This window comes from Ramlibacter alkalitolerans (genome assembly GCF_016722765.1).
GTDB classification, from domain to species: domain Bacteria; phylum Pseudomonadota; class Gammaproteobacteria; order Burkholderiales; family Burkholderiaceae_C; genus Ramlibacter; species Ramlibacter alkalitolerans.
In genome coordinates this window covers 517,501-623,474 of the sequence record NZ_JAEQND010000001.1, presented here as the reverse complement: position 1 = coordinate 623,474, position 105,974 = coordinate 517,501, and the positions used below count along the sequence as shown (strand labels likewise).

95 protein-coding genes (1 of these 95 running past the window's edge) are annotated in these 105,974 nt (G+C 71.3%); 39 read left to right on the top strand and 56 right to left on the bottom strand.

Features of this window, described 5'->3' with window-relative positions; all coding sequences use genetic code 11:
- Positions 1 to 176 precede the first annotated feature (176 nt).
- Complete coding sequence (locus JI746_RS02940) at positions 177 to 1,040, bottom strand: alpha/beta hydrolase (protein WP_201687266.1); 864 nt, start codon at positions 1,038 to 1,040, stop codon at positions 177 to 179.
- A 12-nt stretch (positions 1,041 to 1,052) separates the two neighbouring features.
- On the opposite strand from JI746_RS02940, the gene JI746_RS02935 reads away from it, so the two are divergent.
- The gene (locus JI746_RS02935; RefSeq protein ID WP_236599492.1) at positions 1,053 to 2,156 is read left to right on the top strand and encodes a ketopantoate reductase family protein; all 1,104 of its coding nucleotides are present in this window, start codon (positions 1,053 to 1,055) and stop codon (positions 2,154 to 2,156) included.
- A 312-nt stretch (positions 2,157 to 2,468) separates the two neighbouring features.
- Here the strand turns inward: JI746_RS02935 and JI746_RS02930 are convergent, their stop codons facing one another.
- On the bottom strand, positions 2,469 to 2,933 hold the full coding sequence (locus JI746_RS02930) for a bacteriohemerythrin (protein WP_236599491.1): 465 nt from the start codon (positions 2,931 to 2,933) through the stop codon (positions 2,469 to 2,471).
- Between the two features lie 403 nt (positions 2,934 to 3,336).
- On the opposite strand from JI746_RS02930, the gene JI746_RS02925 reads away from it, so the two are divergent.
- The 12 genes from JI746_RS02925 (at position 3,337) to JI746_RS02870 (ending at position 12,879) form a co-directional block, all read left to right on the top strand.
- Entirely contained in the window at positions 3,337 to 4,641 is a 1,305-nt protein-coding gene (locus JI746_RS02925) for a Rieske 2Fe-2S domain-containing protein (protein ID WP_201687265.1), read from the top strand.
- A gap of 40 nt (positions 4,642 to 4,681) precedes the next feature.
- Positions 4,682 to 5,623 carry a LysR family transcriptional regulator gene (locus JI746_RS02920; protein WP_201687264.1) on the top strand — a complete coding sequence of 314 codons (942 nt, stop codon included), beginning with the start codon at positions 4,682 to 4,684 and terminating at the stop codon, positions 5,621 to 5,623.
- A 197-nt stretch (positions 5,624 to 5,820) separates the two neighbouring features.
- Entirely contained in the window at positions 5,821 to 6,870 is a 1,050-nt protein-coding gene (locus tag JI746_RS02915; RefSeq protein WP_201687263.1) for a PDR/VanB family oxidoreductase, read from the top strand.
- 291 nt (positions 6,871 to 7,161) lie between these two features.
- Positions 7,162 to 7,665: a DUF1097 domain-containing protein gene (locus JI746_RS02910; protein WP_201687262.1), complete on the top strand. Its 504-nt coding sequence runs from the start codon at positions 7,162 to 7,164 to the stop codon at positions 7,663 to 7,665.
- A gap of 49 nt (positions 7,666 to 7,714) precedes the next feature.
- On the top strand, positions 7,715 to 8,425 hold the full coding sequence (locus tag JI746_RS02905; RefSeq protein ID WP_201687261.1) for a nitroreductase: 711 nt from the start codon (positions 7,715 to 7,717) through the stop codon (positions 8,423 to 8,425).
- A gap of 105 nt (positions 8,426 to 8,530) precedes the next feature.
- Positions 8,531 to 9,517, top strand: a complete 987-nt coding sequence (locus JI746_RS02900; protein ID WP_201687260.1) for a tripartite tricarboxylate transporter substrate-binding protein — start codon at positions 8,531 to 8,533, stop codon at positions 9,515 to 9,517.
- Between the two features lie 193 nt (positions 9,518 to 9,710).
- On the top strand, positions 9,711 to 10,664 hold the full coding sequence (locus tag JI746_RS02895) for a LysR family transcriptional regulator (RefSeq protein ID WP_201687259.1): 954 nt from the start codon (positions 9,711 to 9,713) through the stop codon (positions 10,662 to 10,664).
- 71 nt (positions 10,665 to 10,735) lie between these two features.
- Positions 10,736 to 10,978 (top strand): hypothetical protein, encoded by a 243-nt coding sequence (locus JI746_RS02890; RefSeq protein ID WP_201687258.1) that lies wholly within the window; start codon positions 10,736 to 10,738, stop codon positions 10,976 to 10,978.
- Complete coding sequence (locus tag JI746_RS02885; protein WP_201687257.1) at positions 10,975 to 11,619, top strand: HD domain-containing protein; 645 nt, start codon at positions 10,975 to 10,977, stop codon at positions 11,617 to 11,619. The genes JI746_RS02890 and JI746_RS02885 overlap by 4 nt, the downstream gene beginning before the upstream one ends.
- Positions 11,616 to 11,987 (top strand): nitroreductase family protein, encoded by a 372-nt coding sequence (locus JI746_RS02880; protein ID WP_236599490.1) that lies wholly within the window; start codon positions 11,616 to 11,618, stop codon positions 11,985 to 11,987. Before JI746_RS02885 ends, JI746_RS02880 begins: the two co-directional genes overlap by 4 nt.
- Before the next feature lie 35 nt (positions 11,988 to 12,022).
- Positions 12,023 to 12,427, top strand: a complete 405-nt coding sequence (locus JI746_RS02875; RefSeq protein WP_236599544.1) for a cupin domain-containing protein — start codon at positions 12,023 to 12,025, stop codon at positions 12,425 to 12,427.
- Positions 12,424 to 12,879: a carboxymuconolactone decarboxylase family protein gene (locus tag JI746_RS02870; RefSeq protein ID WP_201687255.1), complete on the top strand. Its 456-nt coding sequence runs from the start codon at positions 12,424 to 12,426 to the stop codon at positions 12,877 to 12,879. Before JI746_RS02875 ends, JI746_RS02870 begins: the two co-directional genes overlap by 4 nt.
- 89 nt (positions 12,880 to 12,968) lie before the next feature.
- Here the strand turns inward: JI746_RS02870 and JI746_RS02865 are convergent, their stop codons facing one another.
- From JI746_RS02865 to JI746_RS02835, 7 genes are read right to left on the bottom strand one after another with little or no spacing between them, the layout of a single operon-like run.
- Complete coding sequence (locus JI746_RS02865) at positions 12,969 to 14,219, bottom strand: M20/M25/M40 family metallo-hydrolase (RefSeq protein ID WP_201687254.1); 1,251 nt, start codon at positions 14,217 to 14,219, stop codon at positions 12,969 to 12,971.
- Positions 14,216 to 15,940, bottom strand: a complete 1,725-nt coding sequence (locus JI746_RS02860) for a hydantoinase/carbamoylase family amidase (protein ID WP_201687253.1) — start codon at positions 15,938 to 15,940, stop codon at positions 14,216 to 14,218. Before JI746_RS02860 ends, JI746_RS02865 begins: the two co-directional genes overlap by 4 nt.
- A gap of 6 nt (positions 15,941 to 15,946) precedes the next feature.
- The gene (locus tag JI746_RS02855; protein WP_236599489.1) at positions 15,947 to 16,456 is read right to left on the bottom strand and encodes a nucleoside deaminase; all 510 of its coding nucleotides are present in this window, start codon (positions 16,454 to 16,456) and stop codon (positions 15,947 to 15,949) included.
- A 1-nt stretch (position 16,457) separates the two neighbouring features.
- Complete coding sequence (gene uraH / locus JI746_RS02850; protein ID WP_201687252.1) at positions 16,458 to 16,811, bottom strand: hydroxyisourate hydrolase; 354 nt, start codon at positions 16,809 to 16,811, stop codon at positions 16,458 to 16,460.
- Between the two features lie 2 nt (positions 16,812 to 16,813).
- Positions 16,814 to 17,323: a hydroxyisourate hydrolase gene (locus tag JI746_RS02845; protein ID WP_201687251.1), complete on the bottom strand. Its 510-nt coding sequence runs from the start codon at positions 17,321 to 17,323 to the stop codon at positions 16,814 to 16,816.
- A gap of 20 nt (positions 17,324 to 17,343) precedes the next feature.
- Positions 17,344 to 17,883, bottom strand: a complete 540-nt coding sequence (gene uraD, locus JI746_RS02840; RefSeq protein ID WP_201687250.1) for a 2-oxo-4-hydroxy-4-carboxy-5-ureidoimidazoline decarboxylase — start codon at positions 17,881 to 17,883, stop codon at positions 17,344 to 17,346.
- A 26-nt stretch (positions 17,884 to 17,909) separates the two neighbouring features.
- Positions 17,910 to 19,265 carry an MFS transporter gene (locus tag JI746_RS02835; protein ID WP_201687249.1) on the bottom strand — a complete coding sequence of 452 codons (1,356 nt, stop codon included), beginning with the start codon at positions 19,263 to 19,265 and terminating at the stop codon, positions 17,910 to 17,912.
- A 201-nt stretch (positions 19,266 to 19,466) separates the two neighbouring features.
- Between JI746_RS02835 and JI746_RS02830 the strand changes: the two genes are divergently transcribed.
- Positions 19,467 to 20,492 (top strand): LysR family transcriptional regulator, encoded by a 1,026-nt coding sequence (locus JI746_RS02830; protein WP_201687248.1) that lies wholly within the window; start codon positions 19,467 to 19,469, stop codon positions 20,490 to 20,492.
- Between the two features lie 17 nt (positions 20,493 to 20,509).
- Here JI746_RS02830 and JI746_RS02825 read toward each other — a convergent pair whose 3' ends face one another.
- On the bottom strand, positions 20,510 to 21,292 hold the full coding sequence (locus tag JI746_RS02825; protein WP_201687247.1) for a GntR family transcriptional regulator: 783 nt from the start codon (positions 21,290 to 21,292) through the stop codon (positions 20,510 to 20,512).
- 106 nt (positions 21,293 to 21,398) lie between these two features.
- Between JI746_RS02825 and JI746_RS02820 the strand changes: the two genes are divergently transcribed.
- Genes JI746_RS02820 through JI746_RS02800 form a run of 5 tightly spaced genes read left to right on the top strand, consistent with a single transcriptional unit; the run spans position 21,399 to position 27,107 of the window.
- Positions 21,399 to 22,367 (top strand): tripartite tricarboxylate transporter substrate binding protein, encoded by a 969-nt coding sequence (locus JI746_RS02820; RefSeq protein ID WP_201687246.1) that lies wholly within the window; start codon positions 21,399 to 21,401, stop codon positions 22,365 to 22,367.
- Positions 22,368 to 22,397: 30 nt separating this feature from the next.
- Positions 22,398 to 23,780, top strand: a complete 1,383-nt coding sequence (locus JI746_RS02815; RefSeq protein WP_201687245.1) for an FAD-dependent oxidoreductase — start codon at positions 22,398 to 22,400, stop codon at positions 23,778 to 23,780.
- A 36-nt stretch (positions 23,781 to 23,816) separates the two neighbouring features.
- Entirely contained in the window at positions 23,817 to 24,974 is a 1,158-nt protein-coding gene (locus JI746_RS02810) for an alpha/beta fold hydrolase (RefSeq protein WP_236599488.1), read from the top strand.
- Positions 24,974 to 26,674 (top strand): amidohydrolase, encoded by a 1,701-nt coding sequence (locus JI746_RS02805; RefSeq protein ID WP_201687244.1) that lies wholly within the window; start codon positions 24,974 to 24,976, stop codon positions 26,672 to 26,674. Before JI746_RS02810 ends, JI746_RS02805 begins: the two co-directional genes overlap by 1 nt.
- Entirely contained in the window at positions 26,664 to 27,107 is a 444-nt protein-coding gene (locus tag JI746_RS02800; RefSeq protein WP_201687243.1) for a DUF6917 domain-containing protein, read from the top strand. Before JI746_RS02805 ends, JI746_RS02800 begins: the two co-directional genes overlap by 11 nt.
- On the opposite strand, the gene JI746_RS02795 is transcribed toward JI746_RS02800, so the two are convergent.
- Positions 27,085 to 27,915 (bottom strand): IclR family transcriptional regulator, encoded by an 831-nt coding sequence (locus JI746_RS02795; RefSeq protein ID WP_201687242.1) that lies wholly within the window; start codon positions 27,913 to 27,915, stop codon positions 27,085 to 27,087. The genes JI746_RS02800 and JI746_RS02795 overlap by 23 nt on opposite strands.
- 102 nt (positions 27,916 to 28,017) lie before the next feature.
- Here JI746_RS02795 and JI746_RS02790 point away from each other — a divergent pair, with 102 nt between their 5' ends.
- The 9 genes from JI746_RS02790 to JI746_RS02750 all read left to right on the top strand — a co-directional run bounded on the left by JI746_RS02790 (position 28,018) and on the right by JI746_RS02750 (position 35,683).
- On the top strand, positions 28,018 to 28,986 hold the full coding sequence (locus tag JI746_RS02790; protein ID WP_201687241.1) for a Bug family tripartite tricarboxylate transporter substrate binding protein: 969 nt from the start codon (positions 28,018 to 28,020) through the stop codon (positions 28,984 to 28,986).
- 84 nt (positions 28,987 to 29,070) lie between these two features.
- Positions 29,071 to 29,751 (top strand): RraA family protein, encoded by a 681-nt coding sequence (locus JI746_RS02785; protein WP_201687240.1) that lies wholly within the window; start codon positions 29,071 to 29,073, stop codon positions 29,749 to 29,751.
- Positions 29,748 to 30,683 (top strand): NAD(P)-dependent oxidoreductase, encoded by a 936-nt coding sequence (locus JI746_RS02780; protein ID WP_201687239.1) that lies wholly within the window; start codon positions 29,748 to 29,750, stop codon positions 30,681 to 30,683. Before JI746_RS02785 ends, JI746_RS02780 begins: the two co-directional genes overlap by 4 nt.
- A 51-nt stretch (positions 30,684 to 30,734) precedes the next feature.
- On the top strand, positions 30,735 to 31,694 hold the full coding sequence (locus JI746_RS02775; protein WP_201687238.1) for a Bug family tripartite tricarboxylate transporter substrate binding protein: 960 nt from the start codon (positions 30,735 to 30,737) through the stop codon (positions 31,692 to 31,694).
- A gap of 23 nt (positions 31,695 to 31,717) precedes the next feature.
- The gene (locus JI746_RS02770) at positions 31,718 to 32,692 is read left to right on the top strand and encodes a Bug family tripartite tricarboxylate transporter substrate binding protein (RefSeq protein WP_201687237.1); all 975 of its coding nucleotides are present in this window, start codon (positions 31,718 to 31,720) and stop codon (positions 32,690 to 32,692) included.
- Between the two features lie 110 nt (positions 32,693 to 32,802).
- On the top strand, positions 32,803 to 33,591 hold the full coding sequence (locus JI746_RS02765) for an amidohydrolase family protein (protein WP_236599487.1): 789 nt from the start codon (positions 32,803 to 32,805) through the stop codon (positions 33,589 to 33,591).
- Positions 33,592 to 33,604: 13 nt separating this feature from the next.
- Positions 33,605 to 34,519, top strand: a complete 915-nt coding sequence (locus tag JI746_RS02760) for an SMP-30/gluconolactonase/LRE family protein (protein WP_201687235.1) — start codon at positions 33,605 to 33,607, stop codon at positions 34,517 to 34,519.
- A 127-nt stretch (positions 34,520 to 34,646) separates the two neighbouring features.
- Positions 34,647 to 34,877, top strand: a complete 231-nt coding sequence (locus JI746_RS02755) for a DUF1653 domain-containing protein (RefSeq protein WP_201687234.1) — start codon at positions 34,647 to 34,649, stop codon at positions 34,875 to 34,877.
- 32 nt (positions 34,878 to 34,909) lie between these two features.
- A complete protein-coding gene (locus JI746_RS02750; RefSeq protein WP_201687233.1) occupies positions 34,910 to 35,683 on the top strand; it encodes a 2-keto-4-pentenoate hydratase in 774 nt (257 codons plus the stop codon).
- 80 nt (positions 35,684 to 35,763) lie between these two features.
- Here the strand turns inward: JI746_RS02750 and JI746_RS02745 are convergent, their stop codons facing one another.
- Positions 35,764 to 36,585, bottom strand: a complete 822-nt coding sequence (locus JI746_RS02745; protein WP_201687232.1) for a class I SAM-dependent methyltransferase — start codon at positions 36,583 to 36,585, stop codon at positions 35,764 to 35,766.
- Positions 36,586 to 36,669: 84 nt separating this feature from the next.
- On the opposite strand from JI746_RS02745, the gene JI746_RS02740 reads away from it, so the two are divergent.
- The 3 genes from JI746_RS02740 (at position 36,670) to JI746_RS02730 (ending at position 40,175) form a co-directional block, all read left to right on the top strand.
- A complete protein-coding gene (locus JI746_RS02740) occupies positions 36,670 to 38,643 on the top strand; it encodes a transcriptional regulator (RefSeq protein ID WP_201687231.1) in 1,974 nt (657 codons plus the stop codon).
- 129 nt (positions 38,644 to 38,772) lie between these two features.
- Positions 38,773 to 39,534 carry a hypothetical protein gene (locus tag JI746_RS02735; protein ID WP_201687230.1) on the top strand — a complete coding sequence of 254 codons (762 nt, stop codon included), beginning with the start codon at positions 38,773 to 38,775 and terminating at the stop codon, positions 39,532 to 39,534.
- 110 nt (positions 39,535 to 39,644) lie between these two features.
- Positions 39,645 to 40,175, top strand: coding sequence for a hypothetical protein (locus JI746_RS02730; protein ID WP_201687229.1), 531 nt, complete (start codon positions 39,645 to 39,647; stop codon positions 40,173 to 40,175).
- A 73-nt stretch (positions 40,176 to 40,248) separates the two neighbouring features.
- Here JI746_RS02730 and JI746_RS02725 read toward each other — a convergent pair whose 3' ends face one another.
- The 27 genes from JI746_RS02725 to JI746_RS02595 form a co-directional block, all read right to left on the bottom strand.
- Positions 40,249 to 41,274 carry an ATP-binding protein gene (locus tag JI746_RS02725; protein ID WP_201687228.1) on the bottom strand — a complete coding sequence of 342 codons (1,026 nt, stop codon included), beginning with the start codon at positions 41,272 to 41,274 and terminating at the stop codon, positions 40,249 to 40,251.
- A complete protein-coding gene (locus tag JI746_RS02720) occupies positions 41,267 to 45,673 on the bottom strand; it encodes a hypothetical protein (RefSeq protein WP_201687227.1) in 4,407 nt (1,468 codons plus the stop codon). The genes JI746_RS02725 and JI746_RS02720 overlap by 8 nt, the downstream gene beginning before the upstream one ends.
- Positions 45,673 to 47,607 carry an ATP-binding protein gene (locus JI746_RS02715; protein WP_201687226.1) on the bottom strand — a complete coding sequence of 645 codons (1,935 nt, stop codon included), beginning with the start codon at positions 47,605 to 47,607 and terminating at the stop codon, positions 45,673 to 45,675. Before JI746_RS02715 ends, JI746_RS02720 begins: the two co-directional genes overlap by 1 nt.
- Positions 47,604 to 49,067, bottom strand: coding sequence for a hypothetical protein (locus tag JI746_RS02710; protein WP_201687225.1), 1,464 nt, complete (start codon positions 49,065 to 49,067; stop codon positions 47,604 to 47,606). The genes JI746_RS02715 and JI746_RS02710 overlap by 4 nt, the downstream gene beginning before the upstream one ends.
- Before the next feature lie 9 nt (positions 49,068 to 49,076).
- A complete protein-coding gene (locus JI746_RS02705; RefSeq protein ID WP_201687224.1) occupies positions 49,077 to 54,032 on the bottom strand; it encodes a hypothetical protein in 4,956 nt (1,651 codons plus the stop codon).
- A gap of 19 nt (positions 54,033 to 54,051) precedes the next feature.
- Complete coding sequence (locus JI746_RS02700) at positions 54,052 to 56,187, bottom strand: hypothetical protein (protein ID WP_201687223.1); 2,136 nt, start codon at positions 56,185 to 56,187, stop codon at positions 54,052 to 54,054.
- A gap of 13 nt (positions 56,188 to 56,200) precedes the next feature.
- Positions 56,201 to 57,109: a hypothetical protein gene (locus tag JI746_RS02695; protein WP_201687222.1), complete on the bottom strand. Its 909-nt coding sequence runs from the start codon at positions 57,107 to 57,109 to the stop codon at positions 56,201 to 56,203.
- Positions 57,106 to 57,381, bottom strand: coding sequence for a hypothetical protein (locus JI746_RS02690; protein WP_201687221.1), 276 nt, complete (start codon positions 57,379 to 57,381; stop codon positions 57,106 to 57,108). Before JI746_RS02690 ends, JI746_RS02695 begins: the two co-directional genes overlap by 4 nt.
- Positions 57,382 to 57,391: 10 nt before the next feature.
- Positions 57,392 to 57,706 carry a hypothetical protein gene (locus JI746_RS02685; RefSeq protein ID WP_201687220.1) on the bottom strand — a complete coding sequence of 105 codons (315 nt, stop codon included), beginning with the start codon at positions 57,704 to 57,706 and terminating at the stop codon, positions 57,392 to 57,394.
- Positions 57,707 to 57,724: 18 nt separating this feature from the next.
- Entirely contained in the window at positions 57,725 to 60,475 is a 2,751-nt protein-coding gene (locus JI746_RS02680) for a phage tail protein (protein ID WP_201687219.1), read from the bottom strand.
- On the bottom strand, positions 60,475 to 62,742 hold the full coding sequence (locus tag JI746_RS02675) for a putative baseplate assembly protein (RefSeq protein WP_201687218.1): 2,268 nt from the start codon (positions 62,740 to 62,742) through the stop codon (positions 60,475 to 60,477). Before JI746_RS02675 ends, JI746_RS02680 begins: the two co-directional genes overlap by 1 nt.
- 3 nt (positions 62,743 to 62,745) lie before the next feature.
- Positions 62,746 to 63,129: a GPW/gp25 family protein gene (locus JI746_RS02670; protein WP_236599486.1), complete on the bottom strand. Its 384-nt coding sequence runs from the start codon at positions 63,127 to 63,129 to the stop codon at positions 62,746 to 62,748.
- A 4-nt stretch (positions 63,130 to 63,133) separates the two neighbouring features.
- Positions 63,134 to 64,690, bottom strand: coding sequence for a hypothetical protein (locus JI746_RS02665; RefSeq protein ID WP_201687217.1), 1,557 nt, complete (start codon positions 64,688 to 64,690; stop codon positions 63,134 to 63,136).
- A 7-nt stretch (positions 64,691 to 64,697) separates the two neighbouring features.
- Complete coding sequence (locus tag JI746_RS02660) at positions 64,698 to 65,384, bottom strand: phage baseplate assembly protein V (RefSeq protein ID WP_201687216.1); 687 nt, start codon at positions 65,382 to 65,384, stop codon at positions 64,698 to 64,700.
- Positions 65,385 to 65,389: 5 nt separating this feature from the next.
- Positions 65,390 to 66,475, bottom strand: coding sequence for a phage late control D family protein (locus JI746_RS02655; protein WP_201687215.1), 1,086 nt, complete (start codon positions 66,473 to 66,475; stop codon positions 65,390 to 65,392).
- A gap of 9 nt (positions 66,476 to 66,484) precedes the next feature.
- A complete protein-coding gene (locus JI746_RS02650) occupies positions 66,485 to 66,649 on the bottom strand; it encodes a hypothetical protein (protein ID WP_201687214.1) in 165 nt (54 codons plus the stop codon).
- Positions 66,650 to 66,651: 2 nt separating this feature from the next.
- Positions 66,652 to 67,677, bottom strand: a complete 1,026-nt coding sequence (locus JI746_RS02645) for an MGMT family protein (RefSeq protein ID WP_201687213.1) — start codon at positions 67,675 to 67,677, stop codon at positions 66,652 to 66,654.
- Entirely contained in the window at positions 67,677 to 68,147 is a 471-nt protein-coding gene (locus JI746_RS02640; RefSeq protein ID WP_201687212.1) for a phage tail protein, read from the bottom strand. Before JI746_RS02640 ends, JI746_RS02645 begins: the two co-directional genes overlap by 1 nt.
- Positions 68,144 to 69,721 carry a phage tail protein gene (locus JI746_RS02635; protein WP_201687211.1) on the bottom strand — a complete coding sequence of 526 codons (1,578 nt, stop codon included), beginning with the start codon at positions 69,719 to 69,721 and terminating at the stop codon, positions 68,144 to 68,146. Before JI746_RS02635 ends, JI746_RS02640 begins: the two co-directional genes overlap by 4 nt.
- Positions 69,722 to 69,743: 22 nt before the next feature.
- The gene (locus JI746_RS02630; RefSeq protein ID WP_201687210.1) at positions 69,744 to 70,187 is read right to left on the bottom strand and encodes a phage tail protein; all 444 of its coding nucleotides are present in this window, start codon (positions 70,185 to 70,187) and stop codon (positions 69,744 to 69,746) included.
- 12 nt (positions 70,188 to 70,199) lie between these two features.
- Positions 70,200 to 71,984, bottom strand: coding sequence for a phage tail sheath subtilisin-like domain-containing protein (locus JI746_RS02625; RefSeq protein ID WP_201687209.1), 1,785 nt, complete (start codon positions 71,982 to 71,984; stop codon positions 70,200 to 70,202).
- Positions 71,985 to 72,040: 56 nt separating this feature from the next.
- Positions 72,041 to 72,853 (bottom strand): hypothetical protein, encoded by an 813-nt coding sequence (locus JI746_RS02620; protein ID WP_201687208.1) that lies wholly within the window; start codon positions 72,851 to 72,853, stop codon positions 72,041 to 72,043.
- Positions 72,850 to 73,449, bottom strand: coding sequence for a DUF4255 domain-containing protein (locus JI746_RS02615; protein WP_201687207.1), 600 nt, complete (start codon positions 73,447 to 73,449; stop codon positions 72,850 to 72,852). The genes JI746_RS02620 and JI746_RS02615 overlap by 4 nt, the downstream gene beginning before the upstream one ends.
- A gap of 4 nt (positions 73,450 to 73,453) precedes the next feature.
- On the bottom strand, positions 73,454 to 73,723 hold the full coding sequence (locus tag JI746_RS02610) for a hypothetical protein (protein ID WP_201687206.1): 270 nt from the start codon (positions 73,721 to 73,723) through the stop codon (positions 73,454 to 73,456).
- 193 nt (positions 73,724 to 73,916) lie between these two features.
- Positions 73,917 to 74,981, bottom strand: a complete 1,065-nt coding sequence (locus JI746_RS02605; RefSeq protein ID WP_236599485.1) for a sigma 54-interacting transcriptional regulator — start codon at positions 74,979 to 74,981, stop codon at positions 73,917 to 73,919.
- Positions 74,982 to 75,233: 252 nt separating this feature from the next.
- Complete coding sequence (locus JI746_RS02600) at positions 75,234 to 76,160, bottom strand: peptidoglycan-binding protein (RefSeq protein ID WP_201687205.1); 927 nt, start codon at positions 76,158 to 76,160, stop codon at positions 75,234 to 75,236.
- A gap of 152 nt (positions 76,161 to 76,312) precedes the next feature.
- On the bottom strand, positions 76,313 to 76,720 hold the full coding sequence (locus JI746_RS02595; protein ID WP_201687204.1) for a MarR family winged helix-turn-helix transcriptional regulator: 408 nt from the start codon (positions 76,718 to 76,720) through the stop codon (positions 76,313 to 76,315).
- Positions 76,721 to 76,815: 95 nt separating this feature from the next.
- On the opposite strand from JI746_RS02595, the gene JI746_RS02590 reads away from it, so the two are divergent.
- Genes JI746_RS02590 through JI746_RS02580 form a run of 3 tightly spaced genes read left to right on the top strand, consistent with a single transcriptional unit; the run spans position 76,816 to position 82,629 of the window.
- On the top strand, positions 76,816 to 78,615 hold the full coding sequence (locus JI746_RS02590; RefSeq protein ID WP_201687203.1) for a thiamine pyrophosphate-requiring protein: 1,800 nt from the start codon (positions 76,816 to 76,818) through the stop codon (positions 78,613 to 78,615).
- 7 nt (positions 78,616 to 78,622) lie between these two features.
- Positions 78,623 to 79,723: an enolase C-terminal domain-like protein gene (locus JI746_RS02585; RefSeq protein ID WP_201687202.1), complete on the top strand. Its 1,101-nt coding sequence runs from the start codon at positions 78,623 to 78,625 to the stop codon at positions 79,721 to 79,723.
- Positions 79,720 to 82,629: an FAD-binding and (Fe-S)-binding domain-containing protein gene (locus tag JI746_RS02580; protein ID WP_201687201.1), complete on the top strand. Its 2,910-nt coding sequence runs from the start codon at positions 79,720 to 79,722 to the stop codon at positions 82,627 to 82,629. Before JI746_RS02585 ends, JI746_RS02580 begins: the two co-directional genes overlap by 4 nt.
- A gap of 200 nt (positions 82,630 to 82,829) precedes the next feature.
- Here JI746_RS02580 and JI746_RS02575 read toward each other — a convergent pair whose 3' ends face one another.
- From JI746_RS02575 to JI746_RS02505, 15 genes are all read right to left on the bottom strand, one after another.
- Entirely contained in the window at positions 82,830 to 83,819 is a 990-nt protein-coding gene (locus tag JI746_RS02575) for an SDR family oxidoreductase (RefSeq protein WP_201687200.1), read from the bottom strand.
- Positions 83,816 to 84,133 (bottom strand): cytochrome C oxidase subunit IV family protein, encoded by a 318-nt coding sequence (locus tag JI746_RS02570; RefSeq protein ID WP_201687199.1) that lies wholly within the window; start codon positions 84,131 to 84,133, stop codon positions 83,816 to 83,818. The genes JI746_RS02575 and JI746_RS02570 overlap by 4 nt, the downstream gene beginning before the upstream one ends.
- On the bottom strand, positions 84,130 to 84,732 hold the full coding sequence (locus JI746_RS02565) for a cytochrome c oxidase subunit 3 (RefSeq protein WP_201687198.1): 603 nt from the start codon (positions 84,730 to 84,732) through the stop codon (positions 84,130 to 84,132). Before JI746_RS02565 ends, JI746_RS02570 begins: the two co-directional genes overlap by 4 nt.
- The gene (ctaD, locus tag JI746_RS02560) at positions 84,729 to 86,324 is read right to left on the bottom strand and encodes a cytochrome c oxidase subunit I (RefSeq protein WP_201687197.1); all 1,596 of its coding nucleotides are present in this window, start codon (positions 86,322 to 86,324) and stop codon (positions 84,729 to 84,731) included. Before ctaD ends, JI746_RS02565 begins: the two co-directional genes overlap by 4 nt.
- On the bottom strand, positions 86,321 to 87,277 hold the full coding sequence (coxB, locus tag JI746_RS02555; RefSeq protein WP_201687196.1) for a cytochrome c oxidase subunit II: 957 nt from the start codon (positions 87,275 to 87,277) through the stop codon (positions 86,321 to 86,323). The genes ctaD and coxB overlap by 4 nt, the downstream gene beginning before the upstream one ends.
- Complete coding sequence (locus JI746_RS02550) at positions 87,274 to 88,074, bottom strand: SCO family protein (RefSeq protein ID WP_201687195.1); 801 nt, start codon at positions 88,072 to 88,074, stop codon at positions 87,274 to 87,276. The genes coxB and JI746_RS02550 overlap by 4 nt, the downstream gene beginning before the upstream one ends.
- Positions 88,071 to 88,397 (bottom strand): hypothetical protein, encoded by a 327-nt coding sequence (locus tag JI746_RS02545; protein ID WP_201687194.1) that lies wholly within the window; start codon positions 88,395 to 88,397, stop codon positions 88,071 to 88,073. Before JI746_RS02545 ends, JI746_RS02550 begins: the two co-directional genes overlap by 4 nt.
- The gene (locus tag JI746_RS02540) at positions 88,384 to 89,400 is read right to left on the bottom strand and encodes a hypothetical protein (protein ID WP_201687193.1); all 1,017 of its coding nucleotides are present in this window, start codon (positions 89,398 to 89,400) and stop codon (positions 88,384 to 88,386) included. The genes JI746_RS02545 and JI746_RS02540 overlap by 14 nt, the downstream gene beginning before the upstream one ends.
- On the bottom strand, positions 89,400 to 89,996 hold the full coding sequence (locus JI746_RS02535; RefSeq protein WP_201687192.1) for a c-type cytochrome: 597 nt from the start codon (positions 89,994 to 89,996) through the stop codon (positions 89,400 to 89,402). Before JI746_RS02535 ends, JI746_RS02540 begins: the two co-directional genes overlap by 1 nt.
- On the bottom strand, positions 89,993 to 90,523 hold the full coding sequence (locus tag JI746_RS02530; RefSeq protein ID WP_330892925.1) for a DUF3341 domain-containing protein: 531 nt from the start codon (positions 90,521 to 90,523) through the stop codon (positions 89,993 to 89,995). Before JI746_RS02530 ends, JI746_RS02535 begins: the two co-directional genes overlap by 4 nt.
- Positions 90,520 to 91,899 (bottom strand): NrfD/PsrC family molybdoenzyme membrane anchor subunit, encoded by a 1,380-nt coding sequence (nrfD, locus tag JI746_RS02525; RefSeq protein WP_201687191.1) that lies wholly within the window; start codon positions 91,897 to 91,899, stop codon positions 90,520 to 90,522. The genes JI746_RS02530 and nrfD overlap by 4 nt, the downstream gene beginning before the upstream one ends.
- Positions 91,896 to 94,655, bottom strand: coding sequence for a 4Fe-4S dicluster domain-containing protein (locus JI746_RS02520; RefSeq protein ID WP_236599484.1), 2,760 nt, complete (start codon positions 94,653 to 94,655; stop codon positions 91,896 to 91,898). Before JI746_RS02520 ends, nrfD begins: the two co-directional genes overlap by 4 nt.
- A gap of 5 nt (positions 94,656 to 94,660) precedes the next feature.
- A complete protein-coding gene (locus JI746_RS02515) occupies positions 94,661 to 95,326 on the bottom strand; it encodes a cytochrome c3 family protein (RefSeq protein WP_236599483.1) in 666 nt (221 codons plus the stop codon).
- Positions 95,323 to 97,164 (bottom strand): glycoside hydrolase family 15 protein, encoded by a 1,842-nt coding sequence (locus JI746_RS02510; RefSeq protein ID WP_201687189.1) that lies wholly within the window; start codon positions 97,162 to 97,164, stop codon positions 95,323 to 95,325. The genes JI746_RS02515 and JI746_RS02510 overlap by 4 nt, the downstream gene beginning before the upstream one ends.
- A 177-nt stretch (positions 97,165 to 97,341) precedes the next feature.
- Positions 97,342 to 97,707 (bottom strand): HPF/RaiA family ribosome-associated protein, encoded by a 366-nt coding sequence (locus JI746_RS02505; protein ID WP_201687188.1) that lies wholly within the window; start codon positions 97,705 to 97,707, stop codon positions 97,342 to 97,344.
- 316 nt (positions 97,708 to 98,023) lie between these two features.
- Between JI746_RS02505 and JI746_RS02500 the strand changes: the two genes are divergently transcribed.
- Entirely contained in the window at positions 98,024 to 100,177 is a 2,154-nt protein-coding gene (locus tag JI746_RS02500; RefSeq protein WP_201687187.1) for an acetate--CoA ligase family protein, read from the top strand.
- 9 nt (positions 100,178 to 100,186) lie between these two features.
- On the opposite strand, the gene JI746_RS02495 is transcribed toward JI746_RS02500, so the two are convergent.
- On the bottom strand, positions 100,187 to 100,987 hold the full coding sequence (locus JI746_RS02495) for a helix-turn-helix domain-containing protein (protein ID WP_201687186.1): 801 nt from the start codon (positions 100,985 to 100,987) through the stop codon (positions 100,187 to 100,189).
- Between the two features lie 170 nt (positions 100,988 to 101,157).
- Between JI746_RS02495 and JI746_RS02490 the strand changes: the two genes are divergently transcribed.
- The 3 genes from JI746_RS02490 to JI746_RS02480 all read left to right on the top strand — a co-directional run bounded on the left by JI746_RS02490 (position 101,158) and on the right by JI746_RS02480 (position 104,764).
- Entirely contained in the window at positions 101,158 to 102,264 is a 1,107-nt protein-coding gene (locus JI746_RS02490) for an S-(hydroxymethyl)glutathione dehydrogenase/class III alcohol dehydrogenase (protein WP_201687185.1), read from the top strand.
- A gap of 1 nt (position 102,265) precedes the next feature.
- A complete protein-coding gene (gene fghA / locus JI746_RS02485) occupies positions 102,266 to 103,111 on the top strand; it encodes an S-formylglutathione hydrolase (RefSeq protein WP_236599482.1) in 846 nt (281 codons plus the stop codon).
- A 174-nt stretch (positions 103,112 to 103,285) separates the two neighbouring features.
- Positions 103,286 to 104,764 carry an ATP-binding protein gene (locus JI746_RS02480; protein WP_201687184.1) on the top strand — a complete coding sequence of 493 codons (1,479 nt, stop codon included), beginning with the start codon at positions 103,286 to 103,288 and terminating at the stop codon, positions 104,762 to 104,764.
- A 15-nt stretch (positions 104,765 to 104,779) separates the two neighbouring features.
- Here the strand turns inward: JI746_RS02480 and JI746_RS02475 are convergent, their stop codons facing one another.
- Complete coding sequence (locus JI746_RS02475; RefSeq protein ID WP_201687183.1) at positions 104,780 to 105,337, bottom strand: DUF1439 domain-containing protein; 558 nt, start codon at positions 105,335 to 105,337, stop codon at positions 104,780 to 104,782.
- Between the two features lie 77 nt (positions 105,338 to 105,414).
- On the opposite strand from JI746_RS02475, the gene JI746_RS02470 reads away from it, so the two are divergent.
- On the top strand, positions 105,415 to 105,974 hold the 5' portion of the coding sequence (locus JI746_RS02470) for an ATP-dependent Clp protease proteolytic subunit (RefSeq protein ID WP_201687182.1). Its footprint extends 34 nt past the window's final position; only the first 560 of its 594 coding nucleotides appear in the window; its start codon is at positions 105,415 to 105,417; the stop codon falls past the right edge of the window.

Sequence of the window (105,974 nt, the reverse complement as noted above, 5' to 3'; positions counted from 1 at the left end):
CAGGCACTCGGGGAGCAACGTCACCTGGTCTCGGGCACTGCCTTCCACGTAGCGAGGCATCGTCACCTCCGGCGCGAGTTGCCGGAGTGTACGAGCTCAGGTCGTTTTCACACAGCCTCGGCCACAAGCGGCCACCTTCACCTGCCTACGCCAGCCGGCGTCGATGGAGGTCGGGTTCAGCGGTGCCCGCGCATGAATGCGAGCATCAGGCCGGTCAGCGCCTGGTCGGCGGTGTTGATCGAATACACCTCCGACATGTGGCTTTCCCCGAGCAGCCAGTGAATGCGCGGGCACCGATGCGCGGCGCACATGGCATCCTGCAGCAACTTCGCCTGCAGGGGGAATTCGGGCGGGTCCAGCTCGGCGAACGCGAACAGCAGCGGCACCCCCGTTGAAGCCAGTCCAGGCAGCGCGGATTGCGCGCCGTGGCCTGAACTGTCGTTGCCGAAATAGGCGTTGATCGGCGCGTTCACCGTTCCAGGAGGAACGGCGAACAGGCCTGAAACCAGGATCGCGCCGGCGATGCCGCCCCCTGGCTGCACATGGAAGCGCGGATGCGCTACATAGTGCGCGACGTGCGCAGCACCGGCCGAATGGCCCATGAGGAACGTCCGTGCCGCATCGCCGTGGTGCCGCAGGACATTGCCATGCACCCACCGCAGCGCCGCCGCGATGTCCTCTTGCGCCGCGGGCCACGGGTGCTGCGGCGCGAGTCGGTACGTCATGTTGACGCCGACCATTCCGTTGGCCACGGCCCACAGCATGATGTTGTCGTAGAAGGGGCTCGTGCCACTGCGCTTGTTTCCAGCCGTGAAGCCGCCGCCATGAACGAACAAGAGCACGGGACGCGATCCGGTGGGAGCCTCCGGCTCGAAGACGTCGAGGCGGTGGCGGGCATCCGGCCCGTAGGCAACGTCGCGCGTGGTCTTCACCCCCGCATAGGGCTCCTTGCGCGCGAGGGGCGCGTAGAGCTCGCCGGTTCGCGGCGGGTCGACGACGCGTCCGATCTGCTGCAGCCCAGCCTCGATCTCAGGCGGCACCTGAGAGGGCACATGGTCGGGCTGCGGCGGGAGGGCGGCGCAAGATGCAAGGAAGAGTGCAGTGGCAAGGACAAGGCGCATGACCAGCCTTTCGCAAGGAGGCGACCCTTCGAATGTAGCGCCGCGCGCGTGAAACAGCGGCGGGCCCTCTCCGGTCCGGTTAAATTCGACGCCATGAAGATCCTGGTCCTCGGCGCCGGCGCGATCGGCGGCTATTTCGGAGCGCGCCTGCTGCAGGCGCGGGGTGACGTGACTTTCCTTGTGCGCGAGAGGCGCGCGGCCCTGCTGCGCGAGCGCGGCCTGGTCGTCCACGCGGCGGACGGCAGGTTCAAGCAGGACGTGCAGACGGTCCTTGCATCCCAGCTCGATGCGCAGTTCGACCTGGTGCTGCTTGCATGCAAGGCCTATGACCTGGAGGATGCGATCGCATCGATCCGGCCGGCGCTGCGCGGCGATGCCCATGTGCTGCCGCTGCTGAACGGGGTTGCGCACATCGCCAGGCTGCAGGAGGCGTTCGGGGCGGAGCGCGTGCTCGGGGGCAGTTGCCACATCCCGGCGACGATAACGGAGGAGGGCGAGATCGCGCAGCTCGCGCCGCTGCACCGGATCGTCTTCGGGCTGCTGCCAGAGAGCGGCGCGGCCGCCAAGGACAAGCTGCAGCGTCTGCTGGCCTTGTTCCGCGCGACTCCCGTCGATGCCACCCTGTCCGAGGATATCTGGCAGGACCTGTGGGAGAAGTTCGTCGGACTCACCACGCTGGCGGCAAGCACCTGCCTGATGCGGTCGGCCGTGGGCGACATCCTCGCGAGCGACGAGGGCGCGGCGTACGTGCAGCAGACCTTCGATGCGTGCGCGCGCGCGGCCGAGGCAGCGGGTCATCCACCCCGCGCAGAGGCCCGCACCGGCTTCGAGCAGCTGCTGCAGCAGCGCGGCTCGACCCTCACTGCCTCCATGCTGCGCGACATCGAGGCGGGCGCGCCGACGGAAGGGGCGCACATCGTGGGAGACATGCTGCGCCGGGTGCAGGCCTTGGGCGTGGAGCCCGGGGCACTGCGGCCCGCGTGGATGCACCTTCAAAGCTACGAGCACCGGCGGCAGCGCGATCGCTCGCGGTGATCTGCCTGCTACGTGCACCGCGCCGAGGTCGCTCGCGGTGCGGCAGCGCGGAGTCGCGATGCAATGATGGCCACCCGCGCTCCGGGAGCTCAGAAGCTGTGAATGAATTGATCGTGCCCGCGACGGGGCGCATCGGGGCGCAGGCCTAGGCGCGACCCGCAGCCCAGGCTGGCCGCCTGGGCAAGGGGCGCAACGACGGCCTGCGCCCCGAGGCGCCCCGGCCCGAAGGGTGAGGCCGCTGGGCGCCGTCCTGAGAGCAAGAGGAGGTTCATGGCGGCCTCACGCGGGTGCGAGCAATTCGTTCACAGCTTCTCAGTCCGCGTGCGCCTTGCTCGGCCGGTGCAGGACCACGGGACGCCCGCCGAAGCGCCGTTTGCACATCCAGGCTGCAAGCGCAGAGTCCAGATAGGCAGCATGTCCTGGAAACCAGTCGGCCAGGCTCTCGACAAACGAAGGGGCCGGGCCGAAATCACCAGCACGCGCCAGCTGCAATACCTCCGCTGAGGACTTCAGCACTGCCATGTGTTCGTCGATGTGGCAGTCGCGCGGCGGGAAGTCGGTTTCGGTCATCCAGCGATCCTCGGATTCGAAGTGGCTGCGAAGATGCGCGTCCAACTCCAGAAGCAAAGGCAGCCAATCCGCCTCCTCCTTGGCGGATCTTCCGCGTCGCAGCAGATCTTCGAACTCGGCATGGATGCTGTCCATCGGGGCATAGCCCAACTCCGCAGCGACCTTGGCGGCGGGCGGTGCATCAGAGGCATGTCGGCGATCACTCATGTGTCGGTTCCATTCAATGCAATGGCAAGCATCCTCCGGCACGCAGTCGCTGCGCGACGCGCTTCATGGCCGAAAGCGACACGCCGAGAGGCATCGAGCCGATCTTAAAGGCGCGCACGACGCATTCCATTCTTCATCTCCATGCGAGATGACCGCACCTTCAGCAAGTTGATTGAGGCGTCAACCCGAGTCCTCTAACGTTCTCGTCGCAGCGCCAAAGCCTCCCGAGACGTCGATCGAGGTGGGTGCTGCACAAGCGCCTCAGGCCGACGCGCGTCAATTTCCGCTCCGCAGTCTCACAGGCGAAGGAGCCGTGTAGTTGTGACCCACAGATCAAAGGAAAAGCCACATGCTCAGTAATGCGGACAATGAAACTCTCACGAGAGTCGGTCGAGGAACCCCCATGGGCAACTTGATGCGCCAGTTCTGGATTCCCGCGTGTTTGTCCACTGAGCTGGAGCGCGGCGGCCCGCCCATGCGGCTCCTCCTTCTCGGAGAGCGCTTGGTCGCCTTCCGCGATGGCGACGGGCGCGTTGGCATCATGGACCACAGATGCCCTCACCGGGGAGCATCGCTGTTCTTCGGGCGCGTCGAGCAGTCGGGCATCCGCTGTGTCTACCACGGCTGGAAATTCAAGCCCACAGGCCACTGTGAGGAAATCCCCAACGCGGAAGTCGACCCGGCGTTGGTCAAGACCATCTCGGCGGATGCCTTTCCCACGCGGGAGCGCAATGGCGTAGTCTGGATCTACATGGGGGAGCAGCGCGACCAGTTGCCGGAGCTGCCGCAGATGGAGGCCTTGCTGCTCGATCCCGAGCAGGTTTCGGTGCAGTGCCTGCAGCGCAAGTACAACTGGCTCCAGGGCATCGAAGGTGACATCGACACCTCACACTTCGGCTTCCTGCACGTGGGAGCCGTCGACAAGGCCGACGTAGACGAGAAGAACATGCACCGGTTCTCCGTCCTCGATCGGGCGCCGAAGTACCATGTGTCCAACACGCCGTGGGGCACCATGTACTGCGCCCATCGGCCGGCGGAAAACGACGAGGTGTACTATCGCATAGCGCACTTCGTGTACCCCTTCTGGTCTCTCTTTCCGGATGGTGATTTCACCGACCTGATCGTCGCCAACTGCTACGTTCCCATGGACGACGAGCACACCATGCTATTCACGTTCTACTACAAGCAGAGCGCGATGGCCATGCGCCACACCAAGGATGGCGCGCCCATTCCCGGCCTGGAGCCCGATGCCAATCACATGCCGATGCCGCCGACCTTGCCGGCGACGAGCGACTGGTACGGACGGTGGCGCTCCGTGGCCAACCAGGACAACGATTACCTCATCGACCGCGAGACGCAGCGCACCAGGTCCTACACGGGTCTGTCGGGGGTGCTGCTCCAGGACACGGCCATCGTGGAAAGCATGGGCACGATCGTGGATCGCAGCAGGGAACACCTGGTCGCAAGCGATGCCATGATCGTGCGCACGCGACGTGCGCTCCTTTCTGCGGTCCGTGAGCTGGCGGAGGGCAAGCGTCCCGCGCTGGTGGATGATCCCTATGTCGTCCAGGCCGCGCGCAGCGGCTCCTTCATCGCGCCGGTCGCCGTTCCCTGGCGCGATGCCTATCTCCAGCACGCCAAGGCTGCTACGTCGCCGAAGGGAACGCTGCAGCTGGGGCTGGAAAAGCACCAGCAAGCCTTGGGCTGACGCCTGCTACGCAGCACTGGCGCGAGTTCATTTCGAAGCAATGAAGAGAACCGGTCTCGCGCGAAATGATCTCGATCTGAACCTGCTCCAGGTCATCCTGGCGATCCATGACGCCGGCAGCGTCATGGGTGCCGCCAAGCAGTTGGGCATGAGCCAGCCTGGGCTGAGCACTGCGCTGCAGCGCGCACGTACAGCACTGGGGGACCCGCTGTTCGTGCGCGTCGCCAAGGGAATCGAACCCACTGCTCGCACGAGACGGATCGTCGGTGCCATCCGGTCCATCCTGGACAGCGTCGACAAGCAGGTCGTCAAGCCGGATGAATTTGACCCGAAAGCCTATAGCGGGGAACTGGCACTGGTGTTGACCGACGTGGGTGAGGCGACGCTCCTCCCCCACGTGGTGAACTGCCTATCGGCACACTTTCCCGCCACCATCCGCACGCAGATGCCCGCGCTCAGCGAACTGCACAAGGCGATGGCTGAGGGAACCCTCGATTTTGCCCTGGGCTACTTTCCCGATCTGCACACCGGGAGCTACCGGCGAAAAGAAATCACGACGACGAGTTATCTGTGCATCCTGTCAAGCAACCACCCCATCCGGGAAGGCGGCATATCGCTCGCGCAGTTCGAGCGCTACGGGCACGTGGATGTAGACCTCAAGACGCACAGCAGGTTGCTCCTTGACGACTACCTGGCCGGTCAGGGCATCCACCGACGCGTGCAGCTTCGCACGCGGCACTTCATGAGCATACCGGCCATCGTCGCTGCCACCGACCTGATCGCCACCGTTCCGGCGAGCGTGGTGTGGGGCTTGGGCCTGGGTGAGAGCCTCAGGATCGCGCACACGGAATTTCCGGTTCCGTCCTTCGAATCCAGCCTGTATTGGCACGCCTCGATGCACCTTGATCCACGCAACCGCTGGCTTCGTGAAATGCTGGCCCCGCAGTTGCGCAAGGCGGTCAAGAAGATGCCGCAGCCCTGAAGCGTCGACGATCCACCGCGCGGCGGGGGTCGGGCAACATGCTCGCAGTCGGCCTCGTCGCCACGGCCACGACACGCGCGCTTACCCATCGCAAGCAGCGGCAAGCCGTTTCATCTGAGATGCAGATGTCCCAGGCAAGCTGTATGTGATTGGGCCGCCGAAGTGCCGCTGCTAGAGTGACCTGGAGGTTCAAAGACATGATCGACACAGCACCTTCCTGCACCGCCGCCAGCATCGACACGGTCAACGCTGCTTCCCCTGAAAGCGGAACATCGAGCTGCACGAATAGACATCAGGGCTCCGATTCCGCAAGCCTCGACCTGGTGGTGCGGGACCGACGCCTCGTCGCCACCGACATGCTGCTGCTGCACCTGCAGTTGGCCGATGGTGGAGAGTTGCCCGCGTATGAACCTGGTGCACATCTCACACTACACCTGAAGGAGGGGTTCGAGAGGCGCTACTCACTGCTCGTTCCGCATGAGAGTTCCAGGACGCGCTACGTCATCTGCGTCAAGCTCGAAGCTGGAGGGCGGGGTGGCTCACGGCATATCCACTCGAACCTGCTGCAAGGATCTTCGGTGCGCGTTTCGCCCCCGGACAACTACTTTCCCTTGGAGGAGGATGCGGCCCTTTCGGTCTTCATCGCCGGAGGCATCGGGATCACACCCGTTCTGTGCATGGCCGCTCGCCTGCAGGCGTTGGGGCACCCTTGGGAACTGCACTACGCAGCCCGGTCGCACCAGTACGCGCTTCCGCTCGAAGGGTATGGCCTTGCTCCGGAGCGGGTCCGACAGTACTTCGACGACCGGGCGGAGAAGGTAGGCATGGAGGCGATCCTGACTACAGCGCCGCAGGGTTCTCATTTCTATTGTTGCGGCCCGCAGGGCATGCTCGACGCCTACAAGCGTGCCGCCGCACACCTGCCCGCGTCCGTGGTGCATTTCGAGAGTTTCGGCGCCGCCGACATGGCAGCGCCTTCGGAATCCATGACCGTGAAGCTTGCACGCGATGGGCGCGTCTTCCACGTTCCTGCGAGTCAATCGATCCTGGACTGCCTTCGTGCCGGCGGCGTGGAGTTGCCGTTCTCCTGCAGGCAGGGCGTATGCGGTGCCTGCGAGACCAGGATCGTCGCAGGCCTCCCGGAACATCGCGACATGGTGCTCTCGGAGGCAGAACGCAAGGCCAACAGGACCATGATGATCTGCTGCTCTCGCAGCCAGGGTGGCGAACTGGTCCTCGACCTGTGATCCGTGCGCAGGGCTCACCGGTGCAGGAGGCTCAGCAGCGTGCTGCAGCACCGCCTGCGCCATATCGTTTTGCGAGATGTGAGAGCCATGAGATTGTTGGTTGTAGCGGTCGGCAGTTGCGGGCATTCTGCCCTCGCAACGGATCTGGCAGCGTCGAGGTGAACAGGACCCCGGATCGCCGCAGGCCCTCTCGATCGCTCAAGTCTGCCGGCCTGCGCCGGCTCGGGCTCCGGTAGATCCGCAACCCCTGTGTCCTCGGACGCTCTTCATCCACACGCGAAAGACAGATTCATGCAAGACAAGGAGGCAACCACCGTCAGCATCGGCGTGTTTGCTGCCATCGCTACCTACCTCACCGAGACCGCAGTCCTGGTGCCTACCTGGGTAGCTTTCATCGGCTGGACGTCGTTCTACGCGGTGGGGGCAGGCCCAAGCGCCTTCGTGCGCAGCGCCCTCGCAAACCTCGGTGGGGTCGTCATCGGATCGATCACGCTCTTGGCCATGCACTTCGGCGCCGACAGCGCGTTGCTGATTGCTGTGGCGGTGGGGATCGGTAGTGCACTGGCCGTCCAGGCCTCGAAGGTGCCCGTGCTCGGTGCACTGCCGGCCATCTTCTTCGGCTTTTCCTGCACCGTCGGCACGGTCGCCGTGACAGGCAAGTCCATCCTCACGATGACGACCGAAAGTCCTGTGCTGGTTGCGGCCACCGCGCTCCTGCTTGGCAACTTCCTTGGCATTGCGTCGCAATGGCTTGCCCAGACGCTGGGCGCCTCCAGGAAAGTCAGCGGTGGCTGAGTGACGGCCCTCTACTGCCTGTTGCACGTTGTCTGAGGAGGTTGTGACAATGACCCATAGCTCCGCGGGATACGCTGCGCACGACCGGGCCACGTGCGTTTCCGGCGTGATGCGCTCGCGCCGAACGGTACGAGCCTTCCGGACTCAGCCCGTCGCCAGGGAACTCGTGGAGGAGGTCCTGAAGGATGCAGCGGCTGCGCCGAGCGGCGGCAACATGCAGCCGTGGCGGGTGTACGTCGTTGCAGGACCAGTGAAGAACATTCTGTCTGCGGCGGTGCTGGCGGCGGCGCGGGCCGGCAAGGGCCTTCCGCCCGCTCACCTGCCTGACCCGCTTCCCGAAGTATTCCGCGGCAGAATGGCCGACTTCGGAGCGCGTTACTACGCGTCGCTCGGCATCGACCGCAGCGACGTCGAGGCACGAGCACGGCAGACGGAGAGGAACTATTCCTTCTTCGGCGCCCCTGTCGGCCTCATCTTTGCCATCGATCGCCGGCTGAAGCCGCATAGCTGGATCGATCTCGGCCTGTTCGCGCACGGCGTCATGATTTCCGCCAAGGCCCGCGGTCTGGACACGTGTCCACAGGTCTCGTTCGCGCCCTTCCACCATGCGATTTCCTCGGTTCTGGGCATGCCCGCCGAAGAAGTGACGGTCTTCGGCATGTCCCTGGGGTACGGGGACCTCGATGCCGCAGTCAATCGCGCCGAGATGCCTCGCGAACCGCCTGAGTGCTTCGCCCAGCTGCTCGGTTTCCCGACCTAGCCTCGCAAGAACCTGCTTGCGGCACGAGCACGCATCTGCCGCTGCTTGTCCGCAGCGGCGAATGCGAACCCCGGAATCTCCGGACCCACGATGAAAGAGGATCACATGAATGACGTCTCCCGCCGCGGTTTTGTATCCACCTCCCTGGGAACGGCGCTTGCTGGCTGGCTGGGATCCAGCCAGGCCCAGATGGAGCAGACCGGCAAGCTGCTGGTAGGCTACCCGGCGGGTGGCTCATTGGACGTGACCGCGCGACAACTCGCAGAGGCGTGGCGAAAACGCGGACGCCTCTTCATCGTGGACAACCGCGCGGGCGCAGGCGGACGGATCGCCAACAGCATGCTCAAGAAGGAGCGCGCCGACGGCAACACGCTTCTGGTGACGCACAATTCCGCGCTGACCATCTATCCTTTCGTCTACAAGCGGCAGATGTACGACGTGATCGCTGATTTCATGCCGGTCTCGCCGATCGTGTCTGCGACTCTCGCATTTGCGGTGAGCAGCGCCGTGCCGGCCGAGCGTGTGAAGACGCTGGACGACTACGTCAGCTGGGTTCGGGCAAACCCCGGAGCAAGCAGCTACGCATCCCCCGCTGCAGGATCGTCTGCCCACCTGCTGGGCTTCCAGCTGTCACAGTCCTATTCACTGAATCTCCAGCATGTGCCCTACCGCGGTTCCGCACCGGCCATGCAGGACCTGTTGGGCGGCCAGGTTCCCGCCTATTTCGGCCAGGTTCCCGACTTCATTCCCTACCTCCAAAAAGGCAGCATCCGGGTCTTGGGTGTGGCCGGCGAGAAGCGCTCCCGCTTCATGCCCGGTATTCCGACCTTCGCCGAACAGGGGCAGCCGTCCCTGCGGCATGCGGAGGTTTACGGTGTCTTTGCGCCGCCGGGGACGCCTGATGCAACGATCAAGAAGCTGCACAGTGCGGTGGTCGAGGCGAGCGCCGACGCACAGCTCAGGTCGGCATTCGATCAACTGGGATTGGAAGTCGTGACGTCGACGCCAAGCCAGTACGCAGCCGCGCTGCGACAGGAGCGTGACTCCTGGGAGCCTGTGGTGCGCGCCTCGGGATTCCATCTGGACGACTGAAAGGACAGACGCGGTGGGGGCCAGGCAGGGTGCGCGAAGCACTGGCCACCACCGCGGTGTCCGCGTCACGGAGCGCGTTGTGGGGTGGGCCCCAGAACCACCCCGAGAACTGCCGTAAGGAGTTCCACTCACGACCGGCGCCGCTCCTCCGTACATACTTCTGGCAGCGTCGTCATGATGGTCACATCGCGGGATGTCACTCGATCTCAATCTGCTGCGCGTCATCCTCGCGGTCCACGACCACGGCGGCATTGCGGCCGCAGCGCATGCGCTTGGAATGAGTCAACCCGGCTTGAGTGCCGCTCTGCAACGAGCGCGCAAGGCGCTGAACGACCCCCTCTTTCTCCGGGGATCCAGGAGGATGGAGCCCACGGAGCGAACCAGGCGGATGTTGCCGTCCCTCAGACTCATCATGGAGACGGTGGACAGGGATGTGGAGATTGCCGCCGAATTCGATCCGCTCTCCTATCGTGGCGAGTTCAAGCTCGCTTTGACGGACGCCGGGGAAGCGATCCTGCTCCCCCTGGTGTTGGTGGCGCTGGCCAAGCACTGCCCCCATGCCGACATCCGGTCGATGTCTTACACGCTTGCCGAACGCCAGCAAGCGATGGAAGAGGGCGCCGTCGACCTCGCTCTGGGCTTCTTCCCGGACCTGAACTCCATCAACTACTACAAGCAGGTCATCTCCACCCAGTCGTTCTGCTGCCTCATTTCTGCGGACCATCCCCTCCGCGGTTCGACCATCTCGCGTGAAGAGTATTTCGCGGCGGATCACGTGCTTGTAGAGGGCCAGTCCCCAAGCGAGGATCTGCTCGAAAACTTCCTGGCGCGGCAACGTGCCCGCAGAAAGATCGTACTGCGCACGCCGCACTTCATGAGCGCTCCTGCCATCGTCGCCCGAACCCGGCTCATTGCCACCGTTCCCGACGGCGTCGCGAACATCGTGTCGATGATGAGCAATCCGCGGATAGCGCGCACTGAGTTCCACATGCCGCGATTCGAAACGTGCGTGTACTGGCACCCCAGCATGCAAGAGGATGCGAAGAACCGCTGGTTGCGGCGCACCTTGGTAGCCGAGTTGCGTAGCAGGCTGGCCCGGCCAGGCAGCAATGAAGGCTCCCCTTCGCCTCACGCCGCGCAGCGATGAGCGCAGTGCATGCACTGCGAACGGCATCTCCCGCCTATCCCGTCGCGCAGATCCTGGCCGAGGGAGCCAACATGGATCTCGTCGGAGCAGGCTTCGGTGAGTTCACGAGCGCGCAGCGGCGCGCGGTCGAGGCAGCCCACCCGCGTCCGCCGTCGTTCGCGAAGGACTTCCGGTACCCGCGCCTGGGGACGGGGCTGCGTGCCAGTGACTTGAGCCGCCTGCACGTTGCCCTTGCAAAGACTTCAGTTCCATTCCGGCTTGCCGCCGGAGATGATGACGCCATCGCGCTGCCGCACATTCCGAGAAAGCCATGACGCCCAGAGAAGTTTCCGGGGTACGCATCCCCGACAGCCAACTCGCCCGCCAGCTGACCGAGTTCGTTCGCGACACCGAGAGCGATCTGCTCTACAACCATTCGCTGCGCTGCCATTGCTGGGGCTGCCTCGCGGGTCGTCGCAAGGGATTGAAATACGACGCCGAACTGCTCTATGCGGCCTCGATGTTCCACGACATCGGGCTCACTTCCAGGTACGAGGACAGCCAGCTTCGCTTCGAAGTCGACGGCGCGAACGCGGCGCGCGATTTCCTGCGGAGCCACGGCATGTCGGAGGGTGACCTCGAGACGGTCTGGAACGCCGTGGCACTCCACACCACCCCCGGCATTCCGCAGTTCATGCGGGCGGAGATCGCGCTCCTGCAGGCGGGCGCGAGCATGGACGTGGCCGGGCGCGGCTACGACGAGTTCACGGATGCGGAGCGCCAGGCGGTGCTCGCGGCCTTCCCGCGGGAAGCCGACTTCAAGAGCGGCATCATCGATGCGTTCTACGAAGGGATGAAGCACCGCCCCGCCAGCACCTTCGGCACCTTCAACGACGACTTCCTCGCGCACAAGGACCCGCAGTTCCAGCGCGTCGACATGTGCGCCGTCATCCGCGCGTCGAAGTGGCAGGGATGATGCGGCTGGAGACCAGCGTGTCGATGGCTCCGTCGGCGTCGAGGGCCGTGTCGTTCCGGACCGTGACGCATCTCAGCGTTCCCCTGCGTCAGCCGGCCAAGGCCCTCGGCCTCTTCGCGCAGAACCTGATGATCTCGGCCAAGGCGAGGGGCATCGACACCTGCCCGCAGGTCTCCTTCGCACCCTTCCACGACGTGATCGCCTCGCACGTCGGGATGGCGCCCGAGGAAGTCACCGCGTTCGGCATGTCCATGGGCTACGGCGCCCCCGATGCGCCCGTGAACCAGACGGCAATGCCGCGCGAGCGCGTGCAGGATTTCGCCCGCCTGGTCGGCTTTCCCGAATGTACCCAAGGAGAACCTGCTTGAAGAACATCCTGCTCGCCTGCTTCGTCGCGGCCGCGATGGGCGCACTCGCGCCCGCTCCGGCCACGGCCCATGAGACGACCGAGAAGGTCACGCCCGCCTTCCGGCAAGCCATCCCCAACCTTCCTGGCAAGTCGCTCGTTGCCGTCGTCGTGGACTACGCCCCCGGCGCGGCCTCGCGTCCGCATGTGCACGCGAAGTCCGCGTTCATCTACGCGTACGTGCTTTCGGGCGCGATCGAGTCGCGCGTCGACGACGGGCCCGTGCAGCTCCTGCACGCAGGCGAAAGCTTCCACGAGCCCCCGGGCGCCAGGCACGTCGTGAGCCGCAACGCGAGCCAGACCGAGCCCGCCAGGCTGCTGGCGGTGTTCGTGCTGGACACCGGGGACACCCTGCTCACCACTCCCACACCCTCAACCCAACCTCCGGAGGACAAACCATGACCACGCGTCTCGACTACAACCAGCTCGCTCCCGCCGGCGCCAAGGCGCTCGGCACCCTCTACGGCTACGTGGCCCAGAGCGGACTCTCGCCCACCCTCGTCGATCTCGTGTACTTGCGCGTCTCGCAGATCAACAACTGCGCGTTTTGCCTGGACATGCACACGCGCGACCTGCTGAAGAAGGGCCTGCCGGTCGAGAAACTCGCGCTGCTGCAGGCGTGGCGCGAAGCCGGCGACCTGTTCGAGCCGCGCGAGCGTGCCGCGCTGGCCTGGGCGGAGTCGGTGACGCGCGTCGCCGACACCGGCGTGCCGGACGAGGACTACGAGGCCGCTCGCGACGTCTTCGCGGAGAAGGAACTGGTGGACCTCACTCTCGCGATCGGGCTGATGAACACCTACAACCGCATGGCAATCAGCTTCCGCAACACGCCCCAGGCCGCGCAGAAGAAGTAGTCGCACGGCTCCCACCCGCTTCGGCGTCGCGACACTCGCGACGAAGCTGCACGGCTGAAGCCGAGCGTCATTGACGCGCCGGGTCCGCCTCACTGCAGCAGATCGAAGAGGGTCCGCGCCACCACCTTGGTCGCGCGGCGCAGGTCGGCCAGCTCCAGGCGCTCGTCGGCCCGCTTCGCGTGCGATTCGAGCACCGTCCGCGGCCCGGCGCCGTAGATCACGCCGGGGATCCCGCGTTCCACGTACAGGCGCACATCCGTGTACAGCGGCGTGCCGACTGCAGGGATCGCGGTCCCGAACACGGCTTCGCCATGCTTCTGGAGGGCGCGCACCAGCGGCGCGTTGCCCGGGAGGGGCTGCATAGCGCGCGCCAGCAGAAGGCGCTTCACCTCGACGCGCAGTTCGCGCCCGCCGCGCGGCGGCCGGAAGGCCGCCACGGCCTGCTCGATGGTCCGGCGCAGCGAGGCCTCGACTTCGGCCGGATCCTCCTCCGGGATCATGCGCCGGTCCACCTTGAACACCACCTTGCCGGGGATGACGTTGGTGCTCGTGCCGCCGTGGACCTGGCCCACGTTGAGGTAAGGGTGGGTGATGCCTTCGACCTTCGAGCGCACTTCGAGGTAGTCGCGGTTCAGCGCATAGAGCGCATTCAGGATCTGCACGGCGCCCTGCAAGGCGTCGGTTCCGCTCTCCGGAATGGCGGCATGGGCCATGTCTCCGTGCACCGTCACCTCCAGCTGCAGGCAGCCGTTGTGCGCCACCACCGCCTGGTAGCTGAAGCCCGCGGCCAGCAGCAGGTCGGGCCGGGTGAGGCCGTTCTTCAGCAGCCAGGCCGGGCCGACCTCGCCGCCGTACTCCTCGTCGTAGGTGAAGTGCAGTTCCACGGCGCCGGCGAGCCGGGCCTCCAGTGCTTCGAGCGCGCGCACCGCGAAGGTGAAGCTCGCCATGTCGGACTTGCTCACGGCGCTGGCCCGCCCGTAGATCCTGCCGTCCACGACTTCGCCGCCATACGGATCGCGGCTCCAGCCCTCGCCGGGCGGGACCACGTCGCCATGCGCGTTGAGCGCGATGGTCCGGCCTTCGCCGTAGCGGCGCCGCACGATCAGGTTGGTGATGCTTTCCAGTCCGGCCGCGCGCACCTCCTCGGCGGGCACCGGATGCTTCTCGGCCGGCAGGCCCATCGCCGCGAGCAGGTCCGCCAGTCGCTCGGCGTGCGGTGCGTTGTTGCCGGGCGGCGTGTCGGTGGGCACGCGCACCAGCTCCTGCAGGAAGCGCACCTCCTCGTCGAAGTGCAGGTCGATCCAGGTGTCGAGTGCGTCGTAGGCGGCGGGTGGCGTCATGAAAGTTCCGTGGCAAGTTGGTCGAGCAGGTTCTGGAAGGCGCGCACGCACAGGTCGGCGTCGTCGTTGGTGATCGCCTCCAGAGGGTTGTGGCTGATCCCGGAGTTGAGCCCACGCAGGAACAGCATGGCCTGGGGCATCACCTCGTGCAGTTTCATCGCGTCGTGGCCGGCCCCGCTGGGCAGCGTGAACAGCGGCAGGCCGAGCGCTTCGACCGCGCGTTCCCAGCGCCTCGTCCAGTCCGGTGCGCAGGGCGCGGCGGCAGCCCGCATGGTTTCCTCGAGCGAGAACTCCAGGCCGCGACGCTCGCACAGGGCCTGCAATTCGGCGCGGATGTCGGCGGCGCAGGCATCGCGCACGGCGTCGGTGGTGGCGCGGACATCCAGGCTGAAGCGGCAGCGCCCGGGCACCACGTTGATGGATCCGTCGGGCACCTCCAGGATGCCGACCGTGGCGACCAGGTCGGGGACGGAGCCCGCCCGGCGCTCGACGAACAAGATCAGTTCCGCCACCGCCGCGGCCGCATCGCGCCGGCGGTCCATCGGCGTCGTCCCGGCGTGGCTGGCCACGCCGCGGATCTCGCCGAGGTAGCGCACGCTCCCGTTGATCGAGCGCACGATGCCCAGTGGCACGTCGAGCTCACCGAGCACCGGCCCCTGTTCGATGTGCGCCTCGACGAATGCGAGGTAGCGCGCGGGGTCGCGCTTCACGGCGGGGATGTCGTCGGGGCACAGGCCGGCGTGCTGCATCGCCTCGCGCATCGTGATGCCGTCCGCATCGCGCTGGTCCAGCCAGGCGGGGTCGAAGTGACCGGTGAGCGCGCCGGAACCGAGGAACACGGCCTTGTAGCGCTGGCCTTCCTCTTCCGCGAAGCCGACCACTTCGATGCCATAGGGCAGGCGCCGCCCCTGGCGGTGCAGTTCGCGCACGCAGGCCATGGGTACCAGGATGCCGAGCCGGCCGTCGTACTTGCCGCCGTTGCGCACCGTGTCGTAGTGCGACCCCGTCAGCAGGCGCTTCGCGTGCGGATCGGTGCCGTGATAGACGCCGACCACGTTGCCGACGGCGTCGATCTCCACGGCGTCGAAGCCGCAATCCGCGCGCATCCAGTGGGCCAGCCGCTGCGCGCAGGCCCGGTGCGCCTCGGTGAGATAGGTGACCGTCAGTTCCCCGCGCTCGGCGTAGCCGGGATCGCTGTGGACGGCCAGGCGCTCGGCCCAGTCGCACACGTCGTTGCCGAGGCGGGGCGCATGGCCGAAGCGCTCGTCCAGGCGAACCTCGGCGATGCGGTGCACCTGGCGCAGGCACTCGGCGCGCTCCAGGTCCGGATGGTGCGCGCTGCGCCGCGCGAGGCTTGCGACGATCTCGCCGCCGGCGAGCCCGAGGCCGCGCGGGCCGCGCAGGTCCAGCACGAAGGGGAATCCGAAGCGGGCTTGGTAGTCGGCGCCCAGGCGCTGCAGCGTCGCGCATTCCTCGTCCGTCCAGTGGGTGGCCGGCGCACCCGCGAGCGCGGGGTGCGCGTGAATCAATCCGAGTTGCGCCTCGCGTGCCGCCACGCGAACCGCCCCGACCAGCGCCAGCTTCAACTGCGCCAGGCTGCGGAAGGGGCGCCGCGCGAAGGCCTGCTCCGCGACCCATGGTGCATCGGTGTAGACGCCTTCGAGCAAGCGGATGAAGCTCGTCCGGTCCGCGGCGTTGATCCGTTCCAGCGTGAGTTCCATGGCGGCCTACCGGGCCTGGGCCGGCCGCCCGGCGGCTTCCCGCAGGACGCGCAGCGCAGCCTCGGCCTCCACCGGCCCGTCGACCTGCACCGGCGGCACGGCGCCGGCGAGCGTCTGTGCGCACCGGATGGGAAGAAGATTCCCGTCGAACAATGCGGCCATGGCGTCGCTCGGCGCGGCCCAGACCACCCGGCGCACGCCCGCCCAGAACATGGCGCCGCTGCACATGGCGCAGGGCTCGCCGCTCGCATAGACGGTGCTTCCGAGCAGGGCCGCCGGTCCCAGGCGCGCGCTGGCCTCGCGCACCACCACCACCTCGGCATGGGCGCTGCAGTCGCCGCTGCTCACCTGCCGGTTGCGCGAGACCTGCAGCAGTTCGCCTCCGGCGGACACCAGCACCGCGCCGTACGGCATGTCCCCGGCTTCGAGCGCGGCGCGCGAAGCCTCGATGGCACGGCCCATGTACTCCGCGTCGAGCCGCGTGCGCTCGGGATCCGCGTCGGGACGCATCGCCATGTCAGCTGCCTCGGTAGGTCGCGCAGCTCCACGGCGTGCACAGCATCGGCACGTGGTAGTGCTGCCTGGTGTCGAACAGCTTGAAGCGCACCGGCATCACGCGATCGACGAACAGCGCTTGCGGCGCCAGCTTCTGCGCGCCGTAGAAGTCGCCGATGTGGAAAGCCAGCTCGTACTCGCCGATGCGCGCGTCGGCGGGCGCCAGCACCGGTTCGTCTGTGCGGCCGTCGGCGTTGGTGACCAGCGTCTTCAGCAACTTCCAGCGGCCGTCTTCGAGCACCGAGAAGTCGATGCGCATGCCCGCGCCGGGCCAGCCCGTGAGGTTGTCGAGCACGTGGGTGGAGATTCCGGCCATGTTCAGCTCCCGCGATAGAAGGAATAGCCCCAGGGCGAGAACAGCACCGGCAGGTGCACGCGCCGCGAAGCGTCGTGGATCACGATGCGCAGCGGCACCGTCGAGAGGAAGGCGGGCCGCGGCAGGCTCGCGCCCAGGCGTTCGAAATACTCGCCGACGTGCATCGCCACCTCGTAGCGGCCCGGCTGGTAGGCCGCGCCGACCAGCAGCGGTTCGGCGGGCCTGCCGCCCGCGGCTGCCTGCACGGTCTTGAGCAGGCGGAAGGCGCCGTCTTCGAAGCGCAGCAGGTCCAGCTTGAGGCCGGCGGCCGTCGCGCCGCTGAAGATGTCCACGGCGTGGAAGGTCAGGCGGGGGCTGGTGCCGGCCTGCGAGGTGGGCGCCGCCGTCAGCGGGACGGCCGTGGCGGCCGGTGCTGCGTCCGCCGCTGCGGCGATGCGCGGCGCCAGGGTGGACCCGCCCAGGGCGAGTCCCGCGGCCAGGAAGCCGCGGCGCGGGTTGGCGTGCTGTTGCATGGAAGTTCTCCGCGGGTGGGTCAACGCACCGGCACCAGCGCCCGCAGGCGCGCCCGGGTGATGAAGGCGATCTGGTCGAGGGCCTCGACGAATTCGCTCACGGTGTCGGCGGCGACGCGGCTGCGCAGCGCGTCGAAGATCTGCGACTTGGTATGGCGGCGCACGGCGATGATGAAGGGGAAGCCGTGCCGCCGGCGGTATTCGGCGTTGAGGCGGCTCATCTCGGCCATCTCCTCGCGCGACAGCGCATCGAGGCCCGCGCTCGCCTGTTCCCGCTGCGAGTGGTCGGTTAGCGTGCTGGCCTGCGCTTCGCGCCCGGCCAGTTCGGGGTGCGCGCAGAGGAAGGCGACCTGGACGGCCTGCGGCGCGCGCCGCACGATGGCGATCATGGCGGCGTGCAGGTCGTCGACGCTGCCGAAGGGACGCGCGGCCCAGGCGCCTTCGGCCACCCAGGGCGAGTGCTCGAAGGTCGCGCCCAGGGACGCCACGAAGCGGTCGCGGTCCATCGCGTTGATCTCCGCCAGTTCCAGGGCGGGGGGCGTTGCGGTCGTGGTGGTCATGTGCTCGGCTCGGTTGGGTCTGGCCCTCAATGGGCCAGGGCAGGCTCGCCCTCGAGGGGCGCGGATTTGCGGAAGCGCGGAACGAACGCCAGGATCAGCAGCGTCGCGCAGACCTCGACGGCCGCCACGACGTACAGGCCCGCCGTGAGGGCGCCGGTCTCGGTCTTGATGATCCCGAGCATCCAGGGGGCGCCGAAGCCCGCGAGGTTGGCGATCGAATTGATCAGCGCCACACCGCCGGCGGCCGCGGTGCCGGACAGGAAGCGGTTCGGCATCTGCCAGAACACCGGGATCGCACTCATCGTGCCGACGATGGCCAGGGTCAGGGCCGCGAGCGTCAGCAGCGGACTGGCGTCGAGGACCAGGGCGATGACCAGGATGGAAGCCGCCCCGAGCGCCGCCGCGACGCCGCAGTGCCAGCGCGACTCCTGGTGCCGGTCCGAGTGGATGCCGTTGTAGATCATGCCGGCGGCGCCGCAGAGGTAGGCGATGGCCATGATCCATCCGACCGCCAGCGGGCTCTTGAAGCCGACTTCCTTGACCAGCGTCGGGCCGTAGAAGGTGAGCGACGAGTTGGCCGCGATGATGCAGAAGTAGATCAGGATCAGCAGCCACATCCGGCCCTCGCGCAGCGAGGCGAGCATGCTGTGCTGCCGCGGCCCCATCGACTGGTGATCGCGCGCGAGATCGGCATGGACCAGGTCGCGCTCGCGGCGGGTGAGCCACTGCGCCTGCTCCGGCTTGTCCGTGAGGTAGAACCAGGTGACGACGCCGGCGATCACCGAGGGGATGCCTTCCAGCAGGAAGACCCATTGCCACCCGGCCCAGCCGTTGACGCCGTTCAGTCCGCCCATGATGCTGCCGGCCAGCGGCCCTCCGATCACGCCGGCGAACGCGGACGCCGACATGAACAGGCCGAAGGCCTTGGCCCGGCGGTCGTTCGGGAACCAGTAGGTCAGGTACAGGATGATTCCGGGATAGAAGCCGGCCTCGAACACGCCGAGGACGAAGCGGCCCACGTAGAACCACTCCGGCGTCTTCACGTACATCATCGCCACGCTGGTGAGGCCCCAGCCGATGGTGATGCGCATGATGGTTTTCCTGGCGCCGATCTTCTGCAGCAGCAGGTTGCTGGGCACCTCGAAGAAGAAGTAGCCGAGGAAGAAGATGCCGGCGCCCAGGCCGTACACCGCCTCGCTCCACTTCAGGTCGTCCAGCATGGTCAGCTTGACGAAGCCGATGTTGACCCGGTCGATCCAGGCCAGCACCCAGAGCACCATGAGGAAGGGAATCAGGCGGAAGAAGATCTTGCGGTAAACGCGGTCCAGTTCCGGGCGGGCGGTCCCGGCGGGTGCGGCCCAGGGTGCTGCCACAGTGCTCATGTCGTCTCCTGTATCTGGGTTGAATCGGTGCAAACCCTGGCCGGAAGAAGGGAACGCCGGCATCGCGGGCAAGGACTGGCGGAAACCGACGTCGTCTGGTGCGACGCTGGGGCCGGACTCTAGGTCCCCGCGCGGGGTCGTGCGCGGGAGCCCCGTGATACCGGGAATAACGGAATCGAATACTGGTACCCTGCGGCCGAGATGGCACAGCAGCTTCCACCGCGCAACGCAGCCCTCGTGCACGCGGGCGCGTCCATCGACGCCCACCTGCTGCGCGTGCTGACCACGCTGGTGGCCGAACGCAGCGTGTCCCGCACCGCGATCCGGCTGAACCAGTCGCAGCCGGCGACCAGCAGTGCCCTGCGCCGCCTGCGCGAGGCCTTCGGCGATCCCCTGCTGGTGCGCGAGCGCAGCGGCATGGTGCCGACCCAGCGCGCCCTCGAACTGCGCGAGCACGCCCGCATCGCGCTCGAGGAAATCGATCGCATGCTCGCGGGGCCGGTGGCCTTCGATCCTTCCTCGAGCCAGCGGACCTTCCACATCGCCTCGCCCGACTACCTGGCCATGAGCTTCGTCGCCGGGCTCGTCGAGGACCTGCGGCGCGAGGCCCCGCAGGCGCGGCTCGTGATCCATCCGCTCGCGCGCGACTTCGACTACGAGCGGGGCCTGGCCAACGGCGAACTGGACATCGTGATCGGCAACTGGCCGCAGCCGCCCGGCGGCCTGCACCTCTCCGTGCTGCTGGAGGACGAACTCGTCGCGCTGATGGGTCGCAGGAGCGCGCCGGCCTCGGGCGCGCTCACGCTCAGGCAGTACCTCGCGTCAGCGCATGTCGTGCCGATGCCGTATTCGATGGCGCAGCGCGGCGTCGTCGAGAGCTTCCTGGCCGGGCAGAAGCTGGCCCGCGACCAGCGTGTCGTCGTGCCGTACTTCGAAGCCGCACCCTACATGCTGGTGCACACGGACCTGGTCTTCACCACGGCCCGCCACTTCGCGGAGCACTTTGCGCGGGTGCTGCCGCTCAGCGTCGTGCGCCTGCCGCCGGAATTCCCGTCCATGCGCTTCTACCAGCTGTGGCACGACCGGTCCCACCACGACGCGGCGCACCGCTGGCTGCGCGGACTGGTGCGCACGGCCGCGATGCACCTGTCGCAAACCGCTTCGGCGGGCGATGGGGCGGATGGGGCAGGCGCGGACGCGGGGTCAGGGACGGAAGGCGAAGCCTAGTCCCGTCAAGCCATCGTTCAAGACGCGGAAACGTCCAGTCGCCGGTCGTTGGGCGGGATGAAGGATTCCAGGTAGTAGAGCGGCTCGCGCCCGGCGAGGGCCGCGCTTTCCAGCAGCATGCCGCGGGTGCCCACCTTCACGCCCGCACCCTCGGCCGCTTCGGCCGAGAACTTCACGAACGACACGCGCTGGTGCATCTCCGTCACCGGCATGTTGCTCTCGCCGCCCAGCATCTGCTTGAGGTCGGCACCGTCCAAGGTCGCGAGCGGCGCCTGCGCGATGCCCGGGAAGGCGTCGGCGCGAAAGTAGAAGCAGTTGAACAGGTTGAATTCGCCGTTGACGCTGATCCGACGCGTGATGCGGATGACGGCGCCGCTGGTCTGCCGCAGCCACACCGACCAGGGGCCGCGCTCCTCCGTGCTCTTGCGAGAGAGGACGCTGGGGAACAGCGGCAGGAAGCGCGGCTCGCCCTCGCGCCCCAGGAAGCGCAGGTACAAGGGCGCCTCGATCGACCCGCGCCCCTCGGCGACGTACGTGCCGCTGCCCTGCGTGCGCACGAGCAGGCCCTGGTCCGCCAGGTCGCGCAGCGCGCGCTGCACCGTCCCCAGGCTGAAGCGCGTGAGGCGCACGAGCTCGCGCTCGGGCGGCAACTGGCTGCCGGGTTTCCAGTAGCCGCCACGGATCGCCGCGGACAAGGTTTCGCGCAGCTGTGCGTACTTCGCCAGGCCGGGCACGACCTCGCGGGCGTAGCGATCGAGTTCGTTGACGGGGCTGCTGCTGGGGGTCGTCTCTGCTGGCATCGACCCCGATGGTACTAGGGTTCTCCGTTTTGACTTGTGCTCTATAGCACTGTAGTATTTGCACGACTGCCCACCCCCTGTCCTGAACGATCCCGAGGAGACAACAGTGAATGTGAAGACCCTGCTCGTAACGCTTGTCGCCGCGTCGGCGGCGCTGACCGCCCACGCTGCCGACCCGCAATGGCCGACCAAGCCGGTGAAGATCACTTTCGGCTTCCCGGCGGCAAGCGCCACCGACGTCATCGCTCGCGCCGTGGGCCAGAAGCTGTCCGAGCGCTGGGGCCAGTCCGTGGTCATCGAGAACCGGCCCGGCGCCGGCGGCAACCTCGGCAGCGAAGTCGCGGCGCACGCGCCCAACGACGGCTACACGATCTTCTTCGGAACCGTGGCCAACGCGATCAGTACCAGCCTCTACAGCAAGCTGAACTACGACTACCTGAAGGACTTCACCCCGATCACCCTGGTGGCCACGACGCCGCTGGTCCTGGTGGCCAACCCGTCGCTGCCGGTGAAGAACGTCAAGGAACTGATCGACTACGCCAAGGCAAATCCCGGCAAGCTCAATTTCGGCTCCGGCGGCGTCGGCACCTCGAACCACCTCGCCGGCGAGATGTTCAAGGCTGACACCCAGACGCAGCTCACCCACGTCGCCTACAAGGGCACGCCGGCCGCGTACAACGACCTGTTCAGCGGCCAGGTCTCCCTGATGTGGGACAACATCGTCGCCGTGACCAACCACATCAAGAGCGGGCGCCTCAAGCCGCTCGCGGTCACCAGCGCCAAGCGCGCCGCTTCCCTGCCGGACGTGCCCACGATGGCCGAATCCGGCCTCCCTGGCTTCGAGGCCGTGTCCTGGATCGGCGCGCTGGTGCCCGTGGGCACGCCGCAGCCTATCGTCGACAAGATCCACACCGACCTGGTCGCCGTGCTGCGCATGCCGGAAATCAAGGAAAAGCTCGGCGCCCTCGGTGCCGAGGTGGTCGGCAACACCCCCGAGCAATTCGCCGCCTGGAACCGCAGCGAGATCGCCAAGTGGGCCAAGGCCGTCAAGGAATCCGGCGCCCGCGTCGACTGAGCACGCGCGCAACATCAACGAAGGAATGCAGTGAACAGAACCAGCATCAACGAGCCCGCACGCGAAGTCCCCGTGCTGATGGAAGCGGACGTCGTCGTCGTCGGGGGCGGCACGACCGGCCCGATCGCGGCCATCGCCGCGGCGCGCCGCGGCAGCAAGGTCGTGCTGATCGAGCGCTTCGGCTCGCTCGGCGGCATCCTCACGCTGGGCCTCAACACCAAGCCCTCGGGCGCGATCGTCGGCGGCATTGCGCTGGAGATCTGGAACCTGGCGCGCTCCGTGGGCGGCGCCGGCGCCGACTACATGGCGACCACCAAGACCGGCGGCGTGAAGATCGCTTCGCCGACCGACCCGGAGATCATGAAGATGCTGCTGACGCGCCTGTGCGTGGAAGCCGGCGTCGAGATCCTGTTCGAGACCTTCGTCTCGGCACCGGTCGTGGAGAACGGCGCCGTGACCGGCGTGATCATCGAGGGCAAGGGCGGACGCCAGTTCGTCGGCACCAAGGTTCTGATCGACTGCTCCGCCGACGCCGACATGGCGGCCAAGGCCAACGCACCCTTCGTCATGGGCTCCGGCGACGCCGAGGCCAAGATGCAGCCCGTGTCCATGTACTTCATCATGAAGAACGTGGACCTGAACCGTCTGGCCGAGTGGGCGCGGACCTGCGACGACGTGCCCGCCCGCGCGATTCCGCACGACGAGGAAGGCCTCGCGTACGGCCTGTGGCTGACCGGATTCAACGGCATGCTGCAGCGTTTCCAGAAGGAGACCGGGGTCAAGCTGCAACGCGACAACATCACGCTCAAGACGGCCGACGGCCAGATGTACGTGAACGCCACCCGCGTGCTGGGCGTCAACGTGTTCTCCCCGAAGGAGTTCACCGCAGCCATCCTGGAGTGCTACCGCCAGATCGAGGGTGTGGCGCGCTTCCTGAAGGAGCGCGTGCCCGGCTTCGAGCAAGCGCGGCTCGGCCAGGTGTCGCCGATCCTCGGCGTGCGCGAGACGCGCCACATCCTGGGCGAATACACGCTGACGGGTCCGGACTCGCGCGGCGAAACCCGCTTCGAGGACACCATCGCGGCGGACAACTCCGCACTGGACATCCACGACCCCAAGGGTGGCGACGTCGACTTCCAGAGCATGCCTCCCTACGAGATCCCGTACCGCTGCCTGCTGCCGCAGGGCGTCGAGCAACTGCTGGTGGCCGGCCGCTGCATCTCCGCGGACCACGAGGCGCATGCGCGTTCGCGCAACATGCCCGCCTGCATGGCCACCGGCCAGGCAGCCGGCGTGGCGGCGGCGATCGCGGTGGAACAGGGCGTTCCCGTGCGCAAGGTGCCGATCGGCAAGGTGCAGGCTGCGCTGCGCGAGCTGGGCATGCCGCTGCACGCCGAGGAAGTGCGCGCCTGAGCGCGTGCGACGATCCGTTGCGACCCGGAGGACTGGATGAACGCTGACGCGCTGTATGGCCAGGCGATGCTGCCCGACGGCGTTCGCTCGCGCCTGGTCGACAACAACAACGGCTGCACCATGCACGTGCTGGAGGCCGGCTTCGAGGAGCCGGGCCGCCCGTGCGTGCTGCTGCTGCACGGCTTCCCCGAGCTTGCCTTCAGCTGGCGCAAGCAGCTGATGTTCCTGGCCGCAGCCGGCTACCACGTCGTGGCACCGGACCAGCGCGGCTACGGCCGCAGCGGCGGTGCGGGCGTGGCGTTCGAAGACGACCTGATGCCGTATTCGCTGATCAACCGGGTGAGTGACACGGTGGGCCTGGTCAAGGCCCTCGGCTACGACCACGTGGACGCGGTGATCGGCCACGACTACGGGTCGCCGGTCAGCGCGTGGTGCGCGCTGCTGCGCCCGGACGTGTTCCGCGCCGTGGTGCTCATGAGCGCGGCATTCCCCGGCGCACCGGTGCTGCCCAAGGGCACCGCCGGCCGGCCGGGCAAGGGCACCTTGCCCCTCTCCGGCATTCCCGAGAGCCTGGCCGCACTACCCAGGCCACGCAAGCACTATCGCTGGTACTACTCGACCGCCGAGGCCAACGAGGACATGTGGCACTGCCCGCAGGGCGTGCACGCCTTCCTGCGGGCCTACTTCCACTACAAGAGCGGCGACTGGCCCGGCAATGCGCCCTTCCCCCTGGCTTCCTGGGCCGCCAGCGAGCTGGCGCGCCTGCCCACGTACTACGTCATGGAGCTGGGCGAGAACATGGCCGAGACGGTGGCGCCGCACATGCCGGGCGCCGATGACATCGCCGCCTGCGAATGGCTGACGGAAGCCGAAATGGCCGTGTACTCCGACGAGTACGGGCGCACCGGCTTCCAGGGCGGCTTGCAGGGCTACCGTGTCGGCACCGATCCGCGCTTCAACGGCGAACTGAAGGCCTTCTCGGATCGCACCATCGACGTTCCCGCGATGTTCGTCTCGGGCGCGCGGGATTGGGGCACCTACCAGTCACCCGGTGCCCTGGAGCGCATGGCGGGCGAGATCTGCACGCAATATCGCGGCACGCACCTCGTCGAGGGCGCAGGGCACTGGGTGCAGCAGGAGCGCCCCGAGGAAGTGAACGCACTGCTGGCCGATTTCCTGCGCCGCCTCGCTTGATGGCATCGCGCGCCGACCTGGTCCTGGATGGCGGCCGGATCGTCACGCTGGACGGCAGCGCGCGCATCGTTCCGGCCCTGGCCATCGGCGACGGAAAGATCCTGGCGGCTGGAGATTCCGCGCAGGTGCGGGCGCTCGCCGGCGCCGCCACGAAGATCGTGGACCTGGGCGGACGCACCGTCATCCCCGGGCTGGTGGATGCGCATGCGCACATGGACCGCGAAGGGCTCAAGGAGATGCTCCCCTCGCTGGCCGGGTGCGCGAGCATCGGGGACATCCAGGCGCGCATAGCCGCACTGGCGGCGCGAAGGCCGCCCGGCGAGTGGATCGTGACGATGCCGGTCGGCGATCCGCCCGAATACCGGGACGTGCCGCAATGCCTGGCCGAAGGGCGTTTTCCGACACGCCACGATCTCGATGCGGCGGCGCCCGACCACCCCGTCTACATCCGCGCCATCTGGGGCCCGTGGCGGCACACCCTGCCGCTGGTCTCCATCGCCAACTCGAAGGCGCTCGCGCTGGCCGGCGTCACGCGCGATGCGCAGCCGCCCAGTCCGTCGATCACGATCGACCGCGATGCGCTCGGGGACCCGACGGGCGTCTTCATCGAGAACAGCCTCACGCCGCTGGCTGAGTTCACGTTAATGGCCGCCGCGCCGCACTTCAGCCTGGAGGAGCGCATCGCGGGGCTGGAGCGTTCGATGGCGATCTACAACGCGCTCGGCACGACCAGCATCTTCGAGGGGCACGGTGTCGCGGCCGACGTGCTCGCCGCCTACGAGTCGGTGCATCGCCGCAGCCGCGCGACGGTGCGCTCGACGCTGACCTTCAGCCCTGCATGGAGCCTCACGCGCGGCGCCGCGGCGGCTGAGGTGTTTGCCTCCTGGGGCAAGTGGCTGGCTGGGCGCGGGTATGGCGACACCTGGCTGCGCTTGATGGGCATGCACGCGGAAATCGGCGACCAGCAGGACCACAGACTGCGCGCGCGGCTGCTGCCGCAGACCGGCTGGGCCGGATTCAACTACGACGCCAACCTGCCCCGCGACGCGCTGAAGGAACTGCTGCTCGAATGCGCGCGCAGCGAGGTCATGGTCGTCGGTCTCACGCCGCCCATGCTGGAAATGTTCGCGGAAGTCGACGCGCAGGTTCCGCTGGCCGGCAAGCGGTGGAGCCTGGGTCACATCATCGACCTGGACCGCGAGCGCATCGCACGCATCGTCGACATGGGCCTCATCGTCACGACGCACACCAGCCGCTACCTCTATCGCGAGGGATCGGACCTGAAGCGCAAGCTCGGCCCCGGACGCGAGGACGAGATCGTGCCGCTGCGCTCGCTGCTGGACGCGGGGGTGCGGGTCTGTCTCGCATCGGACAACGTGCCGCCGAACCTGTTCAAGACGCTCTGGCACGTCGTCGCGCGGCGTTCGCGCGACGGCGAGATCGTCGGTGCATCGCAGGCGCTGACGCGCATGGAGGCGCTCGCCTGCGCGAGCCGCAACGGCGCCTACCTCAGTCATGAAGAGGACTGCAAGGGCACGCTGGAGCCCGGCAAGTTCGCCGACCTGGCCGTCCTCGATCAGGACATCCTGGCCTGCGCGCAAGACGAAATTTCCGGCATCCAGGTCGCGATGACCATCGTCGACGGCCGCATCGTGCACGACGCGGCATCACTATCGAAGGGGACAGGCCATGGCGAATGATCCGTTCAGGGACAACCTCGGGCCGCGCGCGGTGTTTGCAAGGAAGGCGACGGTGCGCGCCAGGCTGGTGGTCGTGCTCGATGGCCGCCTTCCCAAGCGAGGGCTGGAACTGATTCCGCAGGAAACGCGCGGTGTTCGCGTCGGCGAGGTGCACGAACTGATCGGGTCGACCCAGCCGGGCATAGGCGCGAACAGCATCGTCGACCCGATCGCTTACCTGGGCTTCATGGAAATCCTGAGCGCCGGCGTGATCTGCGCCGGCGACGAGATGCGGGTGGATGGAAAGCTGGTGGGTCACCTGGCCGGCTACGACCACACGCACATGCCGAATCACATGAACATCGTGATCTCCATCGACGCCGACCGCTCCGGTGTCGAACACGGCTTCGAGCTGGATCAGGAAGTCACGTTCACGGCGCCTGCGGGACGCTGAGGCCACGGGAGCGGAAGCTCCTGGTCCGCAGTCGTGGATGCCAGCGCGTCAGCGCTGCAGGCGTCGCCGCCGAGCGGCTGCCGGCCAGCGCATACGACAGCTGGTTCGCCGCGCGGATCACCAGCTTCGCGTGCTTCTCCAGCTTCGCCTTGGTCAGACGCGCGCTCGGCCCCGAGATGCACATCGATCCGAGCAGCCGCCAGTTCAGGCCGAACACGGGCGCGGCGACGCTCGCCACCTCCGCTTCGCGCTCGCCGAGCGAGATGTGGTAGCCGCGCTCGCGGATGGACTCGTAGGGCTCCCCGGCCGCGCCGCTGAACGCCAGGATCACCCGGCCCGGCGCGCCCTTGTTCAGGGGCAGGCGCTCGCCGATGCGCACGTTGTGGCGCACCGAACGCGGCCCCTCCACGCGCGCCACGCAGGAGCGGATATCGCCCTCGCGCACGTAGAAGGAGGCGCTTTCCCCCGTCTCCTTGACCAGGGTGTGCAACGCGGGCTCCACCACGTTGTTCACGTCGAAGCCGGCCTGGTAGCGGGCGCCCAGCCAGCCGGCCGCGGGCCCGAGCCGCCACTCGCCCTCGTCGGTCTGCACCATGTACTTCGACAGGGCGAGCGTGCGCGCGAGGCGCAGCACCGTGGTCTTGTGCATCCCGGCCCGGCGGCTCAGCTCGGCGAGGGACAGCGTGGACTCGCCGACTTCGAAGGCTTCCATCAGTGACAGCGCCCGCGTGACCGCCGTCACGCCGTCGCGCGAAGCAGTGTCCTTGGCGGGAGTGGCGGGAGTGGCGGGCGGTGTCGAGTTGCGCATGCTGCACCAGGGTTCACTGTGCGAAACGGTATTGTACGGTGCACAACGCGCGTCTACAGTCCTCCCACAACGCCGCAAGGCACCCTTCTGGAGACAAGACGAATGCAAGCTTCCCGTCGTGCGGCCCTGGCTCTTGCCGCCGCATCCCTGCTCGCCACGACCACCATTGCCTTCGCGCAGGCCTGGCCCAACAAGCCGATCCGCGTCGTCGTGCCCTTCCCGGCGGGCGGCGGCACGGACATCCTCACCCGCGAGCTCACCAACAAGATGGCGGGCTACAACTTCGTCGTCGACAACAAGCCCGGCGCCGGCGGCAACCTGGGCATCGACAACGTGGCCAAGTCGCCGGCCGACGGCTACTCGCTCGTGATGGGCCAGACCAGCAACCTGGCGATCAACCCCACGCTGTACGCCAAGCTGCCGTACGACCCGGTGAAGGACCTCACGCCGGTCGGCCTGGTGGCGAGCTCGCCGCTCGTGATCGTCGCCAGCGCGAACTCGCCGTTCAAGACCTTGGCGGACGTGGTGAAGGAAGCCAAGGCGAGGCCGGGCACCATCAACTTCGCCACCTCCGGCAACGGCACCGTGGCCCACCTGACCGCCGAGTCGTTCCAGAAGCTGGCCGGCATCAAGCTCACCCACGTGCCGTACAAGGGCGCCTCGCAGGGGGTCACGGACGTGATCGCCGGCTCCGTGCAGCTGTACGTGTCGTCCATCCCGACGCTGATCAGCCACATCCAGAGCGGCAAGATGCGCGCCATCGCCGTCACCTCGCTCAAGCGCGTCGACGACCTGCCGAACGTGCCGACGATCGCCGAGTCCGGCTACAAGGGCTTCGAAGCGGTCACCTGGTTCGGCATCCTGGGCCCGGCCAACCTGCCCAAGGACATGGTGGCCAGGCTCAATGCCGACATCAACAAGGCGCTGAAGGATCCGGAACTGAAGAAGAAGATGGACGCCCAGGGCGCGGACATCCTCGGCGGCACGCCCGAGCAGTTCGCGACCCTGATCCGCGACGACATCGGCCGCTGGGGAAAGATCGTCAAGGAATCCGGCGCCAGGATCGACTGAGCCCGGCGACCCAGGTCCACCTGATCCGCGACGGCCACGTCAACGCCGATCGAACTCCTCCACCCTTCACCGAAAGACAGATCCATGAGCACCGACATCGTCCGCGACTTCGAGCGCGTTTCCCCTGAACTCGTGCGCCAGGCCGGCGAATTCCAGGCCGCTATCCTGGCCGACGTGAACGGCCGCCGCGGCGCCCTGCATGGCCGCATCGCGGCCCTGCGTCCGCGCATGAAGGTGGCCGGCCCAGCGCTGACCGTCGAAGTGCGCCCCGGCGACAACCTGATGATCCACGCCGCCATGGCGCTGGCGAAGCCCGGCGACGTGCTGGTGATCGACGGCAAGGGCGACCAGACCGCAGCCCTCATGGGCACCATCATGATGACCGCGTGCAAGCAGCTGGGCATCGCGGGCGTGGTGATCGACGGCGCAGTGCGCGACAGCCTGGAGATCGACGAGATGGACTTCCCCGTCTTCTCCGTCGGCACCAACCCGAACGGCCCGACCAAGAACGTGCCTGGCCGCATCGGCCAGCCGATCACCTGCGGCGGCGTCACCGTGCGCTCCGGCGACCTGGTGGTGGCGGACGCCGACGGCGTCTTCATCGGCGAACGCGAACGTGTGGAAGCGCTCATTCCGCTGGCCCACAAGAAGGTCGAGGACGAAGCCATCCGCATCGCCCAGATCAAGAAGGGCAATACCAGCGCTGGCTGGCTGGCCGCCGCGCTGCGCACCGCCGGCGTGCTGAAGGAAGGTGAATCCCTGTGAGCGCACGTCGCGCGATCGTGGTCACGGGCGCGGACCTCGCGCCCCAGGCCCTGGCGTTGCTGGAGGACTTCGAGGTCGTGTATGCGGGCAAGACGCCGCAGGAGCCGGACCTCGTCGCGCTGTGCCAGCGGCACGACCCCGTGGCCATCATCGTGCGCTACGGCAAGGTCGGTGCGTCCGTGATGGACGCGGCGCCGTCACTGCGCGTGATCTCCAAGCACGGCAGCGGGACCGACACCATCGACAGGGACGCCGCCAAGGCGCGCGGGATCGAGGTGCGCGCCGCGCTCGGTGCGAATGCCGCGGCGGTGGCGGAACAGGCGCTGGCGCTGCTGCTCGCCTGCGCGAAGTCGGTCGTGCAACTGAACGAGCGCATGCACGCCGGCTACTGGGACAAGGCGACGCACAAGAGCGTGGAACTGCACGGCCGCACCATCGGTCTCGTCGGGCTCGGCGCGATCGGCCAGCGCTTTGCGCGCATGTGCGACGCCATGGGCATGAAGGTGATCGGATTCGATCCCTTCGCACGGGACCTGCCTTCGTACCTCCGCCCCGTGGACCTGCCGACGCTCTGGCGCGAGTCCGACGCGATTTCGCTGCACTGCCCCTTGACGCCGGAGAACCGCGAGATGGTGAACGCGCAGACCCTGGCTGCCTGCAGGCGCGGCGTGCTGCTGGTGAACACGGCGCGCGGCGGCCTGGTCGACGAGGCCGCGCTGCTGGCTGCCGTGCGCTCGGGTCAGGTGATGAGCGCGGGCCTGGACAGCTTCGCGGTCGAGCCGATGACGGTACCCCACATCTTCCATGGCGAGCCGAACATCATCCTCAGCCCGCACATCGGCGGCGTCACGAGCGATGCCTACGTGAACATGGGCGTGGGCGCGGCGAACAACGTGCTGGACGTCCTCGCGCGGACGACCGAAAGCGCCTGAACCCGTGAGGATGCCTTCGGCATCCCGCGGCATCGACTCAAGGAGGACACCATGAAGACTCTCGCTTCCCTCGCCGCGCTCGCGCTCTGTGCGCACGGTGCGCTGGCCCAGGGCTACCCCGCCAAGCCCGTGCACGTCGTCGTCGGCTTCTCCGCCGGCGGTCCCACCGACGTGGTGGCGCGCGCCTTCGCCGAGCACGCGGCGCGTACGCTGGGCCAGCCCTTCATCGTGGACAACAAGCCGGGCGCCAACACCGTGCTGGCCGCGGAGTACGTCGCCAGCGCCGCGGCCGACGGCTACACCGTGCTGCTGGGCGCCACCAACCACACGATGATCCCGGCGCTGTACAGCGCGCGGGTGAAGTTCGATGCGGTGCGTTCCTTCGTGCCCGTCTGCACGCTCGCCGGCAGCCCCACGGTGCTGGTGGTCGGGCCTTCGATGAAGGCGAAGACGCTCGCCGACTTCACGAGGGCGGCACAGGCCGCGCCGGGCCGCATCACCTTCGGTTCGCCCGGTCCCGGCAGCCAGGGCCACTTCGCGGGCGAGCGCTTCGCGCGCCTGACGAACGTCTCGCTGAACCACATTCCCTACAAGGGCGCCGCGCCGGCGACCACCGACCTGATCGGCGGCCAGCTCGATGCCTCTTTCGCGACGCTCGGCTCGGTGCTGCCGCATATCCAGTCCGGCAAGCTCACGCCCATCGCGGTCGCCGCGGGCCAGCGCTCCACTCTGCTGCCCGGAGTGCCCACCTTCGAGGAGGCCGGCGTCAAGAACTTTCGTGATGACGCCTGGTACGGGCTGATGGCACGCGCCGGCACGCCGGTGGCGGTCCTCCAGGCGCTGGAGAACGCCGCGCGCACCTTCACGCAGACACCCGCCGCCGTCGAGAAGCTGCGCGGCCTCGGCCTGACTGCGCAGACCGTGTGCGGTGCCACGTTCGGCAGCCAGATCCAGCGCGAAGTGCAGGCCAACAGCCAGCTCGCCAAGGAACTGAACCTCAAGCTCGATTGAGCTTCCAACCCCATCGACCCCCCATGAGATCCACCTCCTTCTCCCGCGCGCGCCGCACCTTCGTGGCCGCGTGCGCCCTCGCAGCCGCCTCGCTGGCCCACGCCGCCTGGCCCGATCGCACCATCACCATCGTCGTGCCCTACGCGCCCGGCGGCGCGGCCGACGCGCTGGCCCGCGTGCTGGCCGCGAAGATGGGCACGAAGCTGGGCACCAGCGTCATCGTCGACAACAAGGCCGGCGCCAGTGGCACCATCGGCGCGAGCTACGTCGCCAAGGCCCAGCCGGACGGCTACACGATGCTGTACGACGCCACGCCGTATTCCATCAATCCGCACCTGTTCCCGAAGATGCCGTATGCGGCCGACGCCCTGCAGCCGCTGTCGCTGGTTTCGCTGGCCCCCAACATCCTGATCGTGAAGGCCGACGCGCCCTACAAGGACGTCAAGGACCTGATCGCCAAGGCCAAGTCGCAACCCGGCAAGGTGAACTTCGCGTCCGGCGGCAGCGGCACCGTGCAACGACTCGCGTCGGAGCTGTTCCGCCAGAAGCTCGACCTCGACATGGTGCACGTGCCCTACAAGAGCGGCGGCCCCGCGATCACCGACGTGATGGGCGGCCAGGTCGATTTCATGTTCAGCACGGTCGCTGCGTCTTCGCCCCTGGTCGATGCCGGCAAGCTGCGCGCCCTGGCGATCTCCGCGCCGAAGCGCTCTTCGCGCCTGCCCAAGGTGCCGACCGTCGCCGAGACGGTCATCCCGGGCTTCGAGGTCTATGAGTGGAACGGCACGTTCGTGCCCGCCGGAACGCCGCCCGACGTCGTTGCGAAGCTGCAGAAGGCCGTCGCCGAATCGCTGCAGGACGAGGAGGTGAAGAAGCGCTTCAACGACGTCGGCGCGCAGCCGATCGGCTCCACGCCTGCCCAGTTCGCCGATTACCTGAAGAAGGAAGACGCGAAGTGGGGCGAGGTCGTGCGCAAGGGCAACATCAAGCTGGATTGAGTCAGCGCATCCCCGCAGTGAGCCTCGCACCGCTCCCCGAACCCGTCCCGCATTCCGCCGGAACCCGGCGGCCCCGCCGGGCGCTGCCCCGGGGCGCGTGCGACGCGCACATGCACATCTTCGATCCTCGCTTCGCGCCGTCGCCGCACTGGAAGCGCCAGCCGCCGCAGGCGGATGTCGGCACCTACCGGCGGCTGCAGCAGCGCATCGGCACGGAGCGCACGGTCGTCGTCACGCCCTCCACGTACGGCGTGGACAACGCCTGCACGCTCGACGCGCTGCACCAGCTGGGCGACAGCGCCCGCGGCGTTGCCGTGGTCGACGCGGACGCGTCCCCGGCCGAACTGGAGCGCCTCGCAGCAAGCCGCGTTTGCGGCCTGCGCGTCAACTTCGTCTCGCCGCAATCCTGGGGCGAGACCACGCCCCAAATGCTGCAGACGCTCGCGCACAAGGCCGCAGGCCTCGGCTGGCACGTCCAGGTGTTCGCCCATCCCCAACAGCTCGTCGCCATGGAGCCGCTGCTCGCGAGCTTGCCGACGCCCCTGGTCATCGACCACCTCGGGCGCGTCGATCCCGCTGAGGGCGCGGGCGGGCCTGCGCTCGACGTGTTGCGCCGCCTGCTGGATCGCGGCAACACGTGGATCAAGCTGTCCGGCATCTACATGCGTTCGCGCGAAGGCGCGCCGGGTTACGGCGACACCTTTCCGCTCGGCGAGGCCTTCATGCGCCATGCGCCCGAGCGGCTCGTGTGGGGCAGCGACTGGCCGCATACGACCGAGGCGCCCGGGTCCGTGGACGATGCCGACCTGGTGGACGTTCTGCTGGCCTGGTGCCCATCGGACGACACCCTGCAGCGCGTGCTGGTCGAGAACCCGCGGCGCCTCTACGGATTCGAATAGCTCCTGAGCAGCCATGTTCCTCCTCCATCCTCCCCAGGTGCGCGAACTCGCGCGCTTCACTTCGCTGCCCGAGCGCTTCCGCGCGCGAACGAAGAGCCCGTGGGCCGACGCCAACCGTGCCGGCCGCCCGACCGATTCCTTCCTCGAAGGGCCGGTGTTCGACCGCCAGGGCAACCTGTACGTCACGGACATCCCGTTCGGACGCATCTTCCGCATCGACGGCGCCGGCGAATGGACGCTGGTGACGGAGTACGACGGCGAGCCGAACGGCATGAAGTTCCTGGACGACGCGACGCTGCTCATCACGGACTACAAGAACGGGCTGGTGCAGCTGGACATCGCCAGCGGCCAGGTGCGCCCTTACCTGGAGCGGCGGAACACCGAGCGCTTCCGCGGCGTGAACGACCTGGTGTTCGACCGCAGCGGCAACCTGTACTTCACGGACCAGGGGCAGACCGGCCTGCACGATCCGACCGGCCGGCTCTACCGGCTGCGCCCTTCCGGCCAGCTGGACCTGCTGCTGGCCAACGTGCCCAGCCCCAACGGCGTCTGCCTGTCGCCGGACGAATCGCTGCTCTACCTCGCGGTCACGCGCGGCAACTGCGTCTGGCGTGTTCCACTGCTGGCCGACGGCAGCGTCGCCAAGGTGAGCCAGTTCTTCACCTCCCACGGCCCGAGCGGCCCGGACGGCCTGGCGACGGACACGCAGGGGCGACTCGTGGTCGCGAATCCCGGCCTCGGCTACGTGTGGGTGCTCAACGCCCGCGCGGAGCCCGTGTGGGTGCTGCGCGGGCCCGAGGGAGCGTCGACGACCAACGTGGCCTTCGGGGGTGCGCAGCGCCGCCGCCTGTTCGTCACCGACTCGACGCACGGCGAGGTGCTCTACGCGGACCTGGAGTTCGCGGGTCTTCCCCTGAACGCGAAGTAGCCGGCCCGCCTGGTGCAGTGTTCGACCCCGTGATGAGGTCACGCCCGCGCCTCCTCCCTCACAGGGGTCGAGAGCCGCCACGTCGAGCCTATTCACCAGCCCGTGTCCGCCTTGGTACATTGCCCGCATGAACGAATCGACGCCGTTGCCCGCGCTGGCCCCCGGCCGCTACCGCCACTACAAGGGCGGCGAGTACGAAGTGCTCGGCATCGTGCGGCACAGCGAGACGCTTGAACCGATGGTGCTCTATCGCGCACTTCATGGCGAGCAAGGGCTCTGGGTGCGGCCGCACGCCATGTTCTTCGAGACCATCGAGTTCAATGGCATGATGCAAGCTCGCTTCGCTCCCGCTGCGTGATCGCCAGGTCCACGCCGAACCCAGGAGGAAACATGAACGACGCCGCCGAGTCCAACGCCCGCCGCATGTGGGACGCGCGCATCGCGCGACAGCCTTACGCGAATCTTCCCGACGCGGTCGCGCCCCTTTCGATCGAAGAAGCCTACGAGGCCCAGGACGCCTATTGGCGCCTTGCGGAGCCGGTGTACGGCCCGGTCGCGGGCGTGAAGGTGGCGACGACCACGAAGGTGATGCAGCAACTGATGGGCATCACGCATCCGTGCGCCGGCGGCATCTTTGCGAAGACGATCCATGCGTCCCCGGCGCGAATCACCAAGGCCATGTTCGTGAACATGCGTGTGGAAAGCGAGATCGCGTTGCAGCTCGGCACCGACATGCTGGCCGAACGGGCACCGTGGACGGCCGAAAGCGCGGCGGAGTGTGTGGCCGGCGCAATGCCTGCATTCGAGCTGATCGAGGATCGCCATGCGGTCTACACGCAAACGCGGGCCACTTCGATGATCGTGGACAACTGCTGGAACGGCGGCGTGGTGCTGGGGGCGATGAAGAAGGTCGCACCCGGCCGCGTCGTCGGTGCCAATGGAAGGCAGACGCTCAACGGAAAACCCTCCGGCGAAGGGAATGCAGAGAACCCCTACGCCACGCTGGCATGGCTTGCCAACGTGATGGCGGCTCGCCATCACGACCTGAAACGCGGCATGGTCGTCATCACGGGCAGCGTCGTCCCGACCTTCTCGATCTCGCCCGGCGACCGCGCCGTCTTCACCGTCGATGCGTTGGGTGAGGTCGTGATGGATGTGGTTTGAGTCCTCCGGGGGCGGCGTGCGCGGATTCCGGTGAGCGGCGGCCGGTCAGGACCAGCACCGGCGCGCGGATCGCCGGGTCCTCACTTGCGCGTCACGACGATCTCGAGATAGGCGCCGGGGATCACCAGGCTGCCCTCGCCCGCGGCATTGAACTGCTTCATGAGGGCGGTGAGGTCGGCCGCGAGCGCCTGCTGACCCTTCTCGTCCAGCGCCGCGAACGCCTTCAGGATCGGGCCGTAGTAGCCGCGGAAGATCTCCAGCATGTGGTCCGGCGAGCGGTAGCGGAAGTGGAAGTGGCGCTTCTCCATCGTGATCGACTTCGCCTCGGTCTCGAACAGTTCGGCGATGCGCCCGCGGCTGCCCCACAGGGCCGGCGACTGCACGCCGGCGGGCGGCGGTACGTGCCGGCCGAGCACGCCGAAGACTTGGCCGATGAAGCCGTCCGGCGTCCAGTTCGCCATCGCGATGCGGCCGCCGGGGCGGCATACGCGCAGCAGTTCGGAGGCGGTCCGCGCCGCGTTCGGCGTGAACATGCAGCCGAAGGTGGACAGCACCGCGTCGAAGCTCGCATCGTCGAAGGGCAGCGCCTCGGCATCCGCCTCGCGGAAATCGATGGCGTGCAGCCGCTCGGCGGCCGCGCGCTCGCGGCAGCGCTCCAGCAGGGCGAACACGTAGTCGGTGGAGGTGACCTCGCACCACCGGCGCGCCGCCGCCAGGGTGGCGTTGCCGTTGCCTGCGGCGACGTCCAGCACGCGTTCGCCGGCGCGCAGGTCGGCGGCTTCGCAGAGTGTTTCACCGACGATTTGCAAGGTGGTGCCGATGACGGCATAGTCCCCCGAGGCCCAGGCGGCCTTCTGGCGGGTCTTGATGGCGGCGAAGTCGGGAACGGCGGGTGCATTCATTCGTCTGGCTCCAGGGGGTTGGGGGAAGCAGCACTGTCCGCCCCCGGCGTGGAAGCTGGCGTGGGGACCGGCGTGGAAATTGGCGTGGAAATTCGTCTGTTCGGTCCGCCCGCGGTCCTGCGCGGGGGCCGTGCCGTGGCGTTGCCGCCCTCGCGCAAGGTGCGCGCACTGCTTGCCTACCTGGCGATGTCAGCACGGCCGGCCACGCGCAGCCACCTGTGCGAGCTGCTGTGGGACGTGCCGAACGACCCGCGCGGCGAGTTGCGCTGGTGCCTGAGCAAGCTGCGCGCCGTGCTCGACACGCCGGAGCGCGCGCGGCTGCGCGCCCAGGGTGACAGCGTGGCCATCGACCTCGACGAGGGCAGCGTCGATGCGCTCGAAATCCTGCGCTGCGTGCAACAGGATGTGCGGCCTCCGGCCCGCCTGGAGGCGCTGGCCGCCCTGTGCGAACGCGGCGAATTCCTCGAGGGGCTGGACGTCCCCCGCAGCCCCGCCTTCAGCGGCTGGGTGTTGGCGCAGCGGCGGCGCCTGCGCGCTGCACATGCCTGCCTGCTGGAGCAGCGGTTCGCATCGCTGCCGCCGGCGGGCCATGACGCGCTGGCCGCCCTCGATCGCTGGCTCGCCGTGGCCCCCTTCGAGCGTGCCGCGCACGAGCGCATGCTGGAGGCCCTCGCGCTGCGCGGGCAGTTCCGCGAGGGGGACGAACACGTGGCGGCAGCGGCGCGGCGCTTCGAGGCGGAGGGGCAGGACTGGGGCGCGATCGCGCACGCATGGCGGGCGCTGAAGTCGCGTCATTCCGGCGCGCTCACCCTGGCTCCCGGCGCGATCCTCACGACGGCTTCCGCTCCCACCGAGCAGCCGACGGCGACAAGCACGCGCCGGGCTTCCATCGCCGTCATGCCCTTCATCGACCGCACGCCCGGCACGGCCTTGCGCGGCGGACTCGGCGACGGCATGGCGCACGACGTGATCACGCGGCTGGCCAAGCTGCGCAGCGTGTTCGTCATCGCGGAGGGCACGATGTTCGCCCTCTCGGAGCGGCACGTGGACTCCGAGGATGCGGGCCGCCGCCTCGAAGTGGACTACGTCGCGAGCGGCTGGTTGCGCCGCGGCCCCGAGGCGAAGCTGAGCGTCAACGTGCAGCTGACACAGGCGCGCAGCGCGCATGTCGTCTGGGCGGAGGAATTCTCCGGTGCGCTGGACGACACCTTCTCGGTGCTGGACGAGATCGGCAACCGCATCGTCAGCGAGATCGCCAACCAGATCGAGACTGCCGAGCGCAACCGCGCGATCCTGAAGAATCCCAGCTCGCTCACGGCATGGGAGTCCCACCATCGCGGCCTGTGGCACATGGTGCGCTTCCACCGCGAGCACAACGAGCAGGCGCGCCAGTTCTTCGAGGCTGCCGTGCGGCTGGATCCCACCTTCGCGCGGCCGCACGCGGGCCTGTCGTTCACGCATTTCCAGGATGCGTTCCTGGGCTGGCGCGAACGCGCCGCGGCCATCGAGCAGGCCTATGCCGCCGCCGCCGAAGAGCTCATGGCCGACGACCACGACCCGGCCTCGCACTGGGCGCTCGGTCGCGCCCTGTGGCTGATGGACCGCAAGGAGGAGGCTCTGCGCGAGTTGCACTCGGCGGTCGACCTCAGCCCGAATTTCGCCCTGGGGCACTACACGCTGGGCTTCGTGAACGCGCAGTCGGGCGATGCGGAACTCGCCATCGCCGAGGCCGACCAGGCGCGAGCCCTGAGCCCGATGGACCCCATGCTGTTCGCGATGATGGCGTCGCGCGCGCTGGCGCTGCTGCGCCTGGGCCGCTACGAGGAAGCCGCGGAATGGGGCGAGCGTTCGGTGGCGCGACCGAACGCGCACGTGCACATCCGCGCGATCGCGATGTTCAGCCTCGCGCTGGCTGGCCGCACGGCCGAGGCACGGGCCATGGCGGCCTCGATCCAGCGGGTGCAGCCGGGCTACGGGCGCGAGGATTTCGACCACGCGTTCAGGCTCGGCGCGGACCTGCAGGCGCTGGTGGACAAGGCAGCGCGCACCCTCGGCTGAAGAGGCAATCCGAGGCGCCAAAAGGCCAAATACGCACGTGCCGAGCCTCGAACTTCCGCGGCTCCTACAGGTCTATCAGAAGACACCTACACGCTGATCAACGAGGACCTACGAACGATGCAGAACTTCATGAAGAACCTTCCCGCCACTGCCACTGTCGCGGTTGCTGCTGTCGCTGCCGCTGCGACCTTGTCGGGCCAGGTCTTCCATGCCGCTCCTGCCGTCGCCGCGAAGGCTCCCGTTGCTGCTGCCGCGGTTGCTGCACCCGTGACGCTCGCTGCTGCGGCCGCGCCTGCCATCCGCTTCGCCACGCCCGAGCCGAAGTTCGGCTCCGAAGAGGCCCTGCGCGCGAAGATCAAGTTCGAGACGGCGCATTGGGGCGGCAAGCCCGTCAAGACGCTCGACGAGGCCTCGCGCATCCTGCTGGCGCGCGCCGCCGCCGAAGAAGCCGGCCTGGGCGAAGTGGGCCTGAGCTACCAGGATGTGTACGGCGTGATCGAAGCGGAAACCTCCTGGATCCAGCGCACGGGTTCGAGCAAGGACGGCACGCCCAACCTCGGCCTGGCGCAGTTCGAGCCGCGCACCGCGAAGAGCCTCGGCCTGACCAACCCCGAAGACCCGGTGCAGGCGGTGTTCGCCGCCGCGCGGTACATGAAGCTGGGCGCCCAGTGGGCGAGCGGCCGGATCGGCGGCCTGAAGTCCAACCCGGCCCTGTACGCGGCCAAGCTGCGTGAAGGCGTGTCGGTGCACTACAACCTGTCGATCAAGGGCCGCAACAAGTGGAACGGCCTGAACACCGCGCAACTGCCGGTGGAAACCCAGCGCCACATCCGCAACGCCGCCGCCGGCGCGCAGGAAGCCATCGAACTCGCGCGCGAGCTCAGCGCGTGAGCCGGCTCGACCCGACGAAGCGGCGCCGCGCAAGTCCTCAAACGGAGTAAGAGGCATCCCCGATATCGCCTTGACCTCGCGGCCGGTAGCTTTCGTTCCGGGAGGAAAAGATGATGGGCAAGGCAGCGAAATTCCGGACCGATGCGTCCCTGCGCGCAGGCCTCGGCGCGATCGGCGTGCTGGGTTTGCTCGCCAGCGCTGGTGCGCTCGCGCAGGCACCAGCACCAGCACCAGCAACAGCTCCACCTGCTGCGGCACCTGCCGCACCCGCTGCCGCCTGCGCCACGCTGTGGCCGCCATGCGGTCCCGACCGCGTGCTCGGTGAAAGCGAGATCCGCACCGGCCTCATCCGGCCCGGAGAGCCGACCCGCATCGATCTCACCGGTGGCGTGAGCGGGCGCAAATTCGTCCTCGTGCTGCGGCCGGATTCCAAGCTGGACATGTCGGCCGGAGGGGGAGGTTATTTCGGGCGGGACTGGAAACTCGAGGACGGGAAGCTCTGCCTGCGCCTGTACCAGAACATCTGGCGGGGCCAGTACAACTGCGGCGACCTGGAGGTGAAGGACGGGCGCCTCTACTGGCTGGACAAGATCGACGCCAGCCGGAACCTGATCACCGCCGTCTCGGTGGGAAGCCGATGACGCGCCGAATGCGCCTTCGCTAAAGACGTGGTGCGCGCTCCCCGGCGCGATCCACGTGCGGCGACGCAGGCGATCAGCCGCCAGCGCGCAGCGCCCGCCGCCGCTCGCTGTCATGCGCTTCGCGCACCTCCTTGAACGCTGCCGCCCCCCACTTGCGCGCCAGCGCCGCCAGCAAGGGCTCCACCCACGCACGTGCGGTCTCGGACCCGAGCAGGTCGCCCAGCGTGGCCCAGGCCGTCGCGAGGGCGCGATACGCCTCGACCCGCTGCCCCAGCGCATCCTGTGCATCGGCCAGCGCACGGGCCGCCGCAAGGTAGCTCGGCGCCGCCACGGCCTGCAGCGCCGCTTCTCGCGCCTGCAATGCGGCGTCGCGTGCGGCTGCAGCGTCTCCGCGCTGCAAGGCCTGCGCGCACAGCAGCAGGCAGGTGTCGGCGAGGACCGCGGCGTCGCCGCTTGCGCGGGCCTCCACCACCAGTTCCTGCGCCATCGCTGCGCTCTCCTGCAGGCGGCCCGCAGCCTGCAAGGCGGTAGCCTGCTCGATGCGCACGCGCCGGGCAGCGCCCGCATCGCCGCTGCCTTGCAGCAGTTCCTGGGCGCGAGCAAGGTCTTGCGCGGCCGCCGTGGACGCGCCGCCATGCACGTGCGCGGCGGCGCGCCGCTCCAGCAGCGCGGCCCGTGCGGCGGGGGGCTCCTTCGCTTCGGCAAGCTGCAGCGCCCCGGTCCACGCAGCAACCGCCTGCGCGGCGCGCCCCGCCGCCATCTCGGTCTCGCCCAGCTCCTTCCACGCCGCGAGCGCCGCAGGGTGCGTCGCCGGGACGCGCTGCAGCGCGGCCTCGGCACGCCGGCGGGCACCCTCCAGGTCACCCGAGAAGCGGCACAGGGCCGCTGCCATGCGCAGCAACTGCGCCTCGCGCTCGGTCTGCCCAAGGCCGGCGTGCAGGAGCGCGCATTCGTCCAGCGCCGCGGTCGCTTCGCGCCAGCGGCCCTGCTTGACCAGCGCATCGGCCTGGGTGGCGAGCGCGTCGGCCAGGCGCTGCGCATCGCCGCCGGCGCGCGCCGCGGCCACGGTGTCGGCGTGCGGGAGCGATGTGTCAGCCACTGCCTTCCAGCCTCACGTTCTGCTTGCCTTCGCCGCGCAGGCGTTCCATGGTCTGCTCGATCGCGCGCTGGCGCGCCGCCCGGTGCTCCTGCGCCCACGCCTGCATCTGTTCGGCCAGCGTCTGCGCCTCCTGCTGGCGCTGCGCGGCGGCGTCCGCCAGCGAGCGCTCCTGCTCCTGCGCCCCGGCCTCCAGGCGTTCCGCTTCGCCGCGCGCCTGTTCGTTGGATTGCTGCAGGCCGCGCGCGCCGGCGTGGGCGCTGCGCAGGTCCGCTTCCGAAGTCTGCGCCTGCGAGCCGGTGGCGTCGAGCCGGGTCGCGTCGCCCTGCAGCGATGCCGCGCGCTCGGGTTGCGCCGAGTCCAGGCCGACCATCTGCGCGCCCATCTCCCCGAACGCCTCCTGCATGCGCCTCGCCTCCGCATTCATCTCCAGCATTTTGTCCCCGGCGTCGCCCGGCAGGTGCGACGCGAGACTCGTGAATCCCTCCCACGCGGCGAGCGGGCCGCTCAGCACCGCCAGGCCGGTGGCGCGGCTCGGATAGCCGGAGACCAGCCCCTGCGCTTCCTGCTGCCGTTGCTGCTGCGCCTGGTTGGCCGCCTCGTGCGCGGCGACCGACTGCTGCTGCGCCTGCACGGCGCTGATGCCTTGGGCGGCATCGCTCACCGTCTGTTCGAGCGGGCCGCTGTTGGCATCGCACTGGGCGACGCGCTCGGATTGGTGCTGCGCTTCCTGCTCGGCGCGGGCGCGGTCGGCCAGCAGGTTCGCGATCTCCTGCTTCATCTGCTCCAACTGCTCGGGGGTGCCGGGCGGGGGCTGGTATTCGGGACTCACGCGCTCCACGCCGGTGGCCGGCTGGTTGTCGGCGGTGAACTGGGCCCGGTGCGCCGCCTCCTGCTGCGCGGGCGTCGGCGCCTCGCCGCCGCCGCCGAACACCTGCGGCAAGAAGAGGGCGCCGACCTGCCGCGCGCGCATGCCCCAGCCCGGCGCGCCGGGCGCCGTGGGGCGCGCAGCGCCCGAAGGCACCGGCGCTGGTGCCGGGCGCGGCGCCGTCGCCTGGGGCTGCGCGCTTGGCTGCGCCTGCGGGCCGGTCGCCGCAGGTTCCGTCATGGGGCGCGGCGGCCCGCCGGCTTGCGGCGCCAGCAGCGAGGGATCGACGATCACCGAAGGCAACTGGTCCTGCGGACGGAACTGCTCCGGTGGCCGGGCCGGCGTGGCGCCCGGTGCCTCCGGCACGCCGGGACGCCCGGTCCACACGTAGATCGTGTCGTCGTCGGGCGCGAAGCGCCGGCGCGCGGCGGCATCCTGCATCAGGATCTGACGTTGGTCCGGCGGCAGGTCGCCGTGCAGCGCGGCGCGCGCGCTCGCCTGGAACTCCTCGTGCCACGGATCGGCGCGCACCTCGCCGGCGATTTCCGCTTCGCGGTGGCCGATCGCCTCGTGCGCCAGCACGGCTTCCGGCCCGGCCGCGGCATTCGCGGGGTTGCGCAGGCCGGTGGGCCTTTGCTCCGGCGGCAGCGGATTGAGGTCCGGCCCCACGGTGATGCGGCCGCCGCCGCCGGCCGCGTCGGGGTGGAAGGCGGTCATTTCGCCAGGGGAGATCTGGTCGCGCGGCACGCCCATGCCCACCAGGCGATCGACGGCGGCGTTGTACTCCTCGGGCGTGAGCTGGCGCGTGCTGCGCGTCGGCACCCGCTGTTCGGCCATGGGCCGCGGCGCGCCCGGCTCGGGGAAGGGCAGCGCCATCTGCCCCGGTGGCGCCATCTCCGGCAGTCCCAGCGAGAGCTGCTCGGGCACCGGTGCGGCGGGCCGCGGGGCGAGCTGCTCGAACCCGGGCAGCGGCAGTTGCGTGCCGGGTTCCGCGGTGTGCCCGCCGAACAGGCGGTCGATGTGCGCGTCGATCTCGGACTGCGGCGCGTCGCGCAGCGGATGCCCCTGCGGCAATGGTTCGCCGGGGCGGACTTCCTGGTTGCCGTAGCGGGAGCTCTGGAACTGCTCCGTCTCGGCGAGGAAGATCTTGCCGACCTGTTCCGGCGGCACGGTCGTCGTGCCCGAGCCGGCGATCGCGTCCTGCAGGATCTGCGTGCTGCGGGACTGGACTTCCACCGGCGAGACGCTCTCGCCCTGCAGCCGGCGTCCGCGCACTTCGGCCAGCAGCGCCGCGTCCGCGGCGTCCTTCAGCGGCTTGACCTGCTCCGGCAGGCTCATGGTCAGCGCTTCCTTGGTGTCCGCGCCGCCGCGGCGCTGCCCTTGCGGCCCGTGGAGTTCGTGTCCCGGCAGCACCTCGTTCATCGTCGCTGCGGGGCTCACGTGTTCGAGGTACACCCCGGCCGCTTCGCGCCCGGTCTGCGGCATGCGACCGCCGCCGCGCGTGGCGCCGGGCGCACCGGGCGGATTGCTCTCCAGCGCGAAGGGATGCGGAGCATCCACCGCCACCTTGTACGTGCCGATGCCGCCGTGCTCCAGCGCCTGCGGCACGGCTTCCGTGCCGCTGAAGCCGTGCAACTCCAGCGGCGGCGTGACGGGCTCCAGGCGCCCGCCGGTGGCCGGCGCGCCCGCAGCAGCGGGCGCCGGGGGCGCGGCTGCCGCGGCCGGCGCCGGCGGCGTGTCGAAGCCGGGAAAGGACAGTTGCTCGGGGGGCTGCGCCGCGGCTGCGGGCGCCACGGCTTCGTCGGTCATGGGCCGGGGCGCCGGCTCGGTCGGTGCCCGCGAGGGTGTCGTGGCCGGCTCGGTCGGCGCGCGCGACGGTGTGGTCGCCGGTTCCGGCAGCGAAGGCGGCCGCTCGGTCGGCGCATAGGGACTCGGCTCCGGTTGCCACGCCGGCAGCTCCGGGCCGTAGTCGGGCAAGGGCTCGAATTCGGGCAGGCGCGGCGGCCCGGGGATCTCCGGCATGCCGTCGGGGCCGACCGGCAATTCGGTCGGTGCGCGCGAAGGCGTGACGGGCTCGGCCGGCGCGCCGCTGTCCGCTCGCGGCGCCGCGGGCTCCTCGAAGCGCACCGCGGGCGGCTCGCTTGCCGGCGGTGTCTCGTGCGTTTGCGGCGGCATCTCCTGCTCGCGCTGGTGCGGGCGTGGCGCGCCGACGTTCGCCAGGTGGGCGCCGACGAAGCCGCCCAGCGCGCCGCCCGACTGCGAGGCGGCGGCAGAAATCCGGCTGCCGTCCGCCTCGACTTCGCGCGGATCCGCCTGCGTGGTGAACGCATGCAGGGCGCGGAACAGCAGCACCGTCGGCTGCAGCACCGCGGCGTTGATGCCATCCAGCACCATCGTCACCTCGCCGATCGCGACGGTGATCTCCTCGCAGGTCACCGCCACCTCGCCCGCCGCGATGGCGATTCCCGCCGTCGCCCCGAAGGTGAAGAAGGCCGCCACCGTGGCGCCGGCGGCGATCACCAGGGCCGCCGCCTGCACCACGCCGACGATGCCGTTGATGATGTTCAGGATGCTGGAGACGACGGTGATGATGGCGGAGATCGCATCGATGGAGTTCGCCAGCGTCTCGTAGATGTCGCTGCCCTCGCCGAAGCGGCCGATCGTTTCCGTGGTCTGGCCCCAGCCCTCCACGAGTCCGTGCAAGGCCATCGCGCCGCCGGCGATCGGGCCGAGCACGGGCACGGCTCGGGTCGCAAGCCCGAGCACCAGGCCCATTCCGAAGCCGGAGGCCGCGCCCGTGAGGAAGCCGCTGCCGGCCTGTTCGGCGATGAAGGCCGCGCGGTCCACGGATTCGGCCGCGCCGACGTGCGCCAATGCGCCGGCCCAGCGCTGGTGCTCGACGAGTTCGGTGTCGATCAGCGCCAGGTCCCCGGTGCCCAGCGCCTGCAGCTCCGAGAGGTCCAGCGGCGGCGCTTCCTGCGGCCCGTCGCGGTCCAGGGACGAGACCACGTCGTCGGGCGACACCTCGCCGCCGCCTGCGGCACCGGCGCGTGCGCCCCGGCCTCCAGCGGCGCCTGCCCCGGCCTGGCCGGGCGCGCCACCGGGGGCGCCCTCGGCCTCGCCTTCGCCACCCTCACCGCCGCCAGCGCCCGCCTCCTCGCCGGGCGGCGGCTCCGCCTCGCCCTCGGGCGGCACGCCGTCTGCCTCCTGGTCCTCGGCGAGCATGCTCTCGTCGGCGAATGCTTCCTCGCCAGCGCCGTCCGGCAGGCACACGAGGGCTTCGGTGCTGCGCGCGACGGCCTGCTCCACGTCGATTCCCGGCGTGGCGTGCGCATCCAGTCCCGCCGCCTGCATCGAGATCGCCGCATGCACGCCGGCCGCGCCGGCCTGTGCCATCAGGTAGCGCGGGGTCGCGCCCGCGGCGCCGGACGGCATGCCCGCGTCGCGCGGCGAGGGCCGGCGGCGCGGCGGCGCACGCGCGGGCCGCGCCGTGGTCCGCGGCGGCGACATCGAAGCGGCAAGGCGGGTGGCCATCAGCCCTCCGCAGGCAGCCCCGTGGGCGGCTGGCGGCCCAGCTTGCGGCATTCGGCCGCCACCGCGTGCAGCACGTCCTCGTAGGCCACTGCGCGTTGCGCCGCGCGCGCCCGCGCCGCCGCGGCCAGCACCATGTTGCGGATGTGGCCGCCGGCGAGCTCGCAGCTGCCCGCCAGCTGGTTCAGTTCGTGGTCGCCGAGGCCGTGCTGCGTGCCGAGGTGGCCGAGCCACAACGCGCGCCGCTCCTGCGGGCCCGGCTGCGGGAATTCGAGGATCGCGTCCAGCCGCCGCGTGAAGGCGGAATCGAAGCGGCTGCGGCTGTTGCTCGCCAGCAGGGCGATGCCCTCGAAGGACTCGATGCGTTCCAGCAGGTAGTTGGTCTGCGCGTTGGCGAAGCGGTCGGTCGACTCGCGCACCTCGGTGCGCTTGCCGAACAGCGCATCGGCCTCGTCGAACAGCAGCACCACCTCGTCATGCTCGGCGCGGGCGAAGAGCTGCGCCAGGTTCTTCTCGGTCTCGCCGATGTACTTGCTGGAGACGGCGGCGAGGTCCACGCGGTAGAGGGGCAGGCCCAGCTGCGTTGCGAGCCAGCCGGCGGCGAGCGTCTTGCCCGTGCCCGAAGGGCCGACCAGCAGCGCCCGCACGCCGGGCCGGTAGCGGGCCCGGGTCGAGGCGCCGAGGCCATCGGCCAGGCCCTCGCGGCCCTCGCACCGGTGGCGCAGTGCGAGCAGGTGCTGGCGCAGCGACGGCGGCACGATCAGCACGTCCTGCGCGATGGGCTCCGGCAGCAGTTCGGCGACGGTGCCCAGCCGCGCCGGCGCGGTGCTGCGGGCCGCTTCGGCGACATGATGCGCAGCGACGGCTTCGCCGTGCAGGGAGGCGTGGTAGCGGGCCGCGCGACCGAGCTGCACGATGCGCTCGGCGTCGTGGCGGTACTGGCGGCCCAGGCGCTGCGCCAGCGCGGGATCTTGCAGCATCGCGGTCCACAGCAGGGCGCGCTCGGGCGCCTGCGGCAGCGGAACGCGCCAGGCCGTCACGGCCTGGCTCTCGTGTTCGAAGCTGCCTTCGCATCCAGTCGCCAGCAGCACCGGGCCGCGGTACGCCGGCAGCGGGCGCAGCCGGCGCGACTCGCCGGGGCCGAGGTCGAGGCACAGCACGGGCAGCAGGCCGCACAGCGTGAGCCAGAGGCCGGCGCCCGGCGCGGGCTCCTGCTCGAAGAACGCGGGCTCGCGACCGAACGCGCGCGCCACGAGGGCGGCGGCGGCGCGCGCCGCACCGGCGTCGCCGCTGCGGACGGCGAGCGTGCCGGGTGCGGCCGCGAGCGCGCGTGCCTGCGCCTGTGCCGCTTGCGCGAGGGAGGGCACCGGCGTCGCACTGCCGGCTCCCGTGCGCACGCCCGGCCAGCGCGAGCGGCCGTCGCGCAGGGCGAGCACCAGCGGCAGCGGCACCAGCAGCGTCCGCTCCGGCAGGGGATGCGGGCGCGCTTCGTCGGCTTCGAACTGCAGCAGCCCGCATTCGAATGCGGCCCCCTCCAGCAGCTGCGCGGGGCCGTCGTCGGCGCCGAGGCGCTCGGCCGCCGCGAGCACCAGGCCCACGGTGGGCCGGCTGCCGGCGACCGGCGCCTGCAGCCAGGCCAGCACGCGGCCGACCATGGGATCGAGCTCCACCGCCATGCACAAGGCCACGCCCAGCAACTCCGCGGTGCCGAGCCGCAGTGCGCGGGCCAGCCCGTGCAGCAACTGCTCGTGGGCGGGCGCCTCGGCCAGCCAGCGCTGCAGGCCTTCCGGGGATGGGGTGTGCGATCGCACCGCCTGATCCAGCCACGCGGCTTCCGGTCCCGATGCGGCATCGGGCCGCGTGTCGCGCAAGGCGGCGAGTGCCAGGACGTGCAGGGGGGCGGCCTGCAGGAGGGCGGTGGGCTGCGGTGCGTTCATGCCGGGCCTCGCCCGTAGTGGAAGTTCACGACCCGCCCGAACCAGGGCACCCAGCCGAGGTCGAGATCGAGGCCGAGCCGGCGCACGTTGAGGTCGGTGCGGGCCAGGTCGAAATGCACGTCGGCATGCGTGGCCGTGAGGGCCAGCTGCGCCGGACGCAGCACCAGCGGCCCGAGGCCGATGCGACCGGCATGGCGCAGCCAGGCGCGCGCCGCGGCGAGCCAGGCGTGGCTGGCGGCTTCGTCGCGCGGGTTGCCGCACGTGGCGGCGAGCGGCCAAGCCGGATCGTCGGCGGGCACGCGCAGGCGCTGCAAGGCGATGCCGAGCATGCCGGCGGCGATGCCGTTCTCCTGCCCGGGCAGGCGGTCCGGCAAGCCGAGGCGCTGCACCACCGCCAGCAGGAACAGCAGGCCACCGCAAGCGGTGGGCGCGAGGAAGGGATCGCCGCGCACGGCGTGCGATGCGATAGCGGCGGGGCCCGTGGACGACAGGGCTTCCTGCCGCGCCGGGCCCGGCCACACGGGCTGCGCAAGCTGGGCGCTCGGCGACGGGTCCTTCCCGGACCAAGCGGGCCGGGTCGGGGCTGCTTGCAGGAAGCGTTCCCCCTGCGGGTGCTGAGCCTCGACGCGCGGAGTGGGAGCATGCGCAACGTGCAAGGCGACCGGCGCATCGTGGTCGATGCGAACCGGTGCCGCCGCGCCGGGCTCGTGCTGCACGCCAACGGCGGAAGTCGTGCGAGAGCTAGCTACCGGCAAGGCCGGGCCCGCGGCGACACGCAAGGCCCGCAGCCACTCCGGCGTGGCAGCGTCGCCTCCCTCCGGCGGCCGTGCAGGCGACCAGGAAGGTGCCGGCTCCGCAGCTGCGTCCATCGCCCTTCCTCGCGCCACCGACACGCCGGCGCGCCGCACCAGCGCCTCGCCCTCGTCGGCCGGCATGCAAGCCCCGAGCCGCGCGGCACCCGCCGGCTCGCTGGCCACCGCGGTCGCCCACGCCGGCAGCGCCACCCGCGCTTCCGGCCAGGCCGCGATCGTCCAGGCCATGCGCGAGAGATTCGCACCCGCCTGCCCCGCCGGCTCGAACTCCGCCACCGCGCGCGGCCAGTACCAGGCCGTGCACGGCTGCCCGCGCACCAGCCGCAGCGCGAGCTGCACGCGCGCCTGCAGCGCGCCGGCAAAGGCCACGCACGCCGCCGATTCGGCTGCCGGATCGGCGGCGTCCACCCACTGCCGCGCCGCCTCCTGCACCCGCTGCTCGATGTGCCGTGACAGCGCCTGCGCGCTGATGTCCGGCGGCAGACGCCCGAGCGCGAGCCGGCGCACGACCAGCAGCCGCCCGCCTTCGTCGCCCATGCTGGCGCAGCGCAGCGCGTCCTCCAGCACGGGCAGCATGCGGCGCACGGCCGTCTCGCTGCCGGCCCGCAGCCGCAGGTGCCGCACGGTGCGCATGGAAGCGGCGGCCATCACCGCCCCTCAGCGGCGGAACAGCGTGCGCTGCGCGCTGCCCGCGGCGAGGCTCACCATCGCCTCGGTGTCGAAGTGCACCCGCACGTCGTCGCCCAGGTCGACGCGCGCCTGCGCCGTGTGGACCACGCGCGCGGCCACCTCCTGCGCTCCGAGATCCTCCACCGTCGCGCGCGCCACCAGCGTGTCGTTGCGATACAGCAGCGCCTGCATGCCCACGCGCAGCCGGCTCGGATCGAGCACGGTGAGCGGGATGCGCACGCCGGGGCTGACACCCGTCGCAGGCCGCGCGAGCCGGCCCTGCAGGATGCGATCCACCGGTGCGTGGCTGGCCAGCAGCAGGCACATGCGCACCACGTCGTTCACCAGTGCCACCGCCTGCGGCTGCCCCGGCTCGACCTGCGCGAACAGCCAGTCCACGTACGACTGCATCTGGCGTCGATCCAGGTAGGCGACCTCGGCCCAGCGCGGCAGGCTGCCGAGGTTGCGCAGGTTGGGCGCCGCGTCGAACTCCGACAGCAGCTCCGCCCACTGCAGGCGGATCACCGGCAGCACGCCGCTGAACTCCGCATGCAGGCAGGCGCTGACGCCGCGGATCTGGTCGAGTTCGGCCGCCGCCGCGCGCGCGACGTCGGCGCGGCCGTGGGCGCCCTCGGCCAGGTCGCCGAAGCTCACCACCTTTTCCGCCTCGGCACGCACGCCCTGCCAGCTCGCTGCCTGCAGCACCTGCAGGTCCAGCACCTGCAGCGCGGCGAAGCGCGGCGCCAGTGCCTCTGCCTGGCGGACGGCAACCTGCGCGATGCCGGTCGCCAGCTTGCCGACCGGCGTCGCGCGACTCACCGCCAGTTGCGGCGCGGCCAGCCCCGTCACGGCGCGCGCCTGCGCACTGCCGATCAGCCGCACCAGGTGGTCGACCTTGTCCAGCCGCTGCAGCAGCGGCGGGACGCGGACGAACCAGTTCGCCGGCGCCTCGCGCACCACGCGCAGCATGTCCAGCAGTTCCTCGGGGGCGTCGAGGTGCTCGCGCAGGCACGCGGGCACGGCGGGCTCGACCAGGCCGGGATCGACCGCGCGGGCCGGCGTGGCCAGCAGGTTGTCGATCTCGCGCGGCCGCACGTAGGCGATGAACTTCACCTCCTCGGCCAGCACGCGCGCACGGCGGGCGTTGATGCCGTCGATGCGCTCGGTCTCCTCGGCCAGCAGTGCGCGCGCCACGCTCACGTCGTGGCGGGCCTCGGCCAGCGCGTCGCCGACCTGGGCCAGGCGTCCGTTCATGGCGTCGATGTCGCCGCGCAGCGCGGCCAGCGCGCCGTCGCAGCGCGCCAGCGCGTCACGGTAGATCGCGAGCCGGGCCTCCAGCTGGCGCAGGATGGCCACCGTGATGTCCGACAGGCTCACGGCCTGCGAGAACAGCGTTGACTCGTCGAGCGTGCTTTCGTCGCTGGGCGGCGGCGTCGCGAGCGCGTCCTGCAGGGCCTGGTTGCCGCGCAGGTCGGTGAGCGGGCGCTTCAGGCCGGTGGCGCCGGCGAGGAAGGGATCGCCGGGCAGGCCGGGGATCTGGAAGTCGGCGAACACCGCCGGCACCGCGCCGCTGTCTTCGCGGGCGAAGTCCTCCAGCAGGCCCAGCAGCGACAGCACCGTGCGCTGCCGGTTGGCCAGCGCGTAGTTGCGCGCTTCGGGCGAGGGCGGATTCCTCAGGCGTTCGGCGATCGCGGTGGTGCGGATCTCCGCCAGGCCGACGACGGGGTTGGCGAACACGATCGCCGGCGGCGCACTGGCCGGCCGGATCAGCGTGGCTTCGGCGACGACGTTGCGCGCGATGTTCAGGCGCGTGGCCGTCGTGGTCAGCGTCGACTTCGCCGCCGTGCCGATCACCGCCGACACCGCGATGCCGGCCCGCAAGGGCTGCGCCGCCGGCGCCGGCGTGGGCGCGACGACGGCCGGCATCGCCAGCGCCCGCTTCTTGACGGTGCTGACGTATTCCTCGATCTGCTTTTGCACCACGATCGCGCTGTCGGCGGTGGCGAGCGCGGCCAGCGTCGGCGAGACGGCGAGCCGGCCGGCATCGCTGGCGCTCATGGTCAGCTGGCGGATGCGGTGCATGTCGACCTGCATGTGCGCGAAGCCGAAGTCCGTGATGTCGTCGGCGCGGTCGATGCGCGTGCGCAGGTAGTCGGCGAAGGCCGAGAGCCCGCGCAGCAGCAGCTGCGACTGCTCGTGGCCGGACAGGCGCTGGATCAGCGGGTCGGCGGCCAGTTCGGTATACACCTTCACCGTGCCGATGCGCGAGGAGGGCGTGGGCGTGAGCACGCCCAGGTTGTGCTGCGCGACCAGCTTGGCGCCGAACTGCGGCAGGTAGGGCGGCGTGGTGGTGTCGCCGGTCGGCGTGCCTTCCGGCCACAGGCGCGTCCCTTGCGCCAGGCCCTGGTCCTGCGGCACCTGCAGCAGGTCGCTGAAGGCCATGTTGCCGCCGAACACGATGAAGGTCAGCGACTGCGCCTGGATGTCCGTGTCGGGATTGCGTTCGCCGGGCGCGGGCACCGGCAGTTCCAGCGGCACCCAGACGCCGGACTGCGGCAAGGCGCCGGCATGGCGCGTGCGGGCGTTGAATTCGGTGAACGCACTGGAGATCTTGACCAGGTCCTGCAGCCGGTTCTCGCCCCAGAACGCGATCCGGAAGTTGGCCAGGCGGTCCTCGCCGACCGGCTTGAGCCCGGTCCACGGGATGCCGACCCAGATGGAGCGCGGCGGCGTCAGTTCGTCCAGATAGATCCAGGCCACCAGCCGGTCCGCCTTCGTGCGCGGGATGGTGACTTGCCTGCCCGCGAAGCTGAGGCTGTGCCCGCGCCAACCCGCGGCCACCGGGTAGGAGAGGTTGAAGCCGCTCACCGGCACCGCGAGGGTCTCGGGCTCCTGCTGCGCCTCCCCGCCGAGCGGATCGCCGCCGCCGGACTGCACCTCGGGCAGGCTGGGCACGACGCCGTCGTGCGGCTCGAACGGCGACCACAGGTCGTTGGCGCTGAGCAGGTCCCAGGACTCGTCGCCCTGTACGCGCGCACCTGTCGGCAGGAAGTTGCAGAACCACTTGCGCCAGGTCTGCGGCGTGCGGGCGCCGGCCAGACCGAAGGCGGCGCGGCCGTCGTAGAGCGTGAACGCCATGCCGTCCACGGTCTTCTGCGAAAGGCCCACCGTGGCGGCATCCACGGCCAGCATCACCCACTTGCCCGGCACCGGCAGGTTGCCGGCACGGTGGTGCGCCGGCGTCGCGGCCGCACCCCAGGCGATCAGGTCCTCGCCCCAGAAGGCGCGATGCTCCCAGCCGTCGGCGCCGTGCCACTGCAGCATCAGCGTGCGCGGCGGGTGGTCCGGGTCCAGGCAGGCCCACACGAACAGCGACTCGCCGGGCTGCGGCGTGAAAGGCGGGTCGGCGCCGTCGAAGAAGTGCTGGTGCACGCCGGCCAGCAGCGCGCTGCGGTGGCCGCCGCCGGGCGGGGGCGGGCCCCAGGGGCTGAGCGACTCGTTGTCGATCGCCAGCGGATCGTCCTTGAACGCGGGCACCTGCTGCTCGCGCCCGTCGAGCGCGTGCGAGAGCATCGAGAGGCGGTTGCGCAGGCCCTGGCGCAAGCCCAGGGTGCGGGCGCGCCGCAGCAGGTTCTCGTCCAGCACTTCCTGGAAGCCCGGGTCCACGTTCTCGCGCAGCAGCAGGCGCGGTTCCCAGGACGAGAGCGGCACCGGCACCAGCAGCCGCACGCTCTCGGCGGCGCCAGGCGACAAGGGCGCAAGCGAGGCGTTGGCGCGCACCGGCAGGTCCAGTTGCTCCATCGGCACCGGCACGGCGTCGAGGTCGAATCCGACCGGGAAGAATTCCGAGCGCGGCGCGGTGAGGTCGGGGACGTAGACCGCTTTGGGCAGCAGCCCCACCGGCGGCAGGAAACGCGAGAAGCCGGCGCGCAGTTCGCTGGCGGCGGGCGACGGCTCGCCCGCCGCGGCCACCTGTTCGGCGAGCTGCTCGATGCGTGCCTGCCACAGCGCCGGCTTGCGGCTGCTGGCCAGCAGCGCGCCGCCTGTGTTGGCCAGGCGCGCATCGCGGGGCCGGCCGCCGGCGCGCACGACGCTGGCGCGGTCCAGCCACAGGGGACGGCGCGTCGCGGGATCGAGCGCCACCAGCGCCAGCGGCAGGCCCCATTCCTCCCACGGCAGCACTTCGCTCTCGGCCAGGGCTTCTTCGGCCTGGAACACGGTCCAGGCGAGCGCATTGCGCATCTGCGCGTCGCCCACGGCCGGCACGCCGCGCCACTCGCCCGGCCAGACGTACCAGAGCAGGCGCGCGGCATCGGCCAGGCGCCAGTCCTCGAACGCCGCCGCATCGCCCGGCGTGCCTTCGTCGCAGGCGCTGCGCTCGCACGGGTCCATCGGGTCCATGCTGGAGCGATCGACCGTGACCGGCTGCAGCAGCAGCACGCCGAAGGGCAGCAGCGTGGCCTGCGCCGCGGCCGGCAGGGCGCCGAGCGCCGCGCCGATGCGCCGTTCGCGCAGCGTCGGCGGGTCGCCCTCGACGCCGGGCTCCACGCCGCTCCCATCGACGAAGAAGCCCGGCGGCGCCACCACCGGCACGTCGGCCAGCAGGCAGCGCAGGGGCCGCGTGAGCACCAGGTCCTCGCCGGTCGCCGCCAGGCCGAGCCCGCGCGCGACCTGCACTTCCACGTCGGCGGAACTGCCGCCTTCGGGCGTTTGCGCCTGCACTTCCAGGCCGTCGACGACGCCGGGCGTCCAGTCCTGCCCGCGGGTGGCCAGGTGGCCGCTTTGCCACGCCTGCCATTGCGCCAGCGCGCCGGCCGTGAGCGCGCGGCCCGGGAACACATGGGGGCGGCGCCGCCAGTCGCTGGCGGCTTCGGTGGCACTGCCCGGGGACAGGCCGACGACGCGTTCGCCGGCCAGCGGATCGCGGATGGGGGTGATGCTCACGACAGGCTCCCTGCGGGCCTCAGCCCTTGGTCCCGCCGCGGCTGGGACCGGTCTTCTTGGTGGCGACCGCCTTGCGGACGACGGCGGCCTTGCGGGCGGGTGGCGCGGCGGGCGCCGGCGTGGCTCGCGGCGTCGCAGTCGGCGCCGAGGCAGCGGGCGCCGAGGCAGCGGGCGCCGAGGCAGCGGGCGCCGAGGCAGCGGGCGCCGATGCAGCGGGCGCCGATGCAGCGGGCGCCGATGCAGCGGGCGACGAAGTTGCGCGCGTCGCGGTCCCCGCTGGCGCAGCATCGGCAGGCGCCGGCGACTCCGTCGCTTCGTCCGCGGACGGCGCCGCATCCGCCGGCTCGGTGCTCGCCGTGGCCGTTGTCCCGCCCGTCAGCCGCGCCCCGAGGTCCTGCAGCCGCGTCGCGTCGGCGCTGCGCGCCTCCGCATCGAGCCGACGCCACTTGTCGTTGCTGGCCAGGCGCTGCAGCGCGTTGGCCTGGATGTCGTCGGCCGCATTGCGTTCGATCTTCTCCAGGCCCTCGCCGACGCCGCTCGCGAGGGCGGAGCGCACGCCCAGCACGCTGGCGTGATCCAGTTGCGCCTCGGCCCCGCTGCCGGCGCTGGCGTTCAGCGCGCCCAGCGTCGCGGCGGTGAGCGTGGGCGAGGCGGCGACGCGCGGCGAGGCCAGCAGCGACACCACGTTGGCCGCGGCCTTGGTGCTGGAGGCGGCCAGCACGCGGTCCAGCGAGGGCGTGAGGCCGAGCGACTCGACGCGTTCGCGCACCGCCCGCTCCACCACGACATCGGCACCGCCGGCCACCGCGGTGGGCGTGCCCACCAGGTCGTCGCGGTAGGCCAGGTTGCGCCGCCGCACGAACCACAGGCTGGGCAGGTTGGCCAGGCGCGCCCATTCGGCATCGGAGGGATTGGCGACATCCACCGCCGGCAGGGGCAGCGGCAGCCGCAGCCGTTGCAGGATCTCCAGCGGCTTGCGCTGGGCCAGCAGGTTGGGCGCCGCGGGCTTCAGCGGCCGCGTGACGGCGGAAAGCCGCGCCCGTACCGTGGCGAAGTCCTGCCGCGGCACCGGCGCCAGCACCAGCACCGCGGTGAGGTCCAGCGCCGCCTGCGAAGCCTGGAAATCGATCGGAGGCAGCGCCAGCGACTCTTCCACCAGTGCCGGCAGTTCGTCCTCCGGGATGATGGAGAAATCGACGTCGACCTCGGACGGGAAGAAGCGCTGCGTGAAGTCGCGCGTGTCGATGATGCCGGGCGGCAGCGGCCCGGCCGGCGGCAGTGCGGGGAATTGCGCGGCGGCGGGGAAGCTGCGACCCTGGAACTGCGCCACCACATCGGCCAGGTGCGACTGGTACTGCATCAGGTGCGCCAGGCGCAGCCCGCGCGGCGCCAGGCCCAGGCCCGGCAGGTCGCCGCGGTCGGCCCCGAGTTCGCGCCGCACCAGCGGCGCGTCGATCCACACGATGGTGTTGGACTGCAGCGCGATCATCGCCAGCGGCAGCACGTTGGCCGACCAGCCGGCGGCGGTGGACTGGGTGAAGAGGGTGCGGGCCGCGGTGCCGCGCCGCACCTCCAGCGCGTCGGCCGCGCCGTCGTCCTGCCACGGGATCAGCACCACCGCCGTGGCCTCGATCACGTCACCGTCCTCCACCGTGCGCGCGCCGGTGAGCGTGGTCGGATAGGCGCCGATCGGGTTGGCGGTGAACTCCACCGGCCGCAGCCCCAGCACGAACAGGCCGGTGCGGCTGCGCAGCGGCGCCGCCGGCAGGCGCGAGAGCCCGAAGCGCGCCGAGAGCTGTTCGGCCTGCGGGATGTCCGCCAGGTTCACGGCGAGCGTGGCGGGCAGCAGCACGAGTTCGCCGGCGCCGGTGATGCCCTGGCCCGCGGCGATGCGCAGGGTGTGGGGCGTGTCGCCGGGCGCGACGTCCAGGCCGTGGGCCACGCCGCTGCCGGCGGCACGCCCGAGGTCCGCCTCGCGGGTGAGGAAGTACTGCTGGTCGCGGATCAGGTCGCGGGCGGCGAGGAAGCGGCCGTCGAAGTAGCGGGGCCGCTCGCGCCGCGGGTCCTCCACCAGCACGCCCCGGCTGCGCAGCGCCGGGGCTTCGGTCGGATCGATGCGTTCGCGGGCTGCGCCCTGGGTGAGAGTGATCGCCATGGCCATCTTTCGTCTACAGCCCCGCGGCCTGCGCCACCAGCGCCGCCGCGGGAAGGAAATGCCGCGCCCAGTTGTCGACCCGCGGGGCATCGGCGCTGCGCGCGGGCGGCGTCGCCGCATCGACCGGCAGGAACACGCGCGCGAGGAAGACGGCGCTCGGATCGAGCGCCGGCGGCTGCTCCGGTGCGCTCGCGAGGCCGCCACTGCCGCCGGCGTGGCCGCTGCCCTCCCAGCCGTGCAGGATCGCGTCCTGCAGCGCGTCGCGCCGCTGGGCCGCGGTGGTGTTCGGGTCCGACAGCGCGGCGGCGGCCGGTGGCAGCGGCAGGCCGCTGTAGCTGTCGGCGAGGCCGGCGCGCGGCAGCATCAGCAGCTCCCAGGCATCGCGCAGGCGCGAGGTCGAGACCGCGTTGAGGGCGTCGAACGGCCCTTGCGCAAAGCTGGGGGTGAGGCCGCGCGCGCAGGCGGCGAAGCGCAGGAAGACGTCGGCCACCACGGCGCGCGCCGGCAGGGCGGTGCCCTCGTCAGTCATGCGGCGCGAGACGAAGCGGCCCAGGTTCTCGTAGGCGGCCTGGCGCAGCGTGTCGCCGCCATCGGCGTCGCGCGTCGCGTCGAACCAGCGGGGCAGGCGCAGGCAGGCGGCGCGGGGCAGCTCGATCAGGCGGCCGAGGCGGTCCACGGCGACGCCGGGCTGCACGCGGATCTCCTCCACCTGCGTCGCGGTGCCGGGCACGTGCTGCACCTCCAGGCCGGCCAGCGTGCCCGGCCCGGCGAGGAAGGCCAGCGCGCGCGCCAGCCGGCCGCGGTGGTAGGTCTGTTCGTCGCTGAAGTCCTGCGCATCGAGCAGCATGCCGGTGGCGTAGGAGAGGCGGTCGGCGCGCGGCTGCGCCACCAGCGGGTCGGCAGCGAAGGCCTGGATGCTCATTTCGGTCTCCTCAGGGTCCGCAGCGGCGGCGCCACGATCGGGGGATTCACGACGCGGCCTATGGGATCCGGGTTCAGCACCACGGGCGTGACGACCTCGCCCGGGATCAGCCGCGCGGCCACCTCCACCACCGCCTCGTCCGGCTTCGAGGCCTGGCCGCCGTCGTCCACCACCACCAGCCGGAAGCGGTGCAAGCCCGGCTTGAGGCCGGCGTCGACCACGACGCGCGGCTCGGGCGTCGTGAGCGGCTGGCCGATGACGAAGCTGGCCATGACGGCGCCTTCAGGTCGCCGGGCCGAGGTAGGTCCAGATCCACTTGACCACCTTGCCGCCACCGGCGTCGAAGGAGGCCGAGCCGTCCATGCCGAAGCTCTGGCCGAAGGGCGTGACCTTGGGGCCGCGCAGCACCGCGGTCGGCGCATCCTGGTCGGCGATGATCACCTCCACCTGGTCGGGCTTGGAGATGTTGCCGGCGCTGTCCACCACCACCAGGCGGAACAGCTGCCGCCCCAGCGGCAGCGGCCGGTCGGGGCTGACGGTGACCTCGATGGTCGGCGCTTCGGTACTGATCTCCACTCCGGGCACGAAATCGGCCATGGCGTTCTCCTGCGTGTTTCAGGTTTCCCCGGGCGGCAGCCACCGCCAGCGGTATTCGGTGATGTGCCGCCCCGGCGCCGCGCGCGAGCCGCTGCCGTCGAGGATGAAGCTGGCGCCGCCGCGCTCGACGCGGTCGCTGCCGGCGGCGGCCTCGGGCGGTGCGAGCGTCGCCTGCGCGCCGGAAAGCCGCGGGTCGAGCGCCGCTGCGGCGATCAGGTAGTCGCCCGCCCCCAGCGCGCTGCGCTGCACCTGCACCGGCCGCGCGACGCGCGCCGGGCCCAGGTAGGTGTCCACGCCGACCAGGCTGGCGATGCCCACCAGCAGCGGCCACGTCGCCGCGGCCACGCGCACCTGCACGTGCGCCGGTGCCTCGAGCTGCGCGATGCGGCGCACCAGCGCCAGGTCCTGCGCTTCGAATTCCTGGTGGACCAGCACGGTGGCACGGTGCGCGAGGCGGCCGTCGAAGTCCAGCGCCGCGGCTTCTGCTGCCGCCCCGAGCTGGCCGGCATCGAACAGCGCCGCCAGTTCGGCGCGCTCGCGGTCGCCGATTAAGAGCGTGTCGCCCACCACCGAATTGCCGCTCACCTGCAGGCCGGGCAGCAGGGGATCGCGCTCGTCGGCGAGGTCCACGCCGAGCAGCGTGGCGAGGATGCGGCGCAGGCGGAAGTCCTCGACCACCAGCACCTCGCCGCCACGCACGGCGCCCCCAGTGGCGATGTCGAGCGCCAGGCGCAGCCCGGTGCGCGTGCCGTGCCAGCGCGCGAGCTCGGGGGCGGCGCGCAGCCAGTCGCGCCGGCGGCTGGCAGGCAGCGCCGCGTCGAAGGCGACGCCGATCCAGCCGGCCAGCCAGTCGAGGCGCTCGTCGGCCAGCACCGAAGGATCGGTGAGCAGGTGCGCCGCGGCGACCTGGTCCTCCAGCCGCGTGAGCACGCCTTCGAAGTTGGCCAGCAGGCGGTCCTGGAAGTCGGCCGGCGTGGCGCGCGGCCGGTAGACGGTGATGCCGTCGTTCTCGCGCCGTAGCCGCCAGGCCCGCGGGCCGTCGCGCAGCAGCCAGGCATTCCCCGGATCTTCCGTCTCCACCACGGCGGCGGGGCCGAGCTTCATCTGCTCCAAGGCCAGGCGCGCGCGCAACGCGGCACCCGGGCCGCTGCCGGCATCGAGGTCGGTGCGGAAGGCGTCGTCGATGCGCGCGAGCGACTCGCCGGGCGATGCCGCCGCGGCGCCGAACACGGACTCGCGGTACAGGCGCGGCAGGTAGCGGTCGGCATACGAGAAGCGGCTGCTCCAGGCCCGCAGCGCGGCGATCTCCGGCGTGGCGCGGCCGTCGCCGTGCAAGGCGAGCTTCAGCCACAGGTAGCGCCCCGTGATGGCGCGCACGCGCCGGTGCGCATCCTGCAGCAGCACGCCGAACAGGCCGCGCACGCCGGGCTCGCGTGCACCGGGCAGCAGGCCGGGATGGTGCGGCAGTTCGCTGGCCACCGGCTCCCACGCCGCGACGGGCAACTGCGGTGCCGCCATCGCAGGATCGAGCACCGCGATGTCGGCGCCGAAGCCATGCGGGTGCCAGGCCAGGCGATCGTCGTCGGCCGGCGGTGCCGGCTCGTTGGTCGCGGCGACCCAGGCGACGAAGCCGGTGTGCGGCGGCAGCGCGGCCTCGGCGAACAGGCGGTGCCACACGGTGGTCGTGTCGCCACTGTCGATGCGGCGCGCGACCAGGCCCGCGGCGCTGCCGGCGTAAGTGCTTGCCGTGCCGCTGCGCGCGAGCTGGCGCAGCGACAGCGGGTACAGCGCATCGGCGCCGCCGTCCGCCAGCGGGTAGTGCGGTGGCTGCGCGACGCCGTTGGCGAACGGCGCCTCGACCGCGTCGCTGGCCAGCGGATAGACCTCGCCCGCCGGCGGCACGCTCGCAGCGTCGGTCGCCGGCAGGTCGAAGGCCGGGACATCGCGGCGGCCGGGCACGCGCACACCGATGCGGTCGGGCGCGAGCCAGGCCGCGGAATAGGCAAAGGCGGCGCCTTGCAGCGCGAGCACCTGGCCGGCCGAGGAGGCGCCGGACTGCCACACCCGCACGCGCGCGCTGCCTTGTTCGGCCGCCCACGACAGCAGCAGCAGCGCGCCGTCGGGGCCGGAGGCGATCGCGACCGGGTTCTCGGCCAGCTCCAGCGCCGGCGCCAGGGTGTCCGCGAGCTGCGGCGCGCAGGCATTTTCCGGCGCGGGCCGGAACACGCGCGGGTCGTAGTCGTCGGGTTGCGGCGTTTCCGTGCGCATCGGGCGGCCCGTGAGGCGCGCGATGCGGCCGCTGCCGCGTTCCAGCACCCACACTCCGCCGTCCGCATGCGGTGCGAGCCGCCACGGCACGAAGCCGGCCAGCGCCACGCTCACGTCGTTCCAGCGGCCCCGCAGGTCATGCAATCGCACGCCGGTGGGCAGCGCGATGTAGAGGATGCCGTCGGGCGCGGCACACAGGTCGGTGGGCGGTTCGGCCAGCGGCAGCAGGTCCACTTCATCCGGCAGCGGGCTCTTGACGCGCACCGTGCCGGCCGCCGCATCCCAGCGCGCCACGCAGCCGAGCGCGTCGATCGCGCGCGGCACGCGCTCCAGCGCCGACTGCGCCGCCGCGAAGGCCGCTGCCGGCGCCAGCGCGGCCTGCAGCGTGCGCTCGGAGGCCAGCCGCAGCAGCCGGCACCCGGCGTCCCAGGCGACGTGTTCCAGCCCCGGGAAATGCGCCGCCTCGCCCAGCAGCCAGAAGCGCAGGCCGTTCGCGTCCATCAGCACAGCTCCGGCACGACGGGCACCGCCACCGCGGAGGGCTCGGCGAAGGGATTCGGCACCGCGCGCAGGTTGGTGGGTGCGCTAGCGCCTTCGATCGCGACGATGGAAAGCAGCTCCGGCAATTGCCAGCGCTGCAACACCAGCACCTGCGCGCCATCGGCGGCGATCTCGGGCAGGGCCTGCCAGTCGCCCTCGCGCTGCTGGAACAGGCGCAGGCCGCGGAGCTCGTCCACGCCCGGCACGCGCGAGACCTCCACCTCCAGTTCGCGGGTGCGCAAGGCTCGCCCCAGCGGCCAGCCCTGCGCGTCGAGCCCGCCCGGCGCGAGCGGCCACAGCAGCCGGCGCAGGGCCGCGGTCGCGTCGAGCAGGACCTGGTCGCGCGCGAAGCCGTCGCGGATCGCGATCGCCACCGATACGCCGACGGCCACGTAGTCGCAGCCGATCACGTACAGCTCGGTGGCCAGCGGCGTGCGGGCCGCGAGGAAGCCATGCAGCCGCTCGATGAAGGGGCGGTCGGGCCGCGGATTGGGCGCCGGTGCCAGCGGCGCGGCCGGCAGCGCCAGCACGCTCACCACGCCCGGCACCTCGAAGCGGCGGTCGCGCGGCTTGAAGCGCGCCAGCACCTCCACCCGGCCGACGTCGATGGCAGGTGCTTCGAAGGCCAGGCGGCGATAGTCCTCCTCGGTCACCGCGCGGTCGCGATGGCGCAGGCGGGCAGGGATGCGGCGCTCGGCCAATGCGAGGGTCTCGGCATCTTCCCCGCCGGCCAGCGGCAGCGGCTGCAGCACCTTGATCGCGGGCGCCGGCTGGCCATCGATGCGGATGCCGTTCAGCTCCGAAAGCGAATCGGGCGCCAGGTTGCCGGCGCGTCCGCCGCCGAAGCGGCCCAGCGCCAGGCGCACGCGCATGCCGGGCTCGGGCACCTTGCCGCGCACGCCGTCGCCGAGGCGCAGGGTGCCGGCCTCGGCATCGAGCTCGTAGGCCGTGGCGTCGCGCGCGACGTTCGCATCGGCGCTCACCGCCGCAAGATCGTCGACGCGCGTCCACGGCTCGTAGCCGCGGCCCGGCGCTTCCACTTCGACCTGCAGCGAGGCCGCATCCACCGAACCGAAGGGCAGCGCGAACGCTTGGTCTGCGGCGCCGCTGGAGCTGCCCAGCACGCGGCCCTCGAGGGTGGCACGCTGTTCGATCTCCACCGCGTTCACGCCCAGCCAGGCCAGCGGCAGATGCTCCACCGCTTGCCCGGGCAGCGGGCGCAGGCGCAGCCAGGCGATCACGCGCGCCACGCGCTCGGGGTCGTCCAGCCGCGGCGGCACGTCGCCCACGCCGGCATGCGGATTCACGCCCACGTCGTTGGGCGGTGCCCAGATCAGGCTCTCGTCCGGCAACTGCAGGCGCAGCGTCCCGGCCCGCGCCAGGCCGCCGCTCGAGTCGGTGCCGGCCTGCACCGGCAAGGTCAGGTAGTCGGTCTCGAAGCCGCTGCGGCCCTGCGTCGTGATCTCCCACAGCACCGGCACCGCGACGGGCGTGGTGACATCCTCGAACACGGTGGGCGGCTTGACGGCGGGCACCAGGCCCACCGACAGCAGCGGCGGCAGCGCCGCGTTCCCGCCGCCCAGCGCCAGCCGCGCGGCTTCGTTCACGGTGGGTTGCTGCGGTGCCTGCGCCGCCTTCGGTGCCAGCAGCGCGACCCACAAGGCGCGGTCGGCGCTCTGGGCGAAGACGTCGACGCCGGCCGGCGTCGCGCGGCCCTGCGGGAACACGGGCGTCGTCTCGTAGGCCTTGAGGGCGCCGCTGATGCGGTGGATGCGCGCCAGGCCCTGCAGCATGTCGCTGCGTTTCGCCGCGTCCGCGGGCGCGATGCGGCGCTTGATGTAGCACTCGCCCGTGACCGGCAGCACGGTGGTTTCCGCCAGCGTCTCGAAGGGCAGCGCCGCCTTGAGCTTCGCGCGCGGCGCCAGCGTGTGGGCCCCGAGCTCGGTCTCCTGCGCGAACGCCAGGCCGACGATGCCGCGCGCCGGCCGCGCCGGCTGCAGGCCCATGCCCAGCAGCTTGAGGAACACCAGGCGCTGGCGCTCGGGAATGAGGTTGGCGCGGTACAGGAGCGCGTCGCCCAGCCAGGCGAACAGCTCGATCAGCGTGCGGCCCGGGTCGCCCAGGCGCGGATTGGTCCACTCCGGCGTGTGCGCGGGAATGCGCGCGACCAGCTCCTCCACCAGGTCGTCGAAGCGGCGGTCGTCGAGCGAAGGCGGCAGCATGGGCATGGATCAGCCCTCCAGGTCCACCGAGACGTTCAGGGCCGCGGCCTCGCCGGTGCGCGCCAGCCGGTAGGCGATCTCCACCCGCACCTGGCTGGCGTCGTTCTCGACCTCCCACACCTCCACGCCATCGAGCAGGATGCGGCGCTCCCACTGCGTGAGCGCGTCGCGCACCAGGTCGCGCATCTCGCGCCGCGTCGCCACCGTGTTGGGCGCGTGCAGCAGGCGCTCGAGCCCGCCACCGAACTCGGGGCGCATCAGCTGCTCGCCGGGCCGGGTGCTGAGGATCGCGCGGATGCCGTCGCGCACGCTCTTCGCCAGCTCCGGCCATGCGAGCTCGCCGTGGTCGTCGGGCAGGGGCAGCAGCGGCCAGCCGATCAGGGGACGGTTCATGGCATCACCCCTTCGGCGGGATCTTCGGGAACGGCAGGCAGATCTTCATGGAGAAGAGCCAGCCGAACACCAGGTTGAACAGCGTGAGGAAGATGTTCAGCACCAGGAAGGCGCAGATCGTGATGATCGGGATGTTGAAGCCGCAGATCCACGTGAGCCCCAGGCTGCTGCTCTTGCCGCCGCCGGCCAGCAGGTCCTTGGTGCTGCCGGAGAGCAGGCTTTGCAGCGAAGGCGGCACCACGAACGCCACGTTGGGCTTGAGGGCGGCCAGCAGGTTGCGGTCGGACGGATCGGGCAGCGCGATCTGCACCGGCGGCGCGCCGGCGCCCTCGTACCACGCAGCGATCACGAAGGCATCGCTCGGCTCGCTCCAGACGATGCGGGCGGGGCACGGCCCTTCCGGCTTGAGGCGGACGAAGGCGCGCAGCTGGTAGCGGGCCTGCGGCTCGTCGAAGCGGCCGGCCTTGGCCTTCATCGCGACGAAGCGCGCCCGCATGGCGGCGTGCAGGGCGTCGGCGAGCTCGCCGGCCGTTCGACCATCCATCGCCGGCCAGGATTCGGGCATTTCCGGCGCGTCGGCGGCCTCGCCCCTCAGCACGATGCGCTGCGCGGCCAGCAGGAAGGTGTCGGCCCGGACCGTCTCGCGCTGCTGGTTCACGTTCCGCTGCTTCAGCGGCAATTGCAGCCGCTGCAGCGCCTGCAGCGCCGGATGCGTCGGCGCGGCAAACGCATCGAATTCGCTGGCGAGCTGGCGCAGCAGCAGGACGAAGCGGCGCAGCTTGAGGTCGGCGCCGGCCTGCTCGCTGTCGGCCAGCCAGCTGGCGGCAAGGCGCTCGCCGACACGGGGCAGGTCCATGGCTTCCCCGCGCAAGCCCTCGACCAGGTGGTCGCGGAAGGCCTGCGAGCGCGGGCCGAAGTCGACGCCGGGGGCGGCGCCGAAGTCGGCGTCGGCTTCGCCGATCTCGCCGCTCACCGTCGGCACGTTGCCGTAGTACAGCGTGCGGCCGGCGTCGGCGCACACGTCCGGCGGCGCGACGTACAGCGGGATCACGTCTTCCTCCAGCAGGCTGTCGGCGTCCTCGCGCCGGAAGCCGGCGAGCTGGCGGTCGATGTCGGCCACGCCGGTCCATTGCCGGTCGGCGCGCCGCGCCGCCGCCGGATCGGCATCCGCACCGCCGACGCGCGCGAGAGGCAGCCAGCCGCGGATCCGCCCCTTCGACCGCATCCAGCCCTCCGGCCGGTCGCCGGCGCCGATGCGGCGCAGCACCATGCCCGCGGCCTGCACGCGCGCCGGAGCGATCCGCGGCTCGCCGGGTGTGTCGCACCAGGCCTCCACCAGCGCGAGGTGGAACTGGCGCTGGATCGGCTGGAACAATTTGAGGTGACCGCTGCCGTCGCTGGCCTGCGCCCGCAGCGCGCGCAGGCGGTCCTCGCCGGCGGGGCTGCGCAGGTCGTCCAGCGTGGCGGGGATGAAGTCGTCGTCGGTGCGCTGCAGCAGCCAGGGTTGCAGGCTGCGGCGCAGGCCGCGCGGCGCACCGACGATCACCGGATGGTGGGCCATCGCATCCTCACCAGACGTTGCCCGCGCCGGGCGTGTAGCTGCTGCTGATCACGGCGTTGGTCTGCAGCACGTCGCACTTGACCATCCCGGAGAACTTCGAGATGGCGGCGTCGACCGTGACCATGCCCGCGCTCACCGCGACGCTGGAGGCCTGCACCGTGACCTTGGCGGCCGCCTGGATGGTGATGCCCGCGGTTTCGAGCTTGATGCTGTTGCCGTTGCTGTCCTCGATGGTCACCGCGCCGGGGCCGTCCTGCAGCGTGAGCTTGCAGCCGCCGGGCGTTTCGAGCTGCAGCTTCTCCTGGCCGCTGCGGTCCTCCAGCGTCACGACGATGCCGTTCTTCGACTTGATGCACTTGGTCTGGTTCTGCCCGCCGGAGAGGCTCGCCGGCGGGGTGGCGCTGCCGTTCCACACGCCGCCCAGCACCAGGGGATGGCGCGGGTCGCCCTGCACGAAGACCACCAGCACTTCGTCGTCGACGTCGGGCAGGAAGAACACGCCGCGGTCCTTGCCGGCGAAGGGCGCCACGACGCGCGCCCACATGGGCGCGTCCTGCTGCGCGACGGCGTCGAAGGCGAGCAGCCGCACCTGCACCCGGTTCATGCCCTCGGGGTCGTTCAGCGAAACGACGCGCGCCAGCAGGCCGGAGGCGGCCCAGGCGGGCGGGGCGGGGAACACGAGGTCGCGCTGCATGGTGGTCAGCTCCCCAGGTAGGCGCACTCGGCGCTGAACTCGGTGCGGTAGCCCTGCGTCATGTCGAACAGGTGGCAGGCGCGCACGACGTAGTAGGTGTTGTCGAACTGCGGCGAGATGCCGGCCAGGCGCACGCTGCAGCCGACGCGCAATTGCGCATTCCCCTCGGCGACGCCTTCGGCGCGCACGAAGCGGCGGGCGCGCTGGTCGAGCGCGGCTTCGGCAACCGCACGCGCTTCGTCGCTGGCGAACACCGCCGGCGCGGCCAGGTGCTCGCTGCGCGTTCCGAAGACCTCCTGCGCCCAGGCAAGGCCGCTCTTGCCGCGGCCGGGGCCGGCGTTGGCGAGGGCCGAGGCCTCGCCCTTCACCGCCGTGCCGTCTTTCGCGTTCCAGCCCGACACGGTGGCGGCCGTGGCCTGGTCGGCGAGGTCCGCCGTGATGCGCACGCGCGCCAGCTGGCTGTACAGCGTGAGTTCGATGGTGCCGCGCTGCACGTCCTTGCGCGGCGAGACCTGCAGCCGGTTGCCCACCACCTGCAGGTCGGCGTCGAAGCGCGCGAGCAGGCGGCGCAGGAACGCCAGGTCGGTTTCGTCCAGCTGCGCCCAGGTGCCCTGGGGCGAAGTCAGGCCGCTGACGCTGGGCGTGAGCGACAGCTCGCCGGCGATGGCGTTCACGACATCGGCAGGCGACACCTGCGTGTAGACCTTGCTGCGGCGCGCGCGGCGCGCAGCGCCGAGCGCGTCTTCGGCCAGCACCACGAGTTCGGGCGGCGTGCCGTAGTTGCAGACCATCTCCAGCGCGCTGACGCGGCCCTTGAAGATCTCGCGCGGGCTCGCCTCGTCACCGGCGTACACCGCCAGCTCCGCGCCCAGTCTCAGCGTCGAGCTCGCATCGAAGGCCAGCTCCGCGCGGCCGCCACCGGTCGCCACCCAGTTCGTCACCTTGAGCTCCAGCCGGCTCATGCCGCCCTCGGATTCGTCCAGCTTCATGGAAGTGAGCAGGGCGGACAGGCGCGCATCCGCCTGGCCCGCGATGCGCAGCGTGGGGCGGGCGCTGAAGATGGCGGAGCGGCTGACGCTGGTCTCGGGCATGGAAGTCCTTCAGCGGTCGCAGGTGCGCGCTTCGCGCTCGGCGCGCAGGCGCAGCAGTTGTTCGAGCTGCGCGCCCAGGTCGGGGCCCGCTGCCGGCGGGGCGGGTTCGGCCGGTGCTTCGGTGCGCGGTTCGCGCTCGATGTCGGCGGAGACTTCCTCGAAGGTGATCGGCATGTTCAGCTCCCGAAGCCCAGGCGGGCATGCAGGTCGGCGCCGGCGCCGACGTCGGCGCTCAGGCTGCCGCCCGCGGTGACCACGGCGCGGCCGCCCGGCCCGAACGACGCGGCACCCGAGACCGGCGATGGCGGCAGCAGCACCGCACGCGCATCGGCGACGTTGACACCGACGCTCGGGGGGCTCACCCGCAGGCTGGCGAAAGGGGCACCCGCGGTGGCAGTGAGCGCCGCGCCGATGCCAGCGCCGGCCGCGAGCGACACACCCGCGCCGCCACCGATCGAGAGTCCGGCACCGCCCCCGAGCGACACGCCCGCCCCGCCGCCGATCGACAGGCCGGCGCCGGCACCGGCCGAGAAATCGGCCGCCGCTGCGAGGCTGATCTCCCCGCCGACCGACAGCCCCGCGCCGGCGCCGAAGCGCAGGCTCCCGGCGCCATTGGCCCCTGCGATCGCGCGGGCCGCGCGCGGATCGCCCAGCGCGCTGGCCACGTCAGCGGCGCCGCGGCCCGGCGGCGCCGCGACCGGCTCGGGCTGCGCGCTGCGGTCCACCGCCGGGGCCGGGTTGCGGTTGCTCTGGAACTCCACGTCCTGGCTGCCCAGGGTGAGGTTGATGCTGGAGCGCAGCGGCACGCCGGTGGCGGAGAAGAAGTCCAGCGTCTCCTTGAACTGCTCCACCACGCCCTTGAAGCTGTAGCTGCCCCAACCGAATTCGACCTTGGGCGCGAACTTCTTGGAACCATCCTTCGCGGGCTCGAGCAGGCCGGCGATGTTGGCCGTGACGTCGCGCACCGAGGCGCCGGTTTCGGTGGTGTCGAACACCAGCGTCATGGTCAGCTTGGCACTGCTCTTCTTGACGAACTGGCGCGCGCCGTTGTTGCCGTTGCGGTCGTCGAACTCGTTGGTGATCGTGTATTCGAGCGAGGCCGGATTGAACTGCACGTCGAACGGCGGCCGGCCGGCACCGGTGCCTTCGAGGACCTTGAAGGTGGCCGAGGCCACCGTGGGTGCGTCGGGCAGCCAGGCCATCACGCGCCTCCATCGAGCAGGCGCAGGCCTTCGTGCGCCAGGTGCAGTTCCTCGATGCCGATCTCGGCGCCCTTGGCGTTGAGGTCGGCCGCCTTGAACTTCACCGGCAGGCAGCGGTCCAGCCCCCAGGTGAGCACCGTGCGGCCCTGCCCGTCCTGCACCGCGATCTCCGCGGCGAGCCGGTACGCGTAGGCGCCGCCGGCCACCATCTGGAACCAGCGGAACAGGTCGCGCGTGCGCGTCATGCCGCGCTTGAGGACCACGGTGGCGAAGCTCACCTGGCCCGGCCGCTGGGTGGCGCCGTAGTTGGCGCCGCCGGCCTTGATCACCTTGGGCTCCATGGTGGCCTCCAGGCCGCTGCATTCCGAGAACGAGCCGCTGCACACGTCCACGGCGCCGCTGCCGCCGCCCACGCGCTTGAAGCTCACCTCGAAGCGGAAGACATGCATCGGAAGGGAGCCGTCGCTCATGCGGCCTCCGCAACGGGCGTCCCGACACTGGCGGCGTGCGCCAGCTTGAGGACGACCGTGATGCGTTCGATGGCCATCGCGGGCCGCACCTGCACGACCACCACGAGCCGGCCGGCATCGAGGTCGTTCTGCGTCATCGTCGTGCGGTCGCAGCGGACGCTGAACGCTTCGGCCATGCTGTTGCCGCCGAACGCGCCTTCGCGCCAGAAGCCTTCCAGCAGGTCCTCGATCGTGCCGCGCAGGCGCGCCCACAAGCGCTCGCCGTTCGGCTCGAACACCGCCGCGTCTCCGGCCGTGCGGGCCGCACGCAGGATGGCGGCGATCAGCCGGCTGGCGCCGCCGAAGCGCCAGGGTTCCTGCGCGGAGGTGGTGACGTCCGACTGCAGGGTCCAGCCGCCGGGGCCGGGGGTGAACAGGCAGACGCGGCGCGCGAGCCGGCCGGCGGGGCTCTCGTCGCCCAGGCCCCAGGACGGCACGGGCTCGGCGCCGCCGACGTCGCGCAGCAGCGGAATCGAACGGTCGCCGGCGGCGGAGCGGAACGTGCCTTGCGTCAGCGCGCCGTTGGCGATCAGGCCGGCCAGCACGCCTTCGGCCGGCTCCAGTCCTTCGGGCAGGTCGCCCTCGGCGGCGCGGGTGCGCAGCCACGGCCAGGCGAACTGCAGCAAGGCCTCGGCCGGCCGGCCCTGGCGCGTGTCTTCCGCCACGGCGCTGCGCAGCACGCCTACCTGCTGCAGGTACGCAAGCAACTCGGCCTGCGCGTGCACCTTGGCAGGGCCATGCGTGGTGTTCAGCGGCAGCGGCAGCGCTGCGACCAGCATCGTGGCGCGCTGCTGCGCCGCGAGGAAGTCGCGCGCCGCCCGGAGCGCGGCCCACCAGCGGCGGTAGCCGGTGTGGTGCAGGCGCGGCGCGGCGATGCGGTGCAGCGGGGTGTCCTGCGCCGGCGGCGCTTCGACGTCGCAGGGGGCGAAGCCTTCCGGTACCGGCGCGAGGCGCGGCAGCGGCTCGGGCGGGGGCGGCAGCGGCGCGCAGGCATCGACCAGGTCGGGCAGGAGCAGCAGGCTGTCGTCCGGCAGGCCGTGCAGGTGGTGCAGGCCCTGCCAGGTGGACGGGTCGTGCGGCTCGAAGCTGCGGTCGTGCGGCAGCAGCAGGTCCAGCCGCTGCGGCCGCCGGCGCACGCGCTGCGCGCTCGCTTCCAGGTAGGGCCAAGGATCGCCGACGCGCACGATGATCGCCTTGCGGCCGCCGCGGGCGAAGAAGCTGCGAACGGCGGCACCGAGGTAGCTCGCGCAGAAGCGCCGCCGGGCGGCATCGAGCGGCCGCCGGTCCCAGTCGTAGTAGCGGTCGAACAGGTGCCAGCTGTCGAGGGCCAGCGGCACGTTCAGCAGACTCTCGATCTGCGCGGCCGGGCGCCGCCACGGCCCGTTCACCCACCCGGCCGCCTCCAGCTGCGCCAGCAGGGCCGGCGGCAGCGGCCGGCCCGGGCGGCGGCCGACGAAGCCCACGAAGCAGGCGACGTCGGTGCGCTGCAGGTCCGCTGGAGCGGATGTGACCGCGGGTTCGAACACGAGGCTCATGGAAGGCGCTCCGCGCGGCTTCTCAGGTCGCCAGTTCCAGCGCTTCGGCCGAGAGCACCACTTCCTCCATGGCGACGTCGCCGCCGCCCTTGCCCGCCAGCGTCGGGCCGGTGTACTTCATGGGGACCACGCCGCGCAGCACCCAGGTCTGCACCGGCTTCTGCGCCTCGTCCAGCAGCGTGATGGTCACGCTCTTCTGCGCCTCCGGCCCCTTGGTGCGCGTGGCCGCGATCCAGTCGAACAGGGTCTTCGAGTTAAGGATGCCGCGCTTGAGCGTGACGTCGGTGACCTTGTGCACGCCGGCGACCTTGCGCACGTGGTTCTCCTTGTCGTTGCCGAAGCGGTATTCGGCGATCGTGGCCTCGGTGCCTATGCCCGAGACGTCGGAGAAGCCGCCGAAGGCCTCGCCGCCGTCGAAGTTGACGACGAAGTTGAAGGCGCCGTAGGGGGTGGTGCGGGTGGCCATGGCGGCTGCTCCTTACGCGGCGTCGGCCGTCTTCTGGCCGATGCGGAAGATCACGAATTCGGCCGGCTTGATGATCGCCACGCCGATCAGGCAGACGAGGCGGCCGTTGTCCAGGTCGTTCTGCGTCATGGTGCTGCGGTCGCAGCGCACGAAGAAAGCCTGGTCCACGGTGGTGCCGAGCAGCGCGCCGTTGCGCCACTCGTTGTAGAGGAAGTCCGCGATGGTCTGGCGCACGTTGGCCCACAGGCGCTCGCCATTGGGCTCGAACACCGCCCACTGGGTGCCGCGGTCGATCGAGGCCTCGAGGTAGTTGAAGTAGCGCCGGTCGGAGACGTATTTCCATTCCGGGTCGCTGGAGGCCAGCCGCGCGCCCCATACGCGGTAGCCGCGGCCGCTCAGGTAGCGCAGGCAGTTCACGCCCAGGGGATTGAGCAGCTCCTGCTGCGCGAAGTTGACGTCGATCTCGAAGCGCAGCGCGCCGGTGACGACCTCGTTGGCCGGTGCCTTGTAGACGCCGCGCTGGATGTCGTTGCGTGCGTAGATGCCGGTGACGAAGCCGGAGGGCGGCAGCGCGATCTCGCGCGGGATGTCTTCGCGGCCCGGCCGTGCGAGCGGGTTGCTGACCATCACCCACGGGTAGTAGAGCGCCGCGTATTTCGAATCGAAGCGGCCGCGGAAGGTGCGCATGTCGCCCGGCGTCTGCGCGGGCGCGCAGTCGAGGACGGCGATGCGGTAGGCGCGGCGCCGCTCCGCGTGGCCGATCAGGGCGCCGGCAATGGCGGCGCCGTCGGCGTAGGCGCTGCTGCCCGGTGCAGCCACGATGGAGACGTCCTCGATGCCGGTGAGCACCGCCAGGGCTTCGGCGTAGCTGCCGGCCGTGGTCTCGGCGCCCAGCGTGGGCGCGCTGCCGTCGGTGCCGGCGACGCTGCCTTCGCCGCTTCCGAGCAGCAGTTCGCGGCGGCCGTCCGCGTCGTTGGGCACGGCGGGCAGGGCGCGCACGGCGGCGAGCAGCTCGAAGGCGTCGATGTCGGCCCCGATGTCGGCCCACACCAGGTTGGCGAGCGCCTCGGCGCGGCTCTGCGGGTTCTGCGCCAGGACGGTGGCTATCCAGCGCGGGTGCGTGCGCACGAGGCCGAGGTCTTCCCAGGTCTGCACCGTGCCGTCGGCATCGACATCGACGGCGAGCGTGACGATGTTGCCGCTGTCGGCGTTGGCGGGCAGGTCCTCCGGGTCCAGGTTGGCGAAGGACAGCGCGGTGCCGCCGGAGTCGGCCCAAGTCGTGCCGCTGCCGGTGTAGAGCGTCTCGGTGTTGCCGTTCATGAGCGACAGCACACTGCCAGCGGGCGCGGTGCCCAGCGTGCGCACCGTGGCCGGACGGCGCGATTCGCGCAAGCGCACGCGGCCGTTGTACGCCGCGCCGGGGAAGCGGGCGCGCAGGAACGCGAGCTCGCCGTCGGCGCCGCCGGTGCGCAGCCGACCCGCGGCGGTGGCGGCGCCATTGACGGTGCGCATCACGTACAGGCGCGAGCCGCCGTTGTCGAAGTACGCCCGCACGGCATGGGCCACGAAGTTCAGGCGCCGGCGCGCATCCGTCACGTCGGCCAGGCCCAGGTTCTCCAGGCTGCCGTAGATGTGCTCGAAGTCGGTCAGGCTGGTCACCATCTCGGGCACGCCGCCGACGGGGCCGCGCCGCGTCGGGCCGACGAAGGCGGTGGTGCTGGTGCCCACGCCCTCGATGGACTTGGCGCGGAAGCTGGTCTCTTCCACGTACACGCCGGGTGCCAGGTATTCGGGCATGGCCTATCTCCTTTGCATGAAGGGGGAATCGCCGTGGCGAAGCACTCGCGGGGCCTTCATGGCAGGGCGAGCGAAAGGGAAAGGGACTGCGTGCGCGCGGCCGCCAGCGCGATGCCCAGGGTGGCGCGCGGCAGCGTCTCGCGCTGTGCCTCGAGCCGGTCGGGATCCACCCCTGGCAGCACGGCCGGCGAGCGGCCGGCGCGCACATCGTCGATGGGCGTGCGGGTGCCGTCGGCCGGGTCGAACACGGCTTCGAGCTGGGCCTGCAGCTCGGTGACGACCACCGCGTCCGGGTCGTCGGACCAGGTGGTGACCGGCACGCCGGCAACGCCCAGCAAGGCCTCGCCGCGCCAGTCGCTCAAGGCCCGCCCGAGCACCGTGCCGTTGCTGCGTGCGATCAGCAGCGCGCCGCCGAGCGCATCGCCGCTGGCCTGCTCGCGCACCGTCACGCGCAGCACCGCCCAGTTGATCCCCGTGGGCGCGATGGCGGCCGGATAGAGCGGCACCTCGATCGCGCGAAAGAGCGAGCCGGAAGCGGCGGCGTGGGCCGGATCCGGATCGCGCGGCAGGGCCAGCGCGATGCGCCGCGGCAGGTAGGTGCCGCCGGGATCGGCGATGCGCGCTTCGAGATCGGTGATCGATCCCGGCGCGGGCTCCGCCGGCGGCGCGTCGAACGCGCCTTCGTGCGCCGCCAGCGCATCGGCCTGCACGATCACGTACAGGCCGCTGCGATTGCGCTGCACCCGCGCGCCGGCCATCTCCACCCGCAGCGGCGTGGCGATCGTCGCCAGCGTGGCGGCGTCGACGCAGCGCAGCGCGCCCAGCACCCGCCGCTCCTGCCGTTCGAGCTCGCGCACGCGCAGCGTCATCGCACGCCCTCCGCCGGCGCCGCGCTGCCGTAACCGAAGCGCGTCGCCACCACCGGCGCGGCGTCGGTGAACACGTCGGCGTCGAGGCGCACGCGGCGCGCGATGTACGACACCGAGAGCCGGTACGAGGGCTCCAGCGCATCCCAGATCCGCATCATGTCCTCGGTGGACAGCTCGGAAGGGATGATCTGGACCACCTCGTCCGGCGCCCAGCCCGCTTCGCGGGAGAGCGCCGAGGTGTCCAGGATGGGATGCTCATAGAGCTGCCGCATCGCCCAGGTGAGCGGAAGCAGTTCGTCCTGCGCGGTGTTGCCCCAGGCGGTGAGCAGGAAGTGCAGGTCGACGCCCAGCGGCGCCAGTTGCTCGGGCGACATGCGGTCCGGCCGCTGCTGGCGCTGGTGCTCGTTGACGGTCACGCGGTACAGGTAAAGCGTCAGCCGCGTGACGTCCGGCTCCGGCGTGGCCATCTCGCCCGAGGACACCAGGTCGAACGCGCAGTCCGGCATCGCCTGCCCGCCGGCCTGTGCCGGATAGGTGTTGCGCAGCCAGGTCACCAGCGAGTGGCCCACGGAATGGATCGCCTGCAGGTTCGCCATGCGCTCAGGCCTCCCCGCCGGAGCCGTCGCCCTGGCCGGCCTGCGCTGCGAGGCGCCAGACCACCTGGCCGCCGATGCTGTGACTGCTCACCACGCCTTCCTTTTCGAGTTCGGCCAGGGCCTGCTGCACGCATTCCAGTTCCACCTCGCCGTGGCGGGGGACCAGCCACCAGCGCCGGATGCCCTGCGCCGTGTCGGCGGCCCGCGGATGCGCCGCGAAGTGGCCTGCGATCCATCGCGCGACCTCGGAGGAGGTGGGACGCGACGGCTTCATGGAACCACGAGTGCAAGACACGGGCCCGGCGCGCGCGTCGGCGACGGCCTTGCGAATCAGCCACTTGCGCAGGGACTGGGGCGCGCGCGCCCAAGGCGCCGGCGCCGCGGGGAGGGCGCGCACGCCACGGTGCAGGCGCAGGAATGCAAACGCGCCCCGGAGGGCGCGCGTGCTTCTTCAGTGGAGGAGAGCGTCAGGTGCGCGGCGGATCGGCGTCGCGCTGCAGGCCGTACTTCTTCACCAGCTTGCCGAAGCGGCTGCGCTCCTTGCCTGCGAGGCGGGCGGCGAGGCTCAGGTTGCCCTGCGCCCGCTGTAGCAGCTCGTAGAGATAGCGCCGCTCGAACTCCGCGATCACCTGCGCCTTGGCCTGCGCGAAGCCGAGCGCCGTCGTGGGCTCGGCAGGCGTGTGGAAGGGCGCGTTGGCAGCGCGCCCGGGCGCCAGCCCGAGGTCGATCGCATTGCCGCGGGCCCGCAGGAAGCAGCGGTGCACCAGGTGCTCCAGTTCGCGCACGTTGCCGTGCCAGGGATGCGGCCGCTGCAGGGCCTCCCGGCTGGGCGCGTCCAGCTGCCGCTGCACGCCGTAGGTGCGGCACAGGCGCTGCACGAAGACCTGCGCCAGCAGCAGGGCGTCGCCTTCGCGCTGGCGCAGCGGGGGCAGGGCCACGGTCAGCAGGTTGAGGCGGTACAGGAGATCGTGGCGGAACGCGCCGCGCCCGCTGAGCGCATCGAGGTCGGCGTTGCTGGCGGCGACGAGCCGCACGTCGCCGTGCTGGAAGCGGGCGCCGCCCACCGGCCGGTAGCTGTGGTCCTGCACGAAGCGCAGCAGCGCCGCCTGCGCCCGCGGCGAGAGGGCATCCACCTCGTCGAGGAACAGGGTGCCGCCGCTGGCCAGGGAGATCATGCCGCGGGCGTCCTGCTTGGCGTCGGTGAAGGCGCCCTTGACGTGGCCGAACAGCTCGGCCTCGAGCAGGCTGTCGGCGATCGCACCGCAGTTCACCGGCACGAAGGGGCCGCCGCTGCGCGCGCCCAGGTAGTGCAGTGCGCGCGCGGCGAGTTCCTTGCCGGTGCCGGTCTCGCCGCAGATCAGGACGGTGGCGTCGACGCGCGACCACTGCTGCAGGCAGGCGAGCGCATCACGGAAGCAGGGAGAGCGGCCCACCAGGTCGAGCGCAGCCCAGTCGGGCTCGGCTTCGTCCTGGTCGGCGACCGGGCAGCGGGACGAAGGCGCAGTCATCGACTGCCCGTTGGCTGGACGCATGGTGTTCACCCCCCACCCCTTGTTCGAGAACGATGCTAGCACCGGGCCCGGGACGCTCCAACCGTCTGGACGGCGGAGGCGCGCGCCGCCGCTGCCGTTCGCCGGGCAGCGGCATCGCTTTGTAACCTCGGTGGCATGGCGCCTCCTCGTACGCTATGCGTCTTCGCGCTTCGCGCGCGCAGGCGAGGGGCCGAACTTAGTCACATCACCTAAACGCGCAGCCGGACGCACTTGACGCAGGCGCACGTCTTCTCAGTGCGCCGGCAGGAGTGCCAGGCCCCAGGTGGAGACCTTGTAGTTCACGCCGTGCACCGTGCCGGCGCCGGTGGCGATGCACATGCGCCGCGCGAGCACGTCGGCGCGGTACTGCGGCCGGCTCACCGCCTGCGCGACCGCATTGGCCAGCAAGGGCAGCCGGTCCCCTTCGGTGCTGCCCGCGGCGAAGCCCTGCGCCGCCTCGAAGACCGAGGGCTTGACACTGCCGCTTTGCACGTGCGTGTCGAAGCACAGGGCGATGCCGCGTTCGGTCTGCAGGCCCAGGCGCTGCGCCGAGCGCAGCGCCGGCTCGAAGTACTTGTGCTGCGCCGCCTCGACCTGCACCTGCTGCGTGACGGGCAGGGCGCCCAGGCGGGTGAACACCTGGACCCAGGCGGGAGGCAGGTGCGCCTTGCCGGCACCCATGCTGATGCTGTCGGCCCAGGCGATCTGGTCGGCGAGCGGCCTGGCCATCACGCCGCGCCACGTGGCCGCCAGCGCGCCGAAGGCCTGGTCGACCGTGCCCGGTGCGCGGTTGTCGATCTCGTGCAGCAGGCGCTGCAGTTCACCGCCGGCCAGCGTGAAGCCGATGATGCCCCAGGTGATGCCGGCGCCGTCGAAGTTGCCCTGGGCCAGGCCGAAGCCATGGCCCTCGAAGTCCGCCGTGAGCTGGAGCGCCCGCTCGAACAGCGAGGGCACCTCCGTATGCAGTGCCGCGGTCCAGGTCGGCGCGTCGACCTCGCCGGTGGCGGCGAGCCGGCGCTCCGCCTGCAGCTTGCGCACGGCCGCCGCCGTCTTTTCGCCGAAGTCGCCATCGGCGAACCTGGCCAGCACGGCGGGCGCGAACCCCTGGTCCTGCAGGGCCTGCTGCAGCCGCACGACGACGTTGCCCCGGCAACCGCGGGAGAAGTAGCTTCGTTCCATGATGGGGTCCTTGCAGGGTGGAGGAGGAGGCTGCAAGGTAAGCGCCGCGATCGGGGCACGCAGGTGCGCTTTCGTACCTCCGGCGCCGGTCCGCCGCGGCGCGCGTGCATTTCGCACGCGCCGGCCGCTTCAACGAGTCAACGTTGCGGCGCTCAGGTCCGCCGCGGCCGCGCGGCGACATGCGCCAGCAGCGAATCCAGCTCGTCCTCCAGGGTGAAGGCCACGGCCTGCACCACGGCGCGGCCCTTGCGCGTGCAGTGGACCTGCACGTGGCGGCGGTCCTCCTCGCTGGCCCGCCGCTCGACCAGGCCGGCGGCCTCGCAGCGCGACACCAGGCCGACAGTGCTGTGATGCTCCAGTTGCAGCCGCTCGGCCAGCTCGTTCACGTGGGCCCAGGTGCGCCCCGGCGCGCCCTCGACATGCAGGAGCAGCAGGTATTGCGCGAAGGTGATCCCGCGCTCGCGCGCCGCCTGTTCGCCGTGGCGCTCGAAGCGGCGCAGCTGGTAGCGGAAGGCGGACCGGGCTTCGAGCTCGGCCTTGTTAAGAAGCCGCTGCGTCATGACGAGATGATCCGAACGAGCCCCCCTGCTGCGGGTCTGTGCTGAAATATAACTCGCATTGCGATACATCTCGCAGTGGACGCAGGGAGAAGGACATGGCGGCGACGGTCAGCGATCAGGTCCTGCAAAGGCTGCATGCCTGGGGCGTGCGCCGGGTCTTCGGCTATCCGGGCGACGGCATCAACGGCTTCCTGGGGGCCTTCGACCGCATGGGCGAGGAGCTGCGCTTCATCCAGGCGCGGCACGAGGAACTCGCGGCCTTCATGGCCTGCGCGCATGCCAAGTTCACCGGCGAGATCGGCGTGTGCATCGCCACTTCCGGCCCGGGCGCGATCCACCTCCTCAACGGCCTGTACGACGCCAAGGCGGACCACCAGCCGGTGCTGGCGATCGTCGGCCAGGCGGCCCGCGCCGCCATGGGCGGCGACTACCAGCAGGAGGTGGACCTCGCCAGCCTGTTCAAGGACGTCGCGCACGAGTACGTGCACACGGCGATGGTCCCCGAGCAGGTGCGCCATCTGGTCGACCGCGCCGTGCGCATCGCGCTCGACCAGCGCACCGTGACCTGCCTGATCTTCCCGCACGACGTGCAGGAGCTGGAGGCTGTGCCGGAGCCGCCGCGCGAGCACAGCACGGTGCACAGCGGCATCGGGCGCACCATGCGCGCCCGCGTGCCGGACGCTGCCGGCGTGCAGGCGGCGGCCGACGTGCTCAATGCCGGCAGCAAGGTCGCGATCCTCGCCGGTGCCGGCGCGCTGCACGCGACCGACGAACTGCTCGCGGTCGCGGACGTGCTGGGCGCCGGCATCGCCAAGGCGCTCCTCGGCAAGGCGGCGGTGCCCGACGACGTGCCGCATGTCACCGGTTCGATCGGCCTGCTCGGCACGCAACCGAGCTGGGATCTGATGGAAGGCTGCGACACGCTGCTGATGGTCGGCACCAGCTTTCCCTATTCGGAATTCCTGCCGGCCGAAGGCAAGGCGCGCGCGGTGCAGATCGACCTCGACGGCCGCAAGCTGGCGCTGCGCTATCCGTCGGAGGTCAACCTCGTGGGCGACAGCCGCGAGACGCTGCAGGCCCTGTTGCCGCTGCTGGCGCGCAAGTCCGATCGCGGCTGGCAGCAGTCCATCGAGGAAGGCGTGCGCCGCTGGTGGGAGGTGGCGCAGGCGCGGGCGATGAACGAGGCCGATCCGGTCAATCCGCAGCGCTTCTTCTGGGAGCTGTCGCCGCGCCTGCCCGAGCGCTGCATCCTGACCTGCGATTCGGGGACCTCCGCTGCCTGGTACGCGCGCGACCTGAAGATCCGCCGCGGCATGCAGGCCTCGCTCTCCGGCGGACTGGCCACCATGGGGCCGGCCGTGCCTTACGCGCTGGCCGCCAAGCTGGCGTCGCCCGACCGGCCGGTGATCGCGATCACGGGTGACGGCGCCATGCAGATGATCGGCATCAACGGGCTCGTCACGCTCGCGGAGCGCTTCAAGGACTGGGCCGACCCGCGCATCGTCGTCGTGGTGCTGCACAACGGCGACCTGAACATGGTGACCTGGGAGCAGCGCATCATGGGCGGCGACCGCCGTTTCGACGACTCGCAGCTGCTGCCGAAATTCCCCTTCGCGGAGTACGCGCGCATGCTGGGCCTCGGCGGTGTGCGCATCGACAAGCCGGAGCAGATCGTCCCGGCGATCGAGCAGGCGCTTGCCGCCGACCGCCCCACGCTGCTCGAAGTGGTCACCGATCCCAACGTGCCGCCGCTGCCGCCGCATGTCTCCGCCAAGCAGACCAAGGCCTACCTCAAGGCGCTGCTGCACCGCGATCCGGAGTCCCTGGCCATGGTCAAGGCCACGGCCAGGGAATGGTGGGACGGCATCCGGGCCGGCAAGGGGCAGGACAAGTAGGCGGCCCATGCCAGTGCCGGACGTGCCGCTCGCCGCAGTGACGGCGAGCGCCTACCGCATCCCGACCGATGCGCCCGAATCCGACGGCACCTTCGCGTGGGACGCCACCACGCTGGTGCTCGTGCAGGCGCAGGCGGGCGGCCACACGGGCATCGGCTACAGCTATACCGATGCGGCCGCGGCCACCCTGGTGAACGGTTCGCTGGCCGCGCTGCTGCGCGGGCGCGATGCGCTCGCCACCGGGACCCGGTGGTCCGACATGGTCGCCGCGGTGCGCAACGTCGGCTGCAACGGCATCGCCGCCATGGCGATCTCCGCCGTCGATGCGGCGCTGTGGGACCTCAAGGGCAAATTGCTGGATGTCCCCGTCATCGACCTGCTCGGGGGCGCGGCCCGGCCGGCGATTCCCGCGTACGGCAGCGGCGGCTTCACGAGCTACGACGAAGCGACCCTGCAGCGGCAGCTCGCCGGCTGGGCAGCGCAGGGGCTGGCCTACGTGAAGATGAAGGTGGGCCGCGATCCTGCCCGCGATCCGCAGCGGGTGCGCGCCGCCCGCGAGGCGATCGGCCCCGGCGTGCAACTCTTCGTCGACGCCAACGGCGGCTACACGCGCAAGAAGGCGCTGGCGCTGGCGGCCCTGTTCGCCGAAGCCGACGTGCGCTGGTTCGAGGAGCCGGTTTCGTCCGAAGACGTCGCCGGCCTGCGGCTCGTGCGCGACCGCGCGCCGGCGGGCATGGACATCGCGGCGGGCGAATACGGCTGGCGCCCCTCCGACTTCCGCCGGCTGCTGCAAGGCGGGGCCGTCGACGTGCTGCAGGCCGATGCGACCCGCTGCGGCGGGCTGACCGGCTTCCTGCGCGCCGCGGCGCTGGCCGACGCGTTCGGCATTGCGCTGTCCAGCCACTGCGCGCCGGCCTTGCACGTCGCGGCCTGCTGCTGCGCGCCCACGGCGGTGCACCTGGAGTGGTTCCACGACCACGTGCGCATCGAGCGGATGCTGTTCGACGGCGCGCCCGAGCCGGTCGGCGGGCTGCTGGCGCCGGACCGCGCGCGGTCCGGCCTGGGGCTCGTGTTCCGTGCCGCCGACGCCCGGGAGTACGTGCTGTGAGCGGCCCGCCTGGGCTGGCCGCGGCGGTGGACGTCGCCCGGCTGGAAGCCGACCTGCGCGCGCGCGTGCAGGGCGAGGTGCGCTTCGACGCCGGCAGCCGCGCGCTCTATGCGGCCGACGCCTCCAACTACCGCCAGGTGCCGATCGGCGTGGTGATCCCGCGCAGCGTCGAGGACGTGGTGGCCACCGTCGCCGCCTGCCGGGAACACGGCGCGCCGCTGCTGCCGCGCGGCGGCGGCACCAGCCTGTGCGGCCAGTGCTGCAACGTGGCGGTGGTGCTCGATTTCAGCAAGTACCTCAACCGCGTGCTGGAGATCGATCCGCAGCGGCGCATCGCGCGCGTGCAGCCCGGCGCCGTGCTGGACGACCTGCGCGAGCAGGCGCGCGTCCATGGGCTCACCTTCGCGCCCGATCCCGCGACGCACACCCACAACACGCTGGGCGGCATGATAGGCAACAACTCCTGCGGTCCGCACTCGGTGATGGGCGGCGAGACGGTGCACAACGTGCTGGCGCTGGAGATCCTGACCTCCGACGGCCTGCGCATGACGGTGGGCCCGACCGACGCTGCAGCGCAGGACCGGCTGCTCGCGGCCGGCGACCGGCGCGCCGAGATCGCGCGGCGCCTGCAGGCCCTGGCCCAGCGGCACGGCGAGGAGATCCGGCGCCGCTTCCCGCCGATCCCGCGCCGCGTCTCCGGCTACAACCTGCCGGCGCTGCTGCCGGAAAACGGCTTCGACCTCGCCCGCGCGCTCGTGGGCAGCGAAGGCACCTGCGTCATCGTGCTCGAAGCCACGCTGCGGCTGCTGCCCGATCCGCCCGCGCGCACGCTGCTCGTGCTCGGATATCCCAGCGTCTACGAGGCGGCGGACCACGTGCCCGAGGTGATGCGCTCCGGCCCGATCGCGGTCGAAGGCCTGGACGACCGGCTGGTCTCGGACATGAAGCGCACCCACCTGCATCCGAAGGACGTGCAGCTGCTGCCGCCGGGGCAGGGCTGGCTGCTGGTGGAGTACGGTGGTGCAACGCGCGAGGATTCGGATGCGCAGGCGCACCGGCTGATGGAGCAACTGCGCCAGGCGCCAAGTGCGCCGGCGATGAAGATCGTCGACGACCCGAAGATCGAGCAGCACATCTGGCGCGTGCGCGAAGCCGGCCTCGGGGCGACGGCCCACGTGCCGGACCAGCCGATCACCTGGGAGGGCTGGGAAGACTCCTCGGTGCCGCCGGAGCGCCTGGGCGAGTACCTGCGCAAGCTGCGCGCGCTGTTCGAGCGCTACGGCTACGGCTGCGACCTGTACGGCCACTTCGGCCAGGGTTGCGTGCACACCCGCATCGACTTCGACCTGGAGACGGCGGACGGCATCGCGAAGTTCCGGCGCTTCCTGCGCGAGGCGGCGGAGCTCGTGACCAGCCTGGGCGGCTCGATCTCCGGCGAGCACGGCGACGGCCAGTCGAAGGCCGAACTGCTGCCGATCATGTATGGCGAGGACCTGATCCGCGCCTTCGAGGAGTTCAAGGCGATCTGGGACCCGCAGGGTCGCATGAACCCGGGGAAGATCGTGCACGCCGCGCGGGCCGACGAGCATCTGCGCCTGGGCACCGGCTACCGGCCGCAGCCGGTCGAGACGGTGATGCACTTCGTCGACGACGCGGGCGACTTCGGGCGCACGCTGCTGCGCTGCGTCGGCGTGGGCGAGTGCCGCAAGAAGAAGGGCACCATGTGCCCCAGCTACGTGGCCACCGGCGAGGAGATGCATTCCACCCGCGGGCGGGCGCACCTGCTGTTCGAGATGCTCAATGGCGGCCGCGAAGGCGGCGTGCTGGCGGGCGGCTGGCAGGAGCCGGCGGTGAAGGAGGCGCTGGACCTGTGCCTGTCGTGCAAGGGCTGCAAGGCCGAGTGCCCGGTCCACGTGGACCTGGCCGCCTACAAGGCGGAGTTCCTGTCGCACTGGTACGAGCAGCACCGGCGGCCGCTGGCGGCGCACCTGTTCGGCTTCATCGATCGCTGGTCGCGGGTGGCGAGCCATGCGCCCGGCTTGGCCAACGCAGGCATGGGCGCGCTGGCGCCGCTCGTCCGGCGCGCCGCGCACATTGCCCCGCAGCGCACCCTGCCGCGGTTTGCCGCCCGCGCCTTCCGCGCGGATTTCGATGCCGGTGCGCGGCGCAGCGGCGAGCCCGAGGTGATCCTCTGGCCCGACACCTTCAACAACCACTTCCATCCGCAGGTGGCGCACGCGGCGGTGCAGGTGCTGCGGCGCGCCGGCTTCCACGTGCGGCTGCCCCCGGCCGGGCTGTGCTGCGGCCGGCCGCTGTACGAGCACGGCTTCCTGGCGCAGGCGCGCGACTACCTGCAGCGCATCGTCGCGGCGCTCGAGGCCGACCTGCGCGCCGGCACGCCGATCGTGGTGCTGGAGCCGGCGTGCCTCTCGGTGTTCCGGGAGGAGCTGCCGTTGATGCTGCCGCGCGACGAGCAGGCGCATCGCCTGCGGGCGCAGAGCGTGCTGCTGCCGGACTTCCTGCAGCAGCATGCGGGCCGCCTCGAATTGCGGCCGCCCGCGGCCCGCGCCCTGGTGCACGGGCACTGCCACCACAAGGGCGTGCTCGGCTTCGATGCGGAGCTGGGCCTGCTGCGCGAGCGGCTGCGGCTCGAAGTCGACGCGCCGGACACCGGCTGCTGCGGCATGGCGGGCTCCTTCGGCTTCGACGCCGGCAAGGTCGACGTGTCGCTGGCCTGCGGCGAGCGCGTGCTGCTGCCCGCCGTGCGCGCGGCGGCCGAGGACACGCTGGTCATCGCCGACGGTTTCAGTTGCCGCGAGCAGATCGCGCAGTGCACGGGGCGGACGGCGCTGCATGTGGCGGAGGTGGTGGCGCGGGCCTTGCCTGATCGCCCAAGGAATTCGTAGGCTGGCGGTGAGCGCCGAAGGCCGAACCCCAGCGCTTCGCGCACCGCTGGGGTTGCGCTGCGCTCCACCACCAGCCTACGGGATGCGCTTCCCCGGGGCATGGTCGCGGCGGAATTCGTAGGCTGGCGGTGACGCGCGAATGCGCCGGAACCCCAGCGCTTTCGCGCATCGCTGGGGTTGCGCTGCGCTCCACCACCAGCCTACCGGAGCCGCTTGCGAGCGGCGGCGGCGAGCAGCAGCAAGGCCGCTCCGATGGCCACGCTCGCCCCCCGATGCATCGTCAACCACGCCTGCGTGCTGTGCCCCTGCGCCTGCGCATCGAAGCGCCCATGCGCGCCGTGGTCCCCCGGCACCGGTTGCCACAGGTTGTCGTGCCGCACCTCGGGCAGCGGCTCGTCGGTCTGCTGGCCTTCCACCGCCGTGCGACCCAGCCACCAGTCCAGCAAACCGGGGATGAACTTCGTGCCCAGGATCGCCTGCACGGCCGGTGAGCCGACCCAGACCTCGCGCCGCCGGTGCGTGGCCGCCCAGTACACGGCGCGCGCCGCCACCTCGGGCTGGAAGATCTTGCCCATGGGCCGCGGGCGCCGCCGCAGCGTCGTGCGGCCCCAATCAAATTGCGGCGTGTTGAAGGCCGAGAGCTGCACCATGGTCAGGTGCACCCGGCTGCGCGCGTGCGCCAGCTCGCAGCGCAGCGCATCGGTGAAGCCGCGCAGCGCCGCCTTGGCGCCGCAATAAGGCGCCTGCAGCGGGATCGAGCGATACGCGAGCGCGGAGCCGACCTGCACGATGGTGCCGCGGTCGCGCGGCTGCATGCGGCGCAGCGCGGCCAGCGTGCCCCACACCGCGCCCAGGTAGGTGACGTCGGTCGCGCGGCGGAAGTCCTCCGGTGCAACATCGAGCGCTGGCGCGAAGATGGTCGCCATCGCATCGTTGACCCACACGTCGATGCCACCCCAGGTCGCTTCCACCTGCGCCGCGGCCGCTTCGACCTGCTGTTCGTCGGCCACGTCGGTAGGGATTACCAGCGCTTCGCTGCCGAGCGCCTCGATCTCCTCGCGCGCGGCGTCGAGGCCGTCGGTGCCGCGCGCCAGCAGGGCCACGCGCCAGCCGTGCGCCCCGAACTCGCGCGCGATCGCGCGGCCGATGCCGGCCGAGGCGCCGGTCACCACGACGACGCGGGCGCTCACCGCGCGCTCCCCTGGTAGGCCGCCGGGGCCTGGGCGCGGGTCGCGAAATCGACGCTGCTCAGGCCCAGCAGGAGGGCCAGGGTTGCCACGGCCACGCCGGCGGCCAGGCGCACCGCCACGCCGGCGCGCGCGAGCCCCATGAACAGCACGAGGACGATGCCGGCCTTGAGGGCCGCGATCGCGAGGCCCAGCACCAGGTTGCCGGCACCGAGCGGGAGATAGGAGCCGGCCAGGCTCGCGCCCATCAGCGCCAGCAGCGCAATCCAGGCGAGCAGCAGGTGCCGCGCGTGGCGGCGGAATGCGACGTCGTTCATGTGTTTCTCCCGAGCAGGTAGATCAGGGGGTAGAGGAAGATCCAGACCAGGTCCACGAAGTGCCAGTACAGCGCGCCCGCCTCCACGCCCCGCGGCGTGGCGCCGCGCGCCAGCACCCCCATCAGCACCACGCCGGCCAGCAGGTGCACGGCATGGATCCCGGTGAGCAGGAAGTAGAGCAGGAAGAACAGTTCGCTGCCGGCGGTGCGCAGCGCGAAGCCGGCGCCCGGGACCAGGTGCTCGCGCCACTCCATGCCGTATTCGAATGCCTTTACCGCGAGGAAGGCGAGGCCGAGCGCCGCGGTCAGCCACAGCAGCCGCGCCGTCCAGCGCGCCTGCGGTGGATGGCGCGTGCAGGCGACGGCGAGCGCCACCACGGCGCTGCTGGTGAGGAGCAAGGCGGTGTTCAGCGTGCCGAGCACCACGTGCGTGTGCCGGCCGGCTTCGGCAAAGCCGGCGCTCCAGTGCGCGCGTGCCCAGGCATAGGCCAGGGCCAGCCCACCGAAGAACAGCAACTCCGAACCGAGGAAGATCCACATCCCGAGCCGCGCGGCCTCGGCCTCGTCGTGCTGCGGCCAGGCGAGCGTGCGGCTGTTCATGCGGGAGTCCTCAGCGGCGCGTTCGGGTCGTAGGCGTAGACGTGTTCGGGCGGCTGCGGCGGAGTGTCGAAATTGTGCGTCGGCGGCGGCGAGGGCGTCTGCCATTCCAGGCCGCGGGCATCGAAGGGATTGGCCCCGGCGGCGCGGCCGGCGCGCAGCGACCAGGCGAAGTAGAACAGCGGCAGCAGGTAGCCGAGCGCCAGCACCACGGCGCCGGCGGAGGAAAGCAGATTCAGCACCTGGAACTCCGCCGGGTACACGTGGTAGCGCCGCGGCATGCCGCGCACGCCCAGCAGGTACTGCGGAAAGAAGGTGAAGTTGAAGCCGAGGAAGATCAGCACGGCGGCGATGCGGGCCCACAGGTCGGAATACATGCGCCCCGTCGCCTTGGGCCACCAGAAGTGCAGGGCGCCGAAGTACGCCATCACCGAGCCGCCCACCATGATGTAGTGGAAGTGGGAGACGACGAAATAGGTGTCCGTCAGGTGCACATCGAGCGCCAGCGCGGCGAGGAACAGGCCGGTGAGGCCGCCGATCGTGAACAGGCCGACGAAGCCGAGCGCGTACAGCATGGGCGCGTCGAAGCGGATCGAGCCCTTGTACAGCGTGGCGGTCCAGTTGAACACCTTGATGGCCGAAGGGATCGCCACCAGGAAGCTCAGGAGCGAGAACACCATGCTGGCCGCCACCGACTGGCCGCTCACGAACATGTGGTGCCCCCAGACCAGGAAGCCGATGCTGGCGATGCCCAGGATCGCGTAGGCCATGAAGCGGTAGCCGAAGATGCGCTGGCGGGCGAAGCACGGGATGATCTCGCTCGCCACTCCCATGGCCGGCAGGATCATGATGTAGACGGCCGGGTGCGAGTAGAACCAGAACAGGTGCTGGAACAGCAGCGGATCGCCGCCGTGCGCCGGGTCGAACACGCCGATGTGCCACAGCCGCTCCGCCACGACCAGCAGGCTCGTGATCGCCAGCACGGGTGTCGCGAGCACCAGGATGATGCTGGTGGCGTAGTGCGCCCACACGAACAGCGGCAGCCGGAACCAGCCGAGCCCCGGCGTGCGCAGCTGGTGCACCGTGACGATGAAGTTCAGGCCCGTGAGGATGGACGAGAAGCCGGTCACGAACACGCCCACCAGCGTGACGGCCACCCAGCTGTTGGAGAACATCGTCGAATACGGCGTGTAGAAGGTCCAGCCGGTGTCCACGCCGCCGAGCGCCAGCGCCACCAGGATGATCAGGCCGCCGGCCACGTACAGGTACCAGGAGAGCAGGTTCAGCCGCGGGAAGGCGAGGTCGCGCGCGCCGATCATCAGCGGGATCAGGAAGTTGCCCAGCACCGAGGGGATGGACGGGATCAGGAACAGCCACACCATGATCACGCCGTGGGCGGTGAACAGGCGGTTGTAGGTGTCGTGCGAGACCAGGTCACCCGCCGGGGTGGCCAGCTCCAGCCGGATCAGGGTCGCCGCCGACCCGCCGACGAAGAAGAAGGCGGTGATCGTGAGTGCGTAGAGGATCGCGATGCGCTTGTGGTCCGTGCTCGCCAGCCAGGAGCGCAGCGTGAACCCGTCCTCGAGGTAGCTCATGGCGGGCCTTTCGTCGAGTGCAGCCAGGCGAGCAGGGCCTGCAGGTCTTCCTCGCTCACCTGCCCGGCGAACGAGGGCATGACGGGCGCGAAGCCCGCCACCACGTCCTTGTGCGGCAGCAGAATGGAGTCGCGGATGTAGTTGTCGTCGGCGACCACCGTGCGGCCGTCCTGCAGGTGGACCAGGCGCCCCGGCAGGCCCTCCAGCGCGGGCGCGTGCACGGTGGAGCCGGCGGCATGGCAGCCGCTGCATCCGAGCTGGCGGAACCGGGCGAAGCCCTGCTGCGCCGGCCCGGGCTGCGCGTTGCCGGCGTCCAGCCAGCGCGCGTAGTCGGCGGGCGGCATGACGACGATGCGTCCCAGCATGGCGGAGTGCTCGCTGCCGCAGAACTCGGCGCACAGCAGCGGGAACTCGCCCAGTTCGGTGGCCTGGAACCACAGGCCCGTGTAGCGGCCCGGCACCACGTCCTGCTTGAGGCGGAAGGCCGGAACGAAGAAGCTGTGGATCGCATCCTGCGAGGTCATGACCAGCCGCACGGGCTGGCCGAGCGGCACGTGCAGCTCGTTGATCTCGCGCCGGCCGTTGCGGTGCTGCAGCTTCCACATCCACTGCTTGGCGATCACGTACACCGGCAGCGCATCGGGTGGCACGCGGTACAGGCGCACGAAGTCGAAGGCCGCCCAGGTGAACAGCGCGATGAACAGCAGCAGCGGCAGGAGCGTCCAGGCGAGCTCGATCCCGAGCTTGCGTTCCACGGTGCCGCGCACCGCCGCGCTGCCCTGGCGGTAGCGGATGCAGAACCACAGCAAGGTGATGCACACGCCCACGGCGACGGCGCCGCACAGCAGCAGCATCGCCGTGAACAGGAGGTCGCTGCGCGGCGCGATGCTGGAGGCGCTTTGCGCCAGCAGCCGGAAGCTGGCTGCGAGGCGGGCGTCGGTGTCGCCGTTCATGGCCGCCTCCGGCGCCAGCACCAGGCGGCCAGGCCGCCGGCCGCGGCGACGGCCAGCGCGCGCGTGGCGCCCATCACGAGCGCGCTGCGCTGGCCCCAGTGCGGCTCGGGATGGCCGCAGGCCACGGCGGCTGCGTCCCCGGCTGGCGCGATCTCCCCGCGCCGTGCCGCCGCGATCGCGGCGCGCAGGATCGCCGGCTCGAAGTCCAGGCCTTCGAGGTAGCGCGCCACGCGCCCCGCCGGCGTGAGGACCGTCACCACAGCGGGGTGGGTGAAGCGCGGTTCGCCGGCGGCTGCAGGCACGCCCGCGGACACGAAGCCGACCGCTTGCGCGAGCCGCGCGACCTCGCCCGGAGTGCCGACCAGCAGGCGCAGGTCCAGCGGTGCCGGCGCGACCTGCGCGCCGAGAAGGAAGTCCGCATAGGCGAGATCGAGCTCGCGCCGGCTGCGGGCCGTGGCCGGCGTGTCCTGCGGGTCGATGCTGAGGCCGACGATGCGCCAGTGCGTGCGTGGCACGCCGCTGTCCTGCAGGCCTTCGAGCAGGGCGTGCATCAGCAGGCCGCACAGCTGCGGGCAGCGGTAATAACCCAGCACCAGCAGCACGCAGCGCGTGCCGTCGAAGCAATCGGAGAGGCGGCCGGGCCGGCCTGCGCTGTCCACGATGCGCAGGCCCAGGGGCACGGCGGCACCGGGCTGCGGGCGCAGGTGCGCCGCCGGGGCGGGTGCGCTGGACAGGGGCTGGGCCCGCGCGGCGCACGGCGCGAGCGTCGCGGCGGCCAGCAGCGCGCGGCGCTTCATGGGGCGCTCCCGGCGCGGCGCAGCAGCAGCTCCATCGCATCCTCGATCGGGATGCGGGCGATGCCGTGGGCGCGATCCACCCAGGCCAGGGTGTGCAGCGCGCGCTCCTTCTCCGCCCGGTACGCCGCCAGGTCCTGCTGCGGCGCGCTTTGCAGCGCGGGCGCGGGCGGCGCCGCCAGGCGGGCCGGCACCCGGTCGGCGCCGGGCGCGAGCTGCCAGTGCCGCAGCAGCAGGAACACGGAGGCGACGACGAGCGCGATGGTCGCGGCGATCGCGAGGCCCGCCAGCAGCACCGGGCGGCCGCGCAAGTCAGGTCGCGCCATGCCGCACTCCTTGCGCCAGGCCCGGCAGCATCAGCAGCGCCGCGGCAGCGAACATCAGCGGCAGCAGCCACAGCGCATGCACGCCGCGCGGTGCCACCGAGGGCACGACCGTCCACGCCGCGTCCAGGGCCGTCGTGGCGAGCAGCATGGCGGCCACCGCCTTCAGCCGCCGCGGCTCGTCCTTCACGGCACGGAACAGGAGCGCGAGGAAGGACAGCCCGAGTTGCAGCAGCACCAGCGCGAGGCCGGCCGCGCCCCAGCCGCCCGCCAGCCGCGGCACGTACCACACCACTTCGCGCGGCAGGTTCTCGGCCCAGATGACCAGGAACTGCATGAAGGCCAGATAGGCCCAGGTCATCACCCACATCAGCAGCAGGTTGCCGAGATCGCGCCAGGGCACCTCCGGCGCCGAGCGCGGCGTCGCCACTGCGACGAGGGCGGCGCCGGAGAGCGACTGCGCGCCGAGCACCACGAGGCCGAAGGCGGTGCTGTACCAGGCCTGCTGCAGCGACATCAGCAGGTCGATGGCCGCGAGCGTGCCGGCCAGCGCGTACACCGCCAGCGCGCCGGCGGCCGCGCCCTTGCGGCGCAGGGCCGTGCCGCGCGTGATCCAGGCGGCGAGCAGCGCGTACGCCACCAGCCGGGCGAGGAAGAACGGCTGCGAAAGCCACGCGCGCGGGAAGTCGGGGCGCGGCAGCGCATCGAGCCACGCCCGCCCGGCCGCCCAGGGATAGAGCCGGTGCGCGCCCGCGGCGAGCGGCAGCAGGGCGAGCAGCAGCCAGGGCAGGCGCCGGCGCACCGCCGGTGCGAGCGCCACGAAGGGATCGCCCCAGGCGCCGCCGCTGAGCGCGCGGATCCAGGCGTTCGCGTGCACGCCCAGCACCAGGCCCAGGCACCACCACCACACGGCGAGCCAGCAGGCCAGGAACAGGCGCAGGTCGAGCCAGGCGGCGGGCAGGCAGGCCGCGAGCAGCACGACGCCGAGCCAGCGAGGGCTGCGCATCAGCGCGCTCCCTGCGCTTCCAGCCGCTGGCGCAAGGACGGCGGCAGTTGCGCGACCGGCGCCTGCCGGCTCCATTGCAGGGCGCGGATGTAGGCGACGATCGCCCAGCGGTCCTGCGGCGCGACGCGGTCGCCGTAGGCGGGCATCACGCCGTGGCCCTGCGTGATCACGTCGTAGAAGTGGCGGTCGGGGGCGGCGCGCAGGCGCGGCTCGTCATACGAAGGCGGCTGCGGGAAGCCGCGCCGCACCACGGGGCCGTCGCCGTCGCCCACCGGGCTGTGGCAGGGCACGCAATAGGCGCCGTAGCGGTCCTGCCCGCGCTGCAGCAGCGCGCGCGTGAGGGGTGGCGGCGCGCTGGCGGCGACGGCCGCCGCGCGTGCCGCGAGTTCGGTGCGGCCGCGCCGGCCGCTGCTGGTGGCGGCGAGATCGCCTGTCGCCGCCGGCACGCTGCCCGGCGGCGGCGGCCGTTCGGCGCGTCCGTCCGCGAACAGCGGTGTGCCGTCGCCCGGGTCGAAACGCGGCTGCCGGTACATGCTCGCCACCTCGCGCTCGCAACCGGCGAGGACCAGCAGCAGGAGCCAGGCGAGCGTCCTCATCGCGGCACCTCGATGCAGCGCAGCGGCGCCAGCGACTGCAGCAGCCCGCGCGCGGCCTCGGCCTCGAACACGGGGTCGTGCGCCGGCAGGCAGAGGAAGAAGCGGTTGCGGCTCGCGAGATCGAAATCGGGCGCCCCGAACACCGGATGGCGCAGCCGCGGCAGGCCGTTGCCCACCAGCATGGCGAGCACGGCCGCCAATGCGCCCCCGAGCACCGCGAGCTCGAAGCTCACGGGCACGAACATCGGCCAGCTGTGCAGGGGACGGCCCGCGATGTTCACCGGATAGTCGATCACCGCCGAATACCACTGCATCAGGTAGCCGCCGATGCCGCCCACGGCGCCGCCGATGAAGGTGAACAAGGGCACGTGGCTGCGCGTGAAGCCCACGGCCTCGGCGAGGCCCTCGACCGGGAAGGGCGCATACGCCTCGGCATGCCGGTAGCCGGCGGCATGGGCGGCGCGCGCCGCGGCGAGCAGCGCGTCGGCGGTGGCGAATTCGGCCATCAGGCCCCAGGGCGCGCTCACCGCGCCTCCGCGCTTTCGCGCACCAGCAGGCGCATCTCGGAGATCGAGATCGCGGGCAGCAGCCGGATGAACACCAGGAACAGCCAGGCGAAGGTGCTGATCGATCCGAGCAGGAAGACCCAGTCCCACGCGGTCGGCACGAAGCGTCCCCAGGCCGAAGGCAGGAAGTCGTGCGAGGTGCTCTGCACCACGATGACGACCCGCTCCAGCCACATGCCCAGGTTGATGACCAGGCTGAGGCCGAACAGCAGCAGTGCGTTGCGGCGCGCCCGCCGCAGCCAGAGCACCTGCGGTGCCAGCACGTTGCAGGCGAGCATGAACCAGTAGACGGGGGCGTAGAAGCCGGTGAAGCGGTCGACCGTCATGGCGATCTCGAATGCGTCGCCGCTGTAGAAGGCGGTGAAGATCTCGCAGGCGTAGCCGTAGGCCACCAGCGAGCCGGTGGCCAGCAGCACCCTGGCGGCGTGGTCCAGGTGGGTGGCCGTGATGAAGTCGTGCAGCCCGAAGGCGCGCCGCAGCGGGATCGCCAGCGTGAGCACCATGGCGAAGCCGGAGAACAGCGCGCCGGCGACGAAGTAGGGCGGAAAGATGGTGGAGTGGTAGCCGGGCGTGTTGCCGATCGCGAAGTCGAGCGAGACCACCGAGTGCACCGAAACCACCAGCGGCGTCGCCAGGCCGGCGAGCAGCAGGTAGGCCGATTGGTGGCGGGCCCACTGGCGCGCCTCGCCGCGCCAGCCGAGCGCCAGCAGGCCATACGCGATCTGCTTGCCGCGGCTGTGGGCGCGATCGCGCAGCGTGGCCAGGTCCGGCAGCAGGCCCAGGTACCAGAACAGGAAGGACACGATCAGGTAGGTGGCGATGGCGAAGAAGTCCCACACCAGCGGGCTGCGCCATTGCGGCCACAGGTCCATGCGGTCCGGGTAGGGTGCGATCCAGTAGAAGAACCAGGGCCGCCCCAGGTGCAGGATGGGGAACAGGCCCGCCATGGCGGCCGCGAACAGGGTCATCGCTTCCGCGAAGCGGTTGATCGAGGTGCGCCAGCGCTGGCGCAGCAGCAGCAGCACGGCGGAAATGAAGGTGCCGGCGTGGCCGATGCCGATCCACCACACGCAGTTGGCGATCGCGAAGCCCCAGGCCACCGGGATGCGGATGCCCCAGATCCCCACGCCCTGCGTGAACAGCCAGGCCATGGCGCCGACGAAGATGGCCGTGCCGCCCAGCGTGCCGAAGAAGGCGAGCAGCCAGGGCCAGCGCAGCGGCCGGGTGAGCACCAGGTCGGCGATCTTGTCGCTGATGCTGGCGTAGCCCCAGCCGGCGCGCAGCACGCCGATGTCCTGCGACACCGGCGGCCGGGCTTCGCCCGTGCCCGCGGTCACGTGGCGTCCTCGCGCCGCACCCGCGCCAGGTAGGTCGTGCGCGGGCGCGTGTTGAGTTCGCCCAGCAGCGCGTAATGGCGCGGCGAGGCGCGGCTGGCCGCCACCGCGCTGCCCGGCGCATGCAGGTCGCCGAACACGATCGCGCGCGTCGGGCAGGCGGCCTGGCAGGCGGTGACCACGTCGCCGTCGGCGGGCGGCGTGCCGGCGACCTGCGCGTGCTGGCGCGCGCGGGCGATGCGCTGGATGCAGTAGCTGCACTTCTCCATCACGCCGCGCTGGCGCACCGTCACGTTCGGGTTGCGCTGGCCCTTGAGCGACTCGGTGATCGCGTCGCTGTACTGCAGGAAGTTGAAGCGCCGCACCTTGTACGGGCAGTTGTTGGAGCAGAAGCGCGTGCCGATGCAGCGGTTGTAGACCTGCACGTTGAGCCCCTCGCTGTCGTGCATGGTGGCGCCCACCGGACACACCAGCTCGCACGGCGCCTGTTCGCAATGCATGCACGGCACCGGCTGGAACAGGCTGCCCGGGACCTCGCGCGTTTCGTAGCGGTCGACGCGGATCCAGTGCATCGCACGCCCGCGCGCCACCTCCTCGCGGCCCACGACGGGGATGTTGTTCTCCGCCTGGCAGGCCACCGTGCAGGCATTGCAGCCGATGCAGGCGTCGAGGTCGATCGTCATGGCCCAGGCCGGGCCGTTGCCCGCGGGCGGCGGCGCGTAGAGCGAGGCCTGCCGGGGCTCGTCGATGCGCCCGCCGGGGGGCAGGGTGCGCGCGAGCTCGCGGCCGTGGGCATCCATCGTGTGCTGGGTGACGGCGAAGTCATGCCGGCGTCCCAGGGCCTGCAGCGCCAGCGGCGCGATGGCCGTGCCGGCCGGCTTCAGCGCATAGGCATCGAAGCCGATCGCGTTGCCGACGCGGCCGGCGGCGCTGCGGCCGTAACCCAGGGGCAGCGTCGCCATGCCTTCCGCGTGCTGCGCCAGCACCCACACGGGGGCCTCGACGGAATGCGGGCCGACGCTGGCGCGCACCAGGTCGCCGGTGCGCAGCGCCAGGCCGCGCGCCGTCTCTGGCCCGAGCAGCAGGGCGTTGTCCCAGGTGTGCTTCGTGAAGGGGCGCGGCAACTCCTGCAGCCAGCCGTTGTTGGCGAAGCGGCCGTCGTGCACGCTTGGGTCGGGGGCGAACAGGGCCACGAGCGGCGGCGCGGCAGCGGCGCCCGGCTGCGCGAGCAGCGCGGCGATCCCCGGCGTGCGCAAGGCGAGTGGCCGTGCCGCGGTGTCCGGCACCAAGCCGCGTTGCAGCGACGCCGGCCAGAGCGCATCGAAGTCCGCGCCCCGGCGAGCGCGCCAGCTGCGCTGCAGGATGGCGTGGCCTTCGCGTTCCGCATCGCCTGCCAGCAGGGCCATCAGTTCATGCGCCGAGCGTCCCGCGTACAGCGGCGCGATCGCGGGCTGGACCAGCGTCACGCTGCCTTCGTGCGCCAGCGCGTCGCTCCACTGCTCGTAGCCGTGGGCCAGGGGCAGGTGCCAGCCGCAGGCCTGCGCCGTCTCGTCGGCGTAGAGGCCGGCGTGCACCGTGAAGGCGACGCGGTCCAGCGCTTCGCGCACCCGCAGTTCGGCGGCGGCGTCGTACACGGGATTGGCGTCGAAGATCCAGAGCGTGTCGACGGCGCCGGCGCGCATCGCGTCGACCAGTTCGGCCAGGGTGCCTGCTTCGGCGGAGGTCGCCAGCGGCGGGATGAAAGCGATCGTGCGGCCGATCGCCCCCAGCCGCTCGTTGATGGCGTGGACCAGGGCATGGCTGCGGGCGCCCAGGCCGTCGCCCGCGAGCGCCAGCGCCTGCGGCCCGGCCGCCAGCAGCGACTGCACCAGCGCACGCTCGAACGCCTCGGCGTCGGGCGCGACGGCCCCCCGCTCGACGGCGGCGGCCACCCGCGCCACCAGCACGTCGATCGCCGCCGGGGCCAGCGCGATGCGGCGGTCGGCCCGGGCGCCGAACAGGCCCGGGCTGGCCTCGACGGCGATCAGCTGCGCCCGTTCGCGCTGCGCCGACCAGTCCATGGCGCAGCGCACCGCACCCGGCCCCTGCGCGAACGGATCGGCGGCGAAGGCCACGACGCAGCGCGCCTGGTCGAAGTGGTGCACCGGCTGCACCTCGCGCCCGAAGGCGGCGAGCCCCCCGGCCTGCGTCGCGGCATCGGCCAGGGGCAAGTGCTGGTGCCAGCGCGCACCGGGGAACTGCTGCAGGCATTGCGCGAGTTGCGCGCGCAGCGTGGGCGAGCTGACCGGGCCGGTGAGGATGCGCAGGCCGGCACCGCCGCGCGCGCGCAGCCGGGCGGCCTCGGTGCGCCATGCCGCCTCGAACGCGTCCCAGCCGGCCACGGCCAGCGGCGCGCGCGGCGCCAGTCGCTGCAGCACGGCCTGCGAGCGGTCGGGATCCCACAGCTGCAGCACCGAAGCCTGCGCGAAGACGTCGGTGGCGCCGAGGCTGGAAGGATGCTCCGGATTGCCTTCGATCTTGACGGGGCGGCCGTCCTCGGTCGCCACCAGCACGCCGAGCGCGTGGCCGTCGCGCACGAAGGCACTGGCGTAGTGGAGCGGCACGCCGGCCGCCTGCGCCTCGGGCATGCGCACCCAGGGATAGATGCGCTCGCGCGGTGCCCGGCTGCAACCCGCGCCGCCCAGCGCCAGCGAAGCGGCCATCAGCGCCAGCGCGCGCCGGCGGCTGAGGGCGGGAACCAGGGGCAGGGGGTGTTCCATGGGCTTCAGCGGTGGCAGGTGGAGCAATCGGTGCGGCGCTGCCGCCCTTCGAGGCCGACCAGCGCTGCCAGGCGAGCGGCCTCGGCGGGCGCGACGCGCGGTGCCGCGGGCGTGAACAGGTCGGCGCGGGCGCGCAGGCGCGGCGCGGGGTCGCGGTGGCATTCGAGGCACCACTGCATCTGCAGCGGCTGCGCGCGCCAGGTCAGGGGCATCTGGTCCACGCGGCCGTGGCATTCGACGCACGCCACCCCCTTGGCCAGGTGCACCGCGTGGTCGAAGTAGACGAAGCCCGGCAGGCTGTGCACGCGGCGCCAGGCGATCGGCCGCCCCGTGCGGGCGCTCTCGTGCAGCGGCCGCAGCACGGCCTGGTCGGTATAGAGCTGCGCATGGCAGCCCAGGCAGGTGCTGCTGGCGGGCAGGCCCGCATGCCGGCTCGTTTCCACCGTGGCGTGGCAGTAGCGGCAGTCGATGCCGTCGTCGCCGACGTGGTGCTTGTGGCTGAAGGGGATCGGCTGCTCCACCGGCTCCCCGAGCGCCTGGTAGGCGCTTTCGCGCCAGACCGCATAGGCGAACAGGGCGGGCGCTCCGAGCAGGAGCGCGAGCAGCGCGAGCTTGAACGCCAGCTCCAGCCGCGGGCCGAAGACCTGGCCTCGCGTGGCGTGCGCCATCATGCCCCCGCCTTGGCGAGCGCCAGGGCCGCCGTGATCAGGCCGACGTGGCTGAAGGCCTGCGGGAAGTTGCCCATGGGCGTGCCGTCGCCGACGCGGAATTCCTCCGCGTACAGGCCCACCGGATTGCGCAGCGCCAGCAGCCGCTCGAACATGCGCTGGGCCTCGTCGAGGCGGCCCTGCCGCGCCAGGCACTCGACGCACCAGAAGCCGCAGATCGCGAACAGGTGCTCGGGCCCGGCCACGCCGTCGTAGGCCCCGCCCGGGGGATAGCGATAGAGCAGGCCATCGACCTGCAGCGTGCGCAGGATGTGGCGCAAGGTGCCCTGCATCCGCGCGTCGTTGGGCGGCAGGTAGCCGACGCGCGGGATCAGCAGCAGGCTGGCGTCGGCCGCGGTGCCGCCGTAGTAGCCGACGTAGCTGCCCAGGCGCGCGTCGAAGGCGTGCGCCTCGATCTCGGCGCGGATCGCTTCGCGTTCGCGCGCCAGGTGCTGCGCATCGACCGGCAGGCCCACCTGCGCCTGCAGCCACAGGGCGGTGTCGACGGCGGCCCAGCACATCAGCTTGGAGTGCGTGTTGTGCCGCGGCGGCAGGCGGATCTCCCACAGCCCGTGGTCCGGCTCGCGCCAGACGCGGCACGCCATCTGCGCGAAGTTCGCCAGCAGCCTCTTCTCGTGGGCGTCCAGGTGCCCGCCGTGGGCCACGAAGCGGCGCGCGCTGAGCAGCACCTCGCCGTAGACGTCGTTCTGCGCCTGGGCCGAGGCCGCGTTGCCGATGCGCACCGGGCCGATGCCGCGGTAGCCCGCCAGCTGCGGCAGTTCCTGTTCCGGCAGCAGGGGCGCGCCGCGCACGTCGTACACGATCTGCAGGCGCGGCTGCGTGCTGCGCGTGGCGTGCAGCAGCCAGCGCAGGAAGGCGTCGCCTTCGGCCAGGTGGCCGAGCTCCACGAAGGCCTGCAGCACCAGGGAGGCGTCGCGCAGCCAGCAGAAGCGGTAGTCCCAGTTGCGCTCGCCGGTGTCGCTCTCGGGCAGCGACGTGGTGGGCGCGGCCACCACCGCGCCGGTCGGCGCATGGGTCAGCAGCTTGAGCGCCAGCCCGCTGCGCTCCACCGCCTGCGCGTGGGGGCCGGCCGCGGCGCACCGCCCCGACCAGGCCAGCCACCAGCGGCGCGCGTTCTCCACTGCCTGCTCGGCATGCTCCGCCGCGGTGGCGAGATCACTGCCGTCTCCCGCCGGCGCGCGCAGCACGAAGGCGTGGCTTTCACCGGCCCGCAGGGGCAGGGTCGCTTCGAGCCGTCCGGGGGCGCTCTCCCGCAGCGCGGTGGCGGTGGTCCACAGTTCGAGGGCTGCGCCAGCCGCCTCGAAGATCCAGCGGCCCGGGCCGGCTGGCCGGAAGGCCGGCACCTGCGTGGCGTAGCCGGGGCGCGGCTCGAACACCAGCTGGAGTTCCGCCGTGCCTTCGACGCAGCGGGCGATGCGCACGATCTCCTGCGGCCCTTCGGCCAAGGTGCCGCCGCCTTCCTGCGCGTGCATCGCCATGCAGTCGATCAGCTCGATGGCGCCCGCCGCATCGGCGAGGCGCGTGTGCAGCACGTTGGTGCCGCGCTCGTACGACGGGTGGCCGGCCGCCGCGCCGGGCAGGCCGAGGGCGAACCGGCCGCCGACGCGCGCATCGAGCAGGGCGGCGAAGACCGAGGGGGCGTCGAAGGCCGGCCAGCACCACCAGTCGATCGACCCGGCGTGCGAGACCAGCGCCAGCGTGCGGCAGTCGCCGATCGCCGCGTACGCACCGATGGCCGGCTGTTCGCCGGCCGCTGTGCTGCTGGGCGCGCCGTTGTGCATGGAACAGCCGGTGCAAGGGGCAAAACCGAGGCGCCAATATAAATCGCATTGCGATATACAGGGGCCGCGGCGCCGCCGGCGGACGAGCGGCGGCCTGCCCATCCGCAAGGAGCCTGGCGTGACTCTGCTGGGTCCCCCGGGGGCGCAAGGCATCCGCCCGCCGGGGACGGCGCCGCCTCACTCGGGCCAGCCCCGCATGCGGCTGCGCACCGCCGCCAGCCACGCGGCGGCCCGGGCGCGGGCGCTCGCCTGGTCGGCTTCCAGGTGCAGCTCCAGCGCGTTGAACGCCAGCCGCAGGGCCGCGAGCGCGTCGTGGCCATGGGCGTCGCCGCTCAGGGTGCGGCCGCCGCTGACATGCGCCCGCACCACGGCCGCGAACCGGTCCTCCTGCCCGCCCGGTGGCGGCGCCTCGATGCGGGCGGACCACGACAGCACGCTGTGGTGCGCGGCCTCGATGCCGCGCATGCGGCGCCGCGCGGACGCATCCAGGACCTCCGACGGCGGCATCCCCGCGAATTCGATGCGGACCGGGTGGCTCGGCATGGACTCTGTTCTCCTCGGACTGCTCAGCACGGACGACGATGCATCGCGCACCCTCAGCGCCCCATGACATAACGCAAGGCCGTGCCCGCGGCCGGCCATTCAGTTGCCTAAGGCAATGGTCTGGAGGAATTGCTTAAGCAGAAGGGCCGCTGCGGACCGCGGACCCGGATGGGTCTGTCGAGCCGCTCTTGCGCGGCGTGGCGGCGGCGAACTTGATGCGCAGCAAGGTGCGCTCCCCGCTGGCGCCTAACTTGATTTGTCTGCATCGCCAGGAGTTCGCCATGGGCCCTTGCGCCCCCGGGAACGCCGGTTCGCCATGAGCCTGCGCCAGCTCGGATCGCTGTTCGCACCGCGTTCGGTGGCCATCGTCGGCATCTCGGCCCGCGCGGACAACCTGGGCGCGCTCGTGCTGCGCAACCTGCGGCAGGGCGGCTTCCGCGGCCGGCTGTGGCTGGTGGACCGGCAGGAGGGTGAGTTCGAGGGCCTGCAGGTGCACGCCGGCGTCGCCGCGCTGCCCGAGGCGCCCGAGCTGGCCGTGGTCGCCACGCCCGCCCCGTCGGTGCCGCAGGTGATCGGGGCGCTCGCGGCGCTCGGAACCCGCGCGGCCGTCGTGCTCTCGGCCGGCTTGCGGCAGCCCGGCCCGGACGGCCGCAGCCTGGAACAGGCGATGCTCGCTGCCGCCGGCCCGGCAGGGCGGCTGCGCATCCTCGGCCCCAACTGCATCGGCTTGCTGGTGCCGCGCAGCCGGCTGAATGCGAGCTTCGCCCCGGGCCAGGCGCTGCCGGGGGCGATCGCCTTCGCCACGCAATCGGGCGCACTGGCCACCGCGATGCTGGACTGGGCGAATGCGCAAGGCATCGGTTTCTCGCACTTCATCTCGCTGGGGGACGGCGCGGACGTGGACTTCGGCGACGTGCTCGTGGAACTGGCCGGCGACGGCGGAACGCGCGCGATCCTGCTGTACATGGAATCGGTGACGCACGCGCGCAAGTTCATGGCGGCGGCCCGCAGTGCGGCGCGCAGCAAGCCGGTCATCGTGGTGAAAGGCGGCCGCGCGCCCGAAGGCGCCCGCGCGGCGGCATCGCACACCGGTGCGATGGCGGGGTCGGATGCGGTGTTCGACGCCGCCGTCCGCCGCGCCGGCATGCTGCGCGTGGCCACGCTGGAAGCGCTGTTCGATGCCGCAGCGACGCTGTCGCACCCGCCCCGGTGGCAGGGCGAACGTCTCGTCGTGCTCACCAACGGCGGCGGCGCCGGCGTGCTGGCGGCCGACGCGCTGGCGCTGGCGGGCGGGCGACTGGCCGCGCTGGGCGAGGCGACGCTGCAGGCGCTGGACGCGGCGCTGCCGGCGAACTGGTCGCACGGCAACCCGGTCGACATCGTCGGCGACGCGCCCGTGCAGCGCTACGTGGACGCCCTGCGCATCCTGCTGGCCGCGCCCGAAGTCGACGGCATCCTGTTCCTGCACGCACCGACGGCGGTCGTGCCGGCCGAGGACATCGCGCGGGCCTGCCTGCCGCTGCTGCGACGCGCCGGCAAGGCGGTGCTCGCCTGCTGGCTCGGGGGCAGCAGCGTGCTGGCGGCACGGCGCCTGGCGGCGGACGCCGGCTTCCCCTGCCACGGCACGCCGGAGCACGGCGTCGCGGCGTGGATGCAGCTGGCCGACTACCACCGCAACCAGCAGCTGCTGCTGCAGCCGCCTGCGGCCGCCGCCGACCTGCGGGTGGACCGCGAAGCGGCCGCGGCGGTGGTGCAGCAGGCGCTGCACGCCGGCAGCGAGTGGCTGGACGAGGCGGCCGCCAAGGAGGTGCTGCAGGCCTACGGCATTCCCACGGTGTCCACGCTGCGGGCCCGCGATGCGCAGGAGGCCGTGGAAGCGGCCGAGGCCCTGGGCTGGCCGGTGGCGCTGAAGGTCGTCTCGCCGCAGCTGCAGCACAAGTCGGATGTGGGTGGGGTCGCGCTGAACATCGGTTCGAGCGACGAACTGCGCCGGGCGATGGTCGCCATGCGGCAGAGGCTGGCGGTGACAGCGCCGCAGGCGCACGTTGCCGGCTTCACCGTGCAGCGCATGCTGCAGCGCCGGGGGAGCCGCGAGCTGATTCTCGGTGTGCAGGCGGATCCGGTGTTCGGCCCGGTGCTGCTGTTCGGCGAAGGCGGGACGGCGGTCGAACTGCACCACGACAGCGCGCTCGAACTGCCGCCGCTGGACCTGGCGCTGGCGCAGCAACTGGTGGCCCGCACCCGCATCGGCCGCACGCTGGCCGGCTTCCGTGGCGCGCCCGGCGTGAACCAGGCCGCCGTGTTCGATGCCCTGCTGCGCGTCTCGCAGCTGGCCTGCGACCTGTCGTCCATCGTGGAACTGGACGTGAACCCGCTGCTGGCCGACGCCGAGGGCGTGGTGGCGCTGGATGCGCGCATCCGCGTGCGCCCGCCGGATGCGGATGCCTCGGCGCGGCTGGCGCTCGCCTGACGGTCGGCGTCAGACGTCCTTGGCTTCGAACTCCGCGCGCAGCGCCTCGATGTTCACCAGGTGGATCTCGCGCCGGTGCACCGTGATGAAGCCGCGCCGCGCGAAGGCCGACAGGCTGCGGCTCACCGTCTCCAGCGTGGTGCCGAGGTAGCTGCCGATCTCCGCCCGCGTCATGCGCAGCAGGAAATCGCTGGGCGAGAAGCCCCGCTCGCGCAGCCGGTCGGACAGGCCGACCAGGAAGGCGGCCACGCGCTGCTCGGAATGGGTGTGGACGATCAGGGCGAGCAGCCGGTGATCGCGCTCCAGCTCCGCGCCGGCCAGCCGGAGCACCCGCATCAGCAGATCGCGCTGGCCGGCGCAGGCGTCGGTGAGCTGGCCGTAGGGCAGCACGCAGACCTCGGCGTCCTCCAGCGCCCGCGCCGTGGTGGGGTGGCGGCCCGAGGGCGTGGCGTCGAAGCCGATCACGTCGCCGGGCAGGTGGAAGCCGGTGATCTGCTCGGCGCCCGCGTCCAGCGTCAGCGTGGACTTGAAGATGCCGAAGCGCACGGCATACAGGAACAGGAAGTGCTCGTTCTCGCGGAAGATGGCGTGGCCCTTGCGCACCCGGCGCCGCGCGATGGTCAGGCGGCCGAGGCAGCGCGCATCGCGATCGCCCAGGCCCGCGGGCAGGCAGTGCCTGCTGGCCGGGCAGGCGACGCATGGCGCCGTCGCGCCGGAGCCTGGCGGCGGGCCGTCCGTCGCAAGCTGCCGCAGCGGCGCGCAGCCGCAGGTTCCGTCCGCGGCTGGAGTGTTCGCGCTGCGCAGATCCATGACCCCTTCCCTGATGAACGACTGCGCTCCCAGCGTACGCCGGCCAGCGCCGCAAGCCTTGACCCTTCTCAAGCCGCGTGCCGGTACGGCCGTGCTGCGGCGGCCCCCGCGCGCCGCCGAAAGCTGCCAAGCTTCGCGCTCGTTCCCATCCGAGACACGCAAGGACCGCCATGAAGACCCGCGCCGCCGTTGCCTGGCAGGCTGGACAGCCGCTGACGATCGAAGAACTGGAGCTCGAGGGCCCCCGCGCCGGCGAGGTGCTGGTGGAGGTGAAGGCCACCGGCATCTGCCACACCGACTACTACACGCTCTCCGGCGCCGACCCGGAAGGGCTGTTCCCCGCCGTGCTGGGCCACGAAGGCGCCGGCATCGTGCAGGAGGTGGGTGCCGGCGTCACTTCGCTGCAACCCGGCGACCACGTGATCCCGCTGTACACGCCGGAATGCCGCCAGTGCAAGTTCTGCCTGTCGCGCAAGACCAACCTGTGCCAGCGCATCCGCGGCACCCAGGGCCAGGGCCTGATGCCGGACGGCAGCACGCGCTTCTCGCTCGCGGGCAAGCCGATCCTGCACTACATGGGCACGTCCACCTTCAGCAACTACATCGTCGCCCCCGAGATCGCGCTGGCGAAGATCCGCAGCGATGCGCCCTTCGACAAGGTCTGCTACATCGGCTGCGGCGTCACCACCGGCATCGGCGCCGTGATCTTCACCGCCGAGGTGGAGCCCGGCGCCAACGTGGTGGTGTTCGGCCTCGGGGGCATCGGGCTGAACGTGATCCAGGGGGCGCGCATGGTGGGGGCCGGCCGGATCATCGGCGTCGACCTCAACCCGGCCCGCGAGGCGATGGCACGCAAGTTCGGCATGACGCATTTCCTCAACCCGAAGGAGCACGCCGACATCGTCGACGCGATCGTGCAGCTCACCGACGGCGGCGCCGACTACAGCTTCGAGTGCATCGGCAACACCACCACCATGCGCCAGGCGCTGGAGTGCTGCCACAAGGGCTGGGGCCAGAGCGTCATCATCGGCGTGGCCGACGCCGGCAAGGAGATCGCCACCCGGCCGTTCCAGCTGGTCACCGGCCGGGTGTGGAAGGGCTCCGCCTTCGGCGGTGCGCGCGGCCGCACGGACGTGCCGAAGATCGTCGACTGGTACATGGAAGGCCGGATCAACATCGACGACCTGATCACGCACACCTTGAAGCTGGAGGACATCAACCGCGGTTTCGAGCTGATGAAGGCGGGCGAGTCGATCCGCTCGGTGGTGGTGTACTGACATGGACGGCATCACCACCCTGGAGGAACACCGCTGCTTCGACGGCATGCAGGGCTTCTACGAGCACGCCTCGCGCGAAGTCGGCCTGCCCATGCGCTTCGGCGTCTACGTGCCCCCGCAGGCCGCCAAGGGTCCACGCCCGGTGCTCTACTGCCTGGCCGGCCTGACCTGCAACGAACAGACCTTCGCCATCAAGGCCGGCGCGCAGCAGCATGCCGCGCGCCACGGCCTGGTGCTCGTCACGCCCGACACCAGCCCGCGCAACACGGGAGTGGGCGAAGCCGATGCCGACTGGGATTTCGGCACGGCCGCCGGCTTCTACCTGGACGCCACGCGCGAGCCGTATGCCGGGCGCTGGCGCATGGAAAGCTGGCTCATGCGCGAGTTGTCCCCGTTGCTGCAGGCGCAATTTCCGGTGCGCGGCGACCGCGCCGGCATCCTCGGTCATTCGATGGGCGGCCACGGGGCGCTGACGCTGGCACTCCGGCACCCGGGGCGTTTTTCGAGCGTCTCCGCCCTGGCGCCGATCTGCGCGCCGACCGAAGTTGCCTGGGGCCGCAAGGCCTTCCTCGGTTACCTGGGCGAAGACGCGGACGCCTGGGCCCGGCACGATGCCGTGCGCCTGATCGAGGGCGGCGCGCGCGCTCCCGCGCTGCTGGTGGACCAGGGCCTGGAAGACCAGTTCCTGGCCAGCCAGTTGCGGCCCGAGCGGCTGGAGGCGGCCTGCGCCGCCAGCGGCCAGCCGCTGGAGCTGCGGCGGCATGCGGGCTACGACCACGGCTACTTCTTCATCGCGAGCTTCATCGCGGACCACATCGAGCACCACGCCCGCACCCTCTGCGCCTGACCCCGGCCGTACGGACTTTTCGGACACTTTCGGGCACGATCGCACAACTGCCGATTGCGCGCCCGCGCGCAAGGCCGCAAGATGCCAGCGACCCTTGCACATGCGAGGGCGAGCGGGCGAGCCGATGGCGGCTTGGAAAGGCAGCGGGGACGCAGCGTGAAGCAGTTCGCGGGTATGGCCGTACGCGACACCGGCGTGGCGCTGGGCGCCCGCACGTCGCCGGCCGCCGGGGCCGCGCCCATCGGCGGGGCCCGTGGCACGGGCCGGCCGCCGATGGTGCTCGGCTTCGACCTGCTGCGCTGGTTCTCCATCGTCAGCCTGCTGGCGCTGATCCCGGTGGCGGCGCTGACCGGCGCCGTGGTGTCGAACTTCGTCACCCGCCAGGCCCTCGAGCGCGATGGGCTGCTCACCGCGCAGTTCATCGCCAACTGCCTCGCGGTGGATGCGGCGCAGATCGGTGCCCGCAGCCTGGTGCCCTTCCTCGACCCGCGGGTGGACAGCGCCCCCGCCGGCCTTGCGCCGCAGGACGTGGCCCACGCACGCGCCCACATCTACGAGCACCTCGAGGCGCTGCCGGACGCGCTGCTGGTGAACGTGTATTCCCGCGACGGGCGGATCGTCTGGTCCAGCAACGGCAGCCTGGTGGGCGAGGTGGTCCGGGGCAACGAGGAACTGAAGCAGGCGTTCCGCATGCACTCGGACGTCGCGCTGCACCACCCGGCCCATATGGCCCCCCGGCCGGAGCAGCGCTTCGTGGTGGAGCCGCGGGAGTTCTTCATCGAGAACTACGTGCCCCTCGTCGGCCCGGGCGGCAAGGTGCTCGCGGTGGTCGAGGTGTACAAGGAACCGGGCACGCTGATGGAATCCATCCGCGCGGGCCAGAGCCTCGTGTGGTGGACGACGCTCGGCGGCGGCATCGTGATCTACCTGGGGCTGTTCGGGATCGTGCGGCGCGCCTCGCGGGTGCTGCAGCAGCAGCAAAGGCAGCTGGTGGAGGCGCAGACGCAGGTGTTCGCGGGCGAGATGGCGCGCGCCTTGGCGCACAGCCTGCGCAACCCCCTGGGGAGCGTGCGCTCCAGCGCGGAACTGGCCGCCTGCAGCGACGACGGCTGCGTGCGCAAGCACGCGCAGGACATCGTCACCCAGGTCGACTTCCTGTCGCAATGGGTGCACGAACTGCTGCTGTATTCGCATCCCGCGGCGGGTGACCGCGAGCCGGTCGACCTGTGCGGCGTCCTCGAGGCCGTGCTGCTGTCCTTCCAGCCCACCTTCGAGCGGACCGGCATCGCGCTGCACTGGCAGCGCAACCGGCTGTGCCAGTCCCGCGTGCAGGGCAACACCGCCCTGGCGCGGCAGGCGCTGCACAGCGTAATCTCCAATGCGGTGGAGAACATGCCGGGCGGCGGCGAACTGCGCATCGAGCTGCGCCGCGCCGAAGGCGCCCAGGGGCTCGACCTGCTGGTGAGCGACAGCGGCTCGCGCCGGCCGGACGGGCACGTGCTGCCGGCGACCAGGCGGCCCGGCTTCGGTGCCGGACTGCCGATGTTGAACCGCGCCATGCAGCGCTTCGGCGGCTTCGTCTCGCTTTCCAGCAGCCGCGGGGCGGCCACGCAGGTGCGCCTGCGCTTCAACCTGGTCGCGCCGACCCCCTGAACGGAGCACCGCGCCTTACGCAGGCGGCAGGAACTCGATGCGCAGGCCGGCGGGGGTGACCTGGATCGCGCCGGGCGTCCAGCCGCGGGCGCGGGCAAGCTCCTCGGGGCGGAAGGTGTGCAGCACGGTGTCTTCCAGCAGGTTCTCGGCGACCGGCGCCAGGGCCCCCTGCAGCGGCACGCGCAAGGCTGCCGGCAGCTCCGGCAGCCCGACCTGCTCGACCCGCACGCTGGTGGCGCGCAGGCTCGCATCCGAGGGTTCCCAGCGCAGCCCGAAGCTCACCGCCAGCTCGCCCTGGTACGCGCTGCGCAGGATGCGGTCGGAGACTTCCAGCCTGAAATCGAGCCGCACGCGGTTCGCCTGCGGCAGCAGCTCCAGTCGCGGGACGCCCACCTTGAGCACCAGCAGGCCGGCGGCGGGCCGCGACTCGTGGGGGAAGCGGCGCTCCAGCGCCGCCTGCAGCTGCTGGCGCGAGACGTCGACGGTCCGCGGCCCGCTGGCGCAGCCGGCCAGCAGCAGCAGCCACAGCCAGGCGAGGAGGAGCCAGCGCGCTCGGGGGTGGAGGCTACGCATGGCGCGATTGTGCCGCCCCGCGGCGCACCCGGGCGGCGCCGCTTCCTGCATCATTGGCAGCCTCAGGAGGAAGCCCCATGGAACATCCCGATCCCGAAACCCCGGCCGCAACGGCGGAACCGCGCAATGCCTTCCTGGAAGAAAAGGCCTTCAAGTCGCGCACGGTGCTGCTGTTCGGCGCCATCAGCGACCAGAGCGCGAGCGACATCGCGCGCCGGCTGGTCGCGCTCGATGCCGATTCGGCGGCGCCCATCGACATGCTGGTGAGCTCGCCGGGCGGCCACCTGGAATCGGGGGACGCCATCCACGACATCATCCGCTTCATCACGGCGCCGGTGAACATGATAGGCACAGGGTGGGTGGGCAGTGCGGCCACGCACCTGTACCTGGCGGTGCCCCGGGAGCGGCGCTTCTGCACGCCCAACACGCGTTTCCTGATCCACCAGCCCTCGGGCGGCGCCGGCGGGCCGGCGAGCGACATCGCGATCCACGCGCAGGAGATCATCAAGGCGCGCGAACGCATCGCGGGCACGATCGCGCGCGAAACGGGCCGTCCGCTGGACAAGGTGCTGGAAGACATCGAGCGCGATCGCTGGCTCAGCGCGGAGGAAGCCATCGAATACGGGCTGGTCGGGCG

Excerpts from the sequence above, each read along its gene's own strand:
- JI746_RS02935 (WP_236599492.1), top strand. The coding sequence starts at position 1,053 with ATGGTCGGGCTGCGGCGGGAGGGCGGCGCAAGATGCAAGGAAGAGTGC.
- JI746_RS02930 (WP_236599491.1), bottom strand. The coding sequence starts at position 2,933 with ATGAGTGATCGCCGACATGCCTCTGATGCACCGCCCGCCGCCAAGGTC.
- JI746_RS02925 (WP_201687265.1), top strand. The coding sequence starts at position 3,337 with ATGGGCAACTTGATGCGCCAGTTCTGGATTCCCGCGTGTTTGTCCACT.
- JI746_RS02920 (WP_201687264.1), top strand. The coding sequence starts at position 4,682 with ATGAAGAGAACCGGTCTCGCGCGAAATGATCTCGATCTGAACCTGCTC.
- JI746_RS02915 (WP_201687263.1), top strand. The coding sequence starts at position 5,821 with ATGATCGACACAGCACCTTCCTGCACCGCCGCCAGCATCGACACGGTC.
- JI746_RS02910 (WP_201687262.1), top strand. The coding sequence starts at position 7,162 with ATGCAAGACAAGGAGGCAACCACCGTCAGCATCGGCGTGTTTGCTGCC.
- JI746_RS02905 (WP_201687261.1), top strand. The coding sequence starts at position 7,715 with ATGACCCATAGCTCCGCGGGATACGCTGCGCACGACCGGGCCACGTGC.
- JI746_RS02900 (WP_201687260.1), top strand. The coding sequence starts at position 8,531 with ATGAATGACGTCTCCCGCCGCGGTTTTGTATCCACCTCCCTGGGAACG.
- JI746_RS02895 (WP_201687259.1), top strand. The coding sequence starts at position 9,711 with ATGTCACTCGATCTCAATCTGCTGCGCGTCATCCTCGCGGTCCACGAC.
- JI746_RS02890 (WP_201687258.1), top strand. The coding sequence starts at position 10,736 with ATGGATCTCGTCGGAGCAGGCTTCGGTGAGTTCACGAGCGCGCAGCGG.
- JI746_RS02885 (WP_201687257.1), top strand. The coding sequence starts at position 10,975 with ATGACGCCCAGAGAAGTTTCCGGGGTACGCATCCCCGACAGCCAACTC.
- JI746_RS02880 (WP_236599490.1), top strand. The coding sequence starts at position 11,616 with ATGATGCGGCTGGAGACCAGCGTGTCGATGGCTCCGTCGGCGTCGAGG.
- JI746_RS02875 (WP_236599544.1), top strand. The coding sequence starts at position 12,023 with ATGGGCGCACTCGCGCCCGCTCCGGCCACGGCCCATGAGACGACCGAG.
- JI746_RS02870 (WP_201687255.1), top strand. The coding sequence starts at position 12,424 with ATGACCACGCGTCTCGACTACAACCAGCTCGCTCCCGCCGGCGCCAAG.
- JI746_RS02865 (WP_201687254.1), bottom strand. The coding sequence starts at position 14,219 with ATGACGCCACCCGCCGCCTACGACGCACTCGACACCTGGATCGACCTG.
- JI746_RS02860 (WP_201687253.1), bottom strand. The coding sequence starts at position 15,940 with ATGGAACTCACGCTGGAACGGATCAACGCCGCGGACCGGACGAGCTTC.
- JI746_RS02855 (WP_236599489.1), bottom strand. The coding sequence starts at position 16,456 with ATGGCGATGCGTCCCGACGCGGATCCCGAGCGCACGCGGCTCGACGCG.
- uraH (WP_201687252.1), bottom strand. The coding sequence starts at position 16,811 with ATGGCCGGAATCTCCACCCACGTGCTCGACAACCTCACGGGCTGGCCC.
- JI746_RS02845 (WP_201687251.1), bottom strand. The coding sequence starts at position 17,323 with ATGCAACAGCACGCCAACCCGCGCCGCGGCTTCCTGGCCGCGGGACTC.
- uraD (WP_201687250.1), bottom strand. The coding sequence starts at position 17,883 with ATGACCACCACGACCGCAACGCCCCCCGCCCTGGAACTGGCGGAGATC.
- JI746_RS02835 (WP_201687249.1), bottom strand. The coding sequence starts at position 19,265 with ATGAGCACTGTGGCAGCACCCTGGGCCGCACCCGCCGGGACCGCCCGC.
- JI746_RS02830 (WP_201687248.1), top strand. The coding sequence starts at position 19,467 with ATGGCACAGCAGCTTCCACCGCGCAACGCAGCCCTCGTGCACGCGGGC.
- JI746_RS02825 (WP_201687247.1), bottom strand. The coding sequence starts at position 21,292 with ATGCCAGCAGAGACGACCCCCAGCAGCAGCCCCGTCAACGAACTCGAT.
- JI746_RS02810 (WP_236599488.1), top strand. The coding sequence starts at position 23,817 with ATGAACGCTGACGCGCTGTATGGCCAGGCGATGCTGCCCGACGGCGTT.
- JI746_RS02805 (WP_201687244.1), top strand. The coding sequence starts at position 24,974 with ATGGCATCGCGCGCCGACCTGGTCCTGGATGGCGGCCGGATCGTCACG.
- JI746_RS02800 (WP_201687243.1), top strand. The coding sequence starts at position 26,664 with ATGGCGAATGATCCGTTCAGGGACAACCTCGGGCCGCGCGCGGTGTTT.
- JI746_RS02795 (WP_201687242.1), bottom strand. The coding sequence starts at position 27,915 with ATGCGCAACTCGACACCGCCCGCCACTCCCGCCACTCCCGCCAAGGAC.
- JI746_RS02790 (WP_201687241.1), top strand. The coding sequence starts at position 28,018 with ATGCAAGCTTCCCGTCGTGCGGCCCTGGCTCTTGCCGCCGCATCCCTG.
- JI746_RS02785 (WP_201687240.1), top strand. The coding sequence starts at position 29,071 with ATGAGCACCGACATCGTCCGCGACTTCGAGCGCGTTTCCCCTGAACTC.
- JI746_RS02775 (WP_201687238.1), top strand. The coding sequence starts at position 30,735 with ATGAAGACTCTCGCTTCCCTCGCCGCGCTCGCGCTCTGTGCGCACGGT.
- JI746_RS02770 (WP_201687237.1), top strand. The coding sequence starts at position 31,718 with ATGAGATCCACCTCCTTCTCCCGCGCGCGCCGCACCTTCGTGGCCGCG.
- JI746_RS02765 (WP_236599487.1), top strand. The coding sequence starts at position 32,803 with ATGCACATCTTCGATCCTCGCTTCGCGCCGTCGCCGCACTGGAAGCGC.
- JI746_RS02760 (WP_201687235.1), top strand. The coding sequence starts at position 33,605 with ATGTTCCTCCTCCATCCTCCCCAGGTGCGCGAACTCGCGCGCTTCACT.
- JI746_RS02755 (WP_201687234.1), top strand. The coding sequence starts at position 34,647 with ATGAACGAATCGACGCCGTTGCCCGCGCTGGCCCCCGGCCGCTACCGC.
- JI746_RS02750 (WP_201687233.1), top strand. The coding sequence starts at position 34,910 with ATGAACGACGCCGCCGAGTCCAACGCCCGCCGCATGTGGGACGCGCGC.
- JI746_RS02745 (WP_201687232.1), bottom strand. The coding sequence starts at position 36,585 with ATGAATGCACCCGCCGTTCCCGACTTCGCCGCCATCAAGACCCGCCAG.
- JI746_RS02735 (WP_201687230.1), top strand. The coding sequence starts at position 38,773 with ATGAAGAACCTTCCCGCCACTGCCACTGTCGCGGTTGCTGCTGTCGCT.
- JI746_RS02730 (WP_201687229.1), top strand. The coding sequence starts at position 39,645 with ATGATGGGCAAGGCAGCGAAATTCCGGACCGATGCGTCCCTGCGCGCA.
- JI746_RS02720 (WP_201687227.1), bottom strand. The coding sequence starts at position 45,673 with ATGGCCACCCGCCTTGCCGCTTCGATGTCGCCGCCGCGGACCACGGCG.
- JI746_RS02715 (WP_201687226.1), bottom strand. The coding sequence starts at position 47,607 with ATGAACGCACCGCAGCCCACCGCCCTCCTGCAGGCCGCCCCCCTGCAC.
- JI746_RS02710 (WP_201687225.1), bottom strand. The coding sequence starts at position 49,067 with ATGGCCGCCGCTTCCATGCGCACCGTGCGGCACCTGCGGCTGCGGGCC.
- JI746_RS02700 (WP_201687223.1), bottom strand. The coding sequence starts at position 56,187 with ATGGCGATCACTCTCACCCAGGGCGCAGCCCGCGAACGCATCGATCCG.
- JI746_RS02695 (WP_201687222.1), bottom strand. The coding sequence starts at position 57,109 with ATGAGCATCCAGGCCTTCGCTGCCGACCCGCTGGTGGCGCAGCCGCGC.
- JI746_RS02690 (WP_201687221.1), bottom strand. The coding sequence starts at position 57,381 with ATGGCCAGCTTCGTCATCGGCCAGCCGCTCACGACGCCCGAGCCGCGC.
- JI746_RS02685 (WP_201687220.1), bottom strand. The coding sequence starts at position 57,706 with ATGGCCGATTTCGTGCCCGGAGTGGAGATCAGTACCGAAGCGCCGACC.
- JI746_RS02680 (WP_201687219.1), bottom strand. The coding sequence starts at position 60,475 with ATGGACGCGAACGGCCTGCGCTTCTGGCTGCTGGGCGAGGCGGCGCAT.
- JI746_RS02675 (WP_201687218.1), bottom strand. The coding sequence starts at position 62,742 with ATGCCCATGCTGCCGCCTTCGCTCGACGACCGCCGCTTCGACGACCTG.
- JI746_RS02670 (WP_236599486.1), bottom strand. The coding sequence starts at position 63,129 with ATGAACCGTCCCCTGATCGGCTGGCCGCTGCTGCCCCTGCCCGACGAC.
- JI746_RS02665 (WP_201687217.1), bottom strand. The coding sequence starts at position 64,690 with ATGGCCCACCATCCGGTGATCGTCGGTGCGCCGCGCGGCCTGCGCCGC.
- JI746_RS02660 (WP_201687216.1), bottom strand. The coding sequence starts at position 65,384 with ATGCAGCGCGACCTCGTGTTCCCCGCCCCGCCCGCCTGGGCCGCCTCC.
- JI746_RS02655 (WP_201687215.1), bottom strand. The coding sequence starts at position 66,475 with ATGCCCGAGACCAGCGTCAGCCGCTCCGCCATCTTCAGCGCCCGCCCC.
- JI746_RS02650 (WP_201687214.1), bottom strand. The coding sequence starts at position 66,649 with ATGCCGATCACCTTCGAGGAAGTCTCCGCCGACATCGAGCGCGAACCG.
- JI746_RS02645 (WP_201687213.1), bottom strand. The coding sequence starts at position 67,677 with ATGGCCTGGCTGCCCGACGCACCCACGGTGGCCTCGGCCACCTTCAAG.
- JI746_RS02640 (WP_201687212.1), bottom strand. The coding sequence starts at position 68,147 with ATGAGCGACGGCTCCCTTCCGATGCATGTCTTCCGCTTCGAGGTGAGC.
- JI746_RS02635 (WP_201687211.1), bottom strand. The coding sequence starts at position 69,721 with ATGAGCCTCGTGTTCGAACCCGCGGTCACATCCGCTCCAGCGGACCTG.
- JI746_RS02630 (WP_201687210.1), bottom strand. The coding sequence starts at position 70,187 with ATGGCCACCCGCACCACCCCCTACGGCGCCTTCAACTTCGTCGTCAAC.
- JI746_RS02625 (WP_201687209.1), bottom strand. The coding sequence starts at position 71,984 with ATGCCCGAATACCTGGCACCCGGCGTGTACGTGGAAGAGACCAGCTTC.
- JI746_RS02620 (WP_201687208.1), bottom strand. The coding sequence starts at position 72,853 with ATGACGCTGCGCGTGCGCGAGCTCGAACGGCAGGAGCGGCGGGTGCTG.
- JI746_RS02615 (WP_201687207.1), bottom strand. The coding sequence starts at position 73,449 with ATGGCGAACCTGCAGGCGATCCATTCCGTGGGCCACTCGCTGGTGACC.
- JI746_RS02610 (WP_201687206.1), bottom strand. The coding sequence starts at position 73,723 with ATGAAGCCGTCGCGTCCCACCTCCTCCGAGGTCGCGCGATGGATCGCA.
- JI746_RS02605 (WP_236599485.1), bottom strand. The coding sequence starts at position 74,981 with ATGCGTCCAGCCAACGGGCAGTCGATGACTGCGCCTTCGTCCCGCTGC.
- JI746_RS02600 (WP_201687205.1), bottom strand. The coding sequence starts at position 76,160 with ATGGAACGAAGCTACTTCTCCCGCGGTTGCCGGGGCAACGTCGTCGTG.
- JI746_RS02595 (WP_201687204.1), bottom strand. The coding sequence starts at position 76,720 with ATGACGCAGCGGCTTCTTAACAAGGCCGAGCTCGAAGCCCGGTCCGCC.
- JI746_RS02590 (WP_201687203.1), top strand. The coding sequence starts at position 76,816 with ATGGCGGCGACGGTCAGCGATCAGGTCCTGCAAAGGCTGCATGCCTGG.
- JI746_RS02585 (WP_201687202.1), top strand. The coding sequence starts at position 78,623 with ATGCCAGTGCCGGACGTGCCGCTCGCCGCAGTGACGGCGAGCGCCTAC.
- JI746_RS02570 (WP_201687199.1), bottom strand. The coding sequence starts at position 84,133 with ATGAACGACGTCGCATTCCGCCGCCACGCGCGGCACCTGCTGCTCGCC.
- JI746_RS02565 (WP_201687198.1), bottom strand. The coding sequence starts at position 84,732 with ATGAACAGCCGCACGCTCGCCTGGCCGCAGCACGACGAGGCCGAGGCC.
- ctaD (WP_201687197.1), bottom strand. The coding sequence starts at position 86,324 with ATGAGCTACCTCGAGGACGGGTTCACGCTGCGCTCCTGGCTGGCGAGC.
- coxB (WP_201687196.1), bottom strand. The coding sequence starts at position 87,277 with ATGAACGGCGACACCGACGCCCGCCTCGCAGCCAGCTTCCGGCTGCTG.
- JI746_RS02550 (WP_201687195.1), bottom strand. The coding sequence starts at position 88,074 with ATGAAGCGCCGCGCGCTGCTGGCCGCCGCGACGCTCGCGCCGTGCGCC.
- JI746_RS02545 (WP_201687194.1), bottom strand. The coding sequence starts at position 88,397 with ATGGCGCGACCTGACTTGCGCGGCCGCCCGGTGCTGCTGGCGGGCCTC.
- JI746_RS02540 (WP_201687193.1), bottom strand. The coding sequence starts at position 89,400 with ATGCGCAGCCCTCGCTGGCTCGGCGTCGTGCTGCTCGCGGCCTGCCTG.
- JI746_RS02535 (WP_201687192.1), bottom strand. The coding sequence starts at position 89,996 with ATGAGGACGCTCGCCTGGCTCCTGCTGCTGGTCCTCGCCGGTTGCGAG.
- JI746_RS02520 (WP_236599484.1), bottom strand. The coding sequence starts at position 94,655 with ATGGAACACCCCCTGCCCCTGGTTCCCGCCCTCAGCCGCCGGCGCGCG.
- JI746_RS02515 (WP_236599483.1), bottom strand. The coding sequence starts at position 95,326 with ATGATGGCGCACGCCACGCGAGGCCAGGTCTTCGGCCCGCGGCTGGAG.
- JI746_RS02510 (WP_201687189.1), bottom strand. The coding sequence starts at position 97,164 with ATGCACAACGGCGCGCCCAGCAGCACAGCGGCCGGCGAACAGCCGGCC.
- JI746_RS02505 (WP_201687188.1), bottom strand. The coding sequence starts at position 97,707 with ATGCCGAGCCACCCGGTCCGCATCGAATTCGCGGGGATGCCGCCGTCG.
- JI746_RS02500 (WP_201687187.1), top strand. The coding sequence starts at position 98,024 with ATGAGCCTGCGCCAGCTCGGATCGCTGTTCGCACCGCGTTCGGTGGCC.
- JI746_RS02495 (WP_201687186.1), bottom strand. The coding sequence starts at position 100,987 with ATGGATCTGCGCAGCGCGAACACTCCAGCCGCGGACGGAACCTGCGGC.
- JI746_RS02490 (WP_201687185.1), top strand. The coding sequence starts at position 101,158 with ATGAAGACCCGCGCCGCCGTTGCCTGGCAGGCTGGACAGCCGCTGACG.
- fghA (WP_236599482.1), top strand. The coding sequence starts at position 102,266 with ATGGACGGCATCACCACCCTGGAGGAACACCGCTGCTTCGACGGCATG.
- JI746_RS02480 (WP_201687184.1), top strand. The coding sequence starts at position 103,286 with ATGGCCGTACGCGACACCGGCGTGGCGCTGGGCGCCCGCACGTCGCCG.
- JI746_RS02475 (WP_201687183.1), bottom strand. The coding sequence starts at position 105,337 with ATGCGTAGCCTCCACCCCCGAGCGCGCTGGCTCCTCCTCGCCTGGCTG.